General features: G+C 70.6%; 108 protein-coding genes (2 of these 108 cut by a window edge). 29 read left to right on the forward strand and 79 right to left on the reverse strand.

The features are described 5' to 3' along the window. A protein-coding gene (gene hflX / locus ACIQID_RS04005) for a GTPase HflX (protein ID WP_312672877.1) crosses the window boundary here: on the reverse strand, positions 1-522 show its 5' portion. 990 nt of this gene lie to the left of the window's left edge; 522 of the gene's 1,512 nt are visible here — the first part of the coding sequence; the start codon lies at positions 520-522; the stop codon falls past the left edge of the window. A 66-nt stretch (positions 523-588) separates the two neighbouring features. Between hflX and ACIQID_RS04010 the strand changes: the two genes are divergently transcribed. Then, entirely contained in the window at positions 589-1,230 is a 642-nt protein-coding gene (locus ACIQID_RS04010; RefSeq protein ID WP_312672878.1) for a methyltransferase, read from the forward strand. A 21-nt stretch (positions 1,231-1,251) separates the two neighbouring features. Here ACIQID_RS04010 and dapF read toward each other — a convergent pair whose 3' ends face one another. The 13 genes from dapF to dapA all read right to left on the reverse strand — a co-directional run bounded on the left by dapF (position 1,252) and on the right by dapA (position 14,642). Next, positions 1,252-2,124: a diaminopimelate epimerase gene (gene dapF, locus ACIQID_RS04015; protein WP_312672879.1), complete on the reverse strand. Its 873-nt coding sequence runs from the start codon at positions 2,122-2,124 to the stop codon at positions 1,252-1,254. Positions 2,125-2,133: 9 nt separating this feature from the next. Beyond that, positions 2,134-2,682 (reverse strand): dihydrofolate reductase family protein, encoded by a 549-nt coding sequence (locus ACIQID_RS04020; RefSeq protein ID WP_400282190.1) that lies wholly within the window; start codon positions 2,680-2,682, stop codon positions 2,134-2,136. A 32-nt stretch (positions 2,683-2,714) separates the two neighbouring features. Continuing rightward, a complete protein-coding gene (gene miaA / locus ACIQID_RS04025; protein WP_400282193.1) occupies positions 2,715-3,626 on the reverse strand; it encodes a tRNA (adenosine(37)-N6)-dimethylallyltransferase MiaA in 912 nt (303 codons plus the stop codon). Then, positions 3,623-5,167, reverse strand: a complete 1,545-nt coding sequence (gene miaB, locus ACIQID_RS04030; RefSeq protein WP_400282196.1) for a tRNA (N6-isopentenyl adenosine(37)-C2)-methylthiotransferase MiaB — start codon at positions 5,165-5,167, stop codon at positions 3,623-3,625. Before miaB ends, miaA begins: the two co-directional genes overlap by 4 nt. 49 nt (positions 5,168-5,216) lie before the next feature. Then, positions 5,217-5,690, reverse strand: a complete 474-nt coding sequence (locus ACIQID_RS04035) for a regulatory protein RecX (RefSeq protein ID WP_312672883.1) — start codon at positions 5,688-5,690, stop codon at positions 5,217-5,219. A 383-nt stretch (positions 5,691-6,073) separates the two neighbouring features. Next, positions 6,074-7,120 (reverse strand): recombinase RecA, encoded by a 1,047-nt coding sequence (recA, locus tag ACIQID_RS04040; protein WP_025103229.1) that lies wholly within the window; start codon positions 7,118-7,120, stop codon positions 6,074-6,076. 261 nt (positions 7,121-7,381) lie between these two features. After that, a complete protein-coding gene (locus ACIQID_RS04045) occupies positions 7,382-7,606 on the reverse strand; it encodes a DUF3046 domain-containing protein (RefSeq protein ID WP_312672884.1) in 225 nt (74 codons plus the stop codon). 18 nt (positions 7,607-7,624) lie between these two features. Then, positions 7,625-7,933 (reverse strand): helix-turn-helix domain-containing protein, encoded by a 309-nt coding sequence (locus ACIQID_RS04050; RefSeq protein ID WP_025103227.1) that lies wholly within the window; start codon positions 7,931-7,933, stop codon positions 7,625-7,627. Between the two features lie 141 nt (positions 7,934-8,074). Continuing rightward, positions 8,075-8,563, reverse strand: coding sequence for a CinA family protein (locus ACIQID_RS04055; RefSeq protein ID WP_400282201.1), 489 nt, complete (start codon positions 8,561-8,563; stop codon positions 8,075-8,077). Further along, on the reverse strand, positions 8,560-9,135 hold the full coding sequence (pgsA, locus tag ACIQID_RS04060; protein WP_312672887.1) for a CDP-diacylglycerol--glycerol-3-phosphate 3-phosphatidyltransferase: 576 nt from the start codon (positions 9,133-9,135) through the stop codon (positions 8,560-8,562). Before pgsA ends, ACIQID_RS04055 begins: the two co-directional genes overlap by 4 nt. Then, positions 9,135-11,843, reverse strand: coding sequence for a DNA translocase FtsK 4TM domain-containing protein (locus tag ACIQID_RS04065; protein ID WP_400282205.1), 2,709 nt, complete (start codon positions 11,841-11,843; stop codon positions 9,135-9,137). Before ACIQID_RS04065 ends, pgsA begins: the two co-directional genes overlap by 1 nt. A gap of 91 nt (positions 11,844-11,934) precedes the next feature. Beyond that, complete coding sequence (locus ACIQID_RS04070) at positions 11,935-13,611, reverse strand: ribonuclease J (protein WP_105949656.1); 1,677 nt, start codon at positions 13,609-13,611, stop codon at positions 11,935-11,937. Positions 13,612-13,664: 53 nt separating this feature from the next. Next, complete coding sequence (dapA, locus tag ACIQID_RS04075) at positions 13,665-14,642, reverse strand: 4-hydroxy-tetrahydrodipicolinate synthase (protein WP_312672890.1); 978 nt, start codon at positions 14,640-14,642, stop codon at positions 13,665-13,667. 79 nt (positions 14,643-14,721) lie between these two features. Here dapA and ACIQID_RS04080 point away from each other — a divergent pair, with 79 nt between their 5' ends. After that, entirely contained in the window at positions 14,722-15,261 is a 540-nt protein-coding gene (locus ACIQID_RS04080; RefSeq protein WP_312672891.1) for an NUDIX hydrolase, read from the forward strand. Positions 15,262-15,270: 9 nt separating this feature from the next. Here ACIQID_RS04080 and ACIQID_RS04085 read toward each other — a convergent pair whose 3' ends face one another. Genes ACIQID_RS04085 through ACIQID_RS04095 form a run of 3 tightly spaced genes read right to left on the reverse strand, consistent with a single transcriptional unit; the run spans position 15,271 to position 17,314 of the window. Next, entirely contained in the window at positions 15,271-16,032 is a 762-nt protein-coding gene (locus ACIQID_RS04085) for an SDR family oxidoreductase (RefSeq protein WP_312672892.1), read from the reverse strand. Continuing rightward, positions 16,032-16,508 (reverse strand): dihydrofolate reductase, encoded by a 477-nt coding sequence (locus tag ACIQID_RS04090; RefSeq protein WP_312672893.1) that lies wholly within the window; start codon positions 16,506-16,508, stop codon positions 16,032-16,034. Before ACIQID_RS04090 ends, ACIQID_RS04085 begins: the two co-directional genes overlap by 1 nt. Further along, positions 16,505-17,314: a thymidylate synthase gene (locus ACIQID_RS04095; protein WP_312672894.1), complete on the reverse strand. Its 810-nt coding sequence runs from the start codon at positions 17,312-17,314 to the stop codon at positions 16,505-16,507. The genes ACIQID_RS04090 and ACIQID_RS04095 overlap by 4 nt, the downstream gene beginning before the upstream one ends. Before the next feature lie 113 nt (positions 17,315-17,427). Here ACIQID_RS04095 and ACIQID_RS04100 point away from each other — a divergent pair, with 113 nt between their 5' ends. The 3 genes from ACIQID_RS04100 to ACIQID_RS04110 all read left to right on the forward strand — a co-directional run bounded on the left by ACIQID_RS04100 (position 17,428) and on the right by ACIQID_RS04110 (position 18,944). After that, positions 17,428-17,841 carry a thioredoxin family protein gene (locus ACIQID_RS04100; RefSeq protein WP_312672895.1) on the forward strand — a complete coding sequence of 138 codons (414 nt, stop codon included), beginning with the start codon at positions 17,428-17,430 and terminating at the stop codon, positions 17,839-17,841. Positions 17,842-17,861: 20 nt separating this feature from the next. Beyond that, positions 17,862-18,434, forward strand: a complete 573-nt coding sequence (locus ACIQID_RS04105; RefSeq protein WP_400282213.1) for a DUF4395 family protein — start codon at positions 17,862-17,864, stop codon at positions 18,432-18,434. Between the two features lie 84 nt (positions 18,435-18,518). After that, positions 18,519-18,944, forward strand: coding sequence for an OsmC family peroxiredoxin (locus ACIQID_RS04110; RefSeq protein WP_312672897.1), 426 nt, complete (start codon positions 18,519-18,521; stop codon positions 18,942-18,944). A 12-nt stretch (positions 18,945-18,956) separates the two neighbouring features. Here ACIQID_RS04110 and ACIQID_RS04115 read toward each other — a convergent pair whose 3' ends face one another. The 5 genes from ACIQID_RS04115 to ACIQID_RS04135 all read right to left on the reverse strand — a co-directional run bounded on the left by ACIQID_RS04115 (position 18,957) and on the right by ACIQID_RS04135 (position 24,379). Further along, positions 18,957-19,391 carry a hypothetical protein gene (locus ACIQID_RS04115; RefSeq protein ID WP_400282216.1) on the reverse strand — a complete coding sequence of 145 codons (435 nt, stop codon included), beginning with the start codon at positions 19,389-19,391 and terminating at the stop codon, positions 18,957-18,959. Beyond that, positions 19,391-20,131 carry a 4-hydroxy-tetrahydrodipicolinate reductase gene (gene dapB / locus ACIQID_RS04120; RefSeq protein ID WP_400282219.1) on the reverse strand — a complete coding sequence of 247 codons (741 nt, stop codon included), beginning with the start codon at positions 20,129-20,131 and terminating at the stop codon, positions 19,391-19,393. The genes ACIQID_RS04115 and dapB overlap by 1 nt, the downstream gene beginning before the upstream one ends. 55 nt (positions 20,132-20,186) lie before the next feature. Then, entirely contained in the window at positions 20,187-20,789 is a 603-nt protein-coding gene (locus ACIQID_RS04125) for a histidine phosphatase family protein (protein ID WP_025103212.1), read from the reverse strand. A gap of 73 nt (positions 20,790-20,862) precedes the next feature. Beyond that, positions 20,863-21,891 carry an aldo/keto reductase gene (locus ACIQID_RS04130; RefSeq protein WP_400282222.1) on the reverse strand — a complete coding sequence of 343 codons (1,029 nt, stop codon included), beginning with the start codon at positions 21,889-21,891 and terminating at the stop codon, positions 20,863-20,865. A gap of 214 nt (positions 21,892-22,105) precedes the next feature. Beyond that, complete coding sequence (locus ACIQID_RS04135) at positions 22,106-24,379, reverse strand: polyribonucleotide nucleotidyltransferase (protein ID WP_331202705.1); 2,274 nt, start codon at positions 24,377-24,379, stop codon at positions 22,106-22,108. A 359-nt stretch (positions 24,380-24,738) separates the two neighbouring features. On the opposite strand from ACIQID_RS04135, the gene ACIQID_RS04140 reads away from it, so the two are divergent. Next, on the forward strand, positions 24,739-26,049 hold the full coding sequence (locus ACIQID_RS04140; RefSeq protein ID WP_400282225.1) for a UDP-glucose dehydrogenase family protein: 1,311 nt from the start codon (positions 24,739-24,741) through the stop codon (positions 26,047-26,049). A gap of 13 nt (positions 26,050-26,062) precedes the next feature. Here the strand turns inward: ACIQID_RS04140 and ACIQID_RS04145 are convergent, their stop codons facing one another. Then, positions 26,063-28,003 (reverse strand): GDSL-type esterase/lipase family protein, encoded by a 1,941-nt coding sequence (locus ACIQID_RS04145; protein ID WP_400282228.1) that lies wholly within the window; start codon positions 28,001-28,003, stop codon positions 26,063-26,065. Between the two features lie 187 nt (positions 28,004-28,190). Here ACIQID_RS04145 and ACIQID_RS04150 point away from each other — a divergent pair, with 187 nt between their 5' ends. Then, the gene (locus ACIQID_RS04150; protein WP_136052140.1) at positions 28,191-28,370 is read left to right on the forward strand and encodes a DUF5302 domain-containing protein; all 180 of its coding nucleotides are present in this window, start codon (positions 28,191-28,193) and stop codon (positions 28,368-28,370) included. Between the two features lie 108 nt (positions 28,371-28,478). Here the strand turns inward: ACIQID_RS04150 and ACIQID_RS04155 are convergent, their stop codons facing one another. After that, entirely contained in the window at positions 28,479-29,123 is a 645-nt protein-coding gene (locus ACIQID_RS04155) for an FMN reductase (RefSeq protein WP_025103206.1), read from the reverse strand. A gap of 1 nt (position 29,124) precedes the next feature. Beyond that, positions 29,125-30,351 carry an LLM class flavin-dependent oxidoreductase gene (locus ACIQID_RS04160; RefSeq protein ID WP_400282232.1) on the reverse strand — a complete coding sequence of 409 codons (1,227 nt, stop codon included), beginning with the start codon at positions 30,349-30,351 and terminating at the stop codon, positions 29,125-29,127. A gap of 111 nt (positions 30,352-30,462) precedes the next feature. On the opposite strand from ACIQID_RS04160, the gene ACIQID_RS04165 reads away from it, so the two are divergent. Both ACIQID_RS04165 and ACIQID_RS04170 read left to right on the forward strand, forming a co-directional pair. Next, positions 30,463-31,593, forward strand: coding sequence for an acyltransferase family protein (locus ACIQID_RS04165; protein ID WP_400282235.1), 1,131 nt, complete (start codon positions 30,463-30,465; stop codon positions 31,591-31,593). After that, positions 31,590-32,477 carry a serine hydrolase domain-containing protein gene (locus ACIQID_RS04170; protein ID WP_400282238.1) on the forward strand — a complete coding sequence of 296 codons (888 nt, stop codon included), beginning with the start codon at positions 31,590-31,592 and terminating at the stop codon, positions 32,475-32,477. Before ACIQID_RS04165 ends, ACIQID_RS04170 begins: the two co-directional genes overlap by 4 nt. A 7-nt stretch (positions 32,478-32,484) precedes the next feature. Here ACIQID_RS04170 and efeB read toward each other — a convergent pair whose 3' ends face one another. The 3 genes from efeB to efeU are packed head-to-tail and all read right to left on the reverse strand — an operon-like array spanning position 32,485 to position 35,985. Further along, a complete protein-coding gene (efeB, locus tag ACIQID_RS04175) occupies positions 32,485-33,792 on the reverse strand; it encodes an iron uptake transporter deferrochelatase/peroxidase subunit (RefSeq protein WP_400282241.1) in 1,308 nt (435 codons plus the stop codon). 25 nt (positions 33,793-33,817) lie between these two features. Then, positions 33,818-35,050 carry an iron uptake system protein EfeO gene (gene efeO, locus ACIQID_RS04180; RefSeq protein WP_400282244.1) on the reverse strand — a complete coding sequence of 411 codons (1,233 nt, stop codon included), beginning with the start codon at positions 35,048-35,050 and terminating at the stop codon, positions 33,818-33,820. Beyond that, on the reverse strand, positions 35,047-35,985 hold the full coding sequence (efeU, locus tag ACIQID_RS04185) for an iron uptake transporter permease EfeU (RefSeq protein WP_400282247.1): 939 nt from the start codon (positions 35,983-35,985) through the stop codon (positions 35,047-35,049). Before efeU ends, efeO begins: the two co-directional genes overlap by 4 nt. Positions 35,986-36,137: 152 nt before the next feature. Here efeU and ACIQID_RS04190 point away from each other — a divergent pair, with 152 nt between their 5' ends. After that, complete coding sequence (locus tag ACIQID_RS04190; protein ID WP_292791565.1) at positions 36,138-37,142, forward strand: isopenicillin N synthase family oxygenase; 1,005 nt, start codon at positions 36,138-36,140, stop codon at positions 37,140-37,142. Between the two features lie 99 nt (positions 37,143-37,241). Here the strand turns inward: ACIQID_RS04190 and rpsO are convergent, their stop codons facing one another. Further along, positions 37,242-37,511 (reverse strand): 30S ribosomal protein S15, encoded by a 270-nt coding sequence (rpsO, locus tag ACIQID_RS04195; RefSeq protein WP_017203073.1) that lies wholly within the window; start codon positions 37,509-37,511, stop codon positions 37,242-37,244. A 185-nt stretch (positions 37,512-37,696) separates the two neighbouring features. Between rpsO and ACIQID_RS04200 the strand changes: the two genes are divergently transcribed. Then, positions 37,697-38,992, forward strand: a complete 1,296-nt coding sequence (locus ACIQID_RS04200) for an MFS transporter (protein ID WP_400282253.1) — start codon at positions 37,697-37,699, stop codon at positions 38,990-38,992. 29 nt (positions 38,993-39,021) lie between these two features. On the opposite strand, the gene ACIQID_RS04205 is transcribed toward ACIQID_RS04200, so the two are convergent. The 3 genes from ACIQID_RS04205 to ACIQID_RS04215 all read right to left on the reverse strand — a co-directional run bounded on the left by ACIQID_RS04205 (position 39,022) and on the right by ACIQID_RS04215 (position 41,639). Next, the gene (locus ACIQID_RS04205) at positions 39,022-39,576 is read right to left on the reverse strand and encodes a YceI family protein (protein WP_312672913.1); all 555 of its coding nucleotides are present in this window, start codon (positions 39,574-39,576) and stop codon (positions 39,022-39,024) included. 178 nt (positions 39,577-39,754) lie between these two features. After that, positions 39,755-40,123 (reverse strand): FKBP-type peptidyl-prolyl cis-trans isomerase, encoded by a 369-nt coding sequence (locus ACIQID_RS04210; RefSeq protein ID WP_025103196.1) that lies wholly within the window; start codon positions 40,121-40,123, stop codon positions 39,755-39,757. A gap of 214 nt (positions 40,124-40,337) precedes the next feature. Then, complete coding sequence (locus ACIQID_RS04215; protein ID WP_400282257.1) at positions 40,338-41,639, reverse strand: PrsW family intramembrane metalloprotease; 1,302 nt, start codon at positions 41,637-41,639, stop codon at positions 40,338-40,340. An 89-nt stretch (positions 41,640-41,728) separates the two neighbouring features. Between ACIQID_RS04215 and ACIQID_RS04220 the strand changes: the two genes are divergently transcribed. Beyond that, positions 41,729-42,598 (forward strand): fumarylacetoacetate hydrolase family protein, encoded by an 870-nt coding sequence (locus tag ACIQID_RS04220; protein ID WP_331202693.1) that lies wholly within the window; start codon positions 41,729-41,731, stop codon positions 42,596-42,598. Between the two features lie 64 nt (positions 42,599-42,662). On the opposite strand, the gene ACIQID_RS04225 is transcribed toward ACIQID_RS04220, so the two are convergent. Genes ACIQID_RS04225 through ACIQID_RS04240 form a run of 4 tightly spaced genes read right to left on the reverse strand, consistent with a single transcriptional unit; the run spans position 42,663 to position 46,852 of the window. Continuing rightward, the gene (locus ACIQID_RS04225; RefSeq protein ID WP_071328404.1) at positions 42,663-44,123 is read right to left on the reverse strand and encodes an aspartate ammonia-lyase; all 1,461 of its coding nucleotides are present in this window, start codon (positions 44,121-44,123) and stop codon (positions 42,663-42,665) included. Positions 44,124-44,174: 51 nt separating this feature from the next. Further along, entirely contained in the window at positions 44,175-45,104 is a 930-nt protein-coding gene (locus ACIQID_RS04230) for a phosphodiesterase (RefSeq protein ID WP_400282261.1), read from the reverse strand. Positions 45,105-45,155: 51 nt separating this feature from the next. Further along, positions 45,156-45,491 (reverse strand): peptidase, encoded by a 336-nt coding sequence (locus ACIQID_RS04235; RefSeq protein WP_312672919.1) that lies wholly within the window; start codon positions 45,489-45,491, stop codon positions 45,156-45,158. After that, positions 45,488-46,852 (reverse strand): inorganic phosphate transporter, encoded by a 1,365-nt coding sequence (locus ACIQID_RS04240; RefSeq protein WP_312672920.1) that lies wholly within the window; start codon positions 46,850-46,852, stop codon positions 45,488-45,490. Before ACIQID_RS04240 ends, ACIQID_RS04235 begins: the two co-directional genes overlap by 4 nt. A gap of 154 nt (positions 46,853-47,006) precedes the next feature. Between ACIQID_RS04240 and ACIQID_RS04245 the strand changes: the two genes are divergently transcribed. Continuing rightward, positions 47,007-49,100, forward strand: a complete 2,094-nt coding sequence (locus ACIQID_RS04245) for a S9 family peptidase (RefSeq protein ID WP_400282266.1) — start codon at positions 47,007-47,009, stop codon at positions 49,098-49,100. Positions 49,101-49,591: 491 nt separating this feature from the next. After that, entirely contained in the window at positions 49,592-50,245 is a 654-nt protein-coding gene (locus ACIQID_RS04250) for an endonuclease domain-containing protein (protein ID WP_400282269.1), read from the forward strand. A 400-nt stretch (positions 50,246-50,645) separates the two neighbouring features. Here the strand turns inward: ACIQID_RS04250 and ACIQID_RS04255 are convergent, their stop codons facing one another. The 6 genes from ACIQID_RS04255 to truB all read right to left on the reverse strand — a co-directional run bounded on the left by ACIQID_RS04255 (position 50,646) and on the right by truB (position 56,923). Then, a complete protein-coding gene (locus tag ACIQID_RS04255; protein WP_025103187.1) occupies positions 50,646-51,674 on the reverse strand; it encodes a 6-phosphofructokinase in 1,029 nt (342 codons plus the stop codon). A gap of 204 nt (positions 51,675-51,878) precedes the next feature. Next, a complete protein-coding gene (locus ACIQID_RS04260; protein WP_312672924.1) occupies positions 51,879-54,023 on the reverse strand; it encodes a DEAD/DEAH box helicase in 2,145 nt (714 codons plus the stop codon). Between the two features lie 201 nt (positions 54,024-54,224). Beyond that, positions 54,225-55,175, reverse strand: a complete 951-nt coding sequence (locus ACIQID_RS04265) for a bifunctional riboflavin kinase/FAD synthetase (RefSeq protein WP_400282272.1) — start codon at positions 55,173-55,175, stop codon at positions 54,225-54,227. Continuing rightward, positions 55,172-55,609, reverse strand: a complete 438-nt coding sequence (locus ACIQID_RS04270; RefSeq protein ID WP_371511632.1) for a hypothetical protein — start codon at positions 55,607-55,609, stop codon at positions 55,172-55,174. The genes ACIQID_RS04265 and ACIQID_RS04270 overlap by 4 nt, the downstream gene beginning before the upstream one ends. 55 nt (positions 55,610-55,664) lie before the next feature. After that, the gene (locus ACIQID_RS04275) at positions 55,665-56,033 is read right to left on the reverse strand and encodes a hypothetical protein (RefSeq protein ID WP_400282275.1); all 369 of its coding nucleotides are present in this window, start codon (positions 56,031-56,033) and stop codon (positions 55,665-55,667) included. Then, entirely contained in the window at positions 56,030-56,923 is an 894-nt protein-coding gene (gene truB, locus ACIQID_RS04280; protein ID WP_400282278.1) for a tRNA pseudouridine(55) synthase TruB, read from the reverse strand. Before truB ends, ACIQID_RS04275 begins: the two co-directional genes overlap by 4 nt. A 52-nt stretch (positions 56,924-56,975) precedes the next feature. On the opposite strand from truB, the gene ACIQID_RS04285 reads away from it, so the two are divergent. Beyond that, positions 56,976-57,872, forward strand: coding sequence for an A/G-specific adenine glycosylase (locus ACIQID_RS04285; protein WP_400282281.1), 897 nt, complete (start codon positions 56,976-56,978; stop codon positions 57,870-57,872). Positions 57,873-57,879: 7 nt separating this feature from the next. Here ACIQID_RS04285 and ACIQID_RS04290 read toward each other — a convergent pair whose 3' ends face one another. From ACIQID_RS04290 to ACIQID_RS04315, 6 genes are all read right to left on the reverse strand, one after another. Further along, positions 57,880-59,937 carry a LuxR C-terminal-related transcriptional regulator gene (locus ACIQID_RS04290; protein WP_400282284.1) on the reverse strand — a complete coding sequence of 686 codons (2,058 nt, stop codon included), beginning with the start codon at positions 59,935-59,937 and terminating at the stop codon, positions 57,880-57,882. A 160-nt stretch (positions 59,938-60,097) separates the two neighbouring features. Continuing rightward, entirely contained in the window at positions 60,098-60,523 is a 426-nt protein-coding gene (gene rbfA / locus ACIQID_RS04295; protein WP_187663847.1) for a 30S ribosome-binding factor RbfA, read from the reverse strand. Between the two features lie 104 nt (positions 60,524-60,627). Further along, positions 60,628-63,357: a translation initiation factor IF-2 gene (gene infB, locus ACIQID_RS04300; RefSeq protein WP_400282289.1), complete on the reverse strand. Its 2,730-nt coding sequence runs from the start codon at positions 63,355-63,357 to the stop codon at positions 60,628-60,630. A gap of 94 nt (positions 63,358-63,451) precedes the next feature. Continuing rightward, positions 63,452-63,706: a YlxR family protein gene (locus ACIQID_RS04305; RefSeq protein WP_083391685.1), complete on the reverse strand. Its 255-nt coding sequence runs from the start codon at positions 63,704-63,706 to the stop codon at positions 63,452-63,454. A 62-nt stretch (positions 63,707-63,768) separates the two neighbouring features. Continuing rightward, a complete protein-coding gene (gene nusA, locus ACIQID_RS04310) occupies positions 63,769-64,752 on the reverse strand; it encodes a transcription termination factor NusA (protein ID WP_312672935.1) in 984 nt (327 codons plus the stop codon). 189 nt (positions 64,753-64,941) lie between these two features. Continuing rightward, complete coding sequence (locus ACIQID_RS04315; protein ID WP_312672936.1) at positions 64,942-65,982, reverse strand: TIGR00730 family Rossman fold protein; 1,041 nt, start codon at positions 65,980-65,982, stop codon at positions 64,942-64,944. A 134-nt stretch (positions 65,983-66,116) separates the two neighbouring features. On the opposite strand from ACIQID_RS04315, the gene ACIQID_RS04320 reads away from it, so the two are divergent. Beyond that, the gene (locus tag ACIQID_RS04320; protein ID WP_331202683.1) at positions 66,117-66,620 is read left to right on the forward strand and encodes a pyridoxamine 5'-phosphate oxidase family protein; all 504 of its coding nucleotides are present in this window, start codon (positions 66,117-66,119) and stop codon (positions 66,618-66,620) included. 16 nt (positions 66,621-66,636) lie between these two features. Here ACIQID_RS04320 and ACIQID_RS04325 read toward each other — a convergent pair whose 3' ends face one another. Then, entirely contained in the window at positions 66,637-68,397 is a 1,761-nt protein-coding gene (locus ACIQID_RS04325; protein WP_400282295.1) for a proline--tRNA ligase, read from the reverse strand. Positions 68,398-68,435: 38 nt separating this feature from the next. Continuing rightward, positions 68,436-69,206, reverse strand: coding sequence for an isocitrate lyase/phosphoenolpyruvate mutase family protein (locus ACIQID_RS04330; protein ID WP_400282298.1), 771 nt, complete (start codon positions 69,204-69,206; stop codon positions 68,436-68,438). 78 nt (positions 69,207-69,284) lie between these two features. Between ACIQID_RS04330 and ACIQID_RS04335 the strand changes: the two genes are divergently transcribed. The 3 genes from ACIQID_RS04335 to ACIQID_RS04345 all read left to right on the forward strand — a co-directional run bounded on the left by ACIQID_RS04335 (position 69,285) and on the right by ACIQID_RS04345 (position 72,604). Then, positions 69,285-70,700 carry a ribonuclease catalytic domain-containing protein gene (locus tag ACIQID_RS04335; protein WP_400282301.1) on the forward strand — a complete coding sequence of 472 codons (1,416 nt, stop codon included), beginning with the start codon at positions 69,285-69,287 and terminating at the stop codon, positions 70,698-70,700. Positions 70,701-70,852: 152 nt separating this feature from the next. Beyond that, on the forward strand, positions 70,853-71,890 hold the full coding sequence (locus ACIQID_RS04340; RefSeq protein WP_312672943.1) for a hypothetical protein: 1,038 nt from the start codon (positions 70,853-70,855) through the stop codon (positions 71,888-71,890). Between the two features lie 21 nt (positions 71,891-71,911). Next, positions 71,912-72,604 (forward strand): nucleotidyltransferase domain-containing protein, encoded by a 693-nt coding sequence (locus ACIQID_RS04345; protein WP_312672944.1) that lies wholly within the window; start codon positions 71,912-71,914, stop codon positions 72,602-72,604. Between the two features lie 90 nt (positions 72,605-72,694). Here the strand turns inward: ACIQID_RS04345 and ACIQID_RS04350 are convergent, their stop codons facing one another. From ACIQID_RS04350 to ispG, 3 genes are read right to left on the reverse strand one after another with little or no spacing between them, the layout of a single operon-like run. Continuing rightward, entirely contained in the window at positions 72,695-73,561 is an 867-nt protein-coding gene (locus tag ACIQID_RS04350) for a hypothetical protein (RefSeq protein ID WP_400282305.1), read from the reverse strand. A 51-nt stretch (positions 73,562-73,612) separates the two neighbouring features. Continuing rightward, positions 73,613-73,945, reverse strand: a complete 333-nt coding sequence (locus ACIQID_RS04355) for a nuclear transport factor 2 family protein (protein ID WP_331202676.1) — start codon at positions 73,943-73,945, stop codon at positions 73,613-73,615. Positions 73,946-73,958: 13 nt separating this feature from the next. Continuing rightward, entirely contained in the window at positions 73,959-75,089 is a 1,131-nt protein-coding gene (gene ispG, locus ACIQID_RS04360) for a flavodoxin-dependent (E)-4-hydroxy-3-methylbut-2-enyl-diphosphate synthase (protein WP_025103167.1), read from the reverse strand. Positions 75,090-75,299: 210 nt separating this feature from the next. Here ispG and ACIQID_RS04365 point away from each other — a divergent pair, with 210 nt between their 5' ends. After that, positions 75,300-77,183: a chorismate-binding protein gene (locus ACIQID_RS04365; protein WP_400282309.1), complete on the forward strand. Its 1,884-nt coding sequence runs from the start codon at positions 75,300-75,302 to the stop codon at positions 77,181-77,183. 18 nt (positions 77,184-77,201) lie between these two features. Here ACIQID_RS04365 and ACIQID_RS04370 read toward each other — a convergent pair whose 3' ends face one another. Next, a complete protein-coding gene (locus ACIQID_RS04370; protein ID WP_400282312.1) occupies positions 77,202-78,515 on the reverse strand; it encodes a M50 family metallopeptidase in 1,314 nt (437 codons plus the stop codon). A 66-nt stretch (positions 78,516-78,581) separates the two neighbouring features. Here ACIQID_RS04370 and ACIQID_RS04375 point away from each other — a divergent pair, with 66 nt between their 5' ends. The 3 genes from ACIQID_RS04375 (at position 78,582) to ACIQID_RS04385 (ending at position 81,642) form a co-directional block, all read left to right on the forward strand. Next, positions 78,582-79,166, forward strand: coding sequence for a hypothetical protein (locus ACIQID_RS04375; RefSeq protein ID WP_400282315.1), 585 nt, complete (start codon positions 78,582-78,584; stop codon positions 79,164-79,166). Between the two features lie 92 nt (positions 79,167-79,258). Continuing rightward, positions 79,259-79,933, forward strand: a complete 675-nt coding sequence (locus ACIQID_RS04380; RefSeq protein ID WP_400282318.1) for a YcnI family protein — start codon at positions 79,259-79,261, stop codon at positions 79,931-79,933. Between the two features lie 92 nt (positions 79,934-80,025). Then, entirely contained in the window at positions 80,026-81,642 is a 1,617-nt protein-coding gene (locus tag ACIQID_RS04385) for a UDP-N-acetylmuramoyl-L-alanyl-D-glutamate--2,6-diaminopimelate ligase (RefSeq protein WP_312675029.1), read from the forward strand. 12 nt (positions 81,643-81,654) lie between these two features. Here ACIQID_RS04385 and dxr read toward each other — a convergent pair whose 3' ends face one another. Next, positions 81,655-82,737: a 1-deoxy-D-xylulose-5-phosphate reductoisomerase gene (gene dxr / locus ACIQID_RS04390; RefSeq protein WP_312672951.1), complete on the reverse strand. Its 1,083-nt coding sequence runs from the start codon at positions 82,735-82,737 to the stop codon at positions 81,655-81,657. A 33-nt stretch (positions 82,738-82,770) separates the two neighbouring features. Beyond that, positions 82,771-83,733: an FKBP-type peptidyl-prolyl cis-trans isomerase gene (locus tag ACIQID_RS04395; protein ID WP_312672952.1), complete on the reverse strand. Its 963-nt coding sequence runs from the start codon at positions 83,731-83,733 to the stop codon at positions 82,771-82,773. Between the two features lie 124 nt (positions 83,734-83,857). On the opposite strand from ACIQID_RS04395, the gene ACIQID_RS04400 reads away from it, so the two are divergent. Beyond that, positions 83,858-84,637 (forward strand): lysophospholipid acyltransferase family protein, encoded by a 780-nt coding sequence (locus ACIQID_RS04400; RefSeq protein ID WP_400282322.1) that lies wholly within the window; start codon positions 83,858-83,860, stop codon positions 84,635-84,637. A 9-nt stretch (positions 84,638-84,646) separates the two neighbouring features. On the opposite strand, the gene ACIQID_RS04405 is transcribed toward ACIQID_RS04400, so the two are convergent. Beyond that, positions 84,647-85,144, reverse strand: a complete 498-nt coding sequence (locus ACIQID_RS04405; RefSeq protein ID WP_331202671.1) for an OsmC family protein — start codon at positions 85,142-85,144, stop codon at positions 84,647-84,649. Positions 85,145-85,225: 81 nt separating this feature from the next. On the opposite strand from ACIQID_RS04405, the gene ACIQID_RS04410 reads away from it, so the two are divergent. Then, on the forward strand, positions 85,226-86,221 hold the full coding sequence (locus tag ACIQID_RS04410; protein WP_400282325.1) for an asparaginase: 996 nt from the start codon (positions 85,226-85,228) through the stop codon (positions 86,219-86,221). 43 nt (positions 86,222-86,264) lie between these two features. Here the strand turns inward: ACIQID_RS04410 and ACIQID_RS04415 are convergent, their stop codons facing one another. From ACIQID_RS04415 to prmC, 16 genes are all read right to left on the reverse strand, one after another. Next, positions 86,265-89,018, reverse strand: a complete 2,754-nt coding sequence (locus ACIQID_RS04415; RefSeq protein ID WP_400282328.1) for an FtsK/SpoIIIE domain-containing protein — start codon at positions 89,016-89,018, stop codon at positions 86,265-86,267. A gap of 57 nt (positions 89,019-89,075) precedes the next feature. Next, entirely contained in the window at positions 89,076-89,873 is a 798-nt protein-coding gene (locus ACIQID_RS04420) for a protein phosphatase 2C domain-containing protein (protein ID WP_312672958.1), read from the reverse strand. Between the two features lie 243 nt (positions 89,874-90,116). Beyond that, positions 90,117-90,938, reverse strand: a complete 822-nt coding sequence (locus ACIQID_RS04425) for a large exoprotein (protein ID WP_400282332.1) — start codon at positions 90,936-90,938, stop codon at positions 90,117-90,119. Between the two features lie 139 nt (positions 90,939-91,077). Further along, positions 91,078-91,824: a peroxide stress protein YaaA gene (locus ACIQID_RS04430; protein WP_312672961.1), complete on the reverse strand. Its 747-nt coding sequence runs from the start codon at positions 91,822-91,824 to the stop codon at positions 91,078-91,080. A 75-nt stretch (positions 91,825-91,899) separates the two neighbouring features. Continuing rightward, entirely contained in the window at positions 91,900-92,160 is a 261-nt protein-coding gene (locus tag ACIQID_RS04435) for a F0F1 ATP synthase subunit epsilon (RefSeq protein ID WP_025103153.1), read from the reverse strand. Positions 92,161-92,162: 2 nt separating this feature from the next. After that, positions 92,163-93,617, reverse strand: a complete 1,455-nt coding sequence (atpD, locus tag ACIQID_RS04440) for a F0F1 ATP synthase subunit beta (protein WP_025103152.1) — start codon at positions 93,615-93,617, stop codon at positions 92,163-92,165. Positions 93,618-93,643: 26 nt separating this feature from the next. After that, positions 93,644-94,540 carry a F0F1 ATP synthase subunit gamma gene (locus tag ACIQID_RS04445; protein ID WP_025103151.1) on the reverse strand — a complete coding sequence of 299 codons (897 nt, stop codon included), beginning with the start codon at positions 94,538-94,540 and terminating at the stop codon, positions 93,644-93,646. A 19-nt stretch (positions 94,541-94,559) separates the two neighbouring features. Further along, positions 94,560-96,200 (reverse strand): F0F1 ATP synthase subunit alpha, encoded by a 1,641-nt coding sequence (gene atpA, locus ACIQID_RS04450; RefSeq protein WP_062634989.1) that lies wholly within the window; start codon positions 96,198-96,200, stop codon positions 94,560-94,562. Positions 96,201-96,247: 47 nt separating this feature from the next. Next, on the reverse strand, positions 96,248-97,039 hold the full coding sequence (locus ACIQID_RS04455) for a F0F1 ATP synthase subunit delta (RefSeq protein WP_312672964.1): 792 nt from the start codon (positions 97,037-97,039) through the stop codon (positions 96,248-96,250). Then, positions 97,039-97,596 (reverse strand): F0F1 ATP synthase subunit B, encoded by a 558-nt coding sequence (locus tag ACIQID_RS04460; protein WP_025103148.1) that lies wholly within the window; start codon positions 97,594-97,596, stop codon positions 97,039-97,041. The genes ACIQID_RS04455 and ACIQID_RS04460 overlap by 1 nt, the downstream gene beginning before the upstream one ends. Before the next feature lie 27 nt (positions 97,597-97,623). Then, positions 97,624-97,860 carry an ATP synthase F0 subunit C gene (gene atpE, locus ACIQID_RS04465; RefSeq protein WP_025103147.1) on the reverse strand — a complete coding sequence of 79 codons (237 nt, stop codon included), beginning with the start codon at positions 97,858-97,860 and terminating at the stop codon, positions 97,624-97,626. A 43-nt stretch (positions 97,861-97,903) separates the two neighbouring features. Then, on the reverse strand, positions 97,904-98,692 hold the full coding sequence (gene atpB / locus ACIQID_RS04470; RefSeq protein ID WP_187664137.1) for a F0F1 ATP synthase subunit A: 789 nt from the start codon (positions 98,690-98,692) through the stop codon (positions 97,904-97,906). Between the two features lie 144 nt (positions 98,693-98,836). Next, the gene (locus tag ACIQID_RS04475) at positions 98,837-99,355 is read right to left on the reverse strand and encodes a hypothetical protein (protein ID WP_312672968.1); all 519 of its coding nucleotides are present in this window, start codon (positions 99,353-99,355) and stop codon (positions 98,837-98,839) included. Continuing rightward, the gene (locus ACIQID_RS04480) at positions 99,352-100,524 is read right to left on the reverse strand and encodes an MraY family glycosyltransferase (protein ID WP_331202666.1); all 1,173 of its coding nucleotides are present in this window, start codon (positions 100,522-100,524) and stop codon (positions 99,352-99,354) included. Before ACIQID_RS04480 ends, ACIQID_RS04475 begins: the two co-directional genes overlap by 4 nt. Further along, entirely contained in the window at positions 100,521-101,216 is a 696-nt protein-coding gene (locus tag ACIQID_RS04485; RefSeq protein ID WP_312672970.1) for an L-threonylcarbamoyladenylate synthase, read from the reverse strand. The genes ACIQID_RS04480 and ACIQID_RS04485 overlap by 4 nt, the downstream gene beginning before the upstream one ends. A 52-nt stretch (positions 101,217-101,268) precedes the next feature. Then, positions 101,269-102,129 carry a peptide chain release factor N(5)-glutamine methyltransferase gene (prmC, locus tag ACIQID_RS04490; protein WP_400282343.1) on the reverse strand — a complete coding sequence of 287 codons (861 nt, stop codon included), beginning with the start codon at positions 102,127-102,129 and terminating at the stop codon, positions 101,269-101,271. 97 nt (positions 102,130-102,226) lie between these two features. On the opposite strand from prmC, the gene cysK reads away from it, so the two are divergent. Together cysK and epsC are read left to right on the forward strand one after the other, a co-directional pair. Continuing rightward, positions 102,227-103,165, forward strand: coding sequence for a cysteine synthase A (gene cysK, locus ACIQID_RS04495; protein WP_136052104.1), 939 nt, complete (start codon positions 102,227-102,229; stop codon positions 103,163-103,165). A gap of 8 nt (positions 103,166-103,173) precedes the next feature. Further along, on the forward strand, positions 103,174-103,743 hold the full coding sequence (gene epsC, locus ACIQID_RS04500) for a serine O-acetyltransferase EpsC (protein WP_312672972.1): 570 nt from the start codon (positions 103,174-103,176) through the stop codon (positions 103,741-103,743). Here the strand turns inward: epsC and ACIQID_RS04505 are convergent. Next, on the reverse strand, positions 103,731-104,165 hold the full coding sequence (locus tag ACIQID_RS04505; protein WP_136052102.1) for a phage holin family protein: 435 nt from the start codon (positions 104,163-104,165) through the stop codon (positions 103,731-103,733). The two genes, epsC and ACIQID_RS04505, sit on opposite strands and share 13 nt — an antisense overlap. 31 nt (positions 104,166-104,196) lie before the next feature. Next, positions 104,197-105,744 (reverse strand): CitMHS family transporter, encoded by a 1,548-nt coding sequence (locus ACIQID_RS04510; protein ID WP_400282348.1) that lies wholly within the window; start codon positions 105,742-105,744, stop codon positions 104,197-104,199. Between the two features lie 149 nt (positions 105,745-105,893). On the opposite strand from ACIQID_RS04510, the gene ACIQID_RS04515 reads away from it, so the two are divergent. Continuing rightward, complete coding sequence (locus ACIQID_RS04515) at positions 105,894-107,540, forward strand: ATP-binding protein (RefSeq protein ID WP_400282351.1); 1,647 nt, start codon at positions 105,894-105,896, stop codon at positions 107,538-107,540. After that, positions 107,537-108,190 (forward strand): response regulator, encoded by a 654-nt coding sequence (locus ACIQID_RS04520; protein ID WP_400282354.1) that lies wholly within the window; start codon positions 107,537-107,539, stop codon positions 108,188-108,190. Before ACIQID_RS04515 ends, ACIQID_RS04520 begins: the two co-directional genes overlap by 4 nt. An 18-nt stretch (positions 108,191-108,208) precedes the next feature. On the opposite strand, the gene prfA is transcribed toward ACIQID_RS04520, so the two are convergent. The 4 genes from prfA to ACIQID_RS04540 all read right to left on the reverse strand — a co-directional run. Then, entirely contained in the window at positions 108,209-109,288 is a 1,080-nt protein-coding gene (prfA, locus tag ACIQID_RS04525; RefSeq protein WP_312672976.1) for a peptide chain release factor 1, read from the reverse strand. 8 nt (positions 109,289-109,296) lie between these two features. Then, positions 109,297-111,264 carry a transcription termination factor Rho gene (gene rho / locus ACIQID_RS04530; RefSeq protein ID WP_400282357.1) on the reverse strand — a complete coding sequence of 656 codons (1,968 nt, stop codon included), beginning with the start codon at positions 111,262-111,264 and terminating at the stop codon, positions 109,297-109,299. 143 nt (positions 111,265-111,407) lie between these two features. Beyond that, entirely contained in the window at positions 111,408-112,373 is a 966-nt protein-coding gene (gene thrB, locus ACIQID_RS04535) for a homoserine kinase (protein ID WP_400285657.1), read from the reverse strand. A gap of 5 nt (positions 112,374-112,378) precedes the next feature. Further along, positions 112,379-113,203, reverse strand: partial view of a homoserine dehydrogenase gene (locus tag ACIQID_RS04540; RefSeq protein ID WP_062635006.1) — the 3' portion only. 480 nt of this gene lie beyond the right edge of the window; only the last 825 of its 1,305 coding nucleotides appear in the window; its start codon lies off the right edge, out of view — the gene reads right to left on this strand; it ends in the stop codon at positions 112,379-112,381.

Here is a 113,203-nt window from a genome sequence, read left to right on the forward strand (position 1 = left end):
CTTCACGACGTCTTCGAGCGCGCGTCGCTGGCTGGGGGCCAGTTCGGTGTCGGCGATGACGGTGTCAGCGCCCACGGCCGCGACGATGTCCTTCAGCTCCTGCGCTTTGCCGCGTCCGAGATAGGTCGCGGCGTCCGGGTGCGGACGGCGCTGCAGGACGCCGTCGAGCACGACGGCGCCTGCCGTCTCCGCAAGTGCGGCGAGCTCGCGCAAGGAGTTCTCCGCGTCCTCCTGGGCACCCTGCGGGTACACGCCGACCAGGACGACGTTCTCGAGTCGCAGCTGGCGGTACTCGACCTCGGTGACATCTTCGAGCTCCGTCGACAGACCGCCCACACGCCGCAGCGCGTGCCGATCCTCGAGGTCCCACTGGGCGCCGTCCGCCGTCGAGTGCGCGGCGGTGGCTTCGTCCTGGAGCGCCTGCGCGGCGCCGAACGTCCGCACCTCCGAGCGCTTCTCTGCGTTCGCCAGCACGCGGTCGACCGTCTGGTCGTCGGTGGAGGGTGTCTTCGTCTCCGTCATCCGTTCCTGTCTCTGGTTTCCTCGCGAGCCTTAACCTTAGCCCGCGCCGTCCGGTACGCTCACCGTATGGGGTCCGACCACTACTTCACTGCGGCCCCGGCTAGCCCCGAGCACCTGCGCAAGATCCGCGTATCCCTGGCAGGCCGTGAGCTCGAAGTGACCACCGCGGGTGGCGTCTTCAGCCCGGATCGACTCGACGCCGGCACCGCAGTGCTCCTCGCCAACATGCCTCCCGTTCCACCCGGAGGTCACCTTCTCGACCTCGGCAGCGGGTGGGGGCCGATCTCCCTGTCGATGGCGCTGGCCTCGCCCCACGCGACCATCTGGGCGGTCGACGTGAACGAGCGGGCTCTGGACCTCGTGCGACGCAACGCCGCAGCCCTCGGCCTCACCAATGTCAACGCCGCACTGCCCGGAGATGTTCCCGCCGACGTGACCTTTCGCACGATCCGGTCCAACCCTCCGATCAGGGTCGGGAAAAACGAGCTGCACGGTCTGCTCGAGAAGTGGATCCCGAGACTCGACGAGCGCAGCGATGCGTGGCTCGTCGTCCAGCGGAACCTCGGTGCCGACTCCCTGCAGCGCTGGATCGCGGCGACCTTCCAGCCGGGCTACAGCGTCTTCCGGACGGCGACCGGCAAGGGCTACCGCATCCTCAAGGTGAGAAAGCACGGAACGCCCCCGACGGAGCCGATCGACGTCGTCTGAGCGGCTCGTCCGTCGGCGACCTCAGGCGAGATCGACTTCGCCCTGATAGACGAGCTGCGCCGGTCCGGACAGGGCGACGTGCTCCCCGTCTTCGGCGGGGAACATGCGGACGCCGAGCGTGCCGCCGGGAACCTCGACCTGCCAGTTGTCGGGGGCCTGGGCGCCGGCCCAGTAACGCACAGCGAGAGCCGTGGCGGCGACGCCCGTTCCGCAGCTCAGCGTCTCGCCGACCCCGCGCTCGAACACACGCATCCGCACGTGCCCGATGCCGTCGCGCACGAGGGGCTCACCGGGCACCACGAACTCGACGTTGGCTCCCGCGGGCGGAGCCGGCTCCAGCTCGGGTGTGCGCGTGAGTTCGAGGAGCCCGAGCTCCGCGTCGGACGCGAGTGCCACCACGACGTGCGGATTCCCGACGTCGATCCCCAGGCCCGGACGGGTGACGGTCAGCCCGTCCGCGCGCACCAGCGGGTCGTCTCCCGACAGCTTCCACGCTCCGAGGTCGACCTGATAGCCGCTCACGCTGCGCGTGACGTCACGGACGCCGGCTCTGGTGCCGATCGGGAGCGTGCTGCCGGGCTCGATCGCCGCGAGACCCGAGCGGACGAGGTAGTGGGCGAAGACCCGGATCCCGTTGCCGCACATCTCCGCGATGGAGCCGTCCGCGTTGCGGTAGTCCATGAACCACTCGGCATTCGGCTCTTCGGCGAGGGCCGCTGCACCCTCCGGGATCGCGGACGATCGCACGACGCGCAGCACGCCATCGGCACCGATCCCGAAGTGGCGGTCGCAGAGCACCGCGACCTGCTCCGCGGTCAGCTCCAGCCCGCCATCGGGGTCGGCGATGATGATGAAATCGTTGCCGGTACCGTGCCCCTTGGTGAATGCGACCATGGAACCAGTCTACGGAGCCGAAGGCCCTGCACTCGGCCGTGCGACGCGGTAGCGCCCGCAGAGGAAACTGCGGTTGCGGGCCACCTCGATCAGCTCCAGGTCGAGACGCCGGGGCAAGAGCGGAGCCCCGCTCCCGAGCGTCACCGGTGCGTACTGCACCCAGACCTCGTCCAGCAGCCCCGCGTCGGCGAACTGTCCGGCGAGGTCTCCCCCGCCGACCACCCAGAGATCCTTGCCCCCCGCGGCGTCGAGCATCGCCGTGTGCACGTCGCGGATGTCGGCACTCGTCACACGGACATCGGCCCCCTCCGGCACCGCGAGATCACGATGCGAGAGCACCCACGTGGGCTGCTCGTACGCCCAGCGGCCTTCCTCATGACGCAGGACCCACTCATACGTCGACGCCCCCATCACCAGCGCACCGATCCTCTTCTCGAAGATCGGGTAGGCCATCGGGCCTTCCTCATCGATGTCCTGGCTCAGCAGCCAGTCCAGGGAATGCTCGATGGTGGCGATGAAGCCGTCGAGGCTGGACGCGGTGAAGTAATGAGTGGCCATGTGCGCATGCTCGCACGGGCCACCGACATCGGTCAGACGTCCAGCAGGTCAGCGGCGGACACCGGCGGCGTCACCCACTCCAGCTCCGGGTAGCGCTTGAACCACGACACCTGCCGACGCGCATAGCGCCGGGTGAGCGCCTGGGTCTCGGCGATCGCCTCCTCGGCGCTGGAGCGTCCTTCCAGATACGCGAGCGCCTGTGCGTACCCGATCGCCCGGGGGGCCGTCGTCCCCTGCTCCAGACCTTCGTCACGCAGTCGGGCGACCTCGGCCACCAGACCGCGTTCCCACATGCGCCGGACGCGGGCATCGAGGCGGGCGACCAGTTCGGCGCGATCCACCTGCACGCCGATCAGCCGTGTGTGCGGATACCAGAGCGTCGGCTTCTCCGGGAGGACGGCACCATGCGTCGTGCCCCCCTGCTCGACGACTTCGAGCGCCCGGATCACGCGTCGCCCGTTGCGAGGGTCCACTCGCGCCGCGGCCTCGGGATCGCGGGCACGCAGCCGCTGCAGCAGCACGTCGACACCGTCGCGAGCCAGTTCCGCCTCCAACCGCTCGCGGACGACCGCATCCCGAGGGGGGAAGTGGAACTCGTAGACCACGCTCGACACGTAGAGTCCGGATCCGCCGACGAGGATCGCGTCGCCACCCGCGCCATGGATCCTCTGCACGGCCTCTCTCGCGAGGGGCTGGTACCAAGCCACCGCAGCGTCGTCCGTCACCGCGCGTACGTCGAACAGGTGGTGCGGGATGCCTCGCCGTTCGGCCACCGACAGCTTCGCCGTGCCGATGTCCATGCCGCGGTAGAGCTGCATGGCATCGGCGTTGACGATCTCCGCCGGGTTGCCGCGGCGTCGGAGCTCCTCCGCGAGATCGAGCGCCAGATCGCTCTTTCCCGTGCCGGTCGCGCCGACGACGGCCCAGAGCCGAGGCGCGGTCACACTCCGACGCGGAGGGTCGGCAGACCGAGGGAGACGGCGCGCGGAGCACCGTCGCTCGGTGCCGGCACGGCGCACGACTCGGCCTGCCCCCGATCCCACGCATCGCCACCGCGCGTCCGGCGGATGCGGAGCGGGGCGCCCGTCGGGTCGTCGGCGAGGAGGTGGAAAGGCGCGGCGTGCGTCACCGTCACCGTGACGACGTCACCGGGCCGCGGCAGCTCCGACCCGGGAGTGACCTCGAAGTGCACGAGCCGGTTGTCCTGCGCCCGCCCGGTGAGGCGACGCGTCTCCGTGTCCTTCTTGCCTTCGCCCGTGGACACGAGAACCTCGACCTCACGGCCGACCTGCTTCTGGTTCTCCTCGAGCGAGATGCGCTCCTGGAGCGCGATCAGCCGGTCGTAGCGCGCCTGCACGACCTCCTTGGGCACCTGGTCGGGCATGGTGGCCGCCGGGGTCCCTTCGCGGATCGAGTACTGGAAGGTGAAGGCTCCGGAGAAGCGCGACAGCTCGACGACGCGCATCGTCTCCTCGAAGTCCTCCTCGGTCTCCCCGGGGAACCCGACGATGATGTCCGTCGTGATGGCCGCGTGCGGGATGCGCTCGCGGACGCGGTCCAGGATCCCGAGGAACCGCTCGCTGCGGTAGGAGCGGCGCATCGCCTTGAGGATCCGGTCGCTCCCCGACTGCAGCGGCATGTGAAGCTGCGGCATGACGGCGGGAGTCTCTGCCATCGCATCGATCACGTCATCCGTGAAGGCGGCGGGATGCGGGCTCGTGAAGCGGATGCGCTCGAGCCCCTCGATCTCACCGGCGGCGCGGAGGAGCTTGCCGAACGCCTGACGGTCTCCGAACTCCACCCCGTACGAGTTCACGTTCTGCCCGAGGAGCGTGACCTCGATGGCGCCGTCCTCCACCAGCAGGCGGATCTCGTTGAGGATGTCTCCCGGCCGACGGTCCTTCTCCTTGCCCCGGAGGCTCGGGACGATGCAGAAGGTGCAGGTGTTGTTGCAGCCGACGGAGATCGACACCCAGCCGCTGTGCGCGGAGTCGCGCTTGGTGGGGAGCGTCGACGGGAACACCTCGAGGGACTCGAGGATCTCGAGTTCGGCATCGCCGTTGTGGCGCGCGCGCTCCAGGAGACCGGGCAAGGACCCCATGTTGTGCGTGCCGAAGACCACGTCGACCCAGGGGGCCTTGTCGAGCACGGCCTGCTTGTCCATCTGCGCGAGACAGCCGCCGACGGCGATCTGCATCCCGGCCTTGCGGCGCTTGACGGCGGCCAGGTGCCCGAGAGTGCCGTACAGCTTCCCGGCGGCGTTGTCCCGGACGGCGCAGGTGTTGATGATCACCACGTCCGCCTCGGAGCCCGCATCGGCACGGACGTAGCCTGCGCTCTCCAGGGATCCCGAGAGGCGCTCGGAGTCGTGGACGTTCATCTGGCAACCGAAGGTGCGCACTTCGTAGGATCGCTGGCGCCCGTCGTCGTCGACGGCCGCTGACGACGCGCTGATGATCGTCGGTTCGCTGCGGGGGATAGTCATGATGCTCCCATTGTACGAGCGTCGCCGAGAGCCGACCGCGTGCGGACCGTCAGTCGGAATCCACGAACCGCACCCCGGAGGGGCCCCCGCCGAACGAGGCTTCGCGCAGCGCTGTCTTCGCCGCGTTCATGGCGACCGCTCCCCCGTACCCGCGGCGAGACAGCTGTCCGACCAATCGGCGAAGCGCCGCGTCCGGATCGAGACGTCCCATCGAGCGGGCCTTGGTCCGTGCGAACTCCAGCGCGCGCTCGGCGTCGTCGTCGGGGAGCTCGTCGAGAGCGGCGTCGATGACCTCACGGGGGATGCCTCGCTGCGACAGCGCTCGAGAGAGGGCGACCCGGCCCTGCCCCTTGCGTTCGACACCGGACGTGACGAGGAGATCCGCGAGCACGGCGTCATCGAGGTAACCACGCCGTACGAAGTCGTCGATCACGTCGTCGATGGCGTCCGTGGCGAGTCCGTGTCCCTTCAACACCAGCCGAGCTTCGGAGACCGACAGCGACCGCGTTCGCAGCTTCCGCACCAACGACTCCTCCGCCGTCGTTCGGATCTCCTCCGCCGACGGGCCGCTCTCTTCGTCCGCTTCCGTCGATCGGGACACGCCGCCGACGGCGCGCAGCCTGTTCGTCTTCCCGCTCGTGGCAGCGGCCCGCGCCGAGGCTCCGCGAGCGGGATGGCGCGCGCTGGGCGCACCGTCGTCAGCCGGTCCCGCTCCCGCCGCCACGGGTTCATGCCACGTCGAGCGCCAGACCCCGCCTGCATCCGCTGACGATGCAGACGGTGTCACGGGACCGGGAGCAGACTCGTCTGCCCCGTCATCCGGCGACTTCCCCGCGCGCGCAGCTCCGCCGAAGAGAGGGATGATGGGGGCGATCCGCTCGGAATCGCCCCCACGCTGATCACTCATCAGGCCGGGCGACGCTCGGCCAGCTCATCAGCGCCCGGAGCCGCGGCCGGGCCGCCGATGCCGAGCTTCTGCTTGATCTGGCTCTCGATCGCCAACGCGATGTCCGCGTTGTTGAGCAGGAACGTCCGCGCGTTCTCCTTGCCCTGGCCCAGCTGATCGCCGTCGTAGGTGTACCAGGATCCGGACTTCTTGACGATCCCGTGCTCGACACCGAAGTCGATCAGGCTGCCCTCACGGGAGATGCCGACGCCGTAGAGGATGTCGAACTCCGCCTGCTTGAAGGGCGGTGCCATCTTGTTCTTGACGATCTTGACGCGCGTACGGTTACCCACCGCGTCGGTTCCGTCCTTGAGCGTCTCGATGCGGCGGATGTCCATGCGCACCGAGGCGTAGAACTTCAGCGCCTTACCACCGGCGGTGGTCTCGGGCGAGCCGAAGAACACGCCGATCTTCTCGCGCAGCTGGTTGATGAAGATCATCGTGGTGTTGGTCTGGTTCAGCCCACCGGTGAGCTTGCGCAGCGCCTGCGACATGAGGCGGGCCTGGAGACCCACGTGGGAGTCGCCCATCTCGCCCTCGATCTCGGCACGCGGCACCAGGGCCGCCACCGAGTCCACGACGATGAGGTCGATGGCTCCGGAACGCACGAGCATGTCGGCGATCTCGAGCGCCTGCTCACCCGTGTCGGGCTGGGAGACGAGAAGAGCGTCGATGTCGACGCCGAGCTTCGCGGCGTAGTCGGGGTCGAGCGCGTGCTCGGCATCGATGAACGCCGCGATGCCGCCGGCCCGCTGGGCGTTGGCGATTGCGTGCAGCGTCAGCGTCGTCTTACCGGAGGACTCCGGGCCGTAGATCTCGACGATGCGGCCACGCGGCAGACCTCCCACGCCGAGGGCGACGTCGAGGGCGATGGAGCCGGTGGGGATGACGGCCACAGGGGCCCGCTCATCGCTGCCCAGCCGCATGACCGAGCCCTTTCCGAACTGGCGGTCGATCTGAGCGAGGGCTGTCTCGAGGGACTTCTCGCGGTCGGCGGGTGATGGCATGGTGTGCTCCTTCTGCGCGTGTGCTGCCGCCTGTAGGCTGTCGCGGCTCTTCCGGCTGGAAGGAACTCTCCGACAAGGCGTATGGCTTTTCAGCTTGGCCCTCACGGTACGGCGGGCCTCCGACATTGCATCGAGGAGCCACGGATCGTGAGGATCAGAGCCTTCTGACCACTTGTGCAGAAGACTACGCCCGGTTCGAACAGATTTTCGACACCACGCCGAAGTCGGCGTGTCGAACATCCGCACACCGGGACACGCCCGTCACCGCCCGCGCGGCTCCAGGCGACCCACCCCGTGGCGCCGGGAATCGGGCACATCCATGTCGGCGCACAGTGCGAGCCAGATGTCCCGCGGGGGCACCCCGGCGTCGAGAGCTTCGAGCGCGGTGCGCCCGCCCATCCCGGAGAGCACGAGGTCGTTCAGCAGGGAGGACGCGCGCGCTTCGAATTCAGCGTCCACGGCGCGCAGGAACTCACTGCGTCGCATGAAGAAGTTCTCCGGGGATCAGCGGAGCGAGAGCTCGGGTTCCACGGAGGCGACCAGGTCGTCCGGGACCACGTCGGGGAAGACCTGGATGCCTTCGAGGACCGAGATGCGGTCCCCGACTTCGCGCATGATCGTCGAGATGGGGACGTCGAGAGCTTCCGCCACCGAAGCGAGGATCTCGCTCGAGGCCTCCTTCTGACCGCGCTCCACCTCACTGAGGTAACCGAGAGCGACGGATGCCTTGCTCGCGACCTGGCGGAGCGTCCGCCCCTTCTGCAGACGGAAGTCCCTCAGCACGTCGCCGATCTCCTGTCGTACAAGAATCATCGGAACCTCCTCCGCAGTTCGTGAATCGAGGTCTCCCTCGAAGAGACGGCCAGTCTAGTCCTCCTGGCTTGCACAGAATCTACCCTTGCACTCTGTGGTTTGAATGTGAGCACACCCGTATCAACATGACGCCGGGCGTCGCTATTCCCGCAGCGCGGCGGCCAGCACATCGAGGGCGGCCGCGACCGACTGCGCGCGCACGGCCGCGCGATCGCCGGCGAAACGGAACTGCGCGGTGCGACTCCGCGTCGGGGTCACGACGCCGATGTGAACCGTGCCCACGGGCTGCCCATCCGGGGAGTTCGGCCCCGCGATGCCGGTGGTGGACACCCCGACGTCGGCAGCACGCCCGTCGACCGCGACGGCCTCGCGCACGCCGACGGCCATCTGTCGCGCGACCTCCGCGTGCACCGGTCCGTGGCGCTCCAGCAGCTCGTCATCGACGGCGAGCAGCGTGTGCTTCACCGGCGTCGCATAGGCGACGATGCCCCCGAGGAGCACCGCGGACGCCCCGGGGACCGCGACGAGGGCCGCGGAGAGCGCACCACCGGTGAGCGACTCCGCGACGCCGAGCGTCCACCCCCGCGCGCGCAGAGCGGTCAGGACCTCGACGGGCGTCGTGTCGCTCATCGGCTCTGACGGGCGCCGCGCACCTGAGCGACGATGTAGTCGATCCCACTGACGACGGTGAGCACGAGGACGATGATCATGAGCACGGTCGTCACGACCGTCCACGGCCCGAGCCCGATGAACACGTGCAACGGCAGGAGCGCCCATCCGAGGGCGACGCCCTGGAACGCCGTCTTGATCTTGCCCATCCAAGCGGCCGCGACCACGTGCTCGCTCGCGACGACCAGCCGATGGATGGTGATCCCCCACTCGCGGACGAGGATGATCACGACGATCCACCACGAGACCTCGCCCAGGATCGCGAGCCCCACGAATCCCGCGCCGGTGAGGAGCTTGTCCGCGATCGGGTCCCAGAGCTTCCCGAAGTCGCTGACGATGTCGTACCGACGCGCGAGGTAGCCGTCGACCCAGTCGGTCGAGATGGCGACGATGAAGAGGACGGCGGCGATCCAGCGCACTGTGAGATCGTCGAGGCCGTACGTCCCGCCGACCAGCAGGAGCACGAAGAACACGACGGCGAGCGGGATGCGCGCCACCGTGATGGCGTTGGGGAGCTGCCGAGGGATCGCCATCAGTCGCGTCCCGTCAGGCCCCAGGCGTCTTCGTCGCCCTCTGCTTCGACGACCGGCAGGCCGTCGTACTGCGCCTCCAAGGGATCACGTTCGGCGGGCGGCGCCGCCGCGGGCGCAGCCGGAGCAGCCGGAGCCGACGGGACGTCTTCGCCGCGGAGCTTCGCCATGACCTGCGGCAGCTGCTCGGGGGTCGCGAGCACATCGCGTGCCTTCGAGCCCTCCGAGGGGCCGACGACCTCACGCGACTCGAGGAGATCCATCAGGCGTCCGGCCTTCGCGAAGCCGACCCGCAGCTTGCGCTGGAGCATGGACGTGGATCCGAACTGCGAGGAGACGATGAGCTCGGCGGCCGCGAGAAGGAGCTCGAGGTCGTCGCCGATGTCCTCGTCGACCTCCTTCTTCTTCGCCGGCTCCATGGCCTCCTGGACGTCGGACCGGTACTCGGGGCGCGCCTGACGCGTGACGTGCTTGACGACCGCGTCGATCTCCTTCTCGTCGACCCATGCGCCCTGCAGACGGAACGGCTTCGAAGAACCCATGGGCGAGAAGAGCGCGTCACCTTGACCGATGAGCTTGTCGGCGCCGGGACTGTCGAGGATCACGCGGCTGTCGGTGACGCTCGTGACGGCGAAGGCCAGGCGGGACGGCACGTTCGCCTTGATGAGGCCGGTGACCACGTCGACGCTCGGGCGCTGCGTGGCGAGCACCAGGTGGATGCCGGAGGCCCGGGCGAGCTGGGTGATGCGGACGATCGAGTCCTCGACGTCCCGCGGCGCGACCATCATCAGGTCGGCGAGCTCGTCGACCACGACGAGGAGGTACGGGTACGGCTTGAGCACCCGCTCGCTGCCCGGCGGCACCTCCACCTCCCCCGCACGCACGGCGCGGTTGAAGTCGTCGATGTGGCGGAAGCCGAACGACGCGAGGTCGTCGTACCGCATGTCCATCTCCTTCACGACCCACTGCAGCGCCTCGGCCGCCTTCTTCGGGTTCGTGATGATGGGGGTGATCAGATGCGGAACACCCGCGTAGCTGGTCAGCTCGACGCGCTTCGGGTCGATGAGGACCATGCGCACGTCGGACGGGCGCGCCCGCATGAGGAGGCTCGTGATCATCGAGTTCACGAAGCTGGACTTACCGGAGCCGGTGGAACCGGCGACCAGGAGGTGCGGCATCTTCGCGAGGTTGGCGACGACGAAGTTGCCGCCGACGTCCTTGCCGACGCCGATCGTGAGCGGGTGCGTGCTCTTCTGCGCGGCTCCCGACCGCAGCACGTCGCCCAGGGCGACCGTCTCGCGGTCGGTGTTCGGGATCTCGATGCCGATCGCGCTCTTGCCGGGGATCGGCGAAAGGATGCGCACGTCGTTGGAGGCGACCGCGTAGGCGAAGTTGTTGCTGAGCTGGAGGATCTTCTCGACCTTGACGCCGTGGCCGACCTCGACCTCGTACTGCGTGACCGTCGGGCCCCGGGAGAAGCCGGTGACCTTGGCATCGACCTTGAACTGGTCGAGGACGCTCGTGATCTGCTCGACGATGCGGTCGTTCGCCTCCGAGCGGGCGACCGAGGGCGGCCCCTCGGACAGCACGCCCGGCGACGGGAGGATGTAGGGAGCCACGGGGGCCTGCGGGCCGCGGTCGCCGGGGCCCTCCGTCCCGAAGCCGTCCAGTCCGGGGAGCTCCGGCATCTCGCCGGTGTCGGACTCGTCGTCCAGGAGCGCGGTCGTCTGCTGCTCGGCGAGCGTGTCCGTCACCGAGCGGACGTCGCTGAGCACCTCGGTCGCCGCGTCGTAGGGGTTCGCCACCGTCACGGCCTGGTCGTACGCCGGGGTGGCCTCGGTCGTGGACAGCAGCGCGGTGATGTCGTCCGAGGCGAGGGTCCCCTCGTCGGGGTCTTCCTCGCGGCCGGTCTTGTTGCGCCGCCACCAGGGCAGCACGTCCGGGTCGTCGACCTTGTCGGCCTCGTCGACCGCGGCCGAGGAGTCCTTCGCCGGCTTCTCCGGGCGCTCGGCGTCGAACATCCAGGCGTAGAGGTCTCCCAGGCGGGCACCGATGCGGTTCGGCGGGGTCTTCGTGAGGATGAGGATGCTGAGGGCGGCGAGCAGCCCGAGGATGATGTAGGCCGGGATGTCGGTCAGGTACGTCAGGGGCTGCCCCACGAGCCATCCGAGCAGACCACCCGACTCGCTCAGCGCAGGCATGCCCTGGTTCGGGTGGGGACGGGGGCCGGCGACGTGGAAGATGCCCGCCAGAGCGAGCACGAACATCCCGAAGCCGATCCCGATGCGCCCGTTGTCGTGCACGGACGACGGGTGCCGGAACAGCCATCCCGCCAGGAAGAGCAGCAGCACCGGCATGATGAAGGCCACCCGACCGACGAAGAGCCCCACCGAGTAGGCGCTGATGTTCCCCGCGACCTCGTTGCCGATGAAGAACCACTCGTTGACGGCGCCGAGCGCCGCCAGGATCACCAGCAGGAAAGGGAAGCCGTCTCTGCGGTCGTCCTTCTGCAGCGTCTCCGGCCCGAAGGCCCGGAAGAGTCCGCCCACGCCGTGCGCGAGCCCGTTCCAGGCGCGCGCGGCGACGGGTGGCTTGTCCGCCTCGTCGATGTACTTCTTCGGAGCGGGCTGCGCCTTCGGAGCCGCCTGCCGCTTGGGGCGCGACGGGGCGCTCGTCGAGGCGCGCTCGGTCTTGGTGCTGCTCCTGGCCATGCCTCCACGGTACGACCCGAGACCGACATCTCCGCGTCACCACGCGGAACTCGACGATCACGGCGCGCGAGGGCACGCCGTGATCCGACGGTCAGGCCTCGATGACGAGAGGGACGATCATCGGACGACGACGCAGCTTCTGGTTCACCCAGCGGCCGATCGTGCGACGCACCACCTGCGACAGCGCGTGCGTGTCGCGCACGCCGTTGCCGGACGCCTCCTTCAGGGCGGCGACGATCTTCGGGGCGACGTCGTCGAAGACCGCGTCGTCCTCGGCGACACCGCGCGCATGGATCTCCGGTCCGGAGATGATGCGCCCGGTGGCGGCGTCCACCACGACGATGACCGAGATGAACCCCTCCTCGCCGAGGATGCGGCGGTCCTTGAGGTCGGCGTCGGTGATCTCGCCGACGGTCGAGCCGTCGACGTAGACGAACCCGAGGTCGAGCTGTCCGGCGACCCGGGCGACACCGTCCTTCAGGTCGATCACGGTGCCGTTGGAGGCGATGATCGTGTTCTGCTCGGGGATCCCGGTGTCCTGGGCGAGCTTGGCGTTGGCGATCAGGTGCCGGTACTCCCCGTGGACAGGGAGGACGTTCTTCGGCTTGAGGATGTTGTAGCAGTAGAGCAGCTCGCCGGCCGCGGCGTGTCCGGACACGTGCACGCGGGCGTTGGCCTTGTGCACGACGTTCGCGCCCAGCTTGGTGAGTCCGTCGATGACGCGGTAGACGGCGTTCTCGTTGCCAGGGATGAGGCTCGACGCCAGGATGACGGTGTCACCCTCGCTCACCTCGATGGCGTGGTCCATGTTGGCCATGCGGCTCAGCACGGCCATCGGCTCCCCCTGCGAGCCGGTCGACATGTAGACGATCTGCTCGTCCGGGAGGTCACGCGCCTTCTTGAAGTCGATCAGCACGCCCGCCGGCACCTTGAGGTAGCCGAGCTGCTCCGCGATCGTCATGTTGCGGACCATGCTGCGGCCGAGGAACGCGACCCGACGTCCGTGCGCGTGCGCGGCGTCGATGACCTGCTGCACGCGGTGCACGTGGCTGGAGAAGCTCGCGACGATCACCCGGCGGGGAGCCTTGCCGATGACCTGGTCGAGGACCGGGCCGATGGAGCGCTCCGTGGGCGTGAAGCCGGGCACGTCGGCGTTGGTGGAGTCGACGAGGAAGAGGTCGACCCCCTCCTCCCCCAGCCGCGAGAACGCGCGCAGATCGGTGATGCGGCCGTCCAGGGGCAGCTGGTCCATCTTGAAGTCGCCGGTGGCGAGGGCCATGCCCGCGGGGGTGCGGATCGCGACGGCCAGCGCGTCGGGGATGGAGTGGTTCACCGCGACGAACTCAAGGTCGAACGGTCCGACCTTCTCCTGCTGACCTTCCTTCACGGTCAGGGTGAAGGCCTTGATACGGTGCTCCTTCAGCTTCGCCTCGACGAGGGCGAGCGTGAGTCCGGAGCCGATCAGCGGGATGTCGCTCTTCAGCCGCAGCAGGTACGGAACGGCCCCGATGTGGTCTTCGTGCCCGTGCGTCAGCACCACACCCACGATGTCGTCGAGACGATCACGGATCGGCTCGAAGTCGGGGAGGATCAGGTCGACGCCCGGCTGGTGCTCCTCCGGGAAGAGCACCCCGCAGTCCACGATCAGGATCTTGCCCGCGTACTCGAACACGGTCATGTTGCGACCGATCTCCCCCAGGCCGCCGATCGGGATGACCCGGAGCGTCCCTTCGTCGAGAGCGGACGGTTCGGCCAGGGGAATGGACATGCTGTCTCCTCAGTCGGACACTCCACGCGTCCGTTCGTTCATGGTGACGCGGCTCAGCGCGTCGTGCCGTGCACCTTCGGCAGGGCGCCGCCCGCGGCCGCGTTGCGGTCGGGCCGGAAGTTCGAGAAGTCCGCGCCCGGCACGCCGTTGACGAGGTCGAGCTCGTCCTCGATGAGGGCGGCCTCCCACTCCTCCGGGCCGACGAGGGGAAGGCGGACACGCGGACTGGAGATGCGACCCAGCCCGTGCAGGATGTACTTCGCGGCGACCGTTCCGGGGACGTGCGTCATGACGGCCCTGACGAGCGGCTCCAGTCGCTTGTGCTCGGCCGTCGCCGTGGCGAGGTCGCCCCGGTTCACCGCATCGATGATGGTCCGGTACGGAGCGGCGGCGACGTTCGCCGTCACGCCGATGAGGCCGGTCGCCCCGATCGACAGGTGCGGCAGCACGTTCGCGTCGTCACCGGAGAAGTACATGAGGTCGGTCTGGTTGAGCACACGGCTCACCTCGGAGAAGTCGCCCTTGGCGTCCTTCACCGCGAGGATGTTCGGGTGCTTGGCGAGCCGGAGGATCGTCTCGTACTTGATCGGGACACCGGTCCGCCCGGGGATGTCGTACAGGATGACCGGCAGGTCGGTGGCATCGGCGACGAGCCGGAAGTGCGTGAGGATGCCCGCCTGCGTCGGCTTGTTGTAGTACGGCGTGACGATCATGATGCCGTCGGCACCGGCCTTCTCGCTGGCCTTGTACAGCTCGATGGCGTGCGCGGTCTCGTTCGAACCGCCGCCGGTGATGATCTTCGCGCGTCCCGAGGAGACGGACTTGCCGATCTCGACGAGCTTGAGCTTCTCGGGGTCCGTCAGGGTCGAGGTCTCGCCGGTCGTTCCCGTCACGACGATGCCGTCCGCGCCTGCGGTGATCACGTCATCGATGTGCTTCTCGACGGCGGGCCAGTCGACTTCGCCGTCGGCCGTCATCGGAGTGACGAGCGCGACGAGAACCTGTCCGAAGGGGTTGCCCGAGTGCGTCATGCGTCCAGCGTATCGGGTCGGATGCCGCTGCCGCGGACGCGTCCGCGTCCTCCTCCCCTGTCGGCCATAGGCTCGCACCATGGGTTGGATCACGCATGCCTCACGCACGACCTACGAGAACGCCTGGATCCGCGTCCGCGAAGACGACGTCACCGGACCGGGCGGTCGCGGCGTCTACGGCGTCATGACGGTGAGGAACCCCGCGGTCTTCATCGTCGCGATGGACGCCGACGACCGGGTCTGCCTGGTGACCGTCGACCGCTACACGGTGGGACCGTCCGTCGAGGTCCCGGCCGGCGGCACCGACGGCGAGGATCCGCGTGCCGCCGCGGAACGGGAGCTCCGGGAGGAGTCCGGGTACCGTGCGCACCGGTGGGAGCACCTCGGCAGCACGCACGCGCTCGACGGCATCGCGGAGGCCACGGAGCACGTCTTCCTGGCACGAGAGATCGAGCGCGTCGACGACGCGGTCGACAGCCGCGCGGAGGAGGGCATCGACACCGTCGAGTGGGTGGCGTTCGGGGAGGTCCTCCGGATGATCGCCGACGGTCGGATCACCGACGGGGAGACGATCGCCGCGATCGCTCTCGCCGGGATCCGCCTCGGTCGGTTCCGCTGACCGGAGGCGTCAGACCCGGCCCCGACGCGCGACGGCCGCGGTGAGGGATCGGGGCAGCACCTTCGTCACGGCGACGACGGCCTTGTAACGCAGCGAGGGGATGGACACGGACTTCCCGCGCGCGGCGTCGCGGAGTCCTTCGCGAACGACGTCGCGGGCATCGAGCCACAGGAACGGCGGCACGCCCTCCTCGCCGACCGCGAGACCCATGCGCTCGTGGAAGGAGGTGTGTGTGAAACCGGGGCAGAGCGCCGTGACGCTCACGCCGTCCGGACCGTAGGCCGTGTTCGCCCATCGGCTGAAGTCGATGAGCCAGGCCTTGCACGCCGAGTACGTCGACCGCGAGATGAAGCCGGCCACCGACGCGACGTTGATGATCCTGCCTCCCCGCCCCCGCATCGTCTGCAGGGCGGCGTGCATCAGACGCATGGAGGCCTCGACGTGCACGCGCAGGTGCCGCACCTCGTCTTCGATGTCGTTGTCGGCGAACTGCAACGGCAACCCGAACCCGGCGTTGTTCACGAGCAGGTCGATCGGGTCGTCCCGATCGCGGAGCCGCGCCGCGACGCGCTCGACGCCGGCCTCCTCCGACAGATCGGCCGGAAGGACCTCGACGGCGACTCCCCACTCGCCGCGCAGCTCCGTCGCGAGAGCCGACAGCGATTCCTCCGAGCGGGCCACGAGCACGAGATCGGCGCGCCGACGAGCCAGCTGACGGGCGAACTCGGCGCCCAGCCCGGCGCTGGCTCCGGTGATCAGTGCGGTGGGCATCAGCGCTCGTACCTCAGGAAGCGATACCGGATACCGGTGCGGGAGGTCTGCCACTCCCCCTCATCCACCACGCGCCATCCGGTCTTCGGCGGAGCGAAGGTGTCGCCGTCGACCTCGAGGTCGAGCTCCGTGACCTCGAGACGGTCGGCATCGGCGATCACCTGGCGGAAGATCTCCGCACCGCCGATGATCCACACCTTCTCCTGACCGCGGACGGCCTCGGACACCGTGGCCGCACGGCGGGCGCCCTCTGCGGTCCAGTCCTGCTGGCGGGTCACGACGATGTTGTCGCGACCGGGCAGGGGGCGGAATCGCTCCGGCAGCGAGTCCCAGGTCTTGCGCCCCATGACGACCGGCGCGCCCTGGGTGGTCTCCTTGAAGTGCGCCAGATCCTCCGGCACGTACCAGGGCATGCCTCCCTCGGCGCCGATCACCCCGCCGGCGGCCTCGGCCCAGATGAGCCCGACCCAGGTCATACCGCCACCGCCGCCCTGATCGGTGCGTGGTGCTGGTAGTCCTCCACGACGAAGTCCTCGAACCGGTAGTCGAAGATCGACTCCGGCTTCCGCGCGAAACGCAGCGTGGGATACGGGTAGGCCTCCCGCGTGAGCTGCTCGCGGACCTGTTCGACGTGGTTGTCGTAGACGTGGCAGTCTCCGCCGGTCCAGACGAAGTCGCCGGGCTCCAGCCCGACCTGCTGCGCGATCATCATCGTCAGCAACGCGTAGGAGGCGATGTTGAAGGGGACGCCGAGGAACATGTCCGCGCTGCGCTGGTAGAGCTGGCAGGAGAGCTTTCCGTCGGCGACATAGAACTGGAAGAGCGCATGGCACGGCGCGAGGGCCATATCGGGGATGTCTGCCGGGTTCCAGGCGGAGACGAGCAGGCGCCGCGAGTCGGGTGAGCGCCGGATCTGCTCGATGACCTCGGTCAGCTGATCGATGCTGCCGCCGTCGGGAGTCGGCCAGGACCGCCACTGGACGCCGTACACCGGGCCGAGATCGCCGTCCGCATCCGCCCACTCGTCCCAGATCGAGACGCCGTTCTCCTGCAGCCAGCGGACGTTGGAGTCGCCGCGCAGGAACCAGAGCAGCTCGTACGCGATGGACTTGAAGTGCACCCGCTTCGTGGTGATGAGGGGGAACCCCTGCGCGAGGTCGAAGCGGATCTGGCGCCCGAACACGCTGGTGGTCCCCGTCCCGGTGCGATCGCTCTTGTGCGTGCCGGTCTCGAGCACATCGCGGAGCAGGTCTTCGTACGGAGTCGGGACAGCGGCGCTCATGGTTGTCAGGATACCCGCCCCGCTCCCCTCGGAGGCGGTGACCGTGACGCGATCCGCGCGTCACGTACCGAAACATCGCGACGCTTCCACGGCCGCGGCTCTAGCCTCGAGGGATGTCCCCCGCGCTCGCTTTCGCCGCCCTGGCCGCGCTGCTGGTGCTCGCCACCGTGGTCGGTCTCGTGCTGCGCGGGAGAGAGGGCCGCCGCCGGGACGGCGGCGACCTGCGGTTCGATCCCGCCGACGCGGAGGGCGCGGCGCTGGGTGCCACCGCGACGCTCGTGCAGTTCAGCACGGAGACGTGCGCCCGCTGCCCCCAGGTGCGTCGTCTTCTCAGCTCGTTCGCGTCCGTGGACGCCGGCCTCGCGCACCTCGAGATCGATCTCACGCACCGCCCTGATCTCTCGGCGCGCTACCGTGTGCTGCAGACACCGACCACCTTCGTGCTCGACGCCACGGGGCGCGTCAAGGCTCGGTTCGCGGGCATACCCGCTCGCGAGAGCCTGACCCACGCCCTCGCCGCCGTCTGAGACCCCGTCTGGAGCAGATGATGACCCCTCCCCCCGGAATCGATCCGCGCGGGCCCCGCTTCGCCGCCGGGATCACCGCACTCCTGCTCGCCGTCGCGACGTTCCTGGCCCTCATCGGGATCTCCACCGCGCGGACCACCGATCGCTGGTTCGCGCTCACGGCGTCGTCGGAGTTCGCGTTCATCGGAGGAGGCGGCTGGGCGGTCTCCGCCGCAGGGCCCGTCGCGCGCGTGCTCGACCCTGGCTTCCTCCTGGCCACGCTGATCGCGCTGTTGTTCCTCTGGGGTGTGGTCTCCCCGGCCACCGCACCGTGGGGCGTCCTCTACCGCCGCCTCGTCCGTCCGCGCCTCACGCCACCCGCCGAGCTGGAGGATCCCCGTCCCCCGCGGTTCGCCCAGGGCGTGGGTCTCGTCGTGGTGGGGCTCGGCCTCCTGCTCCACCTCGCCGGCGTGCCGTGGGCCCTCCCGATCGCCACCGCCGCGGCGTTCCTCGCCGCTTTCCTCAACGCCGCGTTCGCCTTCTGCCTCGGCTGCCAGCTCTACCTGCTGCTGCAGCGCGCCGGGCTGACCGGGCGACCGCGCCGCACCGCGTGACCCCGGTTCCCGGCGGCCCGGTCGCTCGGTAGGCTGGCGACCAAGCGACGCCGCTCCCCCGGTGGCGTCAGAACCGGAGGAACCATGCCCGTCACCAGTGAAGCCGCCGCCACCTGGACCGGATCGCTCACGGAGGGTTCCGGCACGGTCGCCTTCTCCTCCTCGCACCTGGGGACGTTCCCGATCGACTGGAAGTCCCGCAGCGAGGGCAGCGACACGACCACGACGCCCGAGGAGCTCATCGCTGCGGCCCACGCGTCCTGTTTCAGCATGGCGCTCTCGCACGCGCTCGCCGAGAACGGCACCGCACCGGAGCGCGTCAACACCAGCGCCTCGGTCACGTTCAAGCCCGGCGTCGGCATCACCGGCAGCCACCTCAACGTCAACGCCACCGTGCCGGGCCTGACGCCGGAGAAGTTCCAGGAGATCGCCGAGGGGGCGAAGACCGGGTGCCCGGTGTCCCAGGCGCTCGCCGGCATCGAGATCACCCTCGAGGCGACGCTGGCCTGAACCCGGGGGACGTCAGGCGCGGGACAGGCTGATCGCCTTCCGGATGCTCGCCCTGGCGTCCTTGCGGCGTCCCGCCGCGTCCTGCACGACGCCGAGACGGTATCGCGCCCGCCAGTCCTCGGGCGCCGCGTCCGCCTCCGCCGTGTAGCGCGCGACGAGCGCGTCCGCGTCCTTCCGGGCGAGGCGCCCGCTGGGCGTCAGCTCGGTCTCGACCGGCGGCATGCCGCCCTCGGCGTCGAGCAGCCGCCCCAGGCGGTCGGCGCCGAAGCCGAACAGCATCTCGCGCACCAGCGCCCACCCGCCCACGGGTGCGAGGACCAGGAGCGTGACGCCCATCCCGATGGAGATCGGCGTCCCCACGGCGAGGAACATGACGGCGAGCCAGCCCGCCACGACGAGGTAGAGCAGGAGGGCCGCGGCCATCAGCCCGACCCCGATCCGCGACATCACGAGCGGATGCCGATGTCGAGCATGCTCTCCAGACCGACCACGACACCGGTGGCGGTGGCCGCGTAGGGCACGGCCAACCGGATACCCGGTGCGTAGGCGAGGCCCGGGTCGGTGGTGTCGTGCGTGAACGTGAGCGATTCCCCCGGACCGGACAGGATGACCTCCTGCTTGGCGATCACCCCGGGGCGGCGGAGCGAGTGGATGGGCACGCTGCCCACCTGCTGCCCCCGTGCGCGCTGGTCCGCATGCGGGGCGCTCACAGGACCCTGGGTCGCACGCGCGGCGGCGATGAGCTCCGCCGTGCGGACGGCCGTCCCGCTCGGCGAGTCGACCTTGGTCTCCCGGTGCGCCTCCACGATCTCCGCCGAGCCGAAGTAGGGCGCGGCGGCCGCGGCGAGGGCAGAGCCGAGCACCGAACCGAGCGAGAAGTTCGGGATGAACACCGCACCGGTGTCCGCAGCCTCGACGAGCGGACGGACGAGGGCGATCCGCTCCGCCGACCAGCCGGAGGTGGCGACGAGGATGTTGAGACCGTGCTCCACGGCGGTACGCACCACGTCGATGCTGACCTGCGGGGTGGAGGCATCGATCACGAGGTCGGCGTTCGCGAGCTCCGAGAGGTCGCTCGTGGACGTCAGCACGCGGCTCACCTCGAAGCCCTCGAGCTCCTCGATCACCGCAGCGATGATCGTCCCGAGCTTTCCGGTCCCGCCGACGAGGGCTACCTTCGTGGTCATGCGTCCAGTCTATTTCCGGGCGTCGGCCGGGGGTCGCGGCGCGCGGAGGCGGTGATCACACCAGCAGCGCGTCGGGGATCCCGGTCCGCAGCTCCATCGGCAGGTGGCCGGTGTCGTTGTGCGTGAGCAGGGTCCACGGCCGCCCCTGCTTCTGCGCGATCACCGTCAGACCGCAGTGCGACTGGTTGAGAGTCATCCAGCGCCAGTCCGGAGCGGCGAGGACCTCGCGCACGAACCACGAGATCACGAAGTTGTGGGTGATGAGGACCTCGTGCACGTCGCCGGTCTTCCGCACGAGGAACTCGTTGACGGCATCCGACATCTGCGCGCGGCCCGCCTCGATCTCCGCCTCGGTCACCGATCCGAAGAACGGCTCGAACACCGCCGGCGTCTCCTCCGTCATCCCCGTCGGCACGCAGTCGAACAGCAGCGCGGACGGCTCCGGGTCCACGGACGGCAGTCGACCGGCGATCGCTCGCGCCGTCTCCGCGGCGCGGAGCAGAGGCGAATGCCAGACGGCATCGAGCGGGAGGCCCGACAGCCGATCCGCGATGAGCTCCGCCTGCCGCTGGCCGCGCGGCGAGAGGGGTCCGTCGGCGAGGCCGTGCTCGGCATCCTGATGTTCACCGTGTCTGACCAGATATATGTAGTGCGTCACAACTCGCTCGCTCGCCTCTTCGCCAGCATCCGCCGGTCTTCCTCTTCCACCCTATGTCACGGGCGACGCACGCTCAGGCGCCCGCGCGGGTGAGGTCGGCAACCTGCACCCGGGACAGCGTGACACCGGCACCCTGCATGAGCTCGTCGACGTGGTCGGTCGCGAACGTGTTCACGATCGGCGCGGCGACCGTGCGCTGCGCGAGCAGCCACGCGATGGAGACGGCCGCCACGGGGACGGCCAGTTCGGCGGCCACCTGATCGAGCGCCCGCAGCACCTTGGTCCCCCGACGGTTGAGGTGCCCGCGCAGCTGCTCGCCGCGGACACCACGGGAGGCGAGCGCCTTCGTGCGGTGGCGCCCCGACAGGAACCCGTGCTCCAAGGCGTGGGACGGCGTCACGGCGAGGTTCTGCGCACCGGCCACGAGCCGGAGGTCGCCTTCGAACGGCTGCCGACGGACGAGGTTGTACGGCGTGTCGATCACCGTGATCCGCGGGTATCCCGCGGACGCGAGGATGCGCGCCTCGACGAGCCGCTCCGGGCTGAACCCGTAGGCGCCGAGCGCGCCGATCTTCCCGGCTTCGACGAGCCACTCGACCGTCGCCAGCGTGTCTTCCAGGTTGGTGGTCGCATCGAGCGTGGCGTCCAGATAGAGCACGTCGATGCGATCGACGCCGAGCCGCGTGAGCGACCCCTCGACGGCGCGGACGAGGTTGACCGATCCCAGACCGGGGTTGTCGGCGTGCGCTCCGATGCGCACGCTCAGAACGACGCGCTCGCGCTGGTCGCGAGACCGCAGCCACTGTCCGAGGATGTGCTCGCTGCGCCCGCCGGAGAATCCGTCGGCGGTGTGGATGGCGTTGCCGCCGAACTCCACGTAGCGGTCCAGGATGCCGTGGCTCGTCTCGAGATCGACGTTCCACCCGAACTCCGCCGCGCCGAGCATCAGCGGGAACGTCTCGTATCCGGTCTCGCCGAGGGCGGCGCGGATGGACTCCCCGACGCCGGGCCCGACGATCGGGATGGGGGCGGAGGGGTGGTCCTCGTGCTCCTGCGGGGCGCGTTCACCAGGTGTTCCTGCGCCTACGCTGAACAACCGCATACTCTCACCCCCGCCGTGATCGGCCGGAGCCGATCGACATCACTGCTTCGCTGGCACCCCCCGGTGCGTACTTCGAGGGTATGCGACGTGCGCGAACGTCCCGACCAATCCGGGGAACGGCGCGCAAACTTCCCATAACGTTTCGATCACGGAACAGACGACGGAACCCGGGCCCCTCCTGACGGAGGAGCCCGGGTTCCGTGTCATCCGTGTCTTACTCGGCGGCGTCCTCGGCCGGAGCCTCGTCCGCAGCGGGCGCGTCGTCGAGCACGGGCTCGAGCGACAGCTTGCCGCGGTCGTCGATCTTCGTGATCTTCACGAGGATCTTCTGGCCGACGGAGAGCACGTCCTCGACGTTCTCCACACGCTTGCCACCGGCGAGCTTGCGCACCTCGGTGACGTGCAGGAGCCCGTCCTTGCCCGGGAGCAGCGAGATGAAGGCGCCGAAGGTGGCGATCTTCACGACGGTGCCGAGGAACTGCTCGCCGACCTCCGGGTTGGTCGGGTTGGCGATCGCGTTGACCTGGGCACGGGCGGCCTCGGCCGAGGGGCCGTCGGTCGCGCCGATGTAGACGGTGCCGTCCTCCTCGATGGAGATCTGCGCGCCGGTCTCGTCCTGGATCGCGTTGATCGTCTTGCCCTTCGGGCCGATCAGCTCGCCGATCTTGTCCACCGGGATCTGGACGCTGATGACGCGCGGCGCGGTGGGCGCCATCTCGTCGGGGGCGTCGATCGCGGCGTTCAGGACGTTGAGGATGGTCAGTCGCGCGTCCTTGGCCTGGGTCAGCGCGCCCGCGAGCACCGACGACGGGATGCCGTCGAGCTTCGTGTCGAGCTGGATGGCGGTGACGAACTCGCTCGTACCGGCGACCTTGAAGTCCATGTCGCCGAGCGCGTCCTCCGCACCCAGGATGTCGGTCAGCGCCGCGTAGCGGGTCTCCCCGTTGACCTCGTCCGAGACGAGGCCCATCGCGATGCCGGCGACGGGAGCGCGCAGCGGCACACCCGCGTTCAGCAGCGAGAGGGTCGACGCGCAGACGGAGCCCATCGAGGTGGAGCCGTTGGAGCTGAGCGCCTCGGACACCTGACGGATCGCGTAGGGGAACTCCTCGCGGCTCGGCAGCACCGGCACCAGAGCGCGCTCGGCGAGGAAGCCGTGCCCGATCTCGCGACGCTTCGGCGAACCCACGCGGCCGGTCTCACCGGTCGAGTAGGGCGGGAAGTTGTAGTGGTGCATGTAGCGCTTGCTGGTCGTGGGCGACAGCGAGTCGATCTGCTGCTCCATCTTCAGCATGTTCAGCGTGGTGACACCCAGGATCTGGGTCTCGCCGCGCTGGAAGATCGCGGAGCCGTGCACGCGCGGGATGACCTGCACCTCGGCGTCGAGCGGACGGATGTCCGCCAGGCCACGGCCGTCGATGCGGGTGCCCTCGGTGAGGATGCGACCGCGGACGATCCGCTTCGTGACGGACTTGTACGCCGCGGAGAACTCCAGCGGGGCCGCGGCCGGGAGCGAGCCCGCCTCGGTGGCCTCGATGAGCTCGGCCTTGACACGGTCCTTGATCGCGTCGTCGGCGTTCTGACGCTCGGTCTTGTCGGCGATCTGGTAGACGTCGCTCAGCTCGGCGAACGCGCGCTCGGACACGAAGTCGTAGACCTCGTCGCTGTACGCGGGGAAGACCGGGTAGACGCCCGGCTCCTTCGACGCGGTGGCGGCGAGCTCGGCCTGCGCCTTGACGAGCTGGGCGATGAACGGCTTCGAGGCCTCGAGGCCCTGGGCCACGATGGTCTCGTCGGGCTTGGTGGCACCGGCCTTGATCAGGTTCCAGCTGCCCTCGGTCGCCTCGGCCTCGACCATCATGATCGCGACGTCTTCGGAGCCGTCGGCCTTGGTGACCACGCGACCGGCGACGATCAGGTCGAACACGGCCTCGGAGACCTGCTCGGCGGTCGGGAACGCGACCCACTGGTCCTCGTGCTGACCGTGGCCGGGGATGAACGCGAGACGCACACCGGCGACGGGGCCCGAGAACGGCAGACCCGAGATCTGGGTCGACGCGGACGCGGCGTTGATCGCGAGGGCGTCGTAGAACTCGCCCGGGGCGATCGAGAGGACCGTGATGACGATCTGGACCTCGTTGCGCAGGCCGTCGACGAACGACGGACGCAGCGGACGGTCGATCAGTCGGCAGACCAGGATCGCCTCGGTGGAGGGACGACCCTCACGACGGAAGAACGAGCCGGGGATCTTGCCGGCGGCGTAGGAGCGCTCCTCGACGTCGACCGTCAGCGGGAAGAAGTCGAAGCCCTCGCGCGGGTGCTTGCCTGCGCTGGTGGCCGAGAGGAGCATGGTCTCGCCGTCGAGGTAGGCGGCGACAGCGCCCTGAGCCTGCTGCGCGAGGCGGCCGGTCTCGAAGCGGATGGTGCGGGTGCCGAAGCGGCCGTTGTCGAGAACGGCCTCGGTGGCGGTGATTTCAGGACCTTCCAAGAGGTCTCTCCTTCTTTGTTTAGACTCGCGCATCCGTGTGACGCGCGAGCGTGTTCAAAGGAGCGGAACGGAAGGGTTCGGGCGCGCGGGCACTCCCGCGAATCTCGCCTGCGCTGGCCACCAGTAGAAAGCCACCCGACATGCGCCGAGGAACCCACCACAGGGGACCAGCTTCTCCGCCGATCGCTCCATGAGTCGATGTGAAATTGTCGGATGACCGGAGTCACCCTCGACCACACTACCAGCGTGTCCGCGAAGACCCGAGGGTTCCGCGCCCGGCCCGGTCCCGACACCGGACCGTCACCCGGCGTTCACCGGGCGTGCGCCGGGGCGAGAGACGGCTCGGCTGTGCTGAGCGCATGCGGATGTCAGTGATCGGATGCGGGTATCTGGGAGCGGTGCACGCCGCGGCGATGGCCTCGCTCGGTCACGACGTCGTGGGGATCGACGTGGACGAGGGCAAGGTGGCCGACCTCGCCGCGGGTGCCGCGCCCTTCTTCGAGCCGGGCCTCACCGAGCTCCTCGAGGAAGGGCTGCGGTCAGGGCGGTTGCGCTTCGCCGCGGACCCGGCGGCCGCGGCCGGGGCGGATGTGCACTTCCTCGCGGTCGGCACCCCGCAGTCCGCCTCCGGCCCCGCGGCCGACCTCCGCTTCGTCGACGCGGCGATCGACGGGCTGCTCCCCCACCTGCGGCCGGGGGCGGTGGTGGCCGGGAAGTCGACGGTCCCCGTGGGCACCGCCGCCCGTCTGGCCCGCCGGATCGCGGAGACCGGCGCGACGCTCGCCTGGAACCCCGAGTTCCTCCGGGAGGGCTGGGCCGTCCACGACACCCTCCGCCCCGACCGTCTGGTGGTCGGCGCCGAGGACACTCCGCAGGGCGCCGCCGCCGTCGACCTGCTCCGCCGCGTGTACGCCGGGGCGATCGACGCGGGCTCGCCCTTCCTCGTCACCGACCTCGCCACCGCGGAGCTCGTGAAGGGTGCCGCCAACGCGTTCCTCGCGACGAAGATCTCGTTCATCAACGCCATGGCCGAGATCGCCGAAGCGGCAGGAGCGGACGTCACCCTGCTCGCCGAAGCACTCGGACACGACTCGCGCATCGGCCGCCGCTACCTGGGCTCGGGGATCGGGTTCGGGGGCGGCTGCCTGCCCAAGGACATCCGCGCGTTCGCGGCGCGCGCCGAAGAGCTCGGACGCGGGGAGGCCGTCGGTTTCCTGCACGAGGTGGACGCCATCAACCTCCGCCGACGGGATCGGGCGGTGCGCCTCGTGGTGGATGCCCTCGGCGGCCTCGTCTTCGGGCGGAGGATCGCCGTCCTCGGCGCGGCCTTCAAGCCCTTCAGCGACGACGTCCGCGATTCTCCCGCTCTGGAGGTGGCCGTGCGGCTGCGGGGACTGGGCGCCGACGTCGTGGTGACCGACCCCGCGGCGATCGAGAACGCCCGCGCACGGCATCCGCAGCTCGGGTACGCCGCGTCCAGGGACGAGGCCCTGCGGGACGCGGATGCGGTCGTCGTCGTCACGGAGTGGGACGAGTACCGCCGCGAGCTCACTCCGCAGCACGCCGGCGGACTCGTGCGGGGTCGCATCGTGATCGACGGGCGCAACTGTCTGGACGCCGACGCCTGGCGGACTGCCGGCTGGACGTACCGCGGGATGGGGCGACGCTGAGACCTCGCCTCGATCAGACCACGCTGGCGTCCCGCGGCACCGTGGAGCGCCCGACGTAGACGTAGTCGTCGTGCTTCGCCCGACGCCCGTCCCCCGCGGCACGGCCGTGCAGTCGTCGCCACACCCACGGGAGCGCATACTGCCGCCACCAGGCGGCACGTCCGATCGGCTCGTTCTCGTGCAACGCCGCATCCAGCACTCCCAGCGCGTCGGCGTGCGGCACCCCGAGCACCTCCGCGACGCGATAGGCGAGGAAGCGGTGCCCTCGGCTGCCGAGGTGCACGAGGTCCTCGCCCCAGTGCTGCCGCTCCCCCAGTCCCGGATGCAGATCCGTGTCGATGAGGATCGCACCGGTCCGCGCAGCGATCCCCGCCAACGCCGTGGCGAAGGCGGAGAAGCGCCGGGCGTACAGCGCCGCCGCGCGGCGGTCGGGCAGGAACGGGGTGACCAGGATCACGTCGGCACCGGTCGCGCGCAGCCGCCGCACCGCCGCCTCCAGGCTCGCGGCGAGCGCGGGCACGTCGACGCGGTGCCTCACGAGGTCGTTGGCGCCCACCAGGACGGTGACCAGATCGGGGCGGAGCTGCCTCGCCTGCTCCAGCTGGGGTCCGCACACGTCGGCCACGCGCTTCGACCGGATCGCGAGGTTGGCGTAGTGGAGGCCTCCCCGCGCGGCGAGAAGCAGCGCGAGCCGGTCCGCCCACCCGCGCAGCGCACCGTCGGGTCCGGGATCGCAGAGCCCCTCGGTCACGGAGTCGCCGAGGGCGACGATCCGTCGCCACCGGCGCGCGGGGGCGGGCGGGGCCGGCTCTGGTCGGACGAGGCGGCGAGCGCCCAGACGACGGTCCACGGCGTGCAGCGTCCGCGCCTCCTCGAAGTGATCCAGGAGCTGATCTCCGAGGTGCGCCCAGCTCCGGCCCTGCACCGCGCCCCAGCCCGCCTCCCCGAGGGCCCGACGCCTGCGCTCGTCTCCGGCGAGCGCGGTCACGCGACCGCGGAGGTCCGCGAGGTCTCCGGGCCGGTACAACCACCCGTCGATGCCGGGCCGGACGAGGTCGAGCGGGCCTCCTCGGCCTGTGGCGACCACAGGGACACCGCTCGCGTGCGCCTCCTGGAGTGTCTGCCCGAAGGTCTCGCTCTCCCCCGGGTGCCCGAAGACGTCGAAGGAGGCCAACGCCGCGGCGAGCGCCTCCCCGTCGAGCCGCCCGAGGAAGAGGGCGTCGGGAAGCTGCTCCTGCAACCGCTCCCTTCGGGGGCCGTCTCCGACGATGACGAGACGCGTGCCGGGGATGCCGTGCAGCGCGGCGAGATCCTCCACCTGCTTCTCGGGGGCGAGGCGTCCGACGTAGCCGATGACGACCTCCGCTCCCCACTCGGCCCGGAGCGCGGCACTGCGCCGGGAGGGGTGGAAGAGCTCGGCGTCCACGCCCCGCCCCCAGGACCGGATGCGGTCGATGCCGAGCCGGCTCAGCTGCTGCGCCGACTCGGTGGACGGCGCGAGCGTGAGGGTCGCCCGCCGGTGCAGTCGAGCGATGTGGGCATGGGCGATTCCGGTCGTCGCCGCGACGCGATACCTCTCCGTGTACGCGGCCACGTCGGTCTGGTACGCCGCGACCGTCCCGACATCGCCGCGCTCTGCGGCGACCAGGCCCCGCCATCCGAGCGCGAACGGCGATGCCAGGTGGACGACGTCGGGACGGAAGCGGTCGAGCTCTGCGCCGACCCTCCGGGTGGTCGCGGCGCCGACGCGGACGTCGCGGTAGCCCGGGAGCGGGACGCTGGGGATCGCCGCGACGGGCGCGCCGTGCAACGCCGCCGGGATGCCGATCGCGGCCGGAGCGAGCACGCACGCGTCGTGCCCCCGGCGCTCCAGGTGACGGAGGATCTGCATCACGGATCCGGTCACACCGTTCATGTGCGGAAGGAAGGACTCGGTGACGATCGCGACTCTCACCCCCTCAGGATGGCGGCGTTCCCCGTCCCCGCCGCGGGGAATCCGCGTCGGGCACCGGATGTTCACCGGATGCTGGATCACGGTCACCGGTTGTCCGCGCTCTGGTTCCCGTTCACCGCCCCGGGGCCGGTCGCGACCGACGCGGTGACCCTCGCCGCTCGTCCGGCCGTGCTCTAGGCTCGGGAGCATGAGCACCGAAGAAGGCGCCGGCTCCTCCTCCGAGGACATGAAGCGCAAGTTCAAGGAAGCGCTCGAGAAGAAGAACGCGCACCACCGGCAGGGCGAGGCTCACCTCGACGGCGATTCCGCCGTGCACGCCGCCAACGCCCCGCAGACGCGGCGCGAGTTCCGACGCAAGAGCGGTTGACCGCGAGGATGCGGGAGCCGGTCTCCTGCTCCCGCATCCCCTCCGCAGACACGGACGTGCCCCGCGCCGGAAGGCACGGGGCACGTCGCTGTCGGGCGGCCGTCGAGGTCACTCTCCGGCGAGACCGCCGAGCATGTGGCCGAAGGAGCGCCCCTCACCCAGGTAGGTGGCGGGGTCGTACGGGTCGACGACCGCGGCGGCATCCCGCCGCGCGACCGCCTCGGCGAGTTCCCTCGCGCCCTTCTCGACCCGCTTCGCCAGCGGCGCGACGTCGTCTCCCGCGCCGCCCCAGTCGCTCGACGCCGCGAAGACGCCCGTGGAGACGGCCTCGGCATGCAGGTAGGCGAACAGCGGACGGATCGCGTAGTCGATCGCGAGCGAGTGCCGCGGTGTCCCCGCGTTCGCCCCGATCAGCACCGGCTTCCCGGTGAGCGCATCAGGGTCGAGCACGTCGATGAACGACTTGAACAGCCCCGAGTAGCTCGTCGAGAAGATCGGGGTGACCGCGATCAGCGCGTCGGCCGAGACGACGGTGTTGATCGCCGTCTCGAGCGCCGGGGGCGCGAAACCGGTGAGCATGTTGTTCGTGATGTCGTGCGCGTGGTCGCGCAGCTCGATCACGTCGACGGTGGCCTCGATGTCGCGCTCCGCGAGCGCCTTCACGGTCTCCGCGGCCAGCCGGTCGGCGAGCATCCGGGTGGACGACGGGTTGGACAGCCCCGCCGAGACGACGGCGATGCGACGCGTGGTCATGTCAGGCCTCCTTCCGGCCGAGTCCGAAGGCGGCGCCCGCGGGCGCCGGCGTGTCCTGGTAGGGCGAGTCCCCGGTGAGGTTGTCTCCGCGGTTCGCACCGGGGCGCGCCTGCCGGGTGGGCCCGTCGCCGTACGTCGCCTGCACGCGCGCGGCGTGGGTCGGCGCGTCGGGCACCGTGGACGGGCGGTCCTTCGCGAGCTCCTTGCGGAGCACCGGCACGACGTCGGAGCCGAGGATGTCGAGCTGCTCGAGGACCGTCTTCAACGGCAGACCCGCGTGGTCGATGAGGAACAGCTGGCGCTGGTAGTCGCCGTAGTGCTCGCGCATGCCGGCGTAGCGATCGATCACCTGCTGCGGCGAGCCGACCGTCAGCGGGGTCATCTCGGTGAAGTCCTCCATGCTGGGGCCGTGACCGTAGACGGGCGCGTTGTCGAAGTACGGGCGGAACTGGTTCACCGCGTCCTGCGACTTCGCGGCCATGAACACCTGGCCGCCGAGACCGACGATCGCCTGCTCGCGCGTGCCGTGGCCGTAGTGCTCGAAGCGCTGACGGTACAGTTCGATGAGGCGCTGGTAGTGCTCCTTCGGCCAGAAGATGTTGTTCGCGAAGAAGCCATCCCCGTAGTAGGCGGCCTGCTCCGCGATCTCCGGGGTGCGGATGGAGCCGTGCCACACGAACGGGGCGATGCCGTCGAGCGGACGGGGTGTCGAGGTGAAGCCCTGCAGCGGGGTGCGGAACTTGCCCTCCCAGTCGACGACGTCCTCACGCCACAGCTTGTGCAGCAGGGCGTAGTTCTCGATGGCGAGCGGCAGACCCTGACGGATGTCCTGCCCGAACCACGGGTACACCGGGCCGGTGTTGCCGCGGCCGAGCATGAGGTCCATGCGGCCGTCCGAGACGTGCTGCAGCATCGCGTACTCCTCGGCGATGCGCACCGGGTCGTTCGTCGTGATCAGCGTCGTCGAGGTCGAGACGATGAGGCGTTCCGTCTGAGCGGCGAGCGCGGCGAGGAACGTCGTGGGGCTCGACGACCAGAACGGCGGGTTGTGGTGCTCGCCGATCGCGAAGACGTCGAGGCCCACCTCCTCGGCGTGCGTGGCGATGGCCAGCGTCGCCTTGATCCGCTCCTGCTCGCTGGGGGTGACTCCCGTGGTGGGGTCGCGGGTGATGTCGCTGACCGACATGATGCCGAACTGCATCGCCTGCGCGCCTGACTGCTCGCTCATGATTGCTCCGTGTTCTCCGAATCGGATGCTCGACATCCGGTTCTATTCATTTGAATGTAATTGGGTCAACGCGTGCAGGGCAACTTTATTCCCGACCGGTAGCCTCGGAGCATGAGCACCACCGGGGTCGGCACCACAGGACCCAGCACCGGACCGGTTCCCCGCAGACGCCGCCGCGTGCCCTTCTGGGACAACGCCCGGTACGCCTGCATCGTCCTGGTCGTGCTGGGCCACGCCATCCAGCGCCTCAGCTACGACTCGGACATCGCCTTCGCGTTCTACCTCGCGCTCTACGCGTTCCACATGCCCGCGTTCGCCATCATCTCCGGATACTTCTCCAAGTCCGGCTCGCCCACCCGCACGCAGATGGCCCGCGTGATCACCGACATCATCCTCCCCTACGTCATCTTCGAAGCGCTCTGGACGCTCACCAAGTGGCTCGTGGAGGGAGAGACGACGCCGAACCCGACCCAGCCCAGCTGGACGCTCTGGTTCCTCCTCGCGCTGGGCATCTTCCGCCTCGTCCTCCCCTATCTCGCCCTGCTGCGCTGGCCGCTGCTGTGGACGATCGTGATCTCCATCGGCGCCGGCTACCTCCCGAACGTCGACAGCACGTTCTCGCTCTCCCGGACCCTGGGCCTGCTGCCGTTCTTCACGCTGGGCTGGTGGCTCCGCGAGCGGAACGTCGTGGACCGCCTCCGCCTCCTCGACGTCCGCCCGTGGTGGATCCGGGTCATCGCCGTCGTCATCCTCGGCGCGGCCGGGTGGGCGGCCTGGAACTGGTTGCCCATCTGGCAGGCGGTCGACCTGCGTCACTGGCTGTTCTACGAGGACTCCTACGTGGACCTCGTCGGCGACCAGTGGTGGGCCGGCGGCATCCGCATCCTGCTCATGCTGCTGGCGGTCGTGCTGTGTGCCGCGTTCTTCGCCCTCATCCCCCGGGGATCGTACTGGTGGACCACGTTCGGTCAGTACACGATGTACGTCTACCTCCTGCACTCCTTCGTGCTCTACCCGTTCCGTGAGAGCGGCGTGCTGCGCGACCTCGAGCCGACCTGGTTCTGGCTCCCTGCGGTCACGGCGCTCTCGGTGGTCCTCGCACTGCTGCTCGCGACCGCGCCCGTGCGGCGGGTGTTCCGTCCGCTCGTGGAGCCCCGGCCGCGGTGGCTCTTCGCCGATCCGGAGCTCGCCTCGCGCGAGGGCCGCCGGAACGATCCGACCGGATCCCGGCGTCCGCGATGAGGGCCGCCCACCCCGCGTCCGTGGTCAGGGATCGGCTCGTCGCCCTCGTCGCGTCCCAGGGCTTCGCCGCGCACGGACTCCACGTGCGCATCGGCGACGACACCGCAGATCACCGCTGGACGCCCGACGTCCGGGAAGACGTGCACTCGATCGCGAAGGGTGTCTGCGTGCTGGCCGCCGCCCTCGCCGCCGACGACGGGCTGGTCCGACTGGACGAGAGCGTTGCCGCCCTCCTGCCCGATCACGAGCTCGGCGACGGCGTCGCTCACGTCACCCTGCGTCACCTGCTGTCGATGTCGAGCGGCATCGACCTGCCCTGGTCGGAGACGCTGATGACGGACTGGCCGGATCTGGCCCGGGAGTTCCTGCGACGGCCGTCACGCGGCCGCGTGTTCCAGTACTCCAACGCGAGCACCTACACCGCGATGACCGCTCTCGCGGCCCGCGTGGGCGACGTCGGCGACTACCTCTCGACCCACCTGTTCGCCCCGCTCGGCATCGAGGACGTGGCGTGGTCCCGCTGCCCGAACGGCCGCATCGAGGCGGGTGGCGGACTGCCGCTCCGCACCGAGGAGGTGGCGCGCCTAGGTCTGCTCATCCGCGATCGCGGGTCCTGGCGGGGTGGACAGCTGGTCTCGCCGGAGTGGATCGACGCCATGCATCAGGACGGCGTCGTCGCGGGCGTGAACCCGGGCTACGACCGCTATGCGCTCGCGGGCTGGCAGGGTCCGGGGCGGGCGTGGCGGCTGCACGGGGCCCACGGCCAGCTCCTCCTGTTCCTCGACGACGCGGTCGTGACCGTCACCGCTCACGATCACGCCGGAGCGGATGCCTTCGCGGCCGCGACGGTCGCTGTCCTCGAAGAGGTCGCGGTCGCCCGCTGAGCGCTCGTCAGGCGAAGAGCTCCGCGCCCACGTACGAGCCCGGTCGCGCGCCCCGCGGGATCGCCCAGATCCCTGAGCCCACGTGACGGATGTACTCGTTCAGACGGTCGGTCGACAGCCGTCGCTGCAGGCTGATGAACTGCGCGGGATCGCGCTGGTAGGACAGGAAGAACAGCCCGGCGTCCAGGCGCCCCAGAGTGTTGTTGCCGTCGACGTAGTTGTACCCGCGGCGCAGGATGCGGATGCCGTCGTTCTGCTCCGGATGCGCGAGCCGGACGTGACTGTTCGCATCGATCGTCGTGCCGTGGAAGTCCGGTGGCGTGAACTCGTCGCCTCCCGAAAGCGGCGCCCCCACCCCCTTGTCCCGTCCGATGATCGTGTCCTGCTCCGCGAGGCGCACCCGGTCCCAGGTCTCGATGAGCATGGCGATCTTCCTGGCGACCAGATACGAACCGCCCGCCATCCAGGACGGCTCGTCACCGTCGGCGACCCAGACGTGGTCGGCGAGCGCCGCGGTGTCGTCGGCGAGGATGTTGGCCGTACCGTCCTTAAAGCCGAAGAGATTGCGGGGTGTGGCCTGGCCGGCTGTCGTGCGCGAGGTCTTGCCGAATCCGAGCTGCGACCAGCGCAGCCGCGCGCGCCCGAACGCGATGCGGCTGAGGTTGCGGATCGCGTGCACGGCGACCTGGGGGTCGTCGGCACAGGCCTGGATGCACAGGTCGCCGTGCGACGCCGCGGGGTCGAGGTCGTCCCCGAGGAAGGCGGGGAGCCGTTCGAGACCGGGCGGCCGCCGGGCGGCCAGACCGTAGCGATCGCCGTCCTCGTTCTCGAACAGCCCCGGCCCGAACCCGAACGTGAGGGTCAGCCCCGCGGCGGGGAGACCCAGCGCCTCCCCCGTGTCGTCCGGGGGCGCTTCGGCGGGACCGTTCACCGCACCGCTCGCGCTCACCTCCAGACCCTGCGTCATCCGCGCCGCGGCGTAGGACCAGTCCTGCAGCAGCGAGACGAGGTCATCGCGGTCCGTGCGGGGCATCATGTCGAAGCTCGCGAAGTGCAGGTGGTCCTGCACGGGCGTCGTGATGCCCGCCTGGTGCGCGCCGAAGAACTCGTACCGCGACCCGGCCTCCTCCGCGGCTCGTGCGCGTCCGAGCGCCACGCCGCCGGCCGTCCCGGCCCCCAGGCCGACGGCCAGACCCGCGACCCCGCCGCCGACGGCCAGCCCGAGCAGCCCGCGACGGCTGAGACCGCCGCCGGAGGGCACGGCAGGCGCCCCCGCTGCGCTCTCCCGGGCCTCCGGCGGTTCCGACTCGTTCACGTCCGTGCTTCCCCGTGGGCCGTCGTCAGGCGAGAACCGTGCCGGTGAGCTGCGAGAGCGGCTCCGCCAGGGCGTTGATGAGATCGGTGAACTCCCGCTTGTCCGCTTCGGTCAGCTCGCCGTAGCCGACGAAACCCTCCGTGAGCGAGCCGTGCGCGGCGAGGGACTCCTCGAGGGCGGCGTAGCCGTTCTCGATCTCGGAGACGAGGGCTTCACCATCATCGCCCTGTGCGGCGGCGAAGTCCTGCACGAGCGAGAAGGCCATCTTCGAGCCCTCGACGTTCGCGGCGAAGTCGAAGAGGTCCGTGCCGGACCACCAGTCCTCCTCGCCGGAGATCTTGCCCGTGGCCACCTCGTCGAGCAGCGCGATCGCGCCGTTGGAGATGCCGCCGATCCCCTGGTCGTCCAGCGCGGTGGTGAAGTCGTCCGAGTGCACGTAGTCGTACAGCTCCTGCACGTCGGCCAGCAGCAGATCGCCGTAGTCGGCACGCTCCGCAGGGGTGGACGGCGCCCAGTCCTGCCACGCCGGCGTCTCACCGTCGGCGTTCAGCGCGTCCTTCGCCGGCACCCAGAGGTCCTTCTCGATGCGGTGGAAGCCGGTCCAGTCCAGCCCCTCCGCGACCGCATCGACCTCTCGGTAGTCGATCCGCGGGTCGAGGTCCCCGAGCGCCTCGGCGACGGGCTCGATGCGCTCGTAGAACGCCCTCGTCTGCGGGAAGAGCGTGCGGGCGGTCTCGTCGTCACCGGACTCGTACGCGGCCACGAGGTCTTCCACGGCCGGTACGAGCTGCCCGACCTGATCCTTCACGAAAGCCCCGTAGAGATCGACGGCCTTCTGCTTCTGCTCGGCGTCGGGACCGTCCACCGCCACCCGGTCTCCGGTCACCGTGAACGAGGCCCGGCCGACACCGTCGCCGACCATGCCCGGCTTGCAGAGCGTGAAGTACTCTCCCGGCTGTGCGACGACCGTCAGCGTGCGGGACGCCGCCGGGGCGATGTTCTCCACCTCGCCCACGATGCGCAGGCCGTCCTCCGCCAGCAGGTAGAACTCGGAGACCTGGTCGGTGTCGTTCGTCACGTCGAACGTCAGCGTCCCGCTCTTCGCGGTGGAGCCGGAGACGGCGCAATCGGTGTCGGTGGACGACACGTCGAACGCCCCGGTCGCCGCGGCGTCGCTCTTCGCGACGCAGCCGCTGAGGAGGAGGACGGCGGTACCCGCGGCGGCCGCCGCGGCGAGGACCCGGTGCGAGGTGATCATGCTGCTCCTTGCTGTGTGAGGGAGGAGGTCGGGGTGGCGGCCGAGGCGCCGCGCGTCGAGGGGCGCGACGAGCGCAGCCCGCGGAGGTAGAGGCCTCCGACGATGAGGAGGTAGAGGCCCCATGCGAGCACCTGCAGCCACGTCATGGCGGGCATGAAGCCGACCGTGGCCTGCAGGACGGAGGCGAGGGGGCCGCCCGGGGCGATCGCGGCCGACACGTCGAAGGCCCAGCCGAAGGGGAAGCCCGCCGCGCCCACCGCGACGGCACCGGTGACCGGGTCCAGCGGGGCGGCGGCGGTGAACGGGCCGGGAAGCGCGCCCGCCTCCTGCAGATCCATGAGGGCGTAGGCGAGGACGCCGGCGGCGACGATCACGAGGAAACCACCGGTCCAGGCGAAGAAGCGCCGCAGGTCCAGTCGCAGCGCGCCCCGGGAGATGAGCCAGCCGAGCAGGACCGCCACCGACAGCCCGAGGAGGGCGCCGAGAAGAGCCGAGGGGGCATCGCCGAAGGACTGCACCATCGACCACAGCAGCAGCGTCGTCTCGATGCCCTCGCGGGCGACGGACACGAAGCCGATCGCGACGAGCGCCCAGAGGCCCCCGGCCGTCAACGCCCGGTCGATGCCACCCTCGAGCGTCGCCTTCATGGTGCGGCCGGCGCGCTGCATCCAGAAGATCATCCACGTCACCATCGCCACCGCGACGAGGGAGAGACCGCCGCCGATCAGTTCCTGGGCCTGGAAGGTCAGCTCGTAGGCCCCGAAGGTCAGGACCGCGCCGATGCCCAGAGCGAGGGCGACCGCGAGACCGACGCCGGTCCACATCCGCGGCAGCGCGTCGCGGCGCCCGAGCCGGCGGAGGTAGGCGACGAGGATGCCGACGACGAGCGCGGCTTCGAGACCCTCGCGGAGTCCGATGAGGAAAGTGGCGAGCACGGGAGACACACTCTCTGACGGGCGACTGAGGTAAGGCATCCCTTACCACCGAGACTCTAGCACCGTGATCGGCGCCCGCCCGACACCGGCCACCGAAGTAATGGAGTGCAACAGAGCATCCTCGGCCCTCATCCGCGACATAGCCTCGGTCCATGGCTGAACTCTCGCTCCCCATCCTCGACCTGTCCCAGCTCGACGACGGCCCCGAGGCCGCGGCGCGCTTCCGCGACGACCTCCGCGCGGCCACCCACGACGTCGGCTTCTTCTACCTGACCGGCACCGGGATCTCGCCGGAGCTGGAAGCGCGGCTGCACCAGGCCGCCCTCGACTTCTTCGCGCTGCCGGAGGAGGACAAGCTCGCGATCGAGAACGTCAACAGCCCGCACTTCCGCGGCTATACCCGGATCGGCGGCGAGCGGACCCAGGGCAAGGTCGACTGGCGCGAACAGATCGACATCGGCCCCGAGCGCGAGCCGGTCGAGGGCGGGCCCGTCTTCAACCGCCTCACCGGCCCGAACCTCTGGCCCGCCGCGCAGCCGGAGCTGAAGGAGATCGTCACGGAGTGGCACGACACCCTGACGGAGATCGCCCGCAAGCTCCTGCGCGCCTGGGCTCTCACCCTCGGGGCGGAGGAGACCTACTTCGACGAGCCGTTCCGCGAGCCGTCGACCCTGATCAAGATCGTGCGGTATCCGGGCACGAACGAGCCGGAGCCGCAGCAGGGCGTCGGTGCGCACAAGGACTCCGGTGTGCTGACGCTGCTCTGGGTCGAGCCCGGCAAGGGCGGTCTCCAGGTCGAGCGTGACGGCGAATGGGTGTCGGCTCCCCCGGTGCCCGGCGCGTTCGTCGTCAACATCGGCGAGCTGCTCGAGTACGCCACGGGCGGATACCTCAAGGCCACGAACCACCGTGTGATCTCGCCGCGGGCGCCGGAGGAGCGGATCTCGATCCCGTTCTTCTTCAACCCCGCACTCGACCAGCAGCTGCCGCTCCTCGAGCTCCCCGCCGAGCTCGCCGCCGAGGCGACCGGAGTCACCGAGGACCCGAGCAATCCGATCCACGCGACCTACGGCGAGAACGCCATGAAGTCCCGCCTGCGGGCACACCCGGACGTGGCTGCCATCCACCACCCCGACCTGGTGCAGACGACCGCCTGAACGGATCCGCACCGCCTGGACATGACGAAGGCCGCCCCACACCGTGGGGCGGCCTTCTCAAGAATGTTCTGCGCGATTGAACGCTGGGTCCGTGGTGCCTTATCGGCGAAGACCAAGGCGTGCGATCAGCGAGCGGTAGCGCTCGATGTCGACGCTCTGGAGGTAGCCGAGCAGACGACGGCGCTGACCCACGAGCAGGAACAGACCACGACGCGAGTGGTGGTCGTGCTTGTGCTCCTTCAGGTGCTCGGTGAGGTCCTTGATGCGCTGCGTCAGCATCGCGGCCTGCACCTCGGGGGATCCGGTGTCACCGGGGTGCGTCGCGTACTCTTCGATGATCGCCTTCTTGACGTCTGCTTCCAGTGCCATAGATTCGATCCCCTCTCTGCTTGTTGCGCGGCGCCCGACGCCTGATGCGTGAGCTCTCTTTATCCGCGGCCGATCGAACGGCAACCTGACGAGTCTACCAGCCCGGACGACGAGCGCGGGACACCGCCTCCCGATCGGTCTGCCGCGGTCGACTAGGCTCGAGAGGTGCTGAAGAAGATCGACCTGTGAGCTCCCGCCGCGGCCATCTGATCGACCTCACCCCGCTGAAGGCGAGTCCGGCCTTCGCCCGCATGTGGATCGGCTCCACCCTCGCCGGCATCGGCGGTCAGCTCACCATCGTGACCGTGATGCTGCACGTGTTCGATCTGACCGCGAGTACGTTCGCCGTCTCGATGATCGCCGTCGCGGGCCTCCTCCCGATGATCCTCGCCGGTCTCTACGGCGGCATGCTCGCCGACGCGTTCGACCGCCGGAGGGTCGCGCTGATCGCGGCCACCGTGACCTTCGCCTCCACGGCGCTGCTCGCCGCGCTCACCTGGACCGCCACGGAGACGATCTGGTGGCTGTACGCACTGAGCATCGTGAACTCCGCGGCGAACTCCGTCGGCATGGCCACGCGGACGGCGATCGTCCCTCGACTGATCCCCCGCCACATGCTCGCGGCGGCGTCCGCGCTCAACGGCGTCGCCTTCGGGCTCACGGTCATGGCCGGCCCCGCCCTCGCCGGACTCCTCGTCGCGCTCACCGGATACGGCTGGACCTACACGATCGACGTCGTGCTCATGCTGTCGATGTTCCTCGGCCTGTGGACCCTCCCCGCCCTGCGCCCCGAAGGCGACATCGTGCGTCCCGGCCTCGCCTCGCTCGTCGACGGCTGGCGATTCCTGCGCCGGGCGGGCAACATCCGGATGCAGTACGTGATGGACATCACCGCCATGACGTTCGGGCAGCCGCTCGTCCTCTTCCCCGCGCTGGGCACCGTGATCCTCGGCGGCGGGGCGTTCACCACCGGCATCCTCACGGCCGCGGTCGCGGTCGGCACCTTCTCCTCGAGCCTGTTCTCCGGCCGCGTGGTGCAGTACCGGTGGCACGGTCGTGGGATCGCCCGTGCGATCGAGGCCTACGGCGCCGCGATCGCCCTGTTCGGCGTCGTCCTCCTGATCGGCGCGTTCTCCGCGACGCCTGCCGAAGAGGACCGGCCGCACGTCGCACTGATCGTCGCGGCCTGCGTGGCGCTGGCCCTCTCCGGGGCCTCGGACAACGTGAGCTCGATCTACCGCAACACCATGATGCAGGCGGCCGTGCCCGACGCCATGCGCGGACGGCTGCAGGGGCTGTTCGTCGTGGTGGTGACCGGAGGTCCGCGCGTCGGCGCCCTCTACGCCGGGACGCTCGCGACCCTGACGGCGCTGTGGTTCCCCCCGCTGCTCGGCGGGATCCTGGTGATCGCCATCGTCGCCCTCCTCGCCCGACGACACCCCCGGTTCCGCGACTACGACGCAGAGAACCCCGAGCCCTGACGGGCCCGGGGTTCGGAGAGGTCTGCGCGTCAGTCCTGCTGCAGCGCACCCTGGAGGTCGAGCGTGATCGTGACGTCCTTGCCGACGAGCACGCCGCCGGTCTCCAGCGCGGCGTTCCAGGTGAGGCCGAAGTCCTCGCGGTTGATGACGGTCTTGGCGGAGGCTCCGGCCTTGTAGTTGCCCCACGGGTCGCTGCCGAAGCCGCCGAAGTCGAGCTCGAAGGTGACGGGCTTGGTGATGCCGCGGATGGTGAGGTCGCCGTCCACGAGGAAGTCGCCGCCCTCGACACGCGCGCCGGTCGAGACGAAGTCCATGGTCGGGAAGTTCTCGGTGTCGAAGAAGTCGGCGGAGCGGAGGTGCTGGTCGCGGCCGTCGTCCTTGGTGTCGACCGAGGTCACGTCGACGGAAGCCTCGACCTTGGCGTCGAGGGGGTTCTCCGGGGCCACGAGCGTCGCGCTCTTCACACCGAAGGTGCCGCGCACCTTGGAGATCATCATGTGACGGACGCTGAAGGTCACCTCGCTGTGGGACGGGTCGAGGACCCAGGTGCCGGGGCGGTAACCGGGGATGTCGATGCTGCTCATGATTGCTCCTCAGGAGTCGTCGGCCGCGGTGGCGGCGAAAGGGATGGCGCCGCGATCGTCCGCGGCACCCTTCCCACAACATACATTCACTCGCATGTATTCCCGTGTGGAGCAGAAAGTCCGGAGACATCGAAAGCGCCCCGCACCACAGGGTGCGGGGCGCTTCCGAACACGAATGTCAGCCGACGGCGACGAGGTCGATGATGAAGATCAGCGTCTTGCCGGAGAGGAAGTGGCCTCCCCCGGCCGGGCCGTAGGCGAGGTGCGGCGGGATGATCAGCTCGCGGCGACCGCCGACCTTCATGCCGGGGATGCCGTCCTGCCAGCCCTGGATCAGGCCGCGGAGCGGGAACTGGATGGTCTCGCCGCGACCCCACGACGAGTCGAACTCCTCGCCGGACTCGAACTCCACACCGGCGTAGTGGACGGTGACGGTGTCGCCGGGCTTGGCCTCGGCACCGTCACCCTCGATGATGTCGCGGATGACCAGTTCTGCGGGCGCAGGGCCGGTCGGGGCGTCGAACTCGGGCTTTGTGCGATCAGTCATGGCTCCATCCAACCCGACCGTCGCGCACCCGGTCAACGCGACCGCACCTGCTCACAGCGAACACCTCGCCGAGCCGCCTCCACCGCCCCGGCGCGGAGGCTCTTGACACATCCCCGGGGCCGGGTGCACCCTGGTGGCAGATCAACTCAGCGCCCGGGAGACATGCAGGCATCGCCGCAGCACCGGGCGCTGAGTCTGTCTCCGGGGACGCCGCTCAGTAGGCCAGCAGCGCCGCGCGTGCCGCCCTGGTCCGGATCAGCAGAGCACGCTCGTCCTCCACCGCGAGCGGGTCGCGACCGGTGATCGCCCGCTGGCGAACGGCCGCCAGAGCCGTCGCGTCCTTGATGAACTCCCGCATCAGCGGCCTGCGGTCGCCGCGCAGCTGCGCCGCCCAGGCGAGCCCCACCTTCCGGCCGGCCGGCGTCGCCAGCATCGTGACCTCCTCCGGCGTGAACCAGCCCGCGGCGGCATACTCGGCGAGGCGGGCGCGGGTGAGGCGGGCCTCCTCGCGCCGCAACGCGATGATCCCGAGGATGAAGCCGATGAACAGCGGCACCTGGAGGGTGAAGTAGAGCCCGAAGAAGTCGGCGAACGTGGCCGAGCCGTTCCACAGCCCGTGCAGGAGGATCGCTCCGACCATGCCGAGCAGGCCGGCTCCGGCGGCCGCACCCGCGGACGCATGACGGCGGGCGACGAGGCCGATGGCGAACCCGGTCAGCGAGGTGAACATCGCGTGGGCGAACGGCGACAGCACCGCCCGGACGATGAAAGTGACCCCGAGCTGCTCTCCGCCGCCCTCGATCAGGCTGATGGCGAAGTACTGGATGTTCTCGGTGAACGCGAAGCCCGCCCCGACGAGGGCGCCGTAGACGACGCCGTCCACCGGACCGTCGAAGGACCGTCGCGCGAGCAGGAAGATGAGGAAGACCCCGAGGCCCTTCCAGAACTCCTCGACGATGGGCGCCTGGACCACCGCCGAGAACTCCTCGGAGCGGATGCCGAGCAGCATCGTGAGACCGATGTCGACCAGGAGCGTGAGGCCGACCGCGGCCACGGCACCCCAGGCGATCGCGAACGCCACGAGACGCTTGGGCTCCGGCTCCCACCGGTCGATCATGCGCACCCCGAGGAAGACGATGGTGAGCGGGATGAGGGCCAGCACGAGCCCCACCACGGAGGCGGTCGGCCCGAGCGCCCAGCCGAAGTAGCCGATGAGCGCGAGCAGGAGGAAGCCGAGGAAGCCGAACAGCCACAACGAGATCGTGCGGCCCTTCTTGTTCGGCACCGGGAGAGCCGGCAGGGACTCCGCAGGCGACGGCGCCACCGGCGCGGGCGGCGTGTAGGGGGTCGGCTGCGCGAGGGCCGACGCGTAGCCCGGTTGCCGTCCGAATGAGGGCGGCAGATACGGCGACTGCGCGTACTGCGCGGCGGAGTACGCACTCGGCTGCGCGGGGGGCGCGGACGGCGGCGTGTACCGGGCGGGCTGCTGGGGGTCGGACGGTCCTCCGAAGGTCATGCTCAAAGCTTATGGGGCACAAGCATCCGCGCCGGGCTCTGGGGGCTTCCTCCACCCGACCGGCCGCACGCACCCGGTAGCGTAGAACCATGCGGTTCGCTCACCTGCGCCGTCCAGACTCCTCCCGTGCGGTTCTCGCCGTGGTGGAGGGCTCGGACGCCATCCTCGTCTCCGATCTCCTGTCCGACGCGCCTGCCACCCTGCAGCAGCTGATCGAGCGAGGAGACGCCGGACTCGACGAGCTCCGCGCGGCCCTGCGCGACGGCACCGCACCCCGCCACCCGCTGAGCGGCTGGGGCTTCGCGTCCGCCGTCATCGCGCCGCCGGCCGTGCTCGCCGTCGGTCTCAACTACGCCGCGCACTCCAGCGAGCTCGGCCTGAAGACCGACGCGGCGCCGACGGTCTTCACCCTGTGGCCGAACTCGCTCACCGGGCACGACCAGACGACCTCCTGGCCCCGGAGCCTCAGCGAGGCCGTCGACTACGAGGCCGAGCTGGGCGTGCTCATCGGCACCCCGGCGAAGGACGTCTCGGAAGCCGACGCCCTGGCGCATGTCTGGGGCTACACGGTGGTCAACGACATCACCGCGCGGAACATCCAGTTCTCCGAGGCGCAGTGGTCCCGTTGCAAGTCGTTCGACGGCTTCACCCCCACCGGCCCGTTCGCGGTGACCGCAGACGAGATCGCCGACCCGCAGGACCTCCACATCTGGACCGTCGTGGACGGGCACACCGTGCAGGACGCCAGCACCGACCAGATGGTGCGCTCGGTGGCGAAGCTCATCGCCCACCTCTCCCAGTCGCTCACGCTGCTGCCCGGCACCCTGATCTCCACGGGCAGCCCCGGCGGGGCCGGCTACTCCCGCGACCCGCAGATCTTCCTCCGTGACCGCTCGACCGTCACGGTCGGCATCGACGGGATCGGCGAGCTCACGACGCACTGCCGCATCCTCGACTGACCCGGACACGACGAAGGGGACGGGAGCTGCGCGCTCCCGTCCCCTTCGCGTATCCGGTCGACGCTCAGATCTGGATGAGGTCGTCCGGGGTGACGATCGGGATGGCCGCGGTGACCGCCTCCAGACCCGACAGACGGGCAGGAGAGAGCTGCTTGGTGACCTCGTCGCGGGACATGAGCCCGGCCTCGACCACCAGGTCGGCCACGTTGCGGTTGGTCAGCAGGGCGGTCTTGGCCAGAGCCGCGGCCGCCGCGTAGCCGATGAACGGCGTGAGCGCCGTGATGACGCCGACCGACGCGCCGACCATCGCGCCCAGGCGGTCGCGGTTGGCGGTGATGCCCTCGACGCAGTTGACGCGCAACGTCCACATGGCCTGACGCATCCAGGTGATCGACTGGAAGATCGAGTGCGCGATGACGGGCTCGAAGGCGTTGAGCTGGAGCTGACCGCCTTCGACGGCCATGGTCACGGTCATGTCGGCGCCGACGACCGCGAACGCCACCTGGTTCACGACCTCCGGGATCACCGGGTTGACCTTGCCCGGCATGATGCTGGAGCCGGCCTGACGCGCCGGCAGGTTGATCTCGCCGAGGCCCGCCTGCGGACCCGACGACAGCAGGCGCAGGTCGTTGCAGATTTTCGAGAGCTTGATCGCGTTCCGCTTGAGCGACGAGGAGAACGACATGAAGGCGCCCGTGTCGCTCGTGGATTCGACGAGGTCGGTCGCCGTCTCGAGGTCGAGCCCGGTGATCTCGCGCAGGTGCTTCAGCACCGCCGGCGCGTAGTCGGGGTGGGTCGTGATGCCGGTGCCGATCGCGGTCGCGCCCATGTTGATCTCGAACATGAGGGAGGCGTTCTCGGTGAGGCGGCTGTGGTCCTCGCCCAGGGTCGTGGCGAAGCCGTGGAACTCCTGGCCGAGCGTCATGGGCACGGCGTCCTGGAGCTGCGTGCGGCCGACCTTGAGGATGTCGTGGAACTCCCCCGCCTTGCCGAGGAACGCGACGCGCAGCGCGTCCAGTTCGTCGAGCAGCGAGCGCAGCGTCAGCGAGAGGCCGATCTTGACCGCGGTCGGGTAGACGTCGTTGGTCGACTGGCTGCGGTTCGTGTGGTCGATCGGAGAGAGGAAGGCGTAGTCGCCCTTCTCGCGTCCGGCCATCTCGAGCGCGATGTTGGTGATGACCTCGTTCGCGTTCATGTTCGTCGAGGTGCCGGCGCCGCCCTGGATGACGCCGACCGTGAACTGGTCGTGGAACTCGCCGTCGATGACGCGCTGCGCCGCGCGGTCGATGAGGTCGGCCCGTTCGGCGTCGAGGACGCCGATCTCCTTGTTGGCCCTGGCGCTGGCCTGCTTCACCATCGCGAGTGCGATCACCAGTTCGGGGTACACCGAGATGGGGCGCTTCGTGATCGGGAAGTTCGCGTCGGCGCGGGCGGTGTGGATCCCCCAGTACGCGTCGGCGGGAATCTCCATGCTCCCCAGCGAATCGGTCTCGGTGCGGGTATTGGCGGGCGCGGCAGAAGCCATGTCACATCCTCGTGGGTCGTGGCGAACGGAAAAGTGGGGGATGCCACCAGTCTACGCCGGTCCCTGCGGGGATTTCCGGGAGAACGCCTCCAGGCGCTCTTCCGGGGTCAGCGCCGCCATCCGGGCGATCCACTCCTCCGAGAAGTAGTCGCCGGTCGGCGCGTCGACCACCGGGACGACCGTGTGCGTGAGGGTCTCCGGCCGCACGTGCACGAGCTGGAATGCCTGGGCGGCGTCCATGCCGTTCACCTCCGCCGCCGGACGGGCGACGTTCATGGTGTAGCAGGTCGCGGACGCCACGCTCACCGGGACGCCGGCGAACAGACCGTGGGCGGAGTAGTGCAGGTGGCCGGCGAGGATGCCGCGGACGTCGCTGCCGCGGATGACGGCGGCGAGCTCGTCCTGATGACGGAGCTCGAGGATGTCGAACAGCGGCAGGTGGCTGGGCAGCGGCGGGTGATGCATCGCCAGGATCGTGCCGTGCGGCGCGGGCTCGGCGAGGACCTCGGCGAGCCACGCGAGCTGGGCCGGATCGAGGTCGCCGTGGTGCCAGCCCGGAACGCTGGTGTCGAGGGCCACGAGGCGCAGCCCGTCGAGATCCCACACCCCGGTGACCGGCTCCTCGGTGGGCTCGGCGTCGAGGAGGACCTCGCGTAGCGCCGGGCGCTCGTCATGGTTCCCCGCGACCCAGACCACGGGTGCGCCGAGTTCGGCGGCGACCGGCGCCACCGCGGCCCGGAGCCGGCGGTACGCATCCGGCTCGCCGAGGTCGGCCAGATCCCCGGTGATCACGATCGCTGCGGGAGCGGGATGGACGGCGCGGATCGCCTCGAGGGTCTGCGCGAACGTGCGCTCGACGTCGTACCGTCCTCCCAGCGCGGCACCTCCGGCGAGGAAGTGCGGATCGCTCACATGGATCAGGACGTGGGAGGCGGGGGCGTACCGACCGAAGACCGGAGGTGTTCCGTTCGCTGCCGACATGAGCCCAGCCTAGGGCGGGTCACCGACGTGCGGACCTGGCGCGCCGCGGACTCAGTGGCCGATGACGATCAGGAGGATCCCGGCGATCACCGCGGCACCGCAGAGCACGAAGCAGCCGTAGGCGCCCACGAGGGCGAGGGTCTTCTGCCCCTCCGTGAGCGGGCTCTTCTTCGCCGCCTTCGCCGCCTGCTTCGCCGCGCGCTTCAGCTCCTTCTCGGAGATCACCGTGATGGCGTCGGTGAACTCCGCAGGGCTCACGACGGGCGCGCGTCCGCTGCGCACGAGCAGGCGCAGCCCCAGGGCGTAGAAGGTGACGATGGCGGCGGCGCCGATGAGCGCGGCGGCGAACACCTGCAGGAAGGCGATCCAGTCGATCGTGACGTTCATGCCGAGTCCCCGTTCTGCGACGCGTCGGACGTCGGCGCGCTGCCGGTCTTCGCGGCCTTCGCGTCGGCCTTGGCCTTGGCCTTCTTCTTCGCCTTGTCCTTGGCCTCGGCCTTCGCCTTCTCCTTGGCCTCGGCTCGGGCCTTCGCCTCGGCCTTCGCCTGCGCGATGCGCTGCTGACGACGCGTGGGCGGCGGGGTGTCGGGAACCTCGACCGCGAGGTGGGACTCGGCGACGTCGCTCATGGCGTTGGCCGGCGTGACGGCGTTGCGCCGCGAACGCATGTAGAGCCCGAGGATGATCACCACCGCGAGGACGGCGTCGATCGCCACGCCCCACGGACCGAGCCAGACGACGAGCAGCGCCGCGAGGGCGCCGACGCCGCCGGCTGCCGGCAGCGTCAGCAACCAGCCGACCCCGATGCGGCCGGCGGTCCGCCAGCGGACCGTCGAACCCCGTCGGCCGAGACCCGAACCGATGACCGAGCCGGAGGCCACCTGCGTGGTGGAGAGGGCGAACCCGAGAGCGCTGGAGGCGAGGATGGTGGCGGCCGTGGAGCTCTCGGCCGCGAAACCCTGCGCGGGCTTGACGTCGGTCAGGCCCTTGCCCAGCGTGCGGATGATGCGCCAGCCGCCGAGATACGTGCCGAGGGCGATCGTGAAGGCACACGCGATGATGACCCAGAGCTCGGGCTCGTGGTGCGCACCCGACTGCCAGCCGACGGTGATCATCGCGAGCGTGATGACGCCCATCGTCTTCTGGGCGTCATTGGTGCCGTGCGCCAGGGCGACGAGGGAGGACGTGAAGATCTGACCCCACCGGAAGCCGTCGCGTCCGTCCGGCTTGCCGTCGTAGCGACGGGTGATCGAGTAGGCGATCTTCGTCGCGACGTACGCGATGATCCCGGCCGTGATCGGGGCGATGAGTGCCGGGAGGACGATCTTCGACAGCACCGCGCCGAAGTCGATGCCCCCGAGACCGGCGCCGACGAGCGTCGCGCCGATCAGACCGCCGAAGAGGGCGTGGGACGAGCTGGACGGCAGGCCGAGCAGCCAGGTCAGCATGTTCCAGGTGATCGCGCCGATGAGTCCCGCGAAGATGAGCGAGAGGAACAGCTCCGCCCCTGCGGCGATGATCGCATCCTCCTGGATGATGCCGCCGGAGATGGTCTTGGACACCTCCGTCGACAGGAAGGCGCCGACGAGGTTCAGCAGGGCGGCCAGGAGCACCGCGGTCTTGGGCTTGAGGGCGCCGGTCGCGATGGGCGTCGCCATCGCGTTCGCGGTGTCGTGAAACCCGTTCGTGAAATCGAAGAAGAGTGCCAGCGCGATGACGAGCACGACGATGAGGGCTGCGGTTTCCACCGTTCGCTTTCGGTCTTGAGGAAGAGGGAGATGTCGACGGGATCGACGTGACGAACGAAGAGTTCACCGTGGGTTTGACTTCCGTTTACCGGCCCCGGTAAATCCTGCCACCGTCCCCCGTGCCGGTCAACTCGACCTGGGATAGCGTGGGACGGTGACTGACGCCCCGATCGCCGCCCGCCGTTCCACCCTCCGCACGCACCACGGCGACACGGTCGATGACCCGTACGAGTGGCTGCGCGCCAAGGACTCCCCCGAGGTCATCGCGCATCTGGAGGCGGAGAACGCGCACACGGAGGCCGAGACCGCGCACCTGGCCGCGCTCCGCGAGACGCTGTTCCAGGAGATCAAGGGGCGGGTGCAGGAGACCGATCTCTCGGTGCCGACACGGCGCGGAGACTGGTGGTACTACAGCCGCACCGAGGAGGGCGCGCAGTACGGCATCCATTGCCGCGCCGCCGCGGTCGACGGCGACTGGACGCCCCCGCGGCTCGAGCCGGGGGTGCCCGTGCCCGGCGAGGTGGTGCTGCTGGACGGCAACGCCGAGGCGGAGGGGCACGAGTTCTTCTCGCTCGGCGCGTTCGACACCTCCGACGACGCGACGAAGCTGCTGTGGTCGACGGATTTCGAGGGCGACGAGCTCTACACCGTGCACGTCCGCGACCTGGAGACGGGCGTCACCCTCGACGACGAGATCCCGGATACGGGCGGCGCGTTCTTCACCCCGGACGGCACCGGCATCCTCTACACGACCCGCGACGAGGCGTGGCGCCCCGACACCCTGTGGCTGCACCGGCTCGGGACTCCGGTGTCGGACGACATCCGGCTCTTCCACGAGCCCGACGAGAAGTTCTGGCTCGGCGCCGGGATCACGCGGAGCCGTCGCTACCTCGTGATCGGCGTGGGGTCCAGCATCACGAGCGAGGAGTACCTCGTCGACCTCGCGGGCGACATCACCGCGGAGCCGCGTCCGGTGTGGCCGCGACGGGAGGGCGTGGAGTACTCGCTCGAGCACGCGGTGGTCGACGGTGAGGACCGGCTCCTCATCCTGCATAACGACGACGCCCTCGACTTCGAGCTCGTCTCCGTCGCCGCGGACGACCCGCAGGGTGCGCGCCAGGTCGTCGTCCCCCATCGGCCGGGGCGACGTCTGCTCGGGGTGGACGCCTTCCGCGACTTCGCCACGGTGGAGTACCGCAGCGAAGGCCTCGAACGCGTCGGACTGCTGGACTACGCGACGAACGCGGTGGAGGAGCTGAGGTTCGACGAGCCGCTCTACTCCGCCGGTGTCAGCGGCAACCCGGAGTGGCACTCCCCCTTCCTGCGTCTCGGCTACACGTCGTTCGTCACGCCGGGCACGGTCTACGAGCTCGACCTCGCGACGCGGGAGCTCGTGCTGCGCAAGCAGGTCACGGTGCTCGGCGGCTACGACCCCGCCGACTACGGGCAGCGGCGCGAGTGGGCCACCGCGGAGGACGGCACCCGCGTGCCGATCTCGCTCGTGTGGAAGCGCTCCTTCGGCGGGCCCGGTGCGACCGCGCGTCCCGTCCACCTCTACGGCTACGGCTCGTACGAGCACTCGATCGACCCCGGCTTCTCCGTCGCACGGCTCTCGGAGCTGGACCGCGGAGTCGTCTTCGCCGTGGCGCATGTGCGCGGCGGCGGCGAGATGGGTCGGCAGTGGTACGAAGACGGCAAGCTCCTGCACAAGCGGAACACCTTCACCGACTTCGTCGCCTGCGCCCGGCACCTCGTCGACGAGGGCACCACGACCCCGGCCCAGCTCGTCGCGGAGGGCGGCAGCGCGGGCGGGCTGCTGATGGGCGCGGTCGCCAACCTCGCGCCCGAGCTCTTCGCCGGGATCCTGGCGGGGGTGCCGTTCGTCGACGCACTGACGACGATCCTCGATCCGTCGCTCCCCCTCACGGTGATCGAGTGGGACGAGTGGGGCGACCCGCTGCACGACGCCGAGGTCTACGCGTACATGAAGTCGTACACGCCGTACGAGAACGTGCGGGATGGCGTGGACTATCCACGCATCCTCGCGGTGACCTCGCTGAACGACACCCGCGTGCTCTACGTGGAGCCGGCGAAGTGGGTCGCCCGGCTGCGAGAGGCCGGTGCGAAGGATGTGCTGCTCAAGTGCGAGATGGTCGCCGGGCACGGTGGCGTGAGCGGACGGTACAACTCCTGGCGCGAGCGGGCGTTCGAGCTCGCCTGGCTGCTCGACGCCCTCCACCTCGCCTGACCCGCGGCATCAGGCACTCGCGCGACATCAGGCACCCACACCCCTCCTTGCCTGATCTCGCGCGCACGCCTGCGCGCATGCGTCCTGCGTCGGCTCAGGCTTCGGCGCGGCATCAGGCAGGCGCGCGACATCAGGCTCGAGGGGCTGTCGCTGCCTGATCCCAGCGACTTGTGGTGCCCACACGCGACCACTGATTCTGCACAGGGCAAGGATCCCGCGAAGCTCATCCCCATGCATGGTGCGGCGGTGAAGGGGGCCGGGCTAGCCCTCAAGGTGGACGGGTGAGGCGCACGAGGGTGGAGAGCTGGGTTCGAGAGCAGGGGGGATCCGCGCATTCGTCACGCGTGCGTGAGGCGGGCTTCACGGAGTACCAGATGCGTCGCGCGGTGCAGGAAGGGACGCTCGAGCGCGTGCGCCGCTCGTGGCTGCTCGTCCCCGATGTCGATGCGCGGCGCCGGGCCGCTGCTTCGGTAGGCGGGAGAGTCACCTGTGTGAGTGCTGCGGCCCTCGCCGGATGGTGGGATGTCGGCGCCTCGGAGGTGCACGTCGCCCTCCCCCGCACCGCCTCTCGGTTCGATCGCGCCGGCCTGGAGGTGCACTGCGCGCGGGGGCCTGTGCCCGTGCATCCACGTGCGGCGGTCGATCCCGTCCTGGACGTCCTCTTCCAGGTCGCACGATGCCGGCCGCCGATCGAGGCCCGCGCGATCTGGGAGTCCGCCGTCCGCCGCGGGGCGGTGGAACTGGATACGCTCGCGCGAGTGCGGTGGCGATGCGACGCCGCGAACCGCCTCGCTCGAACCGTCCGCGGCCGGTCGGACTCCGGTCCCGAGACGGTCTTCGTCGAACGGATGCGCGCGATCGGCATCGACGTGCGACAGCAGGTGTGGGTGGACGGCCATCCGCTCGACGGTGTCATCGGCGAACGGCTCGCCATCCAGATCGACGGCTTCCGCCACCACAGCGCCGCGGGCGATCGGCGGCGAGACCTCGCCGCCGATGCGAGGCTCGCGCTCCGCGGCTACACCGTCCTGCGCTTCGACTACCACCAGGTCATGGTCGACGACGGTCATGTCGAGGACACCGTCCTTGCCGCGCTCGCGCAGGGGCTCCATCGCGCGGACCGTCGAGCGAGCAGCCGCCGCTAGTGGCGCACTCCTGACTCTTCTCACGCCGTCACGCGCCCTCAGGCCCTCCCGCGAGAACACGCCCTCACGCGAGAACAGGCCCTCACGCGAGAACAGGCAATGCCGACAGCCGAATGCCTGATGCCGCGCGAGAGCCTGATGCGGCGCGAGGGGCGTGAGAACAGGCGGTCACGCGGACGCAGGCCCTCACGCGAGAACAGGCCGAACCGGCAGCAATACGCCTGATGGCGCGCTGAGTGCCTGATGCGGGGTGAATGCGCCAGGACAGGCTTTCGCGCGGTCTCAGGCCCACGCGCGGAATCAGGCAGATGGCCAGCAAGACAGCCTGAGTGTGCGCGAGGGCCTGAGTGTGCGCGAGGGCGTGGGCCTGACGCGGCGGGAGAACCGGCGTCCGTGGAGGTCAGCCGAAGAGGGCGGCGGCCTCGTCGTAGCGGTAGCGAGGCACGGTGTTCAGCTCGCCCAGGGCATCGGCGAACGGAACGCGGACGATGTCCGTGCCCTGCATCGCGACCATCTGTCCCCACGCGCCGTCCACGATCGCGTCCGCCGCGTGCAGGCCGAGCCGGGTCGCGAGGACGCGGTCGAAGGCGGACGGCGAGCCGCCGCGCTGGATGTGGCCGAGGATCGTGGCGCGCGTCTCGATGCCCGTGATCCGCTCGATCTCGGGGGCGAGCAGGTCGCCGATGCCGCCGAGGCGCGGGCGGTTGAACGCGTCCAGGCCCTTGTCGCTGTAGGCCTCGTCCATGCCGGCGAGCTTGAAGCCCTCGGAGACGACGACCAACGGCGCGCGACCGCGATCGTGGGCGCTCGTGACGAGGGCGGTGATCTCGTCCAGCGACATCGGCACCTCGGGGATGCAGATGACGTGCGCACCGGCGGCCATGCCGGCGTGGAGGGCGATCCAGCCGACGTGACGGCCCATGACCTCGGCGACCATGCAGCGCTGGTGCGAGTCGCCGGTGGTCCGGAGCCGGTCCATGGCGTCCGTGGCGATGTTCACGGCGGTGTCGAAGCCGAACGAGTAGTCGGTGGCACGGAGGTCGTTGTCGATCGTCTTCGGGACGCCGAGCACCTTGATGCCGTCCTTCGCGAGGCGGTCCGCCGCGGCGAGGGTGCCTTCGCCGCCGATCGCGACGATGCCGTCGATCTTGTGCCCGTAAAGGGTCTTCGCGATGTTGTCGGCGCCCCCGCGCTCCCCTTCGTACGGGTTGGTGCGGCTGGTCCCGAGGATCGTGCCGCCCACCTTGGAGAGGCCCTTCACCTCGTGCCGCGTCAGGGGCATGAAGTCACCCTCGACGACACCGCGCCATCCGTCGCGGATGCCGACGAACTCGAGGTCGTAGGTCGTGGTGCCCTTGAGCACGATGCCGCGGATGACCGCGTTGAGTCCGGGGCAGTCGCCGCCGCTCGTTAGGATGCCGATTTTCATGCTGCTGCCTTCGGAGGTCGAGGGATGGGGGTGCGGCGACAGTGCCTGCGATCGACACTAGCGCGCCGCCCCCTCGCGTGGCCATTCGAGGGCGTCGAAAACCCGGGATCTTGACGGCCGCTGCGCGCGATCACGCCGAACTTCGCCCCGCGGCAGGATCCACCCTCGGAATCGCCGTTAAGAACCCGCGTTCTTGACGCTCCCTCAGCGGCCGCTCAGAGCCTCGCGAAGAAGGTGCATGAGCGCTGCCAGCTGCACCGACTCGCTCGCCGCCTCTTCCGTCGCCTCGCCGTCCAGTGCACGCGCCGCGAGGCCCTGCTTCTGGTCGATGAGCTCCGCGATCTTCGTGTCGATCGTGTGCGCGGCGATGATCCGCCACGCCGTGACCGGCTCGTCCTGCCCGATGCGGTGCACCCGGTCGATGGCCTGCGTCTGCTCGGCCGCCGTCCACGACAGCTCCGCGAGGACGACGTTGGACGCCGCCTGCAGGTTGAGCCCGACGCCGGCCGCCGTGAGCGAGCACACCGCGATGCCGACCTCGGGGTCGCCGTTGAAGTCGTCGATGGCCTGCTGCCGCGCCGTGTTCGTCTGGTCACCGCGGATGGACACCGCGCGGATGCCTGCCGAGGCGAAGTGCGCCTCCGCCTGGTCCATGACGTCGATGTGCTTCGCGAAGAACACGACCTTGCCGACCGACCGCTGCAGCTGTGCGGCGTAGTCGGCCGCCAGGAGCGCCTTGGCCTGGCCGATGCGGCGCACCATGGTGAAGACGTTGTCGCCCCCGGTGCCGGCCGCCTTCGACTCCTCGAGCTCGTTCTGCGCCACGAGGCGGACGATGTCGTCGTCGATCTCTCCCGGCGCGAGTCCGCGGTCGCCGCGTGCCTCGATGATGCGGCGGTAGCGGGCCGCCAGCCGCTCCCCCAGCTCGCGCTCGGCCTGCCGGATGCTGCGCCCGAACTCGTCGTCGAGCTGCACCGGCAGATCGGCGATGAGCTTGTCGGGGAGGTCGGCGGCGACGTCCTTCTTCTTCCGTCGCACGATGCCCATCGAGATCACCGCCTCGCGGGCCTCCGGGTAGAAGGCCTTGTCCGCGGGGGTGAGCCCCGTCGCGTCGAGCTTCTCCATGAGCTCCGGTCCGGGCTTCTCGCCGTTCGTCCAGCCGAGGAAACGCCAGATGGCGTCGAAGTCCTCGACGTCGTTGATGAGCGGGGTACCCGTGAGCGCGAGCATGAGCGGATCGTGCCCCGGCGTGCGCTCGCGCACCTGCGCCGCGAGCGAGAGCACGTTCTGCGAGCGCTGCGAGGAGAGGTTCTTGATGAAGTGGGCCTCGTCGACGACCATGCCGCGCAGGCCGATCGACGCGAGCCACGACATGTGGCGGTCGAGGATCTCGTAGTTCACGATGAACACGTCGGCGAAGGCGTCGATGTCGTCGCCGTCGCCCTGGATGACCGTGGCACGACGCTGCGGCGTCCACCGCTCGACCTCGCGCGCCCAGTTCATCTTCACGACGTTGGGCACGACGACCAGCAGCGGATAGGCGCCGGCGACGGAGGCCGCGAGCACCGACTGCGCCGTCTTGCCGAGGCCCGGCTCGTCGGCGAGCAGGAAGCTCCGGTGTCCGGCGCGCACAGCCTCCAGGAAACGCGACTGGTGCACCATGACCTCGCGCCCCTTGGGCGAGATGTGGTCGAACTCCGGCGCCGGCGGAAGCTCCATCGAGGCCGCAGCACCGCCCGCGCCGGTCTCGAAGGCCTTGTACAGCGGCCCCATGAGCTCCCAGCCGTCGAGGCGGCGGCGGGGCGTGCTGGCCGGACGCGGGGTCAGGTCGGGCGCGAGGAACGGGTTGGCGAGCTGACGCGCCTCCACCGAGGGCGGGGTGACCTGACGCTCCGCGATGGCCGCGGGGACCACCGACACCTGTACGGGCGCGGGGTCGGCGATGATGAGCTCCTCGGGCGGGAGCTCGGCCCCGGACTCGAGCAACCAGTCGCGTCGCATCCGCTTGGCGACGGGCGAGGTGGCCTGGTCGGCTTCGAGCAGCTGGATGAGCGAGGTGTCCCGTGCGGCCGTCTTCGCGAGGATCGTCGCGACACCGTCGAGGCGCTTGAGCAACTCGGCGCGGGCCGCGTCGGTGATCTCGGAGTCGGCCTTCACCCTGGCGCGCTCCTCGCGCACCAGGAAGGCGATCACCTGGAACTTCGTGCGGTTCGTGGGGCCCAGCTTGCCGCGCTGGGACTTCGCCTCGATCTCCCGCACCTTGCGCGCGAGGATCGGGATGAGGGGTGCCTCGTCGTCGCGACGGGACGTCTTCTTGCGCCGCGGGGCGGCGGTTGCCGTGGTCGGCATGCTCCTCCTGAGCCTGAAGGGCTCCGGCGCCCCCAGGGAGCCGCGAGCCGTTCTCGTCGTCCGCGTGTGGCGTGAGCCAGGACCGTGCGGACTGTGGATCGGTGTTCCCTCCGGAGCACGCGATGAGGGCGGGACCGGCGAGAGCCTGTTCCCATTCTATGTCATCCCTGGCACCGGCCGCGGGAGCACGGCGCCGCCGTGTTACGGGGAGACGTGCAGGAGGGCCGCGGCCTGCGCGACGTCGGCGGCCATCTGCGTCATCAGCTTCTCGATGCCCTCGAAGGCGACCATGCCGCGCAGCCGCTGGACGAACTCGACCGTCACGTCGTGACCGTAGAGGTCGAGCCCGGTCTCCCCCAGCACGTGCGCCTCGACCTGACGCACGAGCACGTCGTCGAAGGTGGGGTTCGTGCCCACCGAGATCGCCGACGGATGCCGGATGCCGGTGTCGTGGTCGACGAGCCAGCCGGCGTAGATGCCGTCGGCGGGGACGAACGCGTCGACGATGGTGGAGAGGTTCGCGGTCGGGAAGCCGAGCTCGCGTCCGCGCTTCAGCCCGTGGACGACGACGCCGCGCACGTCGGGGTAGCGCCCCAGCGCACGGGCGGCCTCGGCGACGTCCCCCGCCATCAGCAGCTCGCGGATCCAGCTCGATGAGACCCGCCGACTCGACCCCGGAAGGAAGACGTCGTCGACGACCTCCACCGTGAAGCCGTACCGAGGGCCGAGCTCCCGCAGCAGCTCGGGGGTGCCGGCGCCGCGGTGCCCGAAGCGGAAGTCGGCGCCGACGAGCACCGTGGACACGTGCAACGCGCCGACGAGGATGTCGACGACGAAGTCCTCCGCGCTCCGGGCGGCGAGGGACTCATCGAACGTGAGCACGAGCGTCGCGTCGAGCCCGAGCTCGCCCAGGAGCTCCAGCTTGCGATCGACGGTCACGACGTTCTCGGGGCACCGGTCGGGACGGAGGACGGCGAGGGGGTTGCGGTCGAACGTGACAGCGACAGCTCGGCTCCCCGTCGCCGCGGCAGCCTCCTCCAGGCGGCGGATGACGGCGCGGTGCCCCTCGTGCACTCCGTCGAACTTGCCGATGGCGACGGCGCTGGGACCGTAGTTCTCCGGCACCTCGTCCGGACTCCGGAACACGATCACGCGGCGACCTCGACCGGACGCGCGGCGTCGACGGGCCGATGCGTGCGCAGCCACCAGATGCCGAAGACCGGGAGCACCAGGGGGATGAAGAGGTAGCCGCGACCGAACAGCGACCACACGGTCTCGTGCTGGAACAGGTCGGGCAGAACGAGGCTGAGCACGCCGACGACCAGCACACCGGTGAGCTCGAAGACGATCGCCACCCACGCGACGGTGTACCAGCCGCGACGACGCGCGAAGACGAGCGCGAGCGTCGCCAGGACATACACGACCGCGGCGAGCGCCGAGAGGCTGTAGGCCAACGGGGCCTCGTCGAAGCGACGGACGATCTGCACGAAGCTGCGCCCGGTGGCCGCCAGCGCCATCACGGCGTAGACGATCACCAGGACACGACCGATGCCGGTCATCCGAGTGGAGGGGGCGGTGGAGCTCATAGCGCATTCCATCCTAGAGCCGGGTGGGCTCCCCGGCGTCCGCTCCGGGTGCTCCTCAGGCGACCTGCACGGTCCAGATGACCTGCATGCGCCAGAGCATGATCGCGATCGCGAGGGCGGCCACGCCGAGGACGACGGTGCTCCACCGGCTGCGTTCCATGAGGGCCCAGAGCACCGCGCCCACGGGCAGCAGGGCCGCCGAGACGAGATACACCCAGAACTCCAGCAGGTCCCCGGTCGGCGGGTTCGCGGCGAGGGGCGCCACGATGGCGACGACGATCTGTGCGACGAGCAGCACCTCGACGAGAGCGAGCGCCCCCACGGAGAAGTCGCTGGGGCGGCGACCGGCGAACCCTGCGCCAAGGCAGAAGAGCCCCGCGGCGAGGGCGACGACGATCTGGACGATCGTGAACCACAGGATCATCGGGAGACCTCCGGCATGTTCATGGCGCTCTTCACATCGGCGCCGCGCTTCTCGACGACCCCCACCAGGGTGCCGTCGTCTTCGACGGCCGCTGCGAGCGGTCCGTCCAGGCGCGCGGCCTGCCCGGCGAGACGCTTGCCGTGTCGCAGGTCCCGCGCCTCGTCCGCCGTGACGGGGAGGACGGAGAGCACCCGGCCGGCGGCGGCGCCGGGGGTGAGTACGGGAGCGCCCTCGAGGGCGTCGATCGTCACGGCGTCACGCACGTCGAACGGGCCGACACGGGTGCGGCGGAGAGCGGTCAGGTGGCCACCCACGCCGAGGGCGGCGCCCAGGTCGCGGGCCAGCGAGCGGATGTAGGTCCCGGACGAGCAGTCCACGACGACATCGAGGTCGATCGCGTGGTCGTCGCGGCGACGCGCGACCACGTCGAACCGGGACACGACGACGTCGCGCGGCTGGAGGACCACCTCCTCCCCCGCACGGACGCGATCGTAGGCGCGGCGGCCGTCGACCTTGATCGCCGAGACCGCGCTCGGAACCTGGGAGATCGCGCCGGTGAGGGCGGTCACTCCCGCGTCGATCGCCGCATCCTCGACCGCCGCGAGGGCGCTCCGGTCTGCACGGTGGAGGATCTCCCCCTCGGCGTCGTCGGTGGACGTGACGGCACCGAGCCGGATGGTCGCCTCGTACGTCTTGTCCGCACCCACGATGTAGGTGAGAAGACGGGTCGCACCCTCGATGCCGATGACGAGCAGGCCCGTGGCCATCGGGTCGAGAGTCCCGGCGTGGCCGACCTTGCGGGTGCCGAAGGCCCGTCGGGTGCGGGCGACGACGTCATGACTGGTCAGCCCGCCGGGCTTGTCGACGAGGAGGATGCCGGGGGTCGCCATCCCTCCAGCCTACCGAGGCCGGGAGCGGCGCCCGCTCGCCTAGGCTGGAGGGATGGCCGCGCCCGCACCGTCCCCCGCGACGATGACGCCCCTGCTCGGCTGGTACGCCTCCGCGGCGCGCGACCTTCCCTGGCGCCGTCCGGACTTCCACGCGACCTACGGCGCCTGGGGCGTCCTGGTGAGCGAGTTCATGCTGCAGCAGACGCCCGTGACCAGGGTGATCCCGCATCTCGACGCCTGGCTGACGCGCTGGCCGACACCCCGGGCGATGGCGGCCGCGTCCACCGCGGACGTCGTCCAGCAGTGGGCGAACCTCGGCTATCCGCGGCGCGCCCTGTGGCTGCACCGGGCGGCCGTGGAGGTGGTCGAGCGGCACGGAGGCGTCGTACCGCGTGACGTCGACGCCCTCCTCGCCCTCTCCGGCATCGGCGACTACACCGCCCGCGCGGTGGCCGTCTTCGCCTACGGCGACCATCATCCCGTCGTCGACACCAACACCCGCCGCGTCCTGGCCCGAGCGATCGAGGGGCGGGCACAACCGGGACCACCGTCCCGCCGTGACCTCGCCCGCATGGCCGCACTGCTTCCCGAGGACCCGGCGGAGGCGAGCGTCCTCAACGCCGCGGCGATGGAACTCGGCGCGACGATCTGCACGTCCCGTGCGCCCCGGTGCGAGCGCTGCCCCCTGGCCGACGCCTGTGCCTGGGTGGCGGCCGGGCGCCCCGACACCGGAGACGAGCGACGACGACAGGCTGCGTACGAGGGTTCGGATCGCCAGGCCCGCGGCGCCGTGCTCCGACTCCTGCGCGACGCCGCCCCCGCCGCTGTCCCGCTCCTGGCGGTTCTCCCGGATTGGCCCGACGCGCGGCAGCGGGATCGTGCCATCGACTCTCTCATCGCCGACGGACTCGCGGAAGCCGACGGAGAGGCCCTCGCGCTGCCGCGGTGATGCCGCCTCAGAGGCTCTGCTCGGTGCGGTGCGCCAGCACGGTCAGTTCGACGCGGTTGCGCACGTGCAGCTTCGCGAACACGCGCCCGAGATGCACCTCGACCGTCCGGATCGACACCGACAGGCGCTCCGCGATCGCGCGGTTCCCCGTGCCTCCGACGGCGAGCATCGCGACCTCCAGTTCCCGCGACGTCAGACGCTGCGCCCAGGCGCTCCGGCAGCCGCGCAAGGCCTCCGTCCCGTCCGCTGCGCTCGCGGACGCCTCCAGCCGTTCCCGGCGTCGTCGGACGGCGCGCTCCCACGCCCGCGCTCCGGCGGCGTCGAACAGTCGCTCGGCCTGCGCGAGGTGCGTGCGCGCCGAGACCGTGTCTCCGTGCAGGCCGGACCGGACGGCGAGCAGCGCCTCGACCCGCCCTCGGGCGAACGGCGATCGCAGCCCGCGCGCCGCCAGGCGCAGCGCCTCCTGGTCGGTGCGCCACGCGCCGTCCGCAGACCCGGCGACGGCCCGTCGCAGCGCCGCAGCGAGGTCGCTCTCCGGCGGGCGCACGGGCACCGCCCGGCTTCCCGGGGGCGCCCCGAAGAGGACCTCGTCGACTCCCGGCACCGCGAACGGCGACTGCGGCGCCCCGCGGTCCCGCCACAGGCCCATGGCCCCGACAGCCGCTTCGAAGGAGCCGTCGAGGAACGCCTCGACGGCGCGGTCGACCAGCACGTCCACGGCGGCCGCGGGAGGCAGCACGTCGGTGAGAGCGCGCGCGATCGGGCCGAGGGCGCCGAGGACGGCGAGGTCGAGCCGTCGCGCGAGGACGACCCCGAGCCCGGCGAAGGGGACCGCGACCGGCAGCTCGACCGCCGCCCGGCGCAGCAGCTCCCTGGCGGGACCGATGTCGCCCCGCCAGACCAGGAGCAGCACCTCGGTGACGGCTCGATACGCCCGCGCCACCGGACTGTCCTCGAAGCCGCTGAACACCGGGTCGACCTCCCCCACTCCGGGAAGCGGCACGGTGCGCACCAGCCGCAGGGCCTCGTCGATGTCGCCCTCGCACGCCGCGTGCAGCGCCGACGACACCCCACCCCGCACCCCGACCCGACGGGACCCGTCCGGGTCCACGGCGTCGCCGACGAGCAGACCGCACAAGCTCGCGACCGCGCCTCCCAGAACGCCACCCTCCGCAGCGCGGGAGGTGGCCTCACGGACCTGGGCGAGCCATCGGCGCGTCCCGGCGTGGTCGGCACGCTCCGCGCACAGGACCGCGACGAGCGCCGCGGACCGTGCCCACGCCGTGGCGTCCGCCCCGGAACCCGGAGCGAGACGGCGGGGATCGACGGCGGGGACGACCCCGTGCCGAAGGGCACGGGCGGCGAGGTAGGGGCCGAGCGCCCGGGTCCGCCGGGACTCCGCGGCACCGGGGAAGAGCCCGCCCAGCCACGCCTCGGCCTCCGCGGCGTGACCGCACGCGAGCGCCGTGCAGCCGGCCACCAGTCGCGCCTCCTCGCCGAGCGCGCCGGTGGCGTGCGCCGCAGCCTCGCCGGCCAGGAGGAGCGCGCGCTCTGTGGCCCCCGCTGCGGCGGCGGCGCGCGCGGCGGCCGTCAACGCCACGGCCGACCGACGGTCCCGCGCGGCGCACGCCCGGGCGCGATGCCACGCCGCCGCGACCCGATCTCCGCGCGTGCCCGCGGCACGAGCCCATCGCCCCTGCACACACGCGATCTCCGTCGGCGACGCGGCCGCGTACACCTCCGCCGCCGTGCGCGGGTCGGTGAGTCGGATGGACCCGGCATGGATCGTCAGAAACGGCGCGGCGGCGCTCGCCCGTACGTCCTCCACGCTGCGCCCGACGGCCGCGAGGATCGGCTCCAGCTCCTCCTCGAGCGCCAGCACCACGGTGAGCAGCAGCAGCCGGTCCGCGGTCGGAAGTCCGGCGAGCCGGCCGGTGTCGGTCGCGGACGGCAGCGGCCAGGGCAAGCGACCGAAGCCGTGTCGCTGCTCGGGCGTCAGGCGGGCCGCCACCGCGAGGACGGCATCGGCATCCTCGGACAGCGCCGCGGCGAGCTGTGCCGCCACGTGCGGCGCGCAGAGCAGATCACGGTGCCGCAGCTCGTCGAGCAGCGGCTCGACGACGGCGGGCGCGACGAAGGGCCCCGCGGGCGTGCTGGTCGCCTGAATGTCGATCCCCCCAGATCCACCGGACGTCCCGCCGCGGACCCGAGGGTATCAGACGGGATCAGTCCTCGTCGTCGTCCGCACGGTAGGGGTCGGCCTCACCGGCGTGGGTGGCGGACGAGGCCAGCTTGGCCACCTCCGCGTCCCGCTCCTGCGCCTCACGCAGCAGAGCGGTGATGTGGTCGGCGTTCTCCGGCAGGGCGTCCGGGATGAACTCGAGCGTGGGGACGAGCCGGGTGCTGAGCTGTCGTCCGACCTCGCTGCGCAGCATGCCGGTCGCCGAGGTCAGCGCCGCACCGCTGGCGAGGCGCTCCTCTTCGGTGCCGAGCACCGTGTAGAACACGGAGGCGTGCTGCAGATCGCCGCTCACGCGGACGTCGGTGATGGTCACGAAGCCGAGACGCGGGTCGCGCAGCCCCTTCTCCAAGCGCTCGGCGAGGATCACACGGATGCGATCCGCGAGTCGGGCCTGTCGTTCACCAGCCATTGTTCCTTCTCCCACCTGTGTGCATCGCGGTTCCCAGCGAACCGTGGAAGCGGCTGCCCCCTCCCCCGTCATGGGAGGAGGAGGCAGCCGCCGGAGTCGACGGATCAGCCGCGCGGCTTCTCCACCATCTCGGTCGTCTCGATCTCGTCGCCGATCTGGATGTCGTTGTACTTGCCGAGGCCGATACCGGCTTCGTAGTCCGTCCGCACCTCGGTGACGTCGTCCTTGAAACGGCGCAGCGACTCGATGGCGAGGCCATCGGCGATGACGACGCCGTCGCGGATGACCCGAGCCTTGGCGTTGCGCGTGATCGTCCCCGACCGCACGATGACACCGGCGATGTTGCCGAACTTCGAGGAGCGGAACACCTCGCGGATCTCGGCCACACCCGACTGGACCTCTTCGTACTCCGGCTTGAGCATGCCCTTGAGCGAGCTCTCGATCTCGTCGATGGCGTTGTAGATGACGGAGTAGAAGCGGATGTCCACACCCTCACGCTGCGCGCGCTCGCGCGCCTTCGTGTCGGGACGGACGTTGAAGCCCACGATGATCGCGTTGTCGATCGTCGCCAGGTTCACGTCGGACTCGGTGATCGCACCGACACCGCGGTGGATGATGCGCAGCTGCACCGAATCGTCGACCTCGATCTTGAGGAGCGACTCCTCCAGCGCCTCGACGGCACCGGAGACGTCACCCTTGATGATGAGGTTGAGCGACTCGACCTTGCCCTCTTCGAGAGCACGGGTGAAGTCCTCGAGCGAGATGCGCTTGCGGGCCTTGGCCAGCTGGGCGTTGCGCTCGACGGCTTCGCGCTTCTCCGCGATCTGACGGGCCATGCGGTCTTCCTCGGTGACGATGAAGACGTCGCCGGCGCGCGGCACGGAGTTGAGACCCTGCACCTGGACCGGACGGGACGGCGCAGCCGCCTCGACGATCTCGCCGTTCTCGTCGATCATCGCGCGGACGCGGCCGTAGGCGGTGCCCGCCACGATCGCGTCGCCGACGCGGAGGGTTCCGGACTGGATCAGCACCGTCGCGACCGAACCGCGGCCCTTGTCGAGCTTCGCCTCGATGGCGACACCACGAGCGGCCTTGTTCGGGTTGGCGGTGAGGTCGAGACCGGCATCCGCGGTGAGCAGCACCGCGTCCAGGAGCTCCTGGATACCGGTGTTGGCACGAGCCGACACGTCGACGAACATCACGTCGCCGCCGTACTCCTCGGCCACCAGACCGTACTCGGTGAGCTGCTGACGCACCTTGGCCGGGTTGGCCTCGGGCTTGTCGACCTTGTTCACCGCGACCACGATCGGCACGTTCGCCGCCTGGGCGTGGTTCAGCGCCTCGACCGTCTGCGGCATGATGCCGTCGTCGGCCGCGACCACGAGGATCGCGAGGTCGGTGACCTGCGCACCACGGGCACGCATGGCGGTGAACGCCTCGTGACCAGGGGTGTCGATGAACGTGATCGCCCGCTCGATGCCGTCGTGCTCGGTCCAGACCTGGTAGGCACCGATGTGCTGGGTGATGCCGCCGGCCTCACCCTCGATGACGTTGGTCTGACGGATCGCGTCGAGGAGGCGCGTCTTACCGTGGTCGACGTGACCCATGACGGTGACGACCGGGGGACGGATCTCGAGGTCGTCCTCGCTCTCCTCCTCCAGCTCCTTCTCGAGGTCGAGACCGAAGCCCTCGAGGAGCTCCTTGTCCTCGTCCTCGGGCGAGACCATCTGGACCTTGTAGCCCAGCTCCTCGCCGAGGACCTCGAACGTGGCCTCATCCAGCGACTCGGTGGCCGTGGCCATCTCGCCGAGGTTGAAGAGGATCGTGACGAGGGTGCCCGGCTGCACCGTGTAGCCGGTCAGGGCCTCGATCTTGTCGGCGAAGTCCGCGATGGACGCGCCGCGACGCATGCGGATGATCTCCCCGTTGCCGCGGGTGACGTTGACGCCACCGACGACCGGGGCGCTCCGCATCTCGAACTCTTGCCGCTTCGCCCGCCGCGACTTGCGCTGCTTGCTCTTGCCGCCGCCCTTGCCGAAGGCACCAGCGGTACCACCGCCGGGACCACGGCCACGGCCTCCGCCGCCGCCGGGACGACCGGCGAAGCCACCACCGGGACGGGGGCCCGCACCGGGACCGCCACCGCCGCCGGGACGACCGGGGCCGCCCGTGCGCTGCTGGAACGGAGCACCGGGACGACCGCCCTGACCACCGCGGGGCGCGCCGGGTCGCGGCGAGCCGGGACGCGGGGCACCCGGGCGCGGAGCACCGGGGCGGGGCGCCTGCGGGCGCGGGATATTGCCGGGGGTCGGCCGCTGGCCCATCCCCTGCGCCGAGGCGAAGGGGTTGTTGCCGGGACGAGGACCGGCGGGACGCTGGCCCATGCCCTGCGCGGACGAGAACGGGTTGTTGCCGGGGCGGGGCGCGCCGGGCTTCGGCGCGTTGCCGTCACCGGAGGTCGGTGCGGCCGGCGCCGGAGCGGACGGCTTCGCGGGCGCCGACGGTGCCGGAGCCTTCTCCGCCTCGGGGGCGGGCGCCGGTGCCGGAGCGGCCGGGGCCGCGGGTCCCGGCTTGGGGCCGGGCTTCGGGCCAGGGGTCGGCCCCGAGGACTTGGGTGCCGGCTTGGCCGCCGGCTTCGCCGCAGCGGGCTCGGACCCGGCCTTGAGCGACGGGTCGGCCTCGATCGCGGCGCGCAGCTTGCGCGCCACCGGGGGCTCGACCGTCGATGACGGGCTCTTCACGAACTCGCCGAGTTCCTTGAGCTTCGCAAGAGCGACCTTGCTGTCGACGCCGAGTTCGGCGGCGATCTCATGTACGCGTGGTTTACCAGCCACAATTCTCCTGTCTGGGTCGGTCTGCCCAGACAGGGCAGACCACTAGTCGCGGACGGGTCTCATTTCGAGCCGTTCACTTTGTTTCCATAGCTGTTCAGCCTTTGTTTCTTGGTGGGTGCTGTTCGAAGGTCCGTGTGTCCAGCTGAGTGGTCACACGCAGTGCTCTTCCGAAAGCTCGACGCCGCAGAGCGGCTTCCATGCACTCGGGTGTCGGATGCACCCACGCGCCGCGCCCCGGCAGGACAGCACGCTCATCGGGGATGAGGGTGTCGTTCTGGGCAACCACCCTGAGCAGAGTGGAGCGGGGAGCACGCGTGCGGCAACCGACGCACGTTCGTACGGGTTCCATCTTACACCTGCGTTCCGTCCGTCCTCGCCGCCGCCGGGCGTGGCGGCGAGGACGGACAGGGATCAGTCGAGGACGCTGTCCGGCTGGATGTCGATCTTCGCCCCCGTGAGCTTGGCGGCCAGACGCGCGTTCTGACCCTCCTTGCCGATGGCGAGCGACAGCTGGTAGTCCGGCACGAGGGCGCGGACGGCCTTGGTGCTCGCGTCGAGGACGAACGAGCTCGTGACCTTCGCGGGCGACAGCGCGTGCGCCACGAACGTCGGCAGGTCGGCGTCGTAGTCGACGATGTCGATCTTCTCCCCCGCCAGCTCCTCCGTGACAGCGCGGACGCGGCGCCCCATCTCGCCGATGCACGCGCCCTTGGCGTTGATCGACGGGTCATTGGCCTTCACCGCGATCTTGGTGCGGTGGCCCGCCTCCCGGGCGAGCGCGACGATCTCGACGAGCCCGGCGGCGATCTCCGGCACCTCGAGTGCGAAGAGCTTGCGGACCAGGCCCGGGTGCGTGCGCGAGACGGTGATCTGCGGGCCCTTGAGCCCCTTGGCGACGCTGGTGACGTAGACGCGCAGTCGGGATCCGTGGGAGTACTCCTCGCCGGGCACCTGCTCCTCGGGAGGGAGGATCGCCTCGACGGAGCCGAGGTCGACGTGGATCATGCGCGGGTTCGGCCCCTGCTGGATCACGCCGGCGACGATGTCGCCCTCCTTGCCCTTGAACTCGCCGAGGACGGCGTCGTCGGCGATGTCCCGGAGGCGCTGGCTGATGACCTGCTTCGCGGCGAAGGCGGCGATGCGCCCGAAGTCGTCCGGGGTCGTCTCCTCCTCGCCGATGATCGCGCCCTCGTCGTCGCGGACGACCTGGAGGACGGCGACGTGGCCGGTCTTGCGGTCGAGGTGCACGCGGACGCCCTCGGGCGTCGCCCCGTCGGGCGAGACGTGCTTGGAGTACGCGGTCAGGATCGCCTGCTCGATGATCGCGACGAGCTCGTCGAACGGGATCGCCTTCTCCTTCTCGATCCCTCGCAGCAGACTCAGTTCGATGTCCATGACGGCCTCCCTATTCAGCTCTCGTCGCGCCCGAATGCACGCGCGACATCCGTACAACGATACCGTGTGCCGCGCTGCCGGGCCATCCGGGCCCCGCGGGCCCAGGCACGCGCGCGACAGCAGGCTCTCTGCGCGCGAGCAGCCTGCTTCCGCGCGGGCGCCTGTTCCGGCGGACGACCCGGCGCCGGGTCAGCCCCGCGGCGCGGACGGGAGCGCGTTGAGGGCGCCGATGAGGCGGAAGAGGTTGCCCACCTGACGCTGATCCAGGTGCAGGGCGAGGCGCGGGAGGTCGAGCCGGTCGTCGTCGGCCACCTCGGGGGAACGCGGAGCCGTCCGTTCGATCCGCCCCGTGGACAGAAGCGTCGCGAAGGCGGTGTTGAGCTCCTCGATCTCGGCATCCGTCGGCTCCGCCTTGAGTCGCAGCACGAGCGTGTCCCCCACCCACCGCAGCGAGTCGTAGTTGCGCCAGAACCCGGTGATCTCGGCGCGGGCCTCCTCGACCGAGTCGGTGATGACGACGCGATCGAAGTCCCCGGGGGAGATCACCCCCATCGGTGCGAGGTGCTCGTCGACGAAGCGCCGCATGCCCTGCCAGAACGACCCGCCCTTCTCGTCGAGCAGCACGATCGGCGTCGGCTCGGCCTTGCCGGTCTGCTGCAGGGTGAGCAGCTCGAACATCTCGTCGAGGGTCCCGAACCCGCCGGGCAGGCAGATGAAGCCGCTGGATTCCTTGATGAGCATGAGCTTGCGGGTGAAGAAGTACTTCATCGCGACGACCTGATCGCTTCCCGCGACCAGGCTGTTCGCCTTCTCCTCGAAGGGGAGCCGGATGGAGACGCCGAGCGACAGCGCCGGACCCGCGCCCTCGGCCGCCGCCTGCATGATCCCGGGACCGGCGCCCGTCACCACCATCCAGCCGTCGTTCGCGAGCGCCGCGGCGACATCGCGCGCCTGCAGGTACAGCGGGTCGTCGTGAAGCGTGCGCGCGGAGCCGAACACCGTCACCTTCGGCACCCCGCGGAACGGGGCGAAGAGGCGGAACGCGTCGCGCATCTCGGCCAGCGCGGCGGAGGCGATCTTGAGGTCGAGGCGGTCCGTGTCGTCCTCACCGAGCAGCAGGGCCGTGCGGAGCATGCGCATCACGAGGCGGCGGTCCGTGGACACCCCCGCTTCGTCCAGCACATGGTTGATCTCGTCGCTCAGAGCGGCCGGCAGTGGTTCCTCGGTCATGGTCCCAGCGTCCCACGCGGCATCCGGCCGACGGGACGCAACGCCGACGATCCCCGCCCCCGCGCTCCCCAGCACGGGCCCGGCGCGGTGTCAACGCCCGTGCCCGCCGGCGGCAGCGGAGGGACGATGGCGACATGACAGAGATCACCGGTCCCGACGCCCTCGCCCGCATCGCCGAGCTCGTGGAGGACATCGACTTCACCATGCTCACCACCACCGACCCGGACGGCCACCTCGTCAGCCGCCCGATGTCCACCAGGCAGATGGACGAGGCGGGGGCCATCTGGTTCTTCACCGCGGAGGACACGGAGAAGGTCGAGGAGGCCCGCCGTCACCACGACGTCGGTCTCGCGTACTGCGACGCCAAGGGCATGCGCTACGTGTCGGTCGCCGGCACCGCCGAGGTCGTCCATGACCGCGCGAAGATGGAGGAGCTCTACTCCCCCTCCCTCGACATCTGGTTCGAGGACGGGCTGGAGACCCCCGGCATCGCCCTGCTCAAGGTGACCCCGGTCGTCGCCGAGTTCTGGGAGCCGGCGAAGGGCAAGGTCGCGATGGCCGCCGGGGCGCTCAAGGCACTGGTGACCCGAGACACCCCGGACGACGACATCATGAACCACGGCCGCATCACCTGCTGAGCGGCCGGGCTCCGATTCAGCGCGCGGCGGAGACCCGTGCGACCGCGTCGGCGACCGAGACGGCCTCGCGCTCGCCCGTGCGGCGGTCCCAGAACTCCACCTGGCCGTCGGCGGCTCCCCGGCCGACGATCACGATCTTCGGGACGCCGACCAGCTCGGCGTCGCCAAACTTGACCCCCGGCGACACCTTCGGACGGTCGTCGTACAGCACGTCGAGCCCGGCGGCCTCGAGCTGTGCGGAGAGGTCCTCCGCGACGTCGAAGGCGACCTGGTCGCGCCCCGCGGCGACGACCTGCACGTCGAACGGGGCCACCGAGGCCGGCCAGATGAGGCCCTTGTCGTCGTTGTTGAGCTCGGCGATGATCGCCAGGATCCGCGTGACGCCGATGCCGTACGACCCCATGGTGACCGTGACGAGCTTGCCGTTCTCGTTGAGGACCTTGAGGCCGAGAGCCTCCGCGTACTTCCGTCCGAGCTGGAAGACATGACCGATCTCCATGCCGCGGGCGAGCTCGACCGGACCGGAGCCGTCGGGCGCGGGATCGCCGGCGCGCACGTTCGCGATCTCCACGATGCCGTCCGCCTCGAAGTCGCGCCCGGCGACGACGGAGTGCGCGTGCTTCTGGTCGATGTTCGCGCCGGTGACCCAGCTCGTGCCCTCGCTCACACGGGGGTCTACGAGGTAGCGGATGCCCGTGGCGGACTCCTCGCCAAGCACCGCACCCGTGGGCGACCAGGGACCGATGTAGCCCTTCACCAGGAGGGGGTTGTTCTCGAAGTCGTCCGCGGTGGCGGTCTCGACCTCCGCCGGCGCGAACGCCACCTCGGCGCGCTTCTCGTCCACCTCGCGGTCGCCGGGGATGCCGACGATCACGAGCTCACGGGTGCCGTCGAGGTGCTTCAGGGCGAGCACGACGTTCTTGAGCGTGTCGGCAGCGGTGTACTCGCCGTCGAGCTCGCGGTTGCAGTGCGCCACGAGCGTCTCGATGGTCGGGGTGTCGGGCGAGTCGAAGATCACGGGGGCGCCGTCGGCGTCGAACGGGACCGGAGCCGGGACGGGCGTGCTGAAGGCCTCGACGTTGGCCGCGTAGCCGCCGGCGCTGCGGACGAACGTGTCCTCGCCCACGGGGGTCGGGTGCAGGAACTCCTCGCTGCGCGAACCGCCCATGGCCCCCGCGTCGGCCTGCACGATCGCGTACTCGAGGCCCAGCCGCTGGAAGATGCGCTCGTACGCGTCCCGCTGCGCCTGGTAGCTCGCGTCCAGCCCCTCGTCGGAGGCGTCGAAGGAGTAGGCGTCCTTCATCGTGAACTCGCGGCCGCGGAGGAGCCCGGCGCGCGGCCGGGCCTCGTCGCGGTACTTGTCCTGGATCTGGAAGATCGTCAGCGGCAGGTCCTTGTACGACGAGTACAGGTCCTTCACGAGCAGCGTGAACGCCTCCTCGTGCGTCGGCGCCAGCAGGTAGTCCCCGCCCTTGCGGTCCTGGAGGCGGAAGAGCAGATCGCCGTACTCGTCCCAGCGCCCGGTGGCCTCGTACGCCTCCCGCGGCATCAGGGCGGGGAAGTGCACCTCCTGGGCACCGGCGGCGGCCATCTCCTCGCGGATGACGGTCTCGATCTTCGCCTTGACGCGCAGACCCAGCGGCAGCCACGCGAAGATGCCCGCGGCCTGCGGTCGGATGTACCCGGCGCGGATCAGCAGCTTGTGACTGGCGACCTCGGCACCGGCAGGATCTTCGCGGAGCGTACGGAGGAAGAAGTTCGAAAGACGAGTGACCACGGCTCAAGTGTAGTGAGCCGTGGTCACCCTCCTCGTCGCTAGTTGAGGGCCGGCAGCCCCTGGGGCACGACACCGCCGCCGTAGAGGCTCTCGGCCAGCTCCTGCAGCGCGGTCAACGCGACCCGCTGCGGCAGCGGGCCGTAGGAGATGCGGGCCACGCCGAGCTTCTCGTACTCGGAGGCGGCGAGCGCCCCGGGGATGCCGATCACGCTGACCTTGCGCTCGCCGATGCCCTCGACGAGTTGCCGCGTGACGTTCGCATCGAGGATGCCGGGGACGAACACCGCGGTGGCACCCGCATCGAGGAAGGCGCGACCACGCTGGATCGCATCCGCAATGCTCTGCTCCACGGGGCGCGACCCGGCACGCACGAACGCGTCGGTGCGGGCGTTGAGGGCGAACGGCACGCCCTCGGCCTCCGCAGCCTTCACGATGGCCTCGACGACGGCGACCGATTCGTCGAGCGGCTTGAGGCGGTCCTCGACGTTCGCGCCGACGATGCCGGCGGCGATCGCGAGGCGGGTGGTCTCCCCCGCATCGCCGTAGCCGTCGTCCAGGTCGGCCGTGACGGGGACGGACACGGCCGCCGCGATCCGGCCGACCATATCGATCATGACGTCGCGCGGGGTGTCTCCGTCGTCGTAGCCGAACGATGCGGCGATGCCGTGACCGGCGGTGGCGATCGCCGTCGTCTCCGGCAGCGCGGCGACGGCGCGTGCGGAGACGACGTCCCACACGTTCACCACACGGAGGATCTCCGGGGCGTCATAGAGTCCGACGAGGGTCTGGGCCTTGGCAGCAGTGGTCATGTCCCCACGCTAGCGGCCGATGTGGGCACGCGGGCCGGCTGCGGCGGATCGTCCCGGTGCTCGATCTAGGCTGGCGGCATGCCCCAGCGCCGCTCGCATGTCGCCCCTTCCGCCGCCCAGACCGAGCTCGCCGCGGCGCTCTCCGCCCTCCGGGAGAACCTGGACACACCGACAGCGTTTCCCGCCGACGTGCTCGCGGAGGCGGAAGCGGCCTCGGCGACGGTCCCGAGTCTCGACCTCACGGATGTCCCGTTCGCCACGCTCGATCCGGCGGGCGCCCGTGACCTCGACCAGGCCTTCCACCTCGAGCGGGACGGCGACGGCTATCGGGTGCGGTACGCCATCGCGGATGTACCGGGTTTCGTCACCCCGGGCGGTGCGGTGGATGCGGAGGCCCGCCGGCGCGGACAGACGCTGTACGCCGCGGACGGCACGATCCCGCTGCATCCGCCCGTGCTCAGCGAGGACCGTGCCTCGCTGCTCCCCGATGTCGACCGCCCCGCCCTGGTGTGGACGTTCACCCTGGACGCGGCGGGGAGCGTGACCGACTTCCGGCTGGAGCGCGCCCTCATCCGTTCCCGCGCCCAGCTCGACTACGCGTCCACCCAGGAGGCCCTGGACCGGGGCGACGGCGGCCACGCGGCCCTGCTGCCGGAGATCGGCGCCCTCTGCCTCGAACAGGAGCGCGGGCGCGGTGGCGCCAGCCTCAACGTCCCGGACGAGGAGGTCGTGCGTACCGACGACGGCTCCTATGCGATCGAGCGTCGGAGCCCGTTGCCCGTCGAGGAGTGGAATGCACAGCTCTCGCTCATGACCGGGATGGCGGCCGCGGTGCTCATGATCGACGCGGGCGTCGGCATCCTCCGCACGATGCCGGAACCCGACGAGGCGGCGTTCGCCGCCTTCCGTCACCAGACGGAGGCACTCGGGCGCCCGTGGACCGACGGCACCTACGGCGAGTACCTCCGGGGTCTCGACCGCTCCGACCCGATGACCCTCCCCGTGCTGGAAGCCGCCGCCTCGCTGTTCCGCGGCGCGGGGTACCTCGTGTTCGACGGGGAGCCGCCCGCCGACGCCGTGCAGGCCGCGATCGGCGCCCCGTACGCGCATGCGACCGCTCCCCTCCGGAGGCTCGTCGACCGCTGGGTCCTCGCGATCTGCCTCGCCGTGTCGACGGGACAGCCGGTGCCGGCGTGGGTGCGCTCCTCCCTCGGCGACCTCCCCGCGCTCATGCAGGACTCGGGCCGACGGGCGTCGCAGCTGGACGCGGACACCGTGAATCGGGTCGAGGCCGCCCTGCTCACGCCCCTGGTCGGGCAGACGGTCGACGCTACGGTCATCGAGCTCCGGGGCGAGCGGGCCGCCGTCCAGATCGCGGAGCCCGCGGTCGCCACGACCGCGCCGGTCACTCCAGACACGAAGCCCGGCGATGTGGTGCGGCTGCGCGTCGTCCGCGTGGACGTCGCGGCGGGCGAGATCGAGCTCGCCGTGTGACTCCGCCGGATCAGGCGAGGACGCCGGATCAGGCGCTTCCGGACACGACCGCCTGCGCTCGTGCGTTCGCCTGATCCTGCACAGCCATCAGCCCGAGGGGAGACGGTCGTCGGCGCCGGGAGCATGTCGGTGCCGGTCGGCATACTCGCTCCATGCCTTCCACGCCGGTCGAACCCGTGACGCGCCCACCGCTCGATCTCTTCGCGCTGGCCTCCTCCTTCGTGGAAGTCCCGGTGTCCTCGTGGCGCTCCGCCCCCTGGTGGTTCTTCCGCCTGTGCCTGGCGGTCTTCCTCTCCCTCGGAGCGGCCACTGCGTTCACGGTGGCGCCGGCTGCGACCGCGAACGACATGTCCCTCCGCATCGGCATCGGGATCGGATGCTCGATGGCGACCGTCATCCTGCTGGTCACGCTTCTGACCGCGAACGGCTACAGTCGCGTGACCCGGTTCGCCCGGAAGGCCCGGCACCGGATCAGTGCCGCGGTGCTGGGGCTGTCCGTCGCGTTCTCGCTGCTGCTGGCGATCGGAGCGGGTGCGGCGGCGCTGACACCGACGATCGGCCGGGACCCCCAGGTTCTCCTCCTGCTCGCCACGACCGCCGTGCTCGCCGCCTTCTGGGGATGGATGGCCCTGATGCTGACTCCCCCGGTCCTCTCTACGGCCCCGACCGCAGACCTGCATCGGGCAGGACGGGCCTACACGGCGATGACCGCAGCGGCAGTCATCCTCGTGGCGTACACGTGCTGGTTCCTGAGCCCCCAGCTCGAGATCGCCGGCTCCTTCTCCGTGGCCCTCGTCGCGGTGGCCGCCTGTCTCGCCTGGCGCAACCGCGCCCTCGCCGCGATGGAAGCACAGCGGCAGCGGATCCTGGCGATCCTCGACGACGGCATCACCGTCCGCACCGGCGATACGCATCGAGGCCTGCACGCGTCCAGCCTTCTCCCGCTGCAGAGCGCGGTGAGTGTGAGCCCGTTCGCCCCGAACTCCCTCCTGAGCACTCCGATGGCGGCAGCGTGGGAAGTGCAGATGATCCTCGCGTTCCTGGTGTGGGACTCCGGCGACGGTCCCTTCCCCGCAGACCTCGCGAAGCGGCGCGATCAGCTCGAGGTCTGGCAGCACCTCGGCTCAGAGGAGCGTGAACTCGCCATCCAGGGCTTCTTCCGCGCACTGCGCCGACGAATCGTCGCCTGAGCCGCCGGATACCCTGACGAGATGGATCAGGTCGAGCGCGTCGGGCGCTTCATCGCCGCGCGGTATCCGCGCGCTCGCATCGCGATCGTCGCCGGGAGCACGGCGCGGGGGCAGCGCACGCGCACGAGCGACATCGACCTCCTGCTCATCGACGATGACCTCTTCACCGATCGCGCCCAGCAGAGCGAAGCCCTCACCTGCGCGTTCGAGGGCGAGATCCTCGAGGTGTTCGCCTACACAGCCGAAGGGTTCGAGACATGGGCCCACCGCGGCATCGCACAGCATCGACCCGTCATCGTGCACATGCTCGTGGAGGGCGTGCCGGTGCGCTCCAGACCCGGGCTCGACGACCTGCGGGCCCGGTGGGGTGCGGTGCTCGCCGCCGGCCCCGTCCTGAGCGAGACGGAGTCGCGGATCCGGCGGTACGCGATCACCGACCTCCTCGACGACCTCCAGGACGCCACGGACCCTCTCGAGCAGCGCGTTGTCGCCGGCCTGCTGTTCGAGCGCATGGCCGAGCTGATGCTGCTGGCCGACGGGCAGTGGATCGGCTCCGGGAAGTGGCTCCCCCGACGTCTGCGCGCGTGGAGTCCTGCGCGCGCGGAGCAGCTCAGCGCTCCGCTGCTCGCCGGGGACTTCTCCGGCTTCGCGGCGCGGGTCGATGAGGAACTGATGGTGGCGGGTGGTCGGGTGCAGGCGGGGTACGTGCGCTGACCTCCTCGCGGGAACAGGCAGTCACGCGACAGCAGGCGACACCAGCCGCTGACGCCTGTCCTCGCGCGAACGCCTGAGGCGGGCGAGGGCTCAGGAGGCGGGAGTCGCGGTCGTCGTCATCACGAGGAGCTGGGGGTCGGACAGATCCAGGGTCACCGTGATGGCGGCGAACTCGGCGAGGGAACGCACGTGGGTGCCGCCGCAGAGGATCACGGCCTCACCCTCGGGGAGCGCGCAGTGCCAGCGCCGCCGGTCGACGATGGTCGGTCCGTCCACCTCGATGCGGCTCGCGGCAGCCGAGGCGACCCACGCGGCGAGCTGCGTGTTGATGCGGTGCTCGCGGTCGGACAGCGTCGCTGCGAACGTCTCGGTGTCGAAGCCTGCACGGCGCAGACTCTTGCCCAGGCGGTACTCGTCGACGGCACCGTCCTCGTGGATGCGGCTGGACTGGTTCGCCCGTCCCTCGAAGTCCGGGTTCCCCAGCGCATCCTCGCCCGGGTCCTTGCGCCAGAGGTCCGCGACGGCGAGATCCAGGGCGAGGGAGGCGAGGTGGCACGCGGTGTGCCCGCGGCTGAGGCCGGCGCGCTGCGCCTCGTCGACGGCGAGGGACACGCGAGCACCCTCCGCGAGCCAGGCGGGCGCGGCGCCATCGAGCCGGTGACCCACCAGCCAGGTCCATCCCTCCGTTCCACGCTTGACGGGGATGGCACCTCCCACCGCGACATCGCCGTCGTCCGACACCGCCGCCATGAGCGCCTCGGCCACGCGGACGGTTCCGCCCTCGCCGGACAGCACACCGGCATCGCCGGGCTGGTCGGGCCAGGTGTGGTCCACCGGATGGAACGGGGTGGCATCGACGGCGACCACCGTCCCGTCGGCGTCGTCGGCCACGCGGGTCACGACGGCGTCTCCGCGGAGGCTGCCGTCGGGGAAGGTGACGATCGTGGGCGTGGTCATGGGGCTCCTCGGAGAGACGACGGAACGATGGTGCCGATCAGGCACGGGGCGTCAGTGCGACGGCGGGATCGTGAAGCTGGCGAGCCGGTCGCCGTCGACGACGAAGATCCCGTCCGACTCCCCGTTGAAGACGCGGCTGCTCCACCCGAAGCGGATCCGCGTCGTGTCGCCGTCCGTGGCGGCGGAGAGCACGGTCATCCGCGCGCCGGCGCCGATCGCATCGCTGTCCGCCCAGCCGCGCACGCCGTCGGCGCCGGCTTTCACGGTGCCCCAGTCGCTCACGAAGCCGTCCGGCGTGAAGGCGGCGACGAAGGCATCGGTGTCGGCGGTGTTGATCGCATCGATCATCGCCTGGACCGGCGCGGGCAGGAGGAAGTCGGGCATGGCGCTCCTCGGGTCAGGCGGTGACGACCTGGGCGGTGCCGAGCGGAGCGTCCGGTCCCATCTCGGCGGCGATGCGGTTCGCCTCCTCGATGAGGGTGGCGACAATGTCGGCCTCCGGAACGGTCTTGATGACCTCTCCCTTGACGAAGATCTGTCCCTTGCCGTTGCCGGACGCGACGCCGAGATCGGCCTCGCGCGCCTCGCCGGGACCGTTCACGACGCAGCCCATGACCGCGACGCGCAGCGGCACCGTCATCTCCTTGAGCCCCTCGGTGACATCCTCGGCGAGCGTGTAGACGTCCACCTGGGCGCGACCGCACGACGGGCACGAGACGATCTCGAGCTTGCGCTCGCGCAGGTTGAGGGACTGCAGGATCTGGTGACCGACCTTGACCTCCTCGGCCGGCGGGGCGGACAGGGACACACGGATGGTGTCGCCGATGCCCTCCCCCAGAAGGATGCCGAAGGCGGTCGCGCTCTTGATCGTGCCCTGGAAGGCCGGTCCCGCCTCGGTCACGCCGAGGTGCAGCGGCCAGTCGCCCCGCTCGGCGAGCTGACGGTAGGCCTTGACCATGACGACCGGGTCGTTGTGCTTGACCGAGATCTTGAAGTCGTGGAAGTCGTGCTCCTCGAACAGCGAGGCCTCCCAGACCGCACTCTCGACGAGGGCCTCCGGCGTGGCCTTGCCGTACTTCTCGAGCAGGCGACGGTCGAGCGAGCCCGCGTTCACGCCGATGCGGAGCGAGACGCCCGCGTCCTTGGCGGCCTTCGCGATCTCGCCGACCTGGTCGTCGAACTTGCGGATGTTGCCCGGGTTCACGCGCACGGCCGCACAGCCGGCGTCGATCGCCTGGAAGACGTACTTGGGCTGGAAGTGGATGTCGGCGATGACCGGGATCTGGCTCTTCTTCGCGATGATGTGCAGCACGTCGGCGTCGTCCTGCGAGGGCACGGCGACCCGGACGATCTCGCAGCCGGAGGCGGTGAGCTCCGCGATCTGCTGCAGCGTCCCGTTGATGTCGGTGGTCTTCGTCGTCGTCATCGACTGCACGCTGACGGGCGCATCGCCGCCGACGAGCACCTTGCCCACCTTGATCTGACGGGACTTGCGACGCGGGGCGAGGACTTCGGGGACCTTCGGCATCCCAAGATTCACTGCTGGCACGATCCCAGCCTACGCCGCCAGGATGCGGAAGGGCTGGATGCGGCGGGTGTGGTAGTTTCGCCCCATGATCGCGCACATCACCTGGTGGCCCGCCTCCTAGGCGGTGTGTTCGCGTTCCCTCGAATCCAGACCGCCTCCGGGGCGGTCTTTTCGTTGCGCCGAGCCGGAGCCCTCGCACAGGAGACATCGATGACCCTCTCTCGCCTCGACGAGCTCAGCGCCGATCCCACCGCGTCCTTCGTGCTGATCGCCCGGGACGGCGCGGACACCGTGGAGCTGCTCACCGGCGACGTGACCGACGTCGAGCTGCTCGCCGACATCCCGCTGACCATCGACGGAGAGCCGCGGGAGGTGTTCGCGCTCGTCCCGTATCGACAGGTCCGCGAGCGCGGCTTCGTGGCTCAGGACGACGGCGCTCCGCTGCGCTGTCTCGTCGTCGCGGAGCACCTCCACCTGCCGACCGCCGCCGTGCTCGACGCGCTCCCCTCGTCTCCTGTCCCCCTGCGTGACGAGGGCTTCGACATCGCCGACGAGGAGTACGCCGCGATCGTGGAGACGGTGATCGCCGAGGAGATCGGCCGCGGCGAAGGCGCGAACTTCGTCATCCGCCGGGACTTCACCGCGACCGTCGACGCCGATGAGCGCACCGCGGCGCTCACCTGGTTCCGAGCGCTCCTCACCCACGAGCGCGGGGCCTACTGGACGTTCGCGGTCGTCACCCCCGGTCACATCGCGGTCGGCGCGAGCCCCGAGGCGCATGTCGTGGCCCGCGGTGGCGTCGTCACCATGAACCCCATCTCCGGCACCTTCCGGCATCCGGCGGGCGGCGCGACGAAGGAGACGCTCACCGACTTCCTCACGTCGACCAAGGAGACCGAGGAGCTGTTCATGGTCGTCGACGAGGAGCTCAAGATGATGAGCGCCGTCTGCGCCGACGGCGGACGCATCACGGGCCCGCACCTGAAGGAGATGTCGCGGCTGACGCACACGGAGTACATGCTGCGCGGCCGGAGCGGGCTGGACCCGCGGGACATCCTCCGCGAGACGATGTTCGCCCCGACCGTCACCGGCTCCCCCATGCAGAACGCCTGCGCCGTGATCCGGCGGCACGAGCGCAAGCCCCGGGGCTACTACTCGGGGGTGGCCGCGCTGTTCACCCCCCACGACGACGGCGGTCACGACCTCGACGCCCCGATCCTCATCCGCACGGTGTACCTGCAGGACGGCGCGCTGAGCGTGCCCGTCGGCGCCACCCTCGTCCGGCACTCGGACCCGCACGGCGAGGTCTCCGAGACGCACGGCAAGGCGGCCGGGGTCCTGGGAGCCATCGGCGCGATCGACCGGGACCGCGTGGCCGAGGCGCGGAGCGACGCCGACGCCCCCGATGAGCCCCGGCGTCTCGCCGACGACCCGGACGTCGCCGCGCTGCTCTCCTCACGCAACGCCCGCCTCGCCGAGTTCTGGCTGAACCCGCAGGGCGAGGACTTCACGGGTCCGTTCTCCGGTCGCTCCGCCCTCGTCGTCGACGCCGAGGACCGCTTCACGACGATGCTCGCGCACCAGCTGCGCCATCTCGGGCTCGACGTGACGATCACCTCCTGGGATGCGGTGGACGACGACGCGGTCGAGACGGCCGATCTCGTCGTCGCCGGCCCCGGTCCGGGAGACCCGCGCGACGGCACGAGCCCGCGCATCGCCCGGATGCGCGAGGTCGTGGCGGCCCGCCTGCAGGCGCAGTCGCCGTTGCTCGCGGTGTGCCTGAGCCACCAGATCCTGGCGGACCGGATGGGGATCGCGCTGACGCCTCTCGACGCTCCGCATCAGGGACTGCAGAAGGCCGTGCCGGTGTTCGGCGAGGACGCCTCGATCGGGTTCTACAACACCTTCACGGCACGGGTCGACCCGGGAGTGACGTCGGTGGGCGCGGCCGAGGTCTCCGCCGATCCGGTGACCGGAGACGTCTACGCGCTGCGCGGCGACGGCTTCGCATCGGTCCAGGGCCACCTCGAATCGATCCTGTCCCGCGACGGCATCCGCACGCTGGAGCGCCTGGCGGCGCACGCCCTGGCCTGAGGCCGGGCTCCCGACCGCTCAGCCCAGCAGCTTCACCGGGTTGAACAGGTCGGCCACGAGCAGGAGCGCGCCCATCGCGATCAGCAGCGTCGCGACGACGACGGTCAGCGGCACGAGCTTGGTGGCGTCGACCGGCGCCGGCGGCGGCCGCCGGAAGAGCTTCGCCCACACCCGCTTGACCCCCTCCCACAGCGCGACGACGATGTGCCCACCATCGAGCGGCAGCAGCGGGATGAGGTTGAAGACGAAGAGCGCGACGTTGAGCGAGCCGAGAAGGCCGAGCAGCACGGCGAAGCGATCCAGCACCGGAGCGTCCGTCGCGGCCACCTCGCCCGCGAGGCGCCCGACGCCGACGACGCTCAGCGGTCCGTTCGGGTCGCGTTCGCCACCCGTCACCAGCGAGACCCCGACATCCCACAGCCGCACCGGCAGGGTGACGATCAGCGAGCCGACCCGCGCGACGGTGTCCGCCGCCAGGTCCGGGCCGCCGGTCAGCGGCTGCTGCACGTAGCCCATCTGCGCGATCATCCCCGCATAGCCGACCTCCTTCACGACGGGCTCGCCGTCGTCGTCGAGCACCGGCCGCCCGCTCGCATCGGTGATGGTGCGCTCCGCGGCGATGGGTGTGAGGGTCAGCGTCCGCTCGGTGCCGTCGCGGCGCACCACGAGGGCAAGGGGCTCGCCCGGTGAGGCCTGGACGATGGCGGTGGCCTCGGCGAAGGTCGACACCGGCTTCCCGTCGATCGACACGAGGACGTCGCCGGGCTGCACATCGGCCGCCGCGGCGGGAGACTCCGGATCGTCGGCCCCGCACTCGGTCGCCGTCGACGATGCGGGGACCACGCACTCGTTCACCGCCGCGACCGTCGTGGTGCCCTGCTGCACACCGATCCCGCTGACGAGGACGGTGAAGATGACCACCGCCAGCACGAGATTCATGAGCGGCCCGCCGAGCATCACGATCACGCGCTTCCACACCGGCAGCTTGTAGAAGACCCGGTCCTCGGCGCCCTCCGCGATCGTCTCGTCGTTGGCCGAGCGCGCGTCCTGGATGAGCGTGCGGAACGCCCCGGACGCCGGCCCGCTGTCCTTCGACGACGGATACATGCCCGACATCGAGATGAAACCGCCCAGGGGCAGCAACTTGAAGCCGTACTCCGTCTCCCCGATCCGCTTCGACCACAGGCGCGGCCCGAAGCCGATCATGTACTGGCCGACGCGCACGCCGAAGAGCTTCGCGGGGACGAGGTGGCCGACCTCGTGCAGACCGATCGAGAGGCCGAGGCCGATCAGCATGAACACGATGCCGCCCAGATAGAGCAGGAATTCCACGAGCCCACGCTACTGCCCGCCGCCTAGGAATCCGCCCGGCTCGCGCAGCGTCGCTAGGCTGGCACGATGACGTCCCGGCAGCTGCGCTTCCTCCGCGCCGCCGCCGTGTCCGCGATCGCCACGCTCCTCGCGGCCGTCTCGCACACGCTCGCCGGCGGGGCCGCCCCGCACCCGCTGCTCATTACCGCCGTCGCGGCGCTCTTCGTGCCCCTCTGCGCCGCCGTGGTCGGCCGTCGATCGTCGCGTGCACGAGTCGCGGTGGCCGTGATCCTGGCGCAGGGCGCGTTCCACCTGCTCTTCCAGCTCCTGGGCGCCCCCACCGCCGGAGACGCCCCCGGCCTCGGCGCCCACTCCCACCACCTCGACCTGAGCGCACTCGGCCCGCTGTCTCCGGTCCCAGGGCCGGGAGCGCTGATGCTGTCGGCCCACCTCGTCGCCGCCCTGCTGACGACGGTGCTGCTGTGGCATGGCGAGAGCGTGCTGCGCACGATCGCCCGCTGGTTCCTGGCCGCTCTCCGACGCGGGACGGCACCCGCCACCACGCCTCCGGCGCCACCGCGTCCGCTGCGCTCCGCCCTCCTCCCTCCGCTCGACGTCGCGACGACCGCCGTGGTCTCGCGACGCGGTCCTCCGGTGCTCGTCGGCGGCTGAGCCGCCCCTCGATCCGGCCGTCCCCGGTCGACGGCCCTTCCTTCCGGGCTGCGCTGTTCCGGCGCGCCCGCACACGAGCATCTGGAGACCCCATGTCGAACACCACCATCCGTCCCCGTCGTCCGCGCCGCACCCTCCTCGGAGCCACCGGCATCATCGGTGGACTCGCCCTCGCCCTCGCCGTCCCCGCGATGGCCGGGGCGCACGTCAGCGTCAGCCCCGACGAGCTCGCCGCGGGCGACCACGGCGTGCTGACCTTCTCGTTCTCGCACGGCTGCGGCACCTCGCCCACCACGGCCCTGCGCATCACCATGCCGGACGGTCTCGCCTCGGTCGCCCCGACGCTCGACGGCGACTGGACGATCCAGGTCGAGCGCGGCGACGACGGTCTCGTGAGCGCCGTCACGTACACCGCCCTCACCCCGGTGCCGACCGACCTGCGCGGCGCCGTGAGCATGTCGGTCGGCCTGGACGAGGACACGCCCGAGACGCTCGCCTTCCCGGTGGTCCAGCAGTGCGTGGACGGCGCGACCGAGTGGACGCAGCTCGCCGAGAAGGGGGAGGACGCGCACGACCTCGACTCCCCGGCGCCTGTCGTGACGGTCACGGACGGCGCCGCGGACGGTCACGGCACGAGCGCCGCCCCGCAGCCCGCGACGGCGGACGACGGCGACGACGCGCTGGGCATCGCCCTGGGTGCCGGCGGCCTCCTCGCCGGCATCGCGGCGCTTGTGGTCGCGGTGCTCGCCTTCCGCCGCCGCGCCTGACCCCCAGGTCCGCCGCGCCCGACTCCGGCGCGCGGCGGACCGACCCGCCCGAGCCGACACCGCCGTCGTGAGAACATGGAGACGACATGTCGATGGAACAACAGCCGACCCTGCCCCCCGTGCTCCGCCCGGCGAACCCGCCCCGGCGCGAGCTGTCCGAACTCGCCTCCCTGTTCGCCCGCTCCGTGCGTGGCGACGTGGAGGGCGTCGCTCTCAGTGGCATCACCCTCGCCACGGCGGACCTGCGTCCCGGCGAGGCGTTCGTCGCGATCCGCGGCGTGAACCGCCATGGCGCGGACTTCGCGAAGACCGCCGCCGAGAAGGGAGCGGTCGCGGTGATCACGGACCAGGCGGGTGCCGACATCGCCGCCGACGCCGGCCTCCCGATCCTCATCGTCGACGACCCCCGCGGCGTGCTCGGCGCGCTGAGCGCCTGGGTGTACGGCACGGGCGCGGAGGATCCGCTCCCCCTCCTGTTCGCGACCACCGGGACGAACGGCAAGACGAGCGTCTCCCACCTCCTCGAGGGCATCCTCGACCAGATGGGCGTCGTCACCGGCCTCTCCTCCACCGCCGAACGGCACATCGCGGGTGAGGTCATCGTCTCGCGGCTCACCACCCCCGAGGCCTCCGAGATGCACGCCCTCCTCGCGCTCATGCGGGAGCGCGAGGTCGAGGCCGTCGCGGTCGAGGTCAGCGCCCAGGCCCTGTCCCGGCACCGCGTCGACGGCATCCGGTTCGACGTCGCGGGGTTCACCAACCTCAGCCACGACCACCTCGACGACTACGCGGACATGGAGGAGTACTTCGAGGCGAAGCTGCCGCTCTTCCGCCCCGACCGTGCCGTGCGCGGCGTCGTCTGCCTCGACTCCTCCTCCGGCGCCCTGGTCGTCGAACGCTCCGAGATCCCCGTCGTCACCGTCGGGACCCCTTCCATCGCCGCCGACGCGGATCAGGCATCGCGAGCGGACTGGGTGGTCGTCATCGACGACGAGCGGACGACCGGCACGACGTTCACGATGACCGGACCGGCCGGCACGCTCACCACGACGGTCCCGGTGATCGGTCCGCACATGGCCGCGAACGCGGCGCTCGCGATCGTCATGCTTCTCGAGGGCGGCTATGCGTGGGAGCGGATCGTCGGCGCCCTGCAGCGCGACGGCGGCATCCGGGCCTACCTGCCCGGTCGCACGCAGCTCGTCTCGGGAGAGCGAGGACCCGCCGTCTTCGTCGACTTCGGCCACTCGCCCGACGCCTTCGAGAAGACCCTGGCGGCCGTGCGGCGGGTGACCCCCGGCAAGGTGCTCATGCTCTTCGGGGCCGACGGAGACCGGGACGCCAGCAAGCGCTTCGACATGGCCCGCACCGCGGTGGAGGGCAGCGACATCCTTGTCGTGACCGATCACCACCCGCGGTTCGAGGACCCGGCGTCGATCCGCGCGACGCTCGTCGAGGGCGCACGTCGCGCCCGTCCCGACGCCGAGATCCACGAGTACTCCCCGCCGGAGGCCGCGATCGTGGCTGCTGTCGGACTCGTCGGCGACGGCGACGCGATCCTCTGGGCCGGCCCCGGGCACCAGGACTACCGCGACATCCGCGGGGTGCGGACGCCGTACTCGGCCCGCGAGCTCTCCCGGCGTGCACTGAAGGCCGCCGGATGGCCGGTGCCGGAGCCGCGCTGGCCCGTGCCGTACCCGGACGAGGACTGAGGCCGCGCCGCGTCAGGCGGCGGCGATGAGCTGGTCGGCCTTCCGACGCGCCCAGTCCTCCGCCGCTGCGAGCGACTCCACGGTCAGCGCATCCGGCGCGTCGTGCGCGTCCACGACGCGCTGGACGGTGTCGACGATGCCGAGGAACGGCAGGCGTCCCTCGTGGAACGCGTCCACGGCCTGCTCGTTGGCGGCGTTGTAGACCGCGGGGAAGGTGCCTCCGGCACGCCCGACGGCCTTCGCGAGCGCCACCGCGGGGAAGGCGATGTCGTCGAGCGGCTCGAACGTCCACGAGGTGGCGGAGGTCCAGTCCAGGGGCCGGCCCACCCCACCCACCCGGTGCGGCCAGTCCAGGCCGAGCGAGATCGGCAGCCGCATGTCCGGCGGCGAGGCCTGGGCGATGGTGGATCCGTCGATGAACTCCACCATGGAGTGCACGATCGACTGGGGGTGCACGACGACGTCGATGTCGTCGTAGGGCACATCGAACAGCAGATGCGCCTCGATCACCTCGAGACCCTTGTTGACCAGCGTGGCGGAGTTCGTGGTGACCGTGCGCCCCATGTTCCACGTCGGGTGCGCGAGCGCTTCCTGGGGCGTGACGGCGGTGAGCTCGTCGCGCGACTTCCCGCGGAAGGGTCCGCCCGAGGCCGTGACCACCAGCCGCCGGATCTCGTCGTGCGTACCGGAGCGCAGGGCCTGCGCGAGAGCGGAGTGCTCGGAGTCCACCGGCACGATCTGACCGGGAGCGGCCGCGGCGAGCACGAGATCACCGCCGACGATCAGCGACTCCTTGTTCGCCAGCGCGAGCGTCCGCCCCTCCTCCAGCGCAGCCAGCGTCGAGCCGAGACCGATCGAACCGGTGATGGCGTTCAGCACCACATCGGCCTCGACGTCGCGGACCAGCTGCTCCGCCTCCGCCGCCCCGAGAGCGGTGTGCTCCACCTGGAACTGCGCCGCCTGCTCGGCCACCATCGAGGCGTTCGACCCCGCGGCGAGGCCGACGAGCTCGAAGCGTCGAGGATTGGCGCGGATCACATCCAGCGCCTGGGTGCCGATGGAACCGGTGGAGCCGAGGATGATGACGCGACGCATGACGCCAGCCTAGGACACGCCGGGACGGCGGCCTTACTGCTGCGGCTGGACCGGGGTCGTCGCGAGGATGTCGACGACGAACACGAGGCTCTCGTCCTGCAGCTCGTGGCCCTCGCTCGCGCCGTAGCCATCGGACGGCGGCATGACGACGAGAACCTGCGAACCGACCTTCTGCCCCTCGAGAGCCTTCTGGAAGCCGGTGACGACCCCCGTGGTCTGGAACTGCGCCGGGGCGGCGTCGCGGCTCCAGCTGGAGTCGAACTCCTCGCCGTCGGACCACTTCACGCCGAGGTACTGGACGACCACCAGGTCACCGGAGGCGACCGTCGCCCCGTCGCCCTGCTTGAGGACGGAGACCTTCGTCTCGGTCGGCGCGTCGCCGTCCGGGATCGTGACGGACGGCTTGCCGTCGTCGTCGAGCGTGACCTCGGGCATGCCGGCGGTCGGCTCGACGGGCTCACCCGTCGCCACCTCGGGGAGCCGCTCGACGGCCTCCGCGTAGACGACGATGTTGCTCTGCCCCTCACCGAGCGCGCTGCCGGGGATGGCGAGGACGACGCGGGATCCGACCGGCTCGCACTCCAGCGCCGCGACGAACAGCGACGACTGGTTCGGGTCGAGGAGCACGGGGAGCGTGCCGTCCTCGCCGCGTGCCGACGAGTCGACCACGTCGCCGCTGGCGGCATCGACGATCTGGTACTGGACGGAGACGAGGTCGTTCGCCGCGAGGTCGTCCCCGTCGCCCTCGGACACGACGGTCCGCTCGACGTTCGCGAACTCCGCATCGGCGGGAACCGTGATCTTGGCGTCGAGGCCTTCGCCGTCGACCTCGATGGCGTCCGAGGTGTCGCCGGCCGTCGCGTTCACGAGGCACTGGCTCGACCCGGAGGCGTCCGGGGAGGAGGTACTCTGCGGATCGCCGTTCCCGGAGCAGCCCGCCAGCAGCAGGGTCGCCGCAGCGACGGTGGACAGGACGAGCAGCGGACGGGTGCGCACAGGAAGACCTCACGATCGCGGGCGGGAGCTTCCATCCTGCCTCATCGCCCTTTGCTCGCGCTGGGAAGCGGCGGCGCGAGTCTTCATTCCCACGTCGGCATGGATCCGGGAGTAGCCTGCTCTGATGAGCTCTGAGCAGTCCGTGGACCCCGAAACCCCCTCAGAGGACTCCCCGAAGCCCCGGCACGCCGGCTTCACCTACACCCTGGGCCGCAGCCTCATCACCCCGCTCGCCCGGCTCGTCTACCGGCCGCACATCGAAGGACGCGAGCACGTCCCGATCACCGGCCCGGTGATCTTCGCCAGCAACCACCTGTCGTTCATCGACTCCATCGCCATCCCCGTGGCGGCTCCGCGCCCCGTGCACTTCCTCGCCAAGTCGAGCTACTTCGAGGGCACCGGTGTGAAGGGGTGGGCCTCCAAGACATTCTTCGAAGCGATCGGTGCGATCCCGGTCCGCCGCGGCGCCGGCCAGGCGGCTCTCGACGCCCTCGACCTGCAGCGTCAGCTCCTCGACGAGGGCCTCGCCGTCGCGCTCTACCCCGAGGGCACCCGCTCCACGGACGGCCGACTGTACAAGGGCCGCACGGGCGTGGCGTTCCTCGCTCTGCAGACAGGAGCCCCCGTGGTCCCCGTGGGACTCGTCGGCACCGACAAGGTCATGCCGGTCGGCGCCAAGATGCCCACGCTGTCCGAGCGGATCACCGTGCGCTTCGGGGAGCCCCTGGATCTCTCCCCGCACGGACCGGCCACGAGCGGCCGCGCGCGCCGACTCGCGACCGACGAGATCATGGCCGCGATCCATGCCCTCTCCGGACAGGAGCTCGCGGGCACCTACAACGAGGCACCGGCGCAGAACACGATCGAGAAGATCAAGCAGGCACTCCCGCACGAGCGTCGCTGAAACGGCCGCTCAGCCGACGGCCGTCACCGTCGCCTCGTGGCGGACGGGGAAGTTGACCGAGTTGGCGATGAAGCACCACTCGTTCGCCTGAGCGTGCGCGCGCTCGGCCGCCTCGATCATCGAGGCCTCGGCGACGACGACCTCCGGGCGCAGCAGCACCTCGACGAAGGAACCGCCGCCGGCGCCGTTCTCGCGCATCATGCCGCTCGCGGTGTCCCGGTAGGACACGACCACCACGCCGGCCGTCACGCACGCGTGCAGATAGGACAGCAGGTGGCACTCGGAGAGGGAGGCCAGCAGGAGGTCCTCCGGGTTCCAGCGCGACGGGTCGCCGCGGAAGGGCTTGTCGGACGACGCGAGCAGCTCGGGCTTCCCCTCCACCTCGATCGTGACATCGCGGCGGTAGTCGCGATAGCCGCTCGTACCGGACCCGGTGTTGCCGGTCCAGGTGGAGGTGAGGGCGTAGCGGTGCTCGCCGAGGGGCCGCGGAGTCGTCTGCTCTGGCATGCGCCCAGTCTGCCAGGCGGCGCCGACACCCGGGCTCTGCCCTCGACGGAGCCGCGCCGCACCCGCCGGTAGAGTTGTCGGGTGCTGGAGACTCTCACCGTTCAGGATTCCGTCGAACTCGCCGTCGTGGAGCGGAGCGGCTTCATCGAGTCGCGTCATGCCGGTGCGGCTGTCGTGCTGTCGCCCGAGGGCGAGGTGGTCGCGCGGCATGGGAATGCGGACGCGCTGATCCTCCCCCGCTCCAGCCTCAAGCCCCTGCAGGCGGTCGCCTGTCTCACGGCGGGCGCGGTGCTCGAGGGCGAGCAGTTGGCTCTGTCCACCGCCAGCCATTCCGGAACGGACCGGCATGCCGAGGTCGTGCGCGAGATGCTCACCGCCGGCGGCCTCAACGAGGACGACCTCGCCTGTCCTCCCGCCTGGCCGAGCGACTCCGCGACCCGCGACGAGATGGTGCGCGAGCACGGCCAGGAGGCTCGGGTCCGGATGAACTGCTCGGGCAAGCACGCCGCCATGCTCCGCGCCTGCATCGCGACCGGCTGGCCGATCGAGGGCTATCTCGACCCGACTCACCCGCTCCAGGCTCACATCCGCGACGTCATCCAACGCCTGACCGGCGAGAAGATGGCGCACACCGCGATCGACGGCTGTGGCGCGCCCGTGTACGCCCTCAGCCTCACGGGCCTGGCCCGCGCGATCCACCGCGTCGGCACCGCCTCCGAGCGTTCGCCGTTCGCGCTGCATCGTGTGGCCGGCGCCCTGGTGAAGGCCGTCCGCGAGAACCCCTGGACCATCGACGGCCCGGGGCGCCCTGACACCATCGCGATCAAGCGGCTCGGCGTCTTCGCGAAGGGCGGCGCGGAGGGCGTGATGGTGATGGTGGCTCCGAACGGGACGACGGTCGCCCTCAAGCTGCTGGACGGCGGCGCCCGCGCATCGACGATCGTGGCCGCCACGCTGCTGGCGCGCGCGGGCGGGCTCAGCGAGGCGGACGTGGCCACGCTCGCCGAGGCCCTGCCGCTCGCGGTGCTCGGCGGCGGTGCGAGCGTCGGCGTCGTCCGCCCCGGCGCGGGTATCTGACCGGACGTCGGCGGCACGGGGCCGGGCTGCCGCCGTCGGGCGGTCATCGACGCGCCAGAGCATCGATGACCACGCGCCGGGGTGCGCGGTCGCCGATCACGGACCATGCGCGTCCGGCATCGGGTCGGGCGTACGGCGCGAGGGTGCGGACACCGACGAGCTGACGCAGCTCGCCGGCCCGCTCCGCCCGGATGAGCACCTCCCCGTGCGACCGCACGCGCTGCCACAGGGACCAGTGACGCTGCCAGCTCTCGGCATCGGCGATGAGCACGAGGGGCTTGCCGTTCCCGCTCACCTCCGGCACCAGGGGCTGCACGTCCCACTCCGGGTGCGCCGCGGCCAACGCTCGGAGGACGGCGGGCGCCCCCGGAGTGACCAGCGCCGCCGTCTCCCTCGCCGGCGTCCATGTCGGCGTCGCGTCCTGGAGGGTCTGCATGGCCCGCGCCGGCACGGCCCCGGGCTCGATCCAGGCGAACTGCATCTCCCGCTCTCCGAGGACCGCACGCCCCGGCGGCCGGTCCCGGCGGAAGGCGGCGATCTCACCCCCGGCGGCGAGGTGCTCGACCCGAGTGGGCATCCGGAGCACCGCCCGTCGCGGGAGAGCGTCGAGCACGCGCGCCAGCGGACCGGCGGCCCGACTCGCCGCCAGCACCCAGGTCACGGCCGCCGTCGACCGCACGAGGAGCTCCCACCGGCGCACGAAGTCCTGGCCGTCCTCGAGGGGCAACACGGCGAGAAGGACGTCGAGATCGTCGACGAGCACGACGTCGGCGGGAACGGCATCCCCCTCCGTCCAGGCGAGGAGCTGGTCGACGGCGGCTTCCGGATCATCGGGGAACCAGGCGCAATCCGGGTGCTGAGCCGCGATGACCCGCAGCGCGGCCGTCCTCCCGGTCCCCGGCGCGCCGAGCACGACAAGTCCACGCTCACGCCCCGGATGCAGGATCTCCAGCGGCTGCGCCTGGTGGTCGGGGTCGTCGGCACGTCCGAGCACGATCAGTGGCCCCGGCTCGCCGCCGCGCTTCGGGTCGGCGTCCAGGGTCTCGAGCGGCAGGTGCGCGGGCAGGGACGGATGCCACGGCGGCGGGGGTGCGGGAGTGCCGGCCCATCGCTCCTCGAGACGACGGATGTGCTCGTCGTCCGCGAGCGCTGTGCGCAGGAGATGGGGTTCCTCGTCCTGGGGGCGTCGGAGCAGCGCCTGGCCGCGACCGTCCGGACCGCCGGGCAGGTCCGCCGCTCCCCCGGTCCCGAGCATGGCTCTGCTGTCGGCGACCTCCGCGACGCGAAGACTGATCCGCAGCGGACAGTTCGTCGCGAGAGCGTCGCGGATGACGCCGGCGGCGCGCTGGGTGCCGAGGATCAGGTGCATGCCCAGCGCACGCCCTCGCGCCGCGACGTCGGTGAACACGGCGGCCAGCTCCGCGTGTTCCTGCAGCAGGGCCGCGAACTCGTCGACGACGATGACGAGACGGGGCAGGTCGGTCTCGCGCACATCCCGGGCGCGAGCCGCGGCGAGGGCGCCCTCGCGACGCCGCATCTCGGCGGCGAGACTGGCGACGCCGCGCCGCGCCTCCGTGTCGTCCAGATCCGTGATGACCCCGACGACCTGCGGCAGTCCTCGCAACCGGTCGAAAGCCGTGCCGCCCTTGAAATCCGCGAGGAGGAAGCTCACCCGGTCAGGGCCGTGCCCGGCGCAGACCGCGGCGACCCAGCTGACGAGCAGCTCGCTCTTGCCGGTGCCCGTCATCCCCGTCACGATCGCGTGCGGCCCGTCCTCGACGATGTCGACCTCCACCGGCTCGCCATGCGTCCCGAGGCCCAGGGCGACGCGCAGGCCCGACCCCGGCGGCGGTTGCGGGAGGTCTCCCAGGTCCGCCGTGGTCACGGGGTGCCCTGCCCCGTCCCCCGCCCCGCACAGCTCGGCCGCGGCCGCTGCCTGGGCGGACGACAGGAACTCCACGGCGAGGTCGACCTCGCCGTCCGGAGTCCGCAGCGTGGCCGCACCCGGCTCCTCGATGTCGATCACCGTCGTGATCCCCTCCGGGACCTCGGCGCCGGGCGGAACGGTCCAGATCACGGCATCCGCCCCTGCCCCTGCCCCGGTGGCGAGAGCGAGACGGAATCCGCCGCGTCGCGCCCGCTGCGCATGCGGAAGTGCTCGGAGCGCCGGGTCGCACCCCTCGTCGCCGACGAGGGACAGCACGCTCGGCGAGAAGCGCAGGCAGAGCTGGACCACGAGAGCGCGAGCTGCCGCCTGTACGAGCGGCTCTCGGCCGCGGAGACACACCCCGCGGCCGAGGGCGACGGCCCGCGGCGCATCCTCCAACACCGCGCAGCGGCGGCGGAAGTCGTGAGCACGGGCGTCGTCACCGCCTTCGCAGCGCACCCCGCTCGCCCGGGATCCACGTCCCACCACGAGCGAGGTGTCGTCGCCCGGCGGTCGGGCATCCCGCAACGGCCGGTCGCGAAGGCAGGATGCCGCATCCGGATGACGGCGCTCCACCTGCGCCCGCTCCTGCGCGTGGCGACGATGCAGCTCGGCCTCGATGTCGGCCCAGGCGGTGCTCACCCTGAGCGCGTCGGCCTTCCGTTCCCGGCGACGACCCCGGGCCGTGTCGAGGAGAGAAGCGCCCAGCATGAGGGGACCGAGAGCCGCGAACCACAGCGCGTGCACGGCCCCCGTCGTCATCCAGAGGGCGAGGCCGGCCGCCACGGGGACGACGGCGGCGACGAGGGGAAGCGGGCGGCGGCGCGCCGGTGCCGACGCGGACGGAAGGAGCAGGGGCGAGGGATCCATGCACCCAGTGCACCCGACCCGCGGTGCGGACACCGCCTGTCCACAGGCTGCGGAGCGCTACTCCGCGGAGTCGTCAGATGGGGAGGAGGAGTCCTCGGGCTCGCTGACCTGCAGGACGATCACGGTGACGTTGTCCCGTCCGCCGTTCTCCAGGGCGGCGGCGAGCATCGCGTCGACGCTCTCCCCCGGATCGGTGTGCGCACGGAGGAAGTGCTGGATGCCGTAGTCGGTGAGCTCCTTGGTGAGTCCGTCGGAGCAGATCACGAAACGGTCTCCCGGACGCACGTCGATGGTCACGTAGTCCGGCGCGGTGAGCTCGCTCGCGCCGACGGCGCGGGTGATCACGTTGCTGTACGGGTGCCCCTCGGCCTCTTCCGGGCTGAGTTTGCCGGCGGTGATGAGCTCCTGCACGACGGAGTGGTCCGTCGTCACCTGCAGCAGCCGGTCATCGCGCAGGAGGTAGACGCGAGAATCGCCGATGTTCAGTGCCACCCAGTGGGGCTCGCCGTCGCGTTCGTCGAGATACACACCGGTGAGCGTGGTGCCGGTGCCCTCATCGGTGGTGTCCGGGTGCCCGGCGATGTCATCCACGGCGAGAGCGAGCGCCTTCTCGATCGCGGAAGGAGAGACCTCGTCCGCGTCCACCACCGCACGCAGGCGGGTGACGGTGCTCTGGCTGGCGATCTCGCCACCGGCGTGGCCGCCCATGCCGTCCGCGACGATGAACAGCGGGTACTCGGCGAGCAGCGCGTCCTGATTCGTCTCCCGGCGCCGCCCCTGGTCGGTCACCCCGGCCCAGGACAGCAGCAACGGACGATGCGCAACCGTGACGGTGTGCGTCTTGGTCTCAGCCACGAACTGCCTCCGATGGACCTGCGGCGAAGGGGACGGGCGCAGGATACTCACACATCGTAGTGGAACTCGCTCCCCTGATCCGCACCGGCGTCGTGGTGAACGGGGCGCGGGACGAAGGGAGGAGAGACGGCGGCCCTCCGGTGCGACGAGTCCATGCCTCCACGTTAGCGGCATGTCGGGGCGTGCCGGCACCACGGACGCGAAGAACCCCCGGTCCGGAGACCGGGGGTTCTTCCGCCGTCGTCACGCAGGCGGCTGCGTGGGATCGTTCGGCGTGGTCGGCGGAGCCGGAGGAGCCGCGGGCGGAGCCGCCGACGGAGCCGCGGGCGGAGCCGGAGGCGTCGTGGGCGGGGCCGCGGGCGGAGCCGGAGGCGTGGTGGGCGGCACCGGAGGAATCGGCGCTCCCGTCGCGGGGGCGGCCGGCGCGGCCGGCGGCGCGTAGCCCGGAGCGGCGGGCGGGGTGTACGGCTGCGTCGGAGGCGCGTACCCCTGCGGAGGGGTGCCGTAGCCCTGGGGGGCGCCGTAACCCTGCGGGGCGCCGTAGCCCTGCTGCGGCGCGACCGCTGCGGGCTGGACGGGGATCCCGTCCCAGACCGTGCGGTCGCCGAGGAACGCGTTGCCCGCCCAGGAAGCCGGCTGGATGTTGGGGTTCCAGCGCGACTTGTCGAAGGCGTTGATGCCGAGCCAGACGACGGAGAGGAAGACGTAGAGGACCACCCAGACGGCGTCCTTCTGGAGCTTGAGCCCCACGCGCCATGCCGCGATGACCGAGAGTACCCCGAGGGCGAGCGAGAAGAGGAAGCCGATGCCGATCCAGCTCAGCAGGGCGGCACCCGCGATGCCGTAGAGGACGAGCCACGGGCTCAGGTCGCCGAGCTTGAAGAAGATCATGGAGTTGTAGACCGGCACCCAGGCGCGCCAGTTCCCCTGGACCCCGGCCTTCTGGAAGATCTTCATGTAGAAGAGCGACACCAGGACGTATCCGGCGACCGCGATCAGCAGAATGACGAAGAAGTAGGCGAAGAGGAGGCCGAGATAGCCCGCTCCGTAGTCGTCGTAACCCATGAGGCTCACATTCTCTGGTCAGGGGAGACGGCTTTCGTCCCCCACCACGAGACTCCCCGCCTCGCATTGGACATGGTAGCGGTGCGCCCAGGGGGCGGCAACGACCGCCGGAGGCGATTCGCCGGGCCCGGGGCGATCGTCAGTCGGCAACGACCAGCTCGACCTCGCCGGGCACCGCACCGTCCCGGAGCACGAAGTCATGCGCCCGGGCCCACCGATGCAGGGCACGGAGCGAGCCCAGCCGCGGACGATCCTCCGCCAGCGCGCGCACGAGCAGCCCCTTGCTCTTCTTGTTGAAGTGGTTCAGGGCTCTCCCCTGCTCCGTGACGACCCGCACATACGCCGACGACACCGCGTCAGGGACGGGACCGAGCGCCGCGTAGGCCTCGCTGCGCAGATCGAGGACGAACGCGGGGGCGTCGGCTGCGATCGCCGCCGTCGTCGGATCGGCCCAGTGACGGCGGAGCGGCGCCATCCCGGGCACGGCCGTGCCGGCAGCGAGGCGATACGTCGGAATCGCGTCCAGAGCGGCGACGGGGCCGAACGGGGCGCTGTGGATCCACACGTGAGCATCCAGCCAGCGGCGGGAGGCGGCCGACAGCGACGCCGCGTCGAGGGCGTCGAACAGCACCCCGGTGTAGCGGTCCACCGCGGGCATCGTGGCCGAGGTCCGCAGGGCCCGGTTGTGCGCGACGTCTCCCCGCTGCCGCTCGCTGAGCTTGAGCACCCGCCGGGCGGCGTCCTCGTCGTCCGCGAGAGCGATGAGGGCGTCCATCACGGCATCCCGGTGCGGGGCGAGATCGGGAAGCGCGAGCGCCGACACGTCCAGGGGGCCGCCGTCACCGCCCTCGCGCTTGGTCTCGGACGGCGGAAGAAGGATCTTCATGGGACCTCAGGGGAAAGAGACGCGTCCGCCTCGACACCCGGGCGGGTGTCGAGGCGGACGCGATGTACAGGACTGTCAGGAGATGAGTGCCGCGTTGCCGGCCACGATCGTCAGGACGTCGCCCTCCATGGAGAGGAATCCGTCCTGCGCGTTCGCCAGCACCTTGGCGCCATCCGTCTGGGTGATCCGGACCTGGCCCTCGGCGAGGATGGCCAGCACCGGCTCGTGACCGGACATGAAGCCGATCTCGCCCTCGACGGTCTTGGCGACCACGAGGCTCGCCTCTCCCGTCCAGACCTCCGCGTCGGCGGAGACGAGGCTGACGTGCAGCGCCATGGTCAGGCGTTCTCCTTCTGGATCTGCGCCCAGCGCTCCTCCACGTCGGAGATGCCACCGACGTTGAAGAAGGCCTGCTCGGCGACGTGGTCGAAGTCACCGCGGGTGATCGCATCGAACGACTCGATGGTCTCCTTCAGCGGCACGGTCGAGCCCTCGACGCCCGTGAACTTCTTCGCCATGTAGGTGTTCTGCGAGAGGAACTGCTGGATGCGGCGTGCACGCGACACGACGATCTTGTCTTCCTCGGAGAGCTCGTCGACACCGAGGATGGCGATGATCTCCTGCAGCTCCTTGTTCTTCTGGAGGATCTGCTTGACCGTGGTGGCCACGCGGTAGTGGTCCTCGCCCAGGTAGCGGGGGTCCATGATGCGCGACGTCGAGGTCAGCGGGTCGATGGCCGGGTACAGACCCTTCGACGCGATCTCACGGGAGAGCTCGGTCGTCGCGTCGAGGTGCGCGAAGGTCGTGGCCGGAGCCGGGTCGGTGTAGTCGTCGGCCGGCACGTAGATCGCCTGCAGCGAGGTGATCGAGTGACCACGCGTCGAGGTGATGCGCTCCTGGAGGAGGCCCATCTCGTCGGCGAGGTTCGGCTGGTAACCCACGGCGGAGGGCATGCGGCCCAGCAGCGTGGAGACCTCGGAACCGGCCTGCGTGAAGCGGAAGATGTTGTCGATGAAGAGCAGCACGTCCTGCTTCTGCACGTCGCGGAAGTACTCCGCCATCGTCAGAGCCGACAGCGCGACGCGCAGACGCGTCCCCGGCGGCTCGTCCATCTGGCCGAAGACGAGGGCGGTCTTGTCGAAGACGCCCGCCTCCTCCATCTCGTGGATGAGGTCGTTGCCCTCACGGGTGCGCTCGCCGACACCGGCGAACACCGACACACCACCGTGGTCCTGCGCGACGCGCTGGATCATCTCCTGGATGAGGACGGTCTTGCCGACACCGGCACCACCGAAGAGACCGATCTTCCCACCCTGCACGTACGGGGTGAGGAGGTCGATCGACTTGATGCCCGTCTCGAACATCGTGGTCTTCGACTCGAGCTGGTCGAAGTTCGGGGCCTTGCGGTGGATGGGCCAGCGCTCCGTGACCTCGATGGTCTCACCGGGCTCGCCGTTGAGGACCTCGCCGATCACGTTGAAGACCTTGCCCTTGGTGATGTCACCGACGGGGACCGAGATGGCCTCACCGGTGTCACGCACCTCCTGACCGCGGACGATTCCGTCGGTCGGCTTCAGGGCGATGGCGCGGACCAGGTCGTCGCCGAGGTGCTGCGCGACCTCGAGCGTGATCTCGGTGGACTCCTCGCCGATCGTGATCGTCGTCTTCAGCGCGTTGTAGATGTCGGGGATCGAGTCGTGCGGGAACTCGATGTCGACAACCGGACCGTTGACGCGGGCGACGCGCCCGACGACCGCGGTCGCCGGCTGCTCAGCCGTGGCGGTGGTGGTCATTTCTTCGTCTCTTTCCTGAGGGTCTGTCAGCTCGATGCGAGAGCGTCGGCGCCACCGACGATCTCGGCGATCTGCTGGGTGATCTCGGCCTGACGCGCGTTGTTGCGCAGGCGGGTGTAGTCGGTGATGAGCTTGTCGGCGTTGTCGCTGGCCGACTTCATCGCCTTCTGCGTCGCGGCCTGCTTGGCGGCGGACGACTGCAGGAGGGCGTTGAAGACGCGGCTCTGGATGTACACCGGCAGGATCGCGTCGAGCACCGTCTCGGCGTCGGGCTCGAACTCGTACAGCGGGTAGACGGTGCTGCCCGCCTCCGAGTCGTCGGCCTCCGCGATCTCCAGCGGCAGCAGGCGCACGGACTCCGGCGACTGCGTCATCATGCTGACGAAGCGGTTGTACACGAGGTGGATCTCGTCGACGCCGCCGTCCTCTCCCCCACGGTTGAAGGCCTCGAGAAGCGTCTGCGAGATCTCCTCCGCCGTGTGGAACGAGGGGGTGTCGGTGTCGCCGGTCCACTCTGCAGCGGCCTCGATGCGACGGAACTGGAAGTACCCGACGGCCTTGCGGCCCACGAGGTAGAACACCGGCTCCTTGCCCTGCTCGCGCAGGAGCTCCGCCACCTCGAGACCCTCACGGAGGATCTGCGAGTTGAAGGCTCCGGCGAGACCGCGGTCCGACGAGAAGATCACGACCGCGGAACGGCGGATCGTCTCGGGCTCGCGGGTGAGCGGGTGGTCGACGTTCGAGTGCGTCGCGACGGCGGACACGGCCCTCGTCACGGCCCGCGCGAAGGGGGTGGACGCCTTGACGCGTGCCATCGCCTTCTGGATGCGCGAAGCCGCGATGAGTTCCATCGCCTTCGTGATCTTCTTGGTCGTCTGAGCAGAAGAGATCTTCTGCTTGTAGACCCTGAGTTGAGCGCCCATGAATCAGTACCTCACGCGATTACGCGCGACGACCCTTGACGATCTTCTCCTGGTTGACGTCCTCGGCCTCGGCCGCAGCGTGCTCCTCGTGACCAGGGGCGCCGATGGCGTGGCCCTTGCCGCCCTGGAACTCCAGGAGGAAGTTGTCGGTCTGCTTGTCGAGCTCGGCGACGGTGGCGTCGTCCAGGACGTTCGTCTCCCGCAGCGTGTCGAGCACCTTCGTGTTGCGACGCAGGTAGTCGAGCAGCTCGCGCTCGAAGCGCAGCACGTCCTCGACCTCGATCGAGTCGAGCTTGCCGTTGGTGCCGGCCCAGATCGAGACGACCTGCTCCTCCACCGGGTACGGCGAGTACTGCGGCTGCTTGAGCAGCTCGGTCAGACGGGCACCCCGCGAGAGCTGACGGCGCGACGCGGCGTCGAGGTCCGACGCGAACATCGCGAACGCCTCGAGCGAGCGGTACTGCGCCAGCTCCAGCTTCAACGTTCCGGAGACCTTCTTGATCGACTTCACCTGGGCGTCACCACCGACACGCGACACCGAGATGCCCACGTCGACCGCCGGACGCTGGTTGGCGTTGAAGAGGTCGGACTGCAGGAAGATCTGGCCGTCGGTGATCGAGATCACGTTGGTCGGGATGTACGCCGAGACGTCGTTCGCCTTGGTCTCGATGATCGGGAGACCCGTCATCGAGCCGGCACCGAGCTCGTCGGACAGCTTCGCGCACCGCTCGAGCAGACGCGAGTGCAGGTAGAAGACGTCGCCCGGGTAGGCCTCGCGGCCCGGCGGGCGGCGGAGCAGCAGCGACACGGCACGGTAGGCCTCGGCCTGCTTCGACAGGTCGTCGAAGATGATGAGGACGTGCTTGCCGCCGTACATCCAGTGCTGACCGATCGCCGAACCGGTGTACGGAGCGAGGTACTTGAAGCCGGCGGGGTCGGACGCCGGAGCCGCCACGATGGTGGTGTACTCCAGAGCGCCGGCCTCCTCGAGCGCGCCCTTCACCGAAGCGATGGTCGAGCCCTTCTGACCGATGGCGACGTAGATGCAGCGGACCTGCTTGTTGACGTCGCCGGACTCCCAGTTGGCCTTCTGGTTGATGATCGTGTCGATCGCGATGGCCGTCTTGCCGGTCTGGCGGTCGCCGATGATGAGCTGGCGCTGGCCGCGGCCGACCGGGATCATCGCGTCGATGGCCTTGATGCCGGTCTGCATCGGCTCGTGGACCGACTTGCGCTGCATGACGCCGGGGGCCTGGAGCTCGAGCTCGCGGACACCCTCGGTCGCGATCGCGCCGAGGCCGTCGATCGGGTTGCCGAGCGGGTCGACGACGCGGCCGAGGTAGCCGTCACCGACCGGGACGGAGAGGACCTCACCCGTGCGGGTGACTTCCTGACCGGCCTCGATGCCGGTGAAGTCGCCGAGGACGACGACGCCGATCTCGTGCTCGTCGAGGTTCAGCGCGAGACCCTTGGTGCCGTCGGCGAAGGTCACGAGCTCGTTCGCCATGACGCCGGGAAGTCCCTCGACGTGAGCGATGCCGTCGGCGGCGTCGATGACGGTGCCGACCTCGGTCGCCGCGGCCCCGGTGGGCTCGTACGCGGCGGCGAAATCCTTCAGCGCGTCACGGATGACGTCGGGGCTGATCGATAGTTCTGCCATTGTCTTCCCTTTGTATCTGGGTGCGCGGTTCCCCGCGCGAAGTCGTGTTAGCCCGCGAGCTTCTGGCGAAGGTCGGCGAGTCGTGCGGAGATGCTGCCGTCGATCACGTCATCGGCGATCTGCACGCGCAGGCCTCCGACGACGCTGGGGTCGATGACGACGTTCAGGGACACCTGGCCGCCGTATCGCTGCGAGAGCGTCTGGCCGAGTCGCGTGCGCTGCGCGTCGCTGAGCTCGGTCGCCGTGTGCACCGTGGCCACGAGGCGGCCGCGCTGGCTCGAGACGATACGCATCGCCCGGCTCAGCAGCTGCCGCACCCGGCGCTCGCGCGGCTGACGCACGAGGGACGTGACGATGAGGGCCGTCGGAGCGCTGGCAGAGGCATCGACGAGGAGGCGCTCGACCAGGGCGGCCTTCGCGTCCTCTCCCCCGAGCCGGCTGCCGAGAGCGAGCTCGAGCTCCGGGTTCGCCGCGATCACCCGCGAGAAGCCGAAGAGCTCTCCCTCGATGTCCGCGCCCGACTCGGCGATGGTCGCCGCCCGGATCGCGAGCTCCTCGAGACCGTCGATCAGCTCGGACGCGTTCGACCAGCGTTCGGCGACCGCCGTGCGCAGGACGTCCTGCGCTGCGGAGCCGTACTGGCCGAACACCGCGGACACGACGTTCTGCCGGGCCGAGGTCGGAGCCGAGGGGTCAGCCAGCGCGCCGCTCAGCTGAGACGATGCGCCCACGGCCCGCGCGGCCGCGAACAGCTCGCGCGCGGTCTCGAGGGTGACGTCCTTCGCTGCGGCAAGCGTCTGAGTGGATGCCGCGAGTGCCTGAGCGGTCGCGCTGCCCATTACTGAGCCGCCTTCTCGGATGCTTCGAGATCGGCGAGGAAGCGGTCGACCACGGCGGCCGCGCGAGCGTCGTCGGAAAGCGTCTCGCCGACCACGCCGCCGGCGAGGTCGAGAGCGAGCGAGCCGACCTCGCTGCGCAGGGAGACGAGAGCGGTCTGGCGCTCGGCCTCGATCTGCGTGTGCGCGGTGGCGGTCAGACGCGCGGCCTCGCTGGCTGCGGTCTCCTTCGCCTCGGCGATGATCTTCTTGCCGTCCTCGCGGGCGGCCTCACGGATCTCACCGGCCTCGGTACGGGCCTCGGCGAGCTGCCGGGTGTACTCCTCGAGAGCCGCTTCCGCCTGCTTCTGCGCCTCATCGGCCTTGGCGATGTTGCCCTCGATGGCGGCGGACCGCTCGTCGAGCATCTTCGTCAGACGGGGAAGGGCGACCTTCCACACGACGGCGAGGATGATGAGGAACCAGAAGCCCGACCAGATGATGTCGTACCACGCGGGGATCAGCGGGTTGTTCGCCGCCTCACCCTCTGCCGCGAGGTTCGTGACAAGAGCGTTCAGCATCCTGTCTCCTTCAGAAGTCGGTGGGGATTACGGGAAGGGGATGAATCCGACGGCGATGCCGACGAACGCAAGCGCCTCGGTGAAGGCGATACCGATCCACATGAGGACCTGCAGGCGACCGGCCAGCTCGGGCTGACGGGCGACGCCCTCGATGGTCTTGCCGACCACGATGCCCACACCGATGGCCGGGCCGATGGCCGCGAGGCCGTAGCCGACCGCCGCGAGGTGGCCGTTGATTTCAGCGAGAACCGTAGTTGCGTCCACGGGTTTTTCCTTTCGTTGGGTGGGAGGGCTGTTGCCCGCCCGCTCAGTGCTCTTCTGCGACCGCGAGCTGGATGTAGACCGCGGTGAGGACGGTGAAGACGTATGCCTGCAGGACGGCCACCAGGATCTCGAAGAGAGTGAAGGCGCCACCGAAGGCGAGGGTTCCGATACCGAGAGCGGCCCAGCCGCCGCCCGCGGTGAAGAAGAAGAACTGGGTCGCTGCGAAGCAGAGGACCAGGATCATGTGGCCGACGACGAGGTTCATCAGCAGTCGCAGGGTGAGCGTCACCGGGCGGATGATGAACGTCGAGATGAGCTCGATCGGCGTGACGATGAAGTAGACCGGCCACGGCACCCCGGACGGGAAGAGCGCGTTCTTGAAGAAGTTCTTCGGGCTCTTCTTGATGCCGGCGTAGATGAACGTGACGTAGCTGACCACGGCGAGCGTGAGCGGCACCGCGATGATCGCCGTTCCCGGCATGTTCAGGAACGGGATGATGCCCGTGACGTTCATGAACAGCACCATGAAGAAGATCGTGGTGAGGATCGGCAGGAAGCGGTCGCCGTCCTTGCGGCCCAGCAGGTCGTGGGCGATGCCGCCGCGGACGAAGCCGAGGCCCATCTCGACGAGGCTCTGGAACCGGCCGGGCACGACCTTCATGCGGCGGGTGCCGAGCCAGAGGATCAGGACGACGGCGATCACCGAGAGCAACTGGATCAGGTGGATCCGGTTGACCGGGATGGGTCCGACGTGGAAGAGGATCTCCGGGAAGAACTCATCGATCGAAGGGCCGTGGAACTCGCCATCAGAGGACGCGAGTCGGGGGGTCAGGGTCGCAGCAAGATTAAACAGCGCGGGCTCCAGCTTCGGGGCACCGGTCAGAACCGGGGCGACGATGGTCGGTGTGCTACACAGCGCAAGCGCTCGCGGGCGAGCGGCGGGCACTCCTCAACACTATCAGAATCCAAGGGTGTCCTAAGACCGCGGGGCGGTGTCCGTCGGGCCGTCCGGGGCGTCGTTCACCGCTCCCGGGGCGCGGTCCTCCGGCACCTCGGTGGGCAGCGTGGTGTCGCTGACGTTCGGCAGGCGCATCTGGGTCAGCACGACCACGTCGATGATCAGCGACATGAGCACTCCCGCCACGATCGAAAGGAAGAACACCATCGGCTCGATCCACGGCTGTCCCGCGAGCAGGATCATCACGACTACGAAGACGCCGAGCTTGAGCAGCCAGCCGCCGAGCACGATCGCGAAGAAGAGCTGCACGTAGAGGGGGTCGCCGTACCACCGGTTCGCGATGAGGATGCTCAGCCCGGTGATTCCGAGGAAGAGCGCGGCGAGGAGCACGCCGAGCAGTCCGCTGATCAGCCCCTCCCCTTGCGCCACGGCGAAGCCGATCCCTCCGGCGACGAGGGCGAGCACGACGGTGGCCACGGCCGACCAGACGAGGGTGCGACGCAGGATCGGCGTGCTGGAAACGGGGCTCGGGCTCATCGGGGCTCCAGAGGGATCGGGTCGGGCGCGGCGCCCGTGGCGGTCTTGCGCCCGCGGGTGGGGCTCAGGGTGATGACGAGGCACGCGGCGATGCCGACGACGCCGAAGACGACGCCGGGGATGTACTGGCCCGGCCAGTCCTCCCGTGCGCCGACGTACATCAGGAGGACGGCGAGCGAGATCACGGCCGTCCAGGCGTAGAAGATGAGGACCGCGTCGCGGTCGCGGTGCCCGAGGTCGAGCATCCGGTGGTGCAGGTGCTTCCGGTCCGGGGAGAACGGCGAGCGGCCGGCGCTCATCCGACGCAGCACGGCGAGCCCGAAGTCGAGCAGCGGCAGGAGCACGACGAGCAGCGGAAGCAGGATGGGCAGGAAGGCACCGATGAGCTGCGAGCGCCCGAGGCGCTCCGGGTCCAGCGCCGAGGGGTCCATCTGCCCGGTGATCGCGATGGCCGAGGTCGCCATGAGCAGCCCGATCACGAGCGCACCGGAGTCGCCCATGAAGAGCTTGGCCGGACTCCAGTTCAACGGCAGGAATCCGATGCACGCGCCGATGAGGACCGCAGCGAGGAAGGTGGAGAGGTTGAAGTAGCTCGACGCACCGGAGTCGCGCGTGAAGATGTACGAGTAGGCGAAGAAGACCCCGTTGGAGATCAGGCAGACGCCGGCGACCAGGCCGTCCAGCCCGTCGATGAAGTTCACCGCGTTCATGACGATCACGATCGCGAACATCGTGATCGTGATGCTCAGCCAGCTCGACACCACGATGAGGTCGCCGAACGGCAGGGAGAGGATCTGCAGACCGCCGCCGACGGTGATGATGCCCGCGGCGAGGAACTGCGCGCCGAGCTTGATCATCCAGTCGATGTCCCAGAGGTCGTCCATCACCCCGATCACGGCGATGAGGAGCGCGGCCGCGAGGATGGACCACATGGTCTGCGGGGGCGTCCAGATGCTCTGGAAGAAGGGATTGGCCGCCGAGATCGCGAAGGCGGCCACGATGCCGAGGAAGATCGCGACGCCGCCGAGGCGGGGCGTCGGCGTGGTGTGCACGTCGCGCTCGCGGATGCCGGGATACAGCTTGAAGCGCAGGCTCAACCGCCACACCGCCCACGTCAGCACGAAGGTGATCGCGGCGGTGACGATGATCGTGAAGAGGTACTGCTTCACGAATCCCCGTCCTGCGGCTCCGGTTCGAGCAGGTCGCCCAGGACCTCGCGCAGCTGCTCCCTGGTCACGACGCCGTCCCGCAGGATCCGGACGACGCCCTGCTCGGCGTCGCCCGCGCGGCGGACGAGCGAGGTCGCATCGATGATCGTGGACGCGACGCCGTCCTTGCTCATGCCGTCGTCCAGATACACGGCGACGCTGTCGCCCAGCATCTTCTCCGCGTCGAGCGCGGAGATCGCCGCCGCCTTGCCGGTGAGGTTGGCGCTGGACACCGCGAGCGGTCCGGTCTCCGCCAGCAGCTCGAGCACCACCCGACCCTCGGGCATACGCACGGCGACCGTGCCCTTGGTCTCCCCCAGATCCCACACCAGGGAGGGCTGCGCGGGCAGCACGATCGTGAGCCCTCCGGGCCAGAACGCGTCGACGAGACGCTGGACGGGCTCCGGAACAGCCTCCGCGAGGGCCGTCAGCGTCTCCTTCGTGCCGACGAGCACGGGCGGCGGCTGATTGCGACCGCGACCCTTGGCATCCAGGAGGCGCTGCACCGCGGGCGGCGAGAAGGCGTCGGCGGCGACGCCGTAGACGGTGTCGGTGGGGATGACGATGAGGTCGCCGCGGCCGATCGCCTGGCGCGCATTGCGCATCCCGGCGAGCAGCTGCGCCTCATCGCTGCAGTCGAAGATGGGGGACATGACGGTTCGATTCTACGCGGGGCGGGTTCGGGACGAGCTCGACGTCTGCTGATCAGGGGCGGACGGCGGTGGTGGCGCGGTCGCGCAGCGTCAGATCGCGATGGGTGGCCGCGGCACGCCAGCCGTCCGCCGCGAGCAGCTCGCGGATCGGAGCGCCCTGCAGCTCGCCGTGCTCGATGACCAGCGTGCCGCCGGGCCGCAGCAGCCCCAGGGCGCGAGTGCTGAGCACACGCACGACGTCGAGGCCGTCCTCTCCGCCGTAGAGCGCCAGTGCCGGGTCGAACAGGCGGACCTCCGGGTCGCGAGGGATCGCCTGTGCCGGCACGTACGGCGGGTTGGAGATGACGACGGACGCGGTGCCGTCGAGCTCCGGGAAGGCCTCCGCGAGATCGGACAGCACGAGGGTGAGGTTCTCGACGCCCTCGACGTTGCGTCGGGCCCAGGCATGCGCCTCCGGAGAGAGCTCTGCGGCGTACACCCGGGCGTGCGGCACCTCCGTGGCCATCGCGAGCGCGATCGCGCCGCTGCCCGTACCGAGGTCGACCCCGATCGGCGACGGCTCCCCCGACCCCAGGAGAGCGTCGATGGCGAACTGCACCACCGTCTCCGTCTCCGGTCGCGGGACGAAGACGCCAGGGCCGACCGCGAGCTCCAGGTGCCGGAACGGCGCGGTCCCGGTGAGATGCTGCAGCGGCTCCCGGCCCGCGCGGCGGGCGACGAGGGCGTCCAGCGCGGCCGCGTCGTCATCGGTGAGCCAGTCGCCGCGGATCACCGCCGCCTGCACCTCTCCCCTGCGCTGTCCGCGGACGTGCCCGGCGAGCAGCTCCGCGTCGACGAGGGGGTCGGGCACGCCGGCGTCGGCGAGACGCTGCGCGGCGGCGCGCACGGCCGCGGCGAGAGAGAGGTCGGGCATGGCTCCAGCGTAGAGTGCGCGGCCGTCACAATGCCCCGTCCCCCATCGCGCTCGCCTAGGCTGGAGCGGCAGCGCACCCGCACAGGAAGGCTCCCCCATGTCCGGCATCCACCCCGACATCACCACCGCTTTCGGGAACACCCCGCTCGTCCGCCTCAACCGCGTGACCGAGGGCCTCGGCGCCACCGTGCTCGCGAAGCTCGAGTACTACAACCCCGCGTCGAGCGTGAAGGACCGCATCGGCATCGCCATGATCAACGCGGCCGAGGCCGCCGGCGAGCTCGCCCCCGGCGGCACCATCGTGGAGTCGACGAGCGGCAACACGGGCATCGCCCTGGCGATGGTGGGCGCCGCCCGCGGCTATCGCGTCATCCTCACGATGCCCGCGTCCATGTCGAAGGAGCGCCGCGTGCTGCTCAAGGCGTTCGGCGCGGAGATCGTCCTCACCGACCCCACCAAGGGCATGAAGGGGGCCATCGAGGAGGTCAAGCGGATCGTCGACGAGACTCCCGGCGCCGTCTGGATCCGCCAGTTCGAGAATGCGGCGAACCCGCAGATCCACCGCGAGACCACGGCGCAGGAGATCCTCCGGGACACCGACGGCGCGGTCGACATCTTCATCGCCGGCGTCGGCACGGGCGGCACGGTCACCGGCACCGGGCAGGCGCTGAAGGCGGCGAAGCCCGAGGTCCAGGTCATCGCCGTGGAGCCCAAGGACTCCCCCGTCCTGACCGAGGGACACCCCGGACCGCACAAGATCCAGGGCATCGGCCCGAACTTCGTGCCCGATGTGCTCGACCGCGAGGTGCTCGACGAGATCATCACGGCGGAGTTCGAGGACTCCCTGCGTGTGGCCCGAGAGCTCGCCGCGAAGGAGGGACTGCTGGTCGGCATGTCCTCCGGCGCCGCCGTCTCGGCCGCGCTGACCGTCGCCGCGCGCCCGGAGAACGCCGGCAAGACCATCGTCGTGATCATCCCGGACACCGGCGAGCGGTACCTCTCCACCGCCCTGTTCGAGGATCTGCGCGAGGACTGAGGTCGTCGATGGGCATGATCGGGCGAATGCGCGAGGACATCGCCGCCGCGCGCCTTCGCGACCCGGCCGCGCGCACCGCGGTCGAGGTCGCGCTGCTCTATCCCGGCCTGCACGCCATCTGGGCGCACCGCGTCTCGCACGCGCTGTGGCGGCGACGCCTCCGGCTCCTCGCCCGCGCCGGATCGCAGGTCTCCCGCTGGCTCACCGGCGTCGAGATCCACCCCGGAGCCCGGATCGGCCGACGCTTCTTCATCGACCATGGCATGGGCGTGGTCATCGGCGAGACCGCGGAGATCGGCGATGACGTGCTCATGTACCACGGTGTGACCCTCGGCGGGCGGACCAGGGACGTCGGCAAGCGGCACCCCACCCTGCGCGACGGCGTCGCCGTAGGCGCGGGGGCGAAGATCCTCGGCCCCGTCACGGTCGGCGCCCGCTCGGTGGTGGGCGCCAACGCCGTGGTCACGAAGGACGCGCCCGCCGACAGCGTGCTCGTGGGCGTGCCGGCGAAGCCGCGCCAGCGGACCGCCGGTGAGGACACCAGGGCCCTGCTGACCGCCCCGGACTACTCCATCTGACGCGCCGCCCGGCGGCCGGAGCGGTGTCCGCTGCGGCCCTCCATCCGACGACGCAGGAAGACGAGCGGCAGCAGCACGCTGCCGAGCGCCGTCACCAGCCAGACGATGACGGCACCCAGCAGCCACCCGGTCAGGTCGACGATGCGCAGACCCCCGATGGGCAGCAGCACGACGACCATGAGGGCGATGAGAGTGGAGAAGATCCCGATGCCGCCCATGAGCACGGGCGCATAGCGGTCCGCGAGCCTGCTCACCCACGGCGAGAGGACGCTCTGCAGCACGGCGAACACCACGATGCACACGACGAATCCCCACCACTGGTCCCACTGGATCTGGAAGCCGTCGAGGAGCAGGTCCGCCGCCAGCAGACCGAGCCCGGCCGACACGAGGTACATCAGCCCGCGGTACAGGAGTGTGATCACGGGGCGAGCCTAGCGCGGCCGGTTCCCGGGGTCACTGCGCGACGAAGAACGGGACGGCGCCGACCAGGATGCCGATCGCCAGCATCACGAGCGACACGATGACCGCGCGCCACAGCACCTTGCGGTGGTGGTCTCCGAGGTTCACCCCGGCGAGGGAGACCAGCAGCAGGATCGCGGGCACGAGCGGGCTCTGCAGATGCACCGGCTGTCCGGTGATCGAGGCCCTGGCCATCTCGACGGGGTCGATGCCGAAGTTCGCGGCGCTTTGGGCGAGCACGGGGAGGATCCCGAAGTAGAAGGCGTCGTTCGACATGAAGAACGTGAACGGGATGGACAGCACGCCCGTGATCGGAGCGAGGAACGGGCCGAGCGCGGGCGGCAGCACGTTCGTGATCCACGTCGCCATGGCGTCGACCATGCCGGTGCCGGAGAGGACACCCACGAGGACGCCGGCCGCGATGACCATCGACACGACGCCGACGATGCTCGGGGCGTGCGCGACGATCTCGGCCGCCTGCTCCTTGATGCCGCGGAAGTTGACGACGAGCGCGATGCCCGCGCCGACCATGAACACGTAGGGCAGCGGCAGGATGTCGATCACCAGGAGCACCATGACGGCGACGGTGAGCAGGAGGTTGAACCAGATCAGCCGCGGGCGCAGGGTCGGCCGGGCGGGGTCCAGCATGGTGTCGGCCATCGCCGTGTCCGCGGGGTCGACGCTCCCAGCGGCGACCGGGGCGTGTCCGCCGGCGACGACGACGAGGTTGCCGGTGCGCAGCGAGGCGCGCGCGCCCGGCTTGAGCTCGGCGCCGCGGAAGATCCGGGGCACCGAGGAGAGGACGCCGCCGTCGGCTCCGGTGAGCCGGCCCTCCGCGTCGATCCGTCCCAGGCGCCGCCGCTCCCCCAGGCCGAGGAACCAGGCGAACCCGAGCGTCACGACGATGCCTGCGCCCAGAGCGGGGAGCATCGGCACGAAGATCTCCGTCGGCTGCACACCGAGCGCGGTCGCGGCGCGCACGGTCGGACCGCCCCACGGGACGATGTTGAGCGTGCCGTTCATGAGACCGGCGACGCAGGTGAGGACGACGGGGCTCATGCCGAGGCGCAGGTAGATGGGCAGCATCGCGGAGGTCGTGATGATGAACGTCGTCGAGCCGTCGCCGTCGAGGGACACCGCGCCCGCGAGGATCGCCGTCCCGAGCACCACCTTCGCCGGGTCGTCGCCGAGCAACCGCGTGATCAGCCGGATGAGGGGGTCGAAGAGTCCGACGTCGATCATGATGCCGAAGAACATGATCGCGAACATCAGCAGCGCCGCCGTGGGCGCCATGGTGCCGATCGAGTCGAGGATCATGTCGCCGAGCCCGAGCCCCGCTCCCGCGAAGAGCCCGAAGGCGGTCGGCACCAGGATGAGGGCCACCATGGGGGTGAGCCGCTTGGTCATGATCAGCGTCATGAACACGAGGACCATCGTGAAGCCGAGGATGACGAGCACGCCCTCCGGCGGCACGAAGGCCACGTCGTAGGTGGGCGCCTCCTCCTCGGCGGCGGCGATCAGCGCGGTCGATGCGTGGAACATGCGTGACTCCTTCGTCGTCGCTCCGTCATCGCTGACGGATCCTGACGAGGCTAGGGAATCCGGGGAGGCGGAGCGCGGTATGCCGCATTCCCGGGCCTTGTGCGCGTACCGTGACTTCTGCGCATATTGCGCGAGGTGAGGAGGTGGCGATGTCCCCGCGGAGACGCGTCCGGTTCGCGACCCGCGCCCTGCTGCTGCACCTCGCCGCCGTCGCCCTCGTCGTGACGCTGTGCACGGGCGTGTACCTCGCCCTTGCCGTCCAGCAGCTGCGCGCCGAGGCGGAGTCGACCGCGCTCGGCATCGCCAGGACCCTGGCGGAGGACCCGCAGGTGCGGACGGCCGTCGCCCGCATCTCCGCGTCGGACGACGAGCCGGATGCGGAGGAGCTGCGAGACGGGGAGCTGCAGCAGATCGCCGCCGCCGTCACCGCGCGCACCGGAGCCCTGTTCGTCGTCATCACCGACGACCACGGCATCCGTCTTGCCCATCCCCTGCCGTCGCGGATCGGCGAGGTGGTGAGCACTCCGTTCGCCGCGGTGCTGGCGGGCCACGAGGTGGTCGACTGGCAGACCGGCACGCTCGGCGACTCCGCCCGTGCGAAGGTGCCGCTGCGGGACGACACCGGCACTCCTGTCGGCGAGATCAGCGTGGGGTTCGAGCGCGCGGGCGTCTTCGACGATCTGCCGCCGCTACTCGCCGCGATCGGGCTGACGGCCGCCGGCGCGCTCGCGCTCGCGCTGCTGGCCTTCCTCCTCCTCCGCCGCCGCTGGGAGCGGTTGACCCTCGGCGTGCAACCCGAAGAGCTCATCGCCCTCGTGCAGAATCAGACGGCGGTGCTGGACGGCGTCGGAGACGGCGTGCTCGCGGTCGATCAGGACGGCGTCGTACGGGTGAGCAATGCCGCGGCGGATCGGCTCCTCGGGCTCGACGATCCGGTCGGCCGCGCCGTGGGGGCGCTCGCGCTGCCGCCCGTCGTGCGCGACACCGCGACCGGAGCCCGGGAGCGCGCGGAGACGGTCCTCGGCGACCGGATGCTGTACCTCGAGTCGCGGCCGGTGCAGCGCGACGGGCGCGCGCTCGGCGACGTGCTGATCGTGCGCGACCGCACCGATCTCATCGCCCTCACCGAGCGGCTAGAGGCCGTCCGGACGATGACCTCCGCGCTGCGGGTCCAACGTCACGAGTTCGCGAACCGTCTGCACGTGGCCGCGGGCCTCATCGACGCCGGCCGCGTCGAGGACGCGCGGGCGTTCCTCGACGAGCTCGTGTCCCGCGGTCCGGTGGCCTTCCCCGTCGCCGGGCTCGACCGCGTGGGCGATCCGTTCCTGCACGCCTTCCTCGGCGCCAAAGGGGTGGAGGCCGCCGAACGGGGCGTCTCCCTGCGGATCGCGGAGGACACCCAGGTGATCGGCACCGTCCGTCGGGCCGAGGACGTGGCGAGCGTGCTCGGCAACCTCGTCGACAACGCGATCGTCGCCGCCGTCGCCGGCACGAGGGAGCCCCGGTGGGTGGAGGTCTCCGTGCTGAGCGACGGCGAGGCGCTCGTCGTCACCGTGACCGACTCCGGCGACGGCCTCCGCGGGTCCGATCCGCGGTCACGGGCCGACGACGACCGGAGCGAGGACCGCGTGCACGGGCACGGCATCGGTCTGCCGCTCGCGACGGAGATCGCTCGCCGGAGCGGCGGCGACCTCTGGATCATCGACCAGGGCGGCACCGCGCACGGCGCGGTGTTCGCCGCCCGCCTCGGGGATGCCGTCGACCCGGCTCCGCGTGTCCCGAAGGAGAACCCATGACCGCACCGCTCCGCGCGCTCATCCTCGACGACGACTTCCGGGTGGCCGATCTGCACCGGAGGATCGTCGACGGCCACCCCGGGTACACCGTGACCGGGACCGCGCGATCCTGCGCCGAGGCGCGCGACCTCGTGCGGTCGACCCGCCCCGACCTCCTGCTCGCCGACGTCTATCTCCCCGACGGCGACGGCATCGGCCTCGTCCGCGAGACCGGCGTCGACGCCATCCTCATCTCCGCCGCGGACGACGCGCCCACGGTGCGACGCGCGCTGCGGGCCGGCGCCGTCGGCTATCTCGTCAAGCCCTTCGAGCGTCGTGCCCTCACGGGGCTCCTCGACCGATACACCCGCTACCGCAATCTGCTCGCGGGCGATCGTCCGCTCACGCAGGACGACGTGGACCGTGCGCTGGCGATCCTGCACGGCGGCGCCGAGCCGGTGTCCCTTTCGCGCTCGGCCACCGAGCAGCGCGTGCTCGAAGCGCTCGGGGACGACGAGGCCTCCGCCGCGGAGGTCGCCGAGCGGGTCGGCATCTCCCGCGCCACGGCGCAACGACACCTCGCCGCTCTCGCCGCGCGGACCGTCGTCGAGGTGCGGCTGCGGTACGGGTCGACCGGGCGTCCCGAGCACCGGTACGCCGCGCGCACCTGACGGCGTCGCGGCGGCCGCTCAGCCCTCGGAGCCGACGGCGGCGAGACGCGCCTCTTCGTCGGCGGCGATGGCGCTCTCGATGATGGGGTCGAGCGCACCGTCCATGACCTGATCGAGGTTGTACGCCTTGAACCCGGTGCGGTGGTCCGCGATCCGGTTCTCCGGGAAGTTGTAGGTGCGGATGCGCTCCGACCGGTCCATGCCCCGGATCTGCGACTTGCGTGCGTCGGAGGCGGCCGCATCGAGCTCCTCCTGCTGCTTGGCGAGCAGTCGGGCGCGCAGCACGCGCATCGCGGCCTCGCGGTTCTGCAGCTGCGACTTCTCGTTCTGCATCGACACGACGATCCCGGTGGGCACGTGCGTGATGCGGACAGCGGAGTCGGTGGTGTTCACCGACTGCCCTCCGGGGCCCGACGAGCGGAACACGTCGATCTTCAGATCGTTCTGATCGATCTGGATCTCCTCGGGCTCGTCCACCTCGGGGAACACGAGCACGCCGGTCGTCGAGGTGTGGATGCGCCCCTGCGACTCCGTCGCGGGCACCCGCTGCACGCGATGCACGCCGCCCTCGTACTTCAGATGCGCCCAGACGCCCTGCGCCGGGTCGGACGAGGAGCCCTTGATGGCGACCTGCACGTCCTTGTAGCCGCCGAGATCGGACTCGTTGCGCTCGAGCAGCTCGGTCTTCCACCCCTTCGACGCCGCGTACTGCACGTACATGCGCAGCAGATCGGCGGCGAACAGGGCCGACTCCGCGCCGCCCTCCCCCGCCTTGATCTCCATGATCACGTCGCGGGCGTCATCCGGATCCCGCGGGATGAGCAGGCGCCGCAGGCGCTCCTGCGCCGCCTGCACGCCCTCTTCGAGGGCGGGGATCTCCGCGGCGAACGCCTCGTCCTCGCGGGCCAGTTCCCGCGCCGCCTCCAGATCGTCGACGGCCGCCGTCCACGCCTCGTGCGCCGCGACGATGCGCGACAGCTCGGCGTACCGACGGTTGACGCGCTTGGCGCGCGCCGCGTCGGCGTGCACCGCCGGGTCGGAGAGCTCCTCCTGGACCCGGCGATGCTCGTCGATCAGAGTCTGGACGGACTCGAACACGTCGGACCTCAGCGGATGTTGTTGTCGTGCCCGTGGGCGCCCGAGGGCAGCGTCGGGATCGACTTCTGCATCTGCACGAGGAACTCCACGTTGGAGTGGGTCTCCTTGAGCTTGCCGAGCACGACCTCCAGGGCCTGCTGCGGGTCGAGGCCGGCGAGAGCGCGACGCAGCTTCCAGGTGATCTTGACCTCGTCGGCCGAGAGCAGCATCTCCTCGCGGCGCGTGCTGGACGCGTTCACGTCCACCGCCGGGAAGATGCGCTTGTCGGCGAGCTGACGCGACAGCCGCAGCTCGCTGTTGCCGGTGCCCTTGAACTCCTCGAAGATGACCTCGTCCATCTTGGAGCCGGTCTCGACGAGCGCGGTGGCGAGGATCGTGAGGGATCCGCCGTTCTCGATGTTGCGGGCGGCCCCGAAGAAGCGCTTCGGCGGGTAGAGCGCGGACGCGTCGACGCCGCCGGTGAGGACCCGGCCGGACGCCGGAGCGGCCAGGTTGTACGCGCGTCCGAGGCGGGTGATCGAGTCGAGGAGCACGACCACGTCGCGGCCCAGCTCCACGAGACGCTTGGCACGCTCGATCGCGAGCTCGGCGACGGTGGTGTGGTCTTCCGCGGGGCGATCGAAGGTGGAGGCGATGACCTCGCCCTTCACGGTGCGCTCCATGTCGGTGACCTCTTCGGGGCGCTCGTCGACGAGCACGACCATGAGGTGCACCTCGGGGTTGTTCTGCGCGATCGCGTTGGCGATCTGCTGCAGGACGATGGTCTTCCCGGCCTTGGGCGGCGCGACGATGAGGCCGCGCTGGCCCTTGCCGATCGGCGCGACGAGGTCGATGATGCGCTGCGTCAGCTTCTCCGGAGCCGTCTCCAGGCGCAGGCGCTCCTGCGGGTAGAGCGGGGTGAGCTTGCCGAACTCCACGCGGGTGGCCGCATCGTCGACCGAGAGGCCGTTGATCGAGTCGACCTTGACGAGCGCGTTGTACTTCTGGCGGCCCTGCTGCTCGCCCTCGCGCGGCTGCTTGATGGAGCCGACGACCGCGTCGCCCTTGCGGAGGTTGTACTTCTTGACCTGACCGAGCGAGACGTAGACGTCGCTGGGGCCGGCGAGGTAGCCGGTGGTGCGCACGAAGGCGTAGTTGTCGAGCACGTCGAGGATGCCCGCGATCGGGATGAGGACGTCGTCCTCGGTGATCTCGGTCTCGAACTCGTCGGTCGGCGCACCGTTGCGGCGCTTGTTGCGCTGGCGGTTGCGCCCGTTGCCGGACTGGTCGTCGTCGGCCGGCGCGTTCTGCGCCTGCTCCTGACCGCCGCCCTGACCACGACCGCGGTTGCGGTTGCGGTTGCGGCTGCGGCCGCGACCGCCCTGCTCCTCGCCGTTGTCTCCGTCGCCGGACGCGTCCTTCGCGGGAGCGTCCGCCTCGGACTCGGTCTTCGCGGCGGCGCCGTCGTTCTTCGACTCGTTCTTCGCGGCGTCGTTCCTGGGGCGACCGCCCTGGGCGGCTCCCGCCTCGGCGGGCTCCGCCTGGGCGTCGGCCGGTGCGGCCTCGGTCTTCTCGGTCTTCGCCTCCGAAGCCTCGGCGTCCGCCTTCTTCGTGCGACGGCCGCGCCCGGACTTGGGGGCCTCGGCGGGGGCCTCGGCGGTCTCGGCAGCGGGGGTCGATTCGGCCGGTGCGGCTTCGGCGGGCGCCTCGGCATCTGCCTTCTTCGCCCGGGTGCGACGCGGAGCCTTGGCCTTCGGAGCCGCCTCCGCCGTGTCGGCGGAATCGCCGGCGGCCGCGGGCGCCTCGGTGGAGCCGGACTCCTCCGCGGCCTTGGCCGCCTTGGCCGCGGCCGTGGCGGTGTTCGCCCGGCGCGGCGCGCGCTTCTTGGCCGGAGCCGACTCGGTCGCCTGCTCGGCGACGGGGGCGTCGGCGGTCGGAGCCGCCTGATCGTTCTGGGTCTCGGAGAGGTTCTCCACGAGTACTCCCTTATAGGTCATGGGAAATGAGCGTGAACGCGCACAACGGGTGCTGCGCACGATCGCACGGGCTGACGCTCGGCGTCAGCCAGCCTCGGCACTTGGGCCTCAGGGGTTCGCGTGCGGGTCTTGCAAGAGATGCAATGGGGCCAGATTCACGAATGCTACGTGGAGCCCTCCGCTCGATCCCCCACTGTACCACCACGGACGTCGACGGCGAGCAGGAGCGCCTCCCACGGGGTGTCGGTCACCCGATTGGCCACGTCGACGGCGTCCAGACGGCTGCCGGGCCCGTCGGCGAGCACGAGCACGCTGGGTCCGGCGCCGGAGACGACGGCCGCGAATCCCGCGGCACGCAGCGCCTGCACGAGACGCTGCGTCTCCGGCATGGCGCCGGCGCGGTAGTCCTGGTGCAACCGGTCGGCGGTCGCGTCGAGCAGCAGCTCCGGGCTCTGCATCAGCGCCGCGATGAGCAGCGCCGACCGGGACACGTTGAACACCGCGTCCGCCGTGGAGACGTGGGGCGGCTGCAGGGAACGGGCCTGCGAGGTCGACATCGTGTAGGCAGGGACGAGGACGAGCGGCGAGACGCCGCGGTGCACCAGGAGCTTCTTGTGCTGCGGGCCCCGCTCCCCCATCCACGCGATCGTGAGTCCGCCGAACAGCGCGGGTGCCACGTTGTCCGGGTGGCCCTCCAGCTCGGTCGCGAGGCGCAGCAGATCGGTGTCGGAGATGTCGACGTCGCCGGCCAGCAGCCCCTTCGCCGCGAGCACGCCGGCGGCGACGGCCGCACCGGAGGACCCGAGACCGCGGCCGTGCGGGACCGCGTTCTCGGCCACGATGCGCAGACCGGGCATCGGGCGGCCGACGTCGGCGAACACATGGGCGATCGTCCGGACGATGAGGTTGGACGCGTCCCGCGGGATGTCCTCGGCGCCGGAACCGGAGACCTCGATCTCGAGCTGTCCCTTGGGCAGCGCCGTCACCTCGAGGCGGTCGTAGATGCTGAGCGCCAGGCCGAGCGTGTCGAAGCCGGGCCCCAGGTTGGCGCTCGTCGCCGGCACCGTCACCTCGACCGTGCGGCCCACGCGCGCGCCGTGCTCCTCGGGGGCGGGAGCCGTGGCCGTCACCGTGGTCACTCGCCTTCCACCCGGAGGACGGACACCACGCGGGCGACGACGTCGCTGCCGGCGAGCACGTCCACCGTGTCGCTGAGGGCCTGCTCCGTCGCGCGGTGCGTGCCGATGATGAGGCGCGCGGTCGGCTCGTCCTCCCCCTCGACGGTCTGCACGACGGTCGCGACGGACACGCCGCCGTCGCTGAGGATCCCGGCGACGGTGGCCAGCACGCCCGGGGCGTCGGAGACCTCGAGGGTGATCTGGTACCGCGTCGTGACATGGCCGATGGGCACGACGGGGAGGTTCGCCCGGGTGGACTCGCCCACCCCGACGCCGCCGGCGATGTGCCGACGAGCGGCCGAGACCACGTCGCCGAGCACCGCGGAGGCCGTCTGGATCCCGCCCGCGCCCGCGCCGTAGAACATGAGGGAGCCCGCCGCCTCGGCCTCGACGAAGACGGCGTTGTTCGCCCCGTGCACGGAGGCGAGCGGGTGGGCGACCGGCACGAGGGCCGGGTAGACCCGCACCGAGATGGACTCGGCGCCGTCGGCCTCGATCCGCTCGCAGACGGCGAGCAGCTTGATCACGAAGCCCGCCGCGCGGGCCTCCTCGATCATGGACGCCGTGATCGCCGTGATCCCCTCGCGGTGCACCGCCTCCAGCGGCACGGCGGTGTGGAAGGCGAGGCTGGCGAGGATCGCGGCCTTCTGCGCGGCGTCGTAGCCTTCGACGTCGGCGGTGGGGTCGGCCTCCGCATACCCCAGGCGCTGCGCGTCCGCGAGCACGTCGGCGAAGTCGGCGCCCTCGGTGTCCATCCGGTCGAGGATGTAGTTCGTGGTGCC

Source organism: Microbacterium sp. NPDC091676 (assembly GCF_044756645.1).
Classification (GTDB): domain Bacteria; phylum Actinomycetota; class Actinomycetes; order Actinomycetales; family Microbacteriaceae; genus Microbacterium; species Microbacterium paraoxydans_D.

Bases quoted from the DNA above. Each gene is read 5' to 3' on its own strand.
- ACIQID_RS04415 (WP_400282328.1), bottom strand. From the start codon at position 89,018: ATGGATCCCTCGCCCCTGCTCCTTCCGTCCGCGTCGGCACCGGCGCGC.
- ACIQID_RS04270 (WP_371511632.1), bottom strand. From the start codon at position 55,609: ATGAGCTCCACCGCCCCCTCCACTCGGATGACCGGCATCGGTCGTGTC.
- ACIQID_RS04275 (WP_400282275.1), bottom strand. From the start codon at position 56,033: ATGATCCTGTGGTTCACGATCGTCCAGATCGTCGTCGCCCTCGCCGCG.
- ACIQID_RS04350 (WP_400282305.1), bottom strand. From the start codon at position 73,561: ATGACCACGCCCACGATCGTCACCTTCCCCGACGGCAGCCTCCGCGGA.
- ACIQID_RS04455 (WP_312672964.1), bottom strand. From the start codon at position 97,039: ATGGGCAGCGCGACCGCTCAGGCACTCGCGGCATCCACTCAGACGCTT.
- ACIQID_RS04100 (WP_312672895.1), top strand. From the start codon at position 17,428: ATGTCCCCCGCGCTCGCTTTCGCCGCCCTGGCCGCGCTGCTGGTGCTC.
- ACIQID_RS04380 (WP_400282318.1), top strand. From the start codon at position 79,259: ATGTCGAACACCACCATCCGTCCCCGTCGTCCGCGCCGCACCCTCCTC.
- ACIQID_RS04315 (WP_312672936.1), bottom strand. From the start codon at position 65,982: ATGACCGAGGAACCACTGCCGGCCGCTCTGAGCGACGAGATCAACCAT.
- ACIQID_RS04330 (WP_400282298.1), bottom strand. From the start codon at position 69,206: ATGACCACTGCTGCCAAGGCCCAGACCCTCGTCGGACTCTATGACGCC.
- ACIQID_RS04130 (WP_400282222.1), bottom strand. From the start codon at position 21,891: ATGCGGTTGTTCAGCGTAGGCGCAGGAACACCTGGTGAACGCGCCCCG.
- ACIQID_RS04260 (WP_312672924.1), bottom strand. From the start codon at position 54,023: ATGCCGACCACGGCAACCGCCGCCCCGCGGCGCAAGAAGACGTCCCGT.
- ACIQID_RS04160 (WP_400282232.1), bottom strand. From the start codon at position 30,351: ATGAGCGAGCAGTCAGGCGCGCAGGCGATGCAGTTCGGCATCATGTCG.
- ACIQID_RS04080 (WP_312672891.1), top strand. From the start codon at position 14,722: ATGGGTTGGATCACGCATGCCTCACGCACGACCTACGAGAACGCCTGG.
- ACIQID_RS04515 (WP_400282351.1), top strand. From the start codon at position 105,894: ATGTCCCCGCGGAGACGCGTCCGGTTCGCGACCCGCGCCCTGCTGCTG.
- ACIQID_RS04205 (WP_312672913.1), bottom strand. From the start codon at position 39,576: ATGAGCAGCATCGACATCCCCGGTTACCGCCCCGGCACCTGGGTCCTC.
- ACIQID_RS04230 (WP_400282261.1), bottom strand. From the start codon at position 45,104: ATGTCGGCAGCGAACGGAACACCTCCGGTCTTCGGTCGGTACGCCCCC.
- ACIQID_RS04305 (WP_083391685.1), bottom strand. From the start codon at position 63,706: ATGGAACCCGTACGAACGTGCGTCGGTTGCCGCACGCGTGCTCCCCGC.
- ACIQID_RS04115 (WP_400282216.1), bottom strand. From the start codon at position 19,391: ATGTCGCGGATCGGGGTCGGGCTGATGGCCGCGGCCCTCCTGCTCTAC.
- ACIQID_RS04150 (WP_136052140.1), top strand. From the start codon at position 28,191: ATGAGCACCGAAGAAGGCGCCGGCTCCTCCTCCGAGGACATGAAGCGC.
- ACIQID_RS04235 (WP_312672919.1), bottom strand. From the start codon at position 45,491: ATGAACGTCACGATCGACTGGATCGCCTTCCTGCAGGTGTTCGCCGCC.
- ispG (WP_025103167.1), bottom strand. From the start codon at position 75,089: ATGCCGAAGGTCCCCGAAGTCCTCGCCCCGCGTCGCAAGTCCCGTCAG.
- ACIQID_RS04445 (WP_025103151.1), bottom strand. From the start codon at position 94,540: ATGGGCGCTCAACTCAGGGTCTACAAGCAGAAGATCTCTTCTGCTCAG.
- ACIQID_RS04335 (WP_400282301.1), top strand. From the start codon at position 69,285: ATGCCCCAGCGCCGCTCGCATGTCGCCCCTTCCGCCGCCCAGACCGAG.
- rbfA (WP_187663847.1), bottom strand. From the start codon at position 60,523: ATGGCTGGTGAACGACAGGCCCGACTCGCGGATCGCATCCGTGTGATC.
- ACIQID_RS04375 (WP_400282315.1), top strand. From the start codon at position 78,582: ATGACGTCCCGGCAGCTGCGCTTCCTCCGCGCCGCCGCCGTGTCCGCG.
- dapF (WP_312672879.1), bottom strand. From the start codon at position 2,124: ATGGTCGCATTCACCAAGGGGCACGGTACCGGCAACGATTTCATCATC.
- atpA (WP_062634989.1), bottom strand. From the start codon at position 96,200: ATGGCAGAACTATCGATCAGCCCCGACGTCATCCGTGACGCGCTGAAG.
- ACIQID_RS04225 (WP_071328404.1), bottom strand. From the start codon at position 44,123: ATGGCTTCTGCCGCGCCCGCCAATACCCGCACCGAGACCGATTCGCTG.
- ACIQID_RS04215 (WP_400282257.1), bottom strand. From the start codon at position 41,639: ATGACCTTCGGAGGACCGTCCGACCCCCAGCAGCCCGCCCGGTACACG.
- truB (WP_400282278.1), bottom strand. From the start codon at position 56,923: ATGGCGACCCCCGGCATCCTCCTCGTCGACAAGCCCGGCGGGCTGACC.
- ACIQID_RS04425 (WP_400282332.1), bottom strand. From the start codon at position 90,938: ATGGGTTACGACGACTACGGAGCGGGCTATCTCGGCCTCCTCTTCGCC.
- ACIQID_RS04210 (WP_025103196.1), bottom strand. From the start codon at position 40,123: ATGACTGATCGCACAAAGCCCGAGTTCGACGCCCCGACCGGCCCTGCG.
- ACIQID_RS04020 (WP_400282190.1), bottom strand. From the start codon at position 2,682: ATGGCCACTCATTACTTCACCGCGTCCAGCCTCGACGGCTTCATCGCC.
- ACIQID_RS04520 (WP_400282354.1), top strand. From the start codon at position 107,537: ATGACCGCACCGCTCCGCGCGCTCATCCTCGACGACGACTTCCGGGTG.
- recA (WP_025103229.1), bottom strand. From the start codon at position 7,120: ATGCCATCACCCGCCGACCGCGAGAAGTCCCTCGAGACAGCCCTCGCT.
- rho (WP_400282357.1), bottom strand. From the start codon at position 111,264: ATGACCTATAAGGGAGTACTCGTGGAGAACCTCTCCGAGACCCAGAAC.
- prmC (WP_400282343.1), bottom strand. From the start codon at position 102,129: ATGCCCGACCTCTCTCTCGCCGCGGCCGTGCGCGCCGCCGCGCAGCGT.
- ACIQID_RS04320 (WP_331202683.1), top strand. From the start codon at position 66,117: ATGACAGAGATCACCGGTCCCGACGCCCTCGCCCGCATCGCCGAGCTC.
- epsC (WP_312672972.1), top strand. From the start codon at position 103,174: ATGGGCATGATCGGGCGAATGCGCGAGGACATCGCCGCCGCGCGCCTT.
- ACIQID_RS04045 (WP_312672884.1), bottom strand. From the start codon at position 7,606: ATGCGACGCAGTGAGTTCCTGCGCGCCGTGGACGCTGAATTCGAAGCG.
- ACIQID_RS04155 (WP_025103206.1), bottom strand. From the start codon at position 29,123: ATGACCACGCGTCGCATCGCCGTCGTCTCGGCGGGGCTGTCCAACCCG.
- miaB (WP_400282196.1), bottom strand. From the start codon at position 5,167: ATGACTATCCCCCGCAGCGAACCGACGATCATCAGCGCGTCGTCAGCG.
- ACIQID_RS04255 (WP_025103187.1), bottom strand. From the start codon at position 51,674: ATGAAAATCGGCATCCTAACGAGCGGCGGCGACTGCCCCGGACTCAAC.
- pgsA (WP_312672887.1), bottom strand. From the start codon at position 9,135: ATGGCGATCCCTCGGCAGCTCCCCAACGCCATCACGGTGGCGCGCATC.
- ACIQID_RS04165 (WP_400282235.1), top strand. From the start codon at position 30,463: ATGAGCACCACCGGGGTCGGCACCACAGGACCCAGCACCGGACCGGTT.
- dapB (WP_400282219.1), bottom strand. From the start codon at position 20,131: ATGACCACGAAGGTAGCCCTCGTCGGCGGGACCGGAAAGCTCGGGACG.
- ACIQID_RS04485 (WP_312672970.1), bottom strand. From the start codon at position 101,216: ATGTCCCCCATCTTCGACTGCAGCGATGAGGCGCAGCTGCTCGCCGGG.
- ACIQID_RS04190 (WP_292791565.1), top strand. From the start codon at position 36,138: ATGGCTGAACTCTCGCTCCCCATCCTCGACCTGTCCCAGCTCGACGAC.
- ACIQID_RS04400 (WP_400282322.1), top strand. From the start codon at position 83,858: ATGAGCTCTGAGCAGTCCGTGGACCCCGAAACCCCCTCAGAGGACTCC.
- ACIQID_RS04010 (WP_312672878.1), top strand. From the start codon at position 589: ATGGGGTCCGACCACTACTTCACTGCGGCCCCGGCTAGCCCCGAGCAC.
- atpD (WP_025103152.1), bottom strand. From the start codon at position 93,617: ATGACCACCACCGCCACGGCTGAGCAGCCGGCGACCGCGGTCGTCGGG.
- efeO (WP_400282244.1), bottom strand. From the start codon at position 35,050: ATGATCACCTCGCACCGGGTCCTCGCCGCGGCGGCCGCCGCGGGTACC.
- ACIQID_RS04345 (WP_312672944.1), top strand. From the start codon at position 71,912: ATGGATCAGGTCGAGCGCGTCGGGCGCTTCATCGCCGCGCGGTATCCG.
- ACIQID_RS04435 (WP_025103153.1), bottom strand. From the start codon at position 92,160: ATGGCGCTGCACGTCAGCCTCGTCTCCGCCGACGCGGAGGTCTGGACG.
- ACIQID_RS04460 (WP_025103148.1), bottom strand. From the start codon at position 97,596: ATGCTGAACGCTCTTGTCACGAACCTCGCGGCAGAGGGTGAGGCGGCG.
- dapA (WP_312672890.1), bottom strand. From the start codon at position 14,642: ATGACGCACTCGGGCAACCCCTTCGGACAGGTTCTCGTCGCGCTCGTC.
- ACIQID_RS04170 (WP_400282238.1), top strand. From the start codon at position 31,590: ATGAGGGCCGCCCACCCCGCGTCCGTGGTCAGGGATCGGCTCGTCGCC.
- dxr (WP_312672951.1), bottom strand. From the start codon at position 82,737: ATGCGTCGCGTCATCATCCTCGGCTCCACCGGTTCCATCGGCACCCAG.
- ACIQID_RS04220 (WP_331202693.1), top strand. From the start codon at position 41,729: ATGCGGTTCGCTCACCTGCGCCGTCCAGACTCCTCCCGTGCGGTTCTC.
- ACIQID_RS04385 (WP_312675029.1), top strand. From the start codon at position 80,026: ATGGAACAACAGCCGACCCTGCCCCCCGTGCTCCGCCCGGCGAACCCG.
- rpsO (WP_017203073.1), bottom strand. From the start codon at position 37,511: ATGGCACTGGAAGCAGACGTCAAGAAGGCGATCATCGAAGAGTACGCG.
- ACIQID_RS04405 (WP_331202671.1), bottom strand. From the start codon at position 85,144: ATGCCAGAGCAGACGACTCCGCGGCCCCTCGGCGAGCACCGCTACGCC.
- ACIQID_RS04355 (WP_331202676.1), bottom strand. From the start codon at position 73,945: ATGCCCGACTTCCTCCTGCCCGCGCCGGTCCAGGCGATGATCGATGCG.
- nusA (WP_312672935.1), bottom strand. From the start codon at position 64,752: ATGGACATCGAACTGAGTCTGCTGCGAGGGATCGAGAAGGAGAAGGCG.
- ACIQID_RS04475 (WP_312672968.1), bottom strand. From the start codon at position 99,355: ATGAGCCCGAGCCCCGTTTCCAGCACGCCGATCCTGCGTCGCACCCTC.
- ACIQID_RS04095 (WP_312672894.1), bottom strand. From the start codon at position 17,314: ATGAGCGCCGCTGTCCCGACTCCGTACGAAGACCTGCTCCGCGATGTG.
- ACIQID_RS04365 (WP_400282309.1), top strand. From the start codon at position 75,300: ATGACCCTCTCTCGCCTCGACGAGCTCAGCGCCGATCCCACCGCGTCC.
- ACIQID_RS04090 (WP_312672893.1), bottom strand. From the start codon at position 16,508: ATGACCTGGGTCGGGCTCATCTGGGCCGAGGCCGCCGGCGGGGTGATC.
- ACIQID_RS04050 (WP_025103227.1), bottom strand. From the start codon at position 7,933: ATGATTCTTGTACGACAGGAGATCGGCGACGTGCTGAGGGACTTCCGT.
- ACIQID_RS04070 (WP_105949656.1), bottom strand. From the start codon at position 13,611: ATGTCCATTCCCCTGGCCGAACCGTCCGCTCTCGACGAAGGGACGCTC.
- ACIQID_RS04510 (WP_400282348.1), bottom strand. From the start codon at position 105,744: ATGTTCCACGCATCGACCGCGCTGATCGCCGCCGCCGAGGAGGAGGCG.
- ACIQID_RS04430 (WP_312672961.1), bottom strand. From the start codon at position 91,824: ATGAAGATCCTTCTTCCGCCGTCCGAGACCAAGCGCGAGGGCGGTGAC.
- ACIQID_RS04285 (WP_400282281.1), top strand. From the start codon at position 56,976: ATGGCCGCGCCCGCACCGTCCCCCGCGACGATGACGCCCCTGCTCGGC.
- ACIQID_RS04055 (WP_400282201.1), bottom strand. From the start codon at position 8,563: ATGAGCGACACGACGCCCGTCGAGGTCCTGACCGCTCTGCGCGCGCGG.
- cysK (WP_136052104.1), top strand. From the start codon at position 102,227: ATGTCCGGCATCCACCCCGACATCACCACCGCTTTCGGGAACACCCCG.
- ACIQID_RS04065 (WP_400282205.1), bottom strand. From the start codon at position 11,843: ATGGCCAGGAGCAGCACCAAGACCGAGCGCGCCTCGACGAGCGCCCCG.
- ACIQID_RS04085 (WP_312672892.1), bottom strand. From the start codon at position 16,032: ATGCCCACCGCACTGATCACCGGAGCCAGCGCCGGGCTGGGCGCCGAG.
- ACIQID_RS04110 (WP_312672897.1), top strand. From the start codon at position 18,519: ATGCCCGTCACCAGTGAAGCCGCCGCCACCTGGACCGGATCGCTCACG.
- ACIQID_RS04140 (WP_400282225.1), top strand. From the start codon at position 24,739: ATGCGGATGTCAGTGATCGGATGCGGGTATCTGGGAGCGGTGCACGCC.
- ACIQID_RS04340 (WP_312672943.1), top strand. From the start codon at position 70,853: ATGCCTTCCACGCCGGTCGAACCCGTGACGCGCCCACCGCTCGATCTC.
- ACIQID_RS04105 (WP_400282213.1), top strand. From the start codon at position 17,862: ATGACCCCTCCCCCCGGAATCGATCCGCGCGGGCCCCGCTTCGCCGCC.